Source organism: Bradyrhizobium sp. CCGB01 (genome assembly GCF_024199795.1).
In the GTDB taxonomy this organism is placed as follows: domain Bacteria; phylum Pseudomonadota; class Alphaproteobacteria; order Rhizobiales; family Xanthobacteraceae; genus Bradyrhizobium.
In genome coordinates this window covers 3,990,681-4,101,193 of record NZ_JANADK010000001.1, presented here as the reverse complement: position 1 = coordinate 4,101,193, position 110,513 = coordinate 3,990,681, and the positions used below count along the sequence as shown (strand labels likewise).

Here is a 110,513-nt window from a genome sequence, read left to right as displayed (position 1 = left end):
CCGTAACGCCCCGGGTATTTGATCTGCTCGCGTACGTCATCGGGAGCGCGTCGGCGCGTCGACGCTGACGGCGTCCGCGCCGACGCCGCCCCTCTCAAGCGGTAGCGACAGCGGAGCCAAGCCCTCTCCGTCGTCGTCAGATCCCAGCGGCCAGGGGCGCTTCCACGAATTCGAGCGCGGCGCGTCCGTTGTCGGTGATTCGCCAGCCACCGCCTGTTCGCTCAACAGTCCTTGGGAAAAATGTCCAAGTTAGGCACCCGCGACGCCAGCCGTTTGGTGCGCTCTGTCCATTCCTGCTCGCTAGTGGCCAATATCGCCATATCACGTTTGAACTCCGCCATCAGCGAAGCCGTCGGGATAGCTCACCAGGAATCTCCAGGACAGTGACTTGGAAATTCAGCCCCGCTGCCCTCCGCAACTACCGCCACATCGTCGGCGCATCCGAGAGGGCTTGGCGACCGACCTGCCTGAGGTCATCCGGTGAGGTGTCACCTCTCGTGGCAGCCTCCAAAATCTTTGAGGCCACGTGGGTGCGGGTGCAGGTCTGGTCTCGAGAAACGCTTTCACAGACCTCATCGAGAACCGCACGCAATATCCGCGCCCGCTCTTCGCAAGGGCACTGTCGCGGAATCCGGACAATGCGGCAATGCACCTGCCAAAGTCAGATTGGTTACTTTGGTTAGGCCCTCGGTGGCCGCGGGTTGTGGGTGAAGCTCAGCTGATCGACCTGCGGGTTGCGCAACCAGCGAGTTAGCAGGGCAAAAGTCGTAACCACGGGGAAGCCTTTCGCTCCTAGCCCTTTCCAGGGGTTACGATTCACACTGAAGAACCGCTCTGCGGCCAAGAGTGGCCATCCCGCCACCTCACGTTGGCATGGGGCACTCGGCGGGGCAAGGCGCTTACGGTTTCATCAATGGAAGGGATTCCCGGCATGGAACCAAGCCGCTGGCCGTCCGTTGGGCGCTATTGGCCAGCGGAGACGACGCGCACTCGCGTCAGCATATGCAACTACTCGGCTGGGCCTTCATCTCAGGGGAAGAGACATGGCCGATGCCGCAAATCAAATTCCCGACCGCATTCCGATCAATCTCATCGTCAATGGTAACAGGCGCACGCTTGACCTCGTGCCCTGGACCACACTTCTCGACGCCCTGCGCGACCATCTCGCGCTGACTGGGACCAAGAAAGGCTGCGATCACGGTCAATGCGGCGCCTGCACCGTGCTGGTCGACGGGCGGCGGGTCAATTCCTGCCTGACGCTCGCCGTCATGAAGGACGGCGCGGAGATCACTACGGTCGAAGGAATTGCCAAAGACGGCGCGATGCATCCCCTGCAACAGGCCTTTATTGATCACGACGCCTTCCAGTGCGGCTATTGCACGCCCGGACAGATTTGTTCCGCGGCCGGGCTCCTGGCCGAAGGCCGCGCCAAAGATTCTGACGAGATCCGGGAGCTGATGAGCGGCAATCTCTGCCGCTGCGGCGCCTATCCGAACATCGTCGCCGCCATCCAGCAGGCAATGGGGCGGCCATGATCAATTTCCAGTATTCCCGCGCCAGCGACGTCGCCGATGCGATCCTCCTGCTCACCGCTCATCCCGGCGCCAAGCTCATCGCCGGCGGCACCAATTTGATCGACCTGATGAAGGAGAATGTCGAAGCGCCCTCCCGGCTGATCGACATCTCCCGCCTGCCGCTCCGCAAGATCGAGGAGACAGCCGACGGAGGCCTGCGCATCGGTGCCTTGGTGCCGAACTCGGATCTTGCTTACCATCCGCTGATCGAGCAGCGCTACCCGCTGCTCGCCAGCGCCGTCCTGGCCGGAGCATCGGCGCAATTGCGCAACATGGCCTCCGTCGGCGGCAATCTGATGCAACGGACGCGTTGCGCCTACTTCTATGACACGACGACGCCCTGCAACAAGCGAACCATCGGCAGCGGCTGCTCGGCGATCGACGGCCTCAACCGCAACCATGCGATCGTCGGCACAAGCGCCTCCTGCATCGCGACCAATCCGTCCGACATGAGCGTGGCGCTGGCCGCACTTGACGCGCTCGTGCACGTCGCAGGCCCGTCCGGCGAACGTACGATCGTGCTGACCGACTTCCACCGGCTTCCTGGCGACACGCCTCATCTCGATACCAATCTCGAGGCCGACGAGATCATCACGGCGATCGAACTGCCGCCGCGCGGCTTTACCCGCAACTACAGCTATCTGAAGATCCGCGACCGGCTGTCCTATGCCTTCGCCCTGGTCTCGGTTGCGGCTGCGCTCGAACTGGACGGCAACGCGATCAGAGAGGCGCGCGTCGCGCTCGGCGGCGTGGCCCACAAACCCTGGCGCAGCCTTGAGGCCGAAACGGCCTTGCGCGGCCAGGCGGCAACAACGGAGCATTTCTCCCGCGCTGCGGATCTCCTGCTGCAGAGCGCAAGAGCCCAGGCCCATAACGGTTTCAAGATCGAGCTCGCGCGCCGCGCCATCGTGCGAACGCTGATGCAGGCCGCCAACGCCACGCCGCAATCACAGGCCCACAAGAAGATCGCGTAAGGCACCGATGAACGCCTATGTCGGAACACCAACGTCCCGCGTCGACGGCCGCGCCAAGGTCACCGGGGCCGCCAAATATGCCGGCGAATTCACGGCCGACGGGCTTCTGCATGGCTTCGTCGTCGAGGCCACAATTCCGCGCGGACGCATCGCCCGCCTCGATACCAGCGAGGCCCTGAAGGTAAAAGGCGTGCTCGACGTGCTCACGCATGCGCATCGCCCGCCACTCGCCGACAACGACGAGGCCTGGAAGGATGAAGTGGCGCCGGAGGAAGGATCGCCGTTCCGGCCGCTCTATGACGACAGCATCAAATTCAACGGCCAGCCGATCGCGCTGGTCGTGGCGGAGGACTGGGAAACCGCGAAATTCGCCGCGACCCTGGTGCATGTCGAATATCGGGAGGAGCAGGCGTTTGCGACCGATCTCGAAGCCGGGCGCAGGAAGGCGACTGAGGTGAAGCAGCAGCTCAAGCCGCGCGGCGACGCCGCAAAAGCGCTTGCGGGAGCGGCCGTACGGCACGAGGCGGACTACGTCCTTCCGACCGAGCATCACAATCCGATGGAGCTCTATGCAAGCACGGCCGTCTGGGACGGCAACGGCAGGCTCACGGTCTACGACAAGACGCAAGGCGTCCAGAACGTCCAAAAATTTCTGTGCAGCGTGTTCGACAAGAAGCCCGATGACATCCGGGTGCTATCGCCCTATGTCGGCGGCGCCTTCGGCTCCGGCTTGCGGCCGCAATATCAGGTGGTGCTGGCAACGCTCGCTGCGCTCGTTCTGAAGCGCTCCGTTCGCGTGGTGCTGACGCGGCGGCAGATGTATGGGCTCGGCCACCGGCCCGCGACAATCGAGCGCGTCGGCCTCGGCGCCAAGCCTGACGGCACGCTCGATGCGGTCGTGCACGAGGCCACGGCCATCACGTCGCGCTACGAGGATTTCGCGCGCAACGACAGCGGCTGGGCGGAACAGCTCTACAAAAGCGCAAACAGCCGCTATTCTCACAAGCTCGTCCGTCTCGACGTCTCCACCCCCTGCGACATGCGCGCGCCCGGCGCAGCCTCGGGCGTGTGCGCGCTCGAATGCGCCATGGACGAGCTGGCCGTCGCCCTCAAGCTCGACCCGATCGAGCTACGGCTGAAGTGCTACTCGGATCGCGACCAGAGCGAAGACCTGCCCTACACCAGCAAGCAGCTACGCGAATGCTACGCCCGCGGCGCTGAAGCCTTCGGCTGGAGCAGCCGCGATCCCACGCCGCGCGCGATGCGCGACGGTAAGGAGCTGGTCGGCTGGGGCATGGCGACAGGCGTGTGGGAGGCACTGCAGATGCCGGTCGCAGTCCGCATCGTGCTGACCGCCAATGGGCATGCCGAGGTGTTCTGCGCGGCGTCCGACATCGGCACCGGCACCTACACCATCATGGCGCAGGTGGCTGCCGATGCACTCGGGCTGCCGATCGAGAGCATCAGTGTCAAGCTCGCCGACTCGACCCTCCCGCAGGCTCCCGTCGAGGGCGGTTCCTGGATGGCCGCATCGAGCGCACATGCGGTGCTGGGAGCGGCCGACGACATTCGCCAGGATCTCGCGCGTCTCGCCAGTACGATGCCCTCTTCGCCGCTCGCCGGCGTCGATGCTGCCGACGTCATCCTGATCGACGGCACGATCGCCAGCAACGGTGAAAAGACCCGTGCCGTCTCGATCGCGGATGCGATGCGGCACGGCAAGCTCGAGCGGCTCGAAAAGCAGAAGCTCAACCACTTCACGGAGGACAAGTCGCGCGCCCGCAACACGCATTCGGCCGTGTTCGCCGAGGTAAAGGTCGACGAGCAGCTCGGCGTCATCCGCGTCACGCGAGTCGTGAGCGCCGTCGCCGCCGGTCGGATCCTGAACACCAAGACCGGTCGCAGCCAGATCATGGGCGGCGTGGTCTGGGGGATCGGGATGGCCCTGCACGAGGAGACGGTGATGGATCACCGCTTCGGCCGGATCATGAATGCGAACATCGCCGAGTACCACATCCCAGTGAACGCCGACATCCACGACATCGACGTGATCTTCGTTGAAGAGCGCGACGACCACATCAACCGGCTTGGCGTCAAGGGCCTGGGCGAAATCGGCATCGTCGGCGTTCCTGCGGCGATCGCAAACGCCGTCTATCACGCCACTGGCAAACGCATCCGCCGCTTCCCGATCACGCTGGATAATCTGCTCGCCTGATGCGACAGGCTATTTGCCCCCTCGCCTGATCCGACGGGCTGCTCGCAGGCATTCACTGTCGACCTTTGTCTCGTCAAAGACGAAAAGTCGGCGCATTTAGCGGCGAAAGGGGTGGTCAACGATCATTCGGTCGGTTTGGCTTTGCGCATGTCGCGCCTCGCTGAAGACATCGCAGATTTCCTCTAACCATATAGCGAGCGTAAGCGGCGACGTTCCTGCAATACATGCTGAGGAATCTCTGCGGTTGCAGCGCTCTTTCCTACCGTGATGCGCCACGCCACCGCTGAGGCTCCTCCGCTCGCCAGCTTGATCGCGCGCGCCGCGATGACGCACTGAGCTCTTGGCCGCCGCCACGCCGAGGCGCGAGGTAAATCGGATGAAACCGCTGCTGCAGTAGTGAACTGAGGCAGGTCTCACCCCATGGATCGAGCGCGCCCGTGCCAGTCTTGTCGCATCGTTCGCCCGCGGGAAGCGCGCAGTACCGCCGTCTTACGACGCGATCAATCTGGCGCCCGACCCGAGCCCCAGAAGGCCGGGGATAACCAGGGAGGCCGAGAACGCCGCAAGAGGACCGGGGTCTCTCCTGGACGGCGCTATGGAAGAGATTGGAAACACGCCCCACGCCTGTCGCGACCAGCATTCAGCCGGTTCCCGTCCTTATTCCCTGCGGCCATTTGAACCAAATGCGCCCTGCATTGTTGCAGTGCCTTAGCCAGCGACGGGAAGAACCGGCAATCAACGCCAGATAAGTGCTTTTGGAAATACCTCCAACCGAGAGAAAGCTGATGATTGATAGATCCGAAAGCGGCGGCACTGTGCGCAGGCACCCCGCACTTCTGAGAATGTCCGCCATAGGCGTGGCGGGACTGCTGTCTGCACTGATGCTCACAGCCGTGGCGCCACCGATCGTCGCAGATCAATCCGATCGCGCCGTGGTCAACGCGCCTGTTACGCTTCTGACCGCGCCAATCAGTGGCGAAATCGGTTTGTTGGCGGTACTTCCCGGCCGGGACGTCCGCGACGGCGACACGCTGGCGCAGATCAGCAATCCAAGAGTTGATCGCGGGACACTCATCACGCTCCAGGAGAAGGCGTCCGACGCACGTCAAAAACTCGACGCGACACGCGCGAAGCACGAATCGGACCTCAGCTATGTTTCGTCTCTCGATGATGAACTCGCCAACCAGACCAACCAGCTCAAGGCTCAGTTCAAGTCGCAGATCGAGGAGCTTCGCGCCCGGGTTGCGCAATCCAACGCCATGAGCGGTGAAAAGAAGGCCTTGGTGGACCGCCAGAGCAATATGGTGACACGCAATGCCGCAAGCATGGATATGCTCAGGCCGACGATCCAGCAATACGCCGCGGCCATGCATGGTGCGGACGCAGAGGCTGCCAAGCTGAATCAAAAGATGGCCCAGCTCGACGCCCTGAGCAAAGGTATCTATGTCGGAGACGAACTGGTTGCTCTCAATAACCTGGCTCAGAAGCGCAGGGACATCGACCTGGACGCCAGGCGGATGAAAATCGAGGAAAAGCAGCAATCGGTCGTGCTCGCCGACCTGGAAAACCTGATCGACGCCGAACAAGCAAGGCTCGCGACCTTGGCGGATGCCGATGTCCTTTCGCACGGCCAAGGCAAGGTGTTGACCGTCGGCGCCGCGATGGGACGGCATGTGAGCGCTGGTGATACCATCAGTTCCATTGTCGACTGCGACAAGCGCTTTGTTGTGGCCATCTTCTCCTACCGGCAGGGTCAGAGCATGATGCCCGGCACCCGTGTTCGCATCGACGGGAGTTCGTTGCGGTCCGGCGTCGTCAGCGCGGTGCTGCCGAAGACCAGCGACAAGGTCGATGAGCGCTTTGCCGTTCCGTTCCCGCAAACCGAACGGCGCGAACTCTACGCCATCATCACGCCGGATGACGCGAGCGGGGATGGCGCATCAGCGCAACAAGCAGGAACTGCAAGCGCATCCGCGTGTCCGGTCGGCCAATGGGTGACGGTGACGCGCGAGAATGGTGTGGTCCCCTCGATGTCGGTCACCTGGCACCGGCTCGGCCATTTCGTTGCTTCGTGGATTGGAGACGACGCAGGCAGGAACGACAGTGCCAAGACCGAGACTGCCAAGACCGAGACTGCCAAGACCGAGACTGCCAACAGCGACACTGCGCAGAATTTGTCTTTGGACGCGGATACAAGAAGAGCTGGCATCGCACTTCTGCAAGACGTCTTCCGCGCCTCGGAGCCGCAGAAACCAAAGGCCGACGCGGATGGATCGCCCGAAACTCGCACCCTTGTATCACGATGAAGTCTGCCATCGTGATGATGATGTGCGCGACAGTCGTGGGCGCCCTGGCGGCCGCAGGCCAAACGGCGCAAGCGGCAAACACTTTCTGCGCCGGGTTGAACAAGGCGGTCACGCCGCACACAAAAGCTGCCGACGCGGTTTTCATCGGCAGTTATGAACCCAGCACGGATGAAGCGACCCTTCCGGCCGGTCTCGCTACCACGGCCTTCGTCTATGACAACGCGCTCGCCGCCATTGCACTGATTGCCTGCGGCAATGTGTCGGATGCAAGACCGATCGCCAACGCGCTGAGCCGCGCCGTACGCAAGGATCGAAGCTTTGATGACGGCCGTGTGCGCAATGCCTATCGCACCGGTGCGGTGAACCAGGAGGTACCCGATCTACCGGGCTGGTGGGACGGTCATGCCAAGATCTGGGCGGAGGATCCGGCGCAGGACGGCACTTCCACCGGAAACGTTGCGTGGGTCGCACTGGCACTGCTGACGCTCCATCAGGCGACCCACGATCCTCAATGTCTCGCCGACGCCAGACGCCTGATCGACTGGGTCATCGACGCGACCGCTTCCTCGGATGGCTTTTACGGCGGCTTTCACGGCTACGATCCGAAGCAGGTCAGGCTCACCTGGAAGTCGACCGAGCACAATGCCGACGTCCACGCGGCCGCGCGCTGGCTGTTTCGCTTGACTGGGGAACCGAAGTACGACGACGCGGCAGCGCAGGCCAGGCGGCTGCTCGATCGCGCCTTTCGCGGAGATCATTTCCTGCTTGGGACGAAGCCCGACGGCAATCTTGCGGATGAGGGTCTGCTCGCGCTCGACGCTCAGCTTTGGCCGTGGATGGCCGTGCCCGAATCGCCGGAAGCCTGGAAGAGCGCACTCGGCTTCGCGAAAGCGCGACTAGGGGTCGATGGCGGTTTCGATTTCAACGGCGATCGCGACGGCCTCTGGGTCGAGGGCACGGCGCAGGCGGCATTGGCCTACCGGATCAGCGGCAACGCGCGAGAGAGCGATCGGTTGTTGGCAAGCCTGAAGGCGGACCAGACGCCGAGCGGCCTGCTCAATGCCTCCCGCCCGGCGCGATTGACAACGGGACTGTCGATCGATCCCACCGGCAGCGGCGATCCTGACTTCTTCTATTACCGCCGTCCGCATCTCGGCGCGACCGCATGGGCCGTGCTGGCCGAAACAGGTTGGAACCCCTTCACCGGGAAAAGGATACGCTGATGTTCCCCACCGCCCCCGATGATCTTTCGATCCTGACCATCGACATCGGAATTCTGCTCGGGCTTCTGGTGATAGCGCGACTGCTGGACCCGCTGTGTGCCAGAGACCGTATCCTGTTCGGGGCGACGAGCGCGGCGTTTCTGATCCTTTATGCACTGTGGCGATGGAACGATACGCTGCCGCCGTTCGAGCTGTCGGCGCAAAGTCTTTGGCCGCGGCTCTTCATTGCCTTCGAGTCACTGGCCATCCTGTACACGCTGATCTCTATCGTGATCCTGTTCCGCAGCTCGGACCGCACCGCGCAAGCCGACGCGGCGGAGCAGCTTCTGTCCGCAAAAAATCGCCATCCCGCCGTCGACATCTTCATCTGCACCTATGACGAACCGCTCGAAATCCTCGAGCGGTCGATCCTGAGCGCACTGGCGCTCGACTATGCCAATGCGACAGTCTGGGTGCTTGATGACCAGAGGCGCGACTGGCTGCGGGAATATTGCGAGCGCGTTGGCGCGCGTCATCTGACCCGGCCTGACAACAAGGGCGCCAAGGCCGGGAACCTCAATAACGGGTTGGCCACGACCGCCCGCGCGACCAACGCGCCTGTCATTCTGGTGCTCGATGCGGATTTTGCGCCCCGGCGGGACTTTTTGAAACGCACGGTCGGCCTGCTGCTGTCCGATCCGGAGGTTGCGATCGTGCAGACTCCGCAATTTTACTACAACGCCGATCCGATCCAGCATAATCTGCTGGCGGAGAAGAGTTGGGTCGACGATCAACGCTTCTTCTTCGACATCTTCCAACCGGCCAAGGACGCGTGGGGCTGCGCGTTCTGCGTCGGCACCTCCTTTGTCGTTCGCCGCGACCGGCTCGAGGAAATCGGCGGCTTTCCCGATCAGGCAATCACCGAGGATATCAACCTCACCTACACCATGCTGGCGCACGGCTACCGCACATCCTGGCTGAACGAGCCGCTCAGTTTCGGACTTTCAGCCGAAGGCATCCCGGAATACGTCACCCAGCGCACGCGCTGGTGCCTCGGCACCATACAGGTCGCCCTGCTGCGTAACGGCCCGCTGCTCGGCCCCGGCTTCAGCTTCACCCAGCGCTGGCACTATCTTCACGGCATGCTAAACTGGCTCTCCAAACCCTTCATGGTGCTGCTATTGATCGCACCGACGATCTATTGGTTCGGCGGGCTGCCCGCGTTCGAAGCCGATTACCACTCCTTCCTGCGCTATGGCGTGCCGGCGCTGCTCGGGCAGATTATCTACATGGGCTGGATATCGCGCGCGCGGACGCTGCCTTTGTTCATGGAAGCCACCCACGCCATCACCTGCTTTGCGGTGACCGCAACGCTGCTGAGCGCCGTCGTCAAGCCGTTCGGCCGCCCCTTCAAAATTACCGACAAAGGCGGCGACCGATCGGCGCCGCGCATCCACTGGAAGCTCGCCGCCATCTTCGGGATGATCGCCGCAAGTTCTGCCGCGAGCATCATATGGGCGTTGATCTCGCCCTACGCCGCCAGCGAGATTTCCTCGCTAGATTTCTTCAACCTGCTCTGGGCCGGCATCGCGATGCTGATCGCTTTCATCGCGTTTCTCGTCTGCTTCGAATTGCCTCGTCCCGGCCACATGTTCGAGACGGACGAGGCTGTCTGGCTCTCGGGCGAAGGAAAGGTCTTGTCGTGCCGCCTGCTCGCGATGTCGCCGACCTCGGTGCGCTTCTCGGGTGCGGACGGCGGGGCGCTTGAGCTGGCCGGCTGGCGCTACAAAATTCACCTGGAAGGGCTGGGATGGACCGACATGTCCATGGTCTCGCGATCCGGCAACACGGTGCTCGCGCGGCTTGAGCCGAGTGCGGAACAACATCAGCGTCTGGTGGTACGGCTCTTCAGCGCGTCCCACGGTAACATCGCCGGCGTCGCCAGCCTTCGAGGCGCGCTGGCCGGGTTGCTACGTCGCGGATTTATTGGCGTCTAGCGCGGGGCCTAAAGTCAGACGTAACTCTCAGCGATGGTCTCCGAAAATGCCACGCTTTCACTATGCTCGATCCGGGCTCGACATTTGCCGGACGTGGAAAAATGGCGTTCCTCGGTCTGAGGGGCGCCCGTCAGGAGGCGAAGCCTTGATGCTCTCCTCGAGCGCACTCGGGCACATTTTTGAGACTGACTTGGCCGACCTGCTCAAGCGGAAGATGGCGGATCAGGCCGACGCTGCCGTCTCCCAGCCGCTTCGCGGCGTCCGCTTTTGGCTTTTCTGCCTAAAATAGGCGGCGGGGGCAGGAATAGTCTCGCCGGCCGGTGCAGGTGACTCCGGCACGCTGATGCTGACCAGCCGGGTCTGCGTCGAACTCGTGCACAAAGGCGGCCGCTATCGGCGTAGGGCTCCGCCGTTTCGGCACCGACCGCGCTTGCGATCTGCACCCGCGGACGCGTGCGGTATGACTCCGGTCGGTCTCACTCGCGGCAGTTTGATATCTTCAGCCATCCCGGCGGAATTTCGTGAAAAGGTCGTTCTAGGATCTCTGGCCCCGACGTTTCGCCCGAACGGCATGGAAGCGCGCGTTCGTCTGCGGCTTGATGAACAGGGCTGCGACGCTCGGGTGACGTTTGCGGATCTCGCTCTCGAGCGAGATCACACATTGTTCAATGTCGTCGGCGCGCTTCTCGTCGGCGAACTCGACGCTTAGGGCGGCGATAACCTCGTCCGGCGATAACTGCACCGTCAGGAGCCCGTTGGCCTGGAGCACGCCCGGCGAGCGTCGTGCGATCTCGAGGATCGATCGAGCGAGCTCCGGATGCGCCGGCTCGCCGATCAGGAGACTCTTGCTCTCGCGGGCGAGTCCGACGGATGTGATCCCTAAAAGAACCCCGATCAGGATCGAGCCGATGCCATCCCACACCGGCTGCGCCAGCCATACCGCAGCTGCAGTGGCTGCGGCCGCGATGACGATGCCGACCATCGCGGCGCTGTCCTCAAGCAACACCATGAACGCGGGAGGGTCCTTGCTGCGGACGAAGGCCTGATAGTATCCGAATCGCGCAGCATCCGACCGGAAACGACGCAGGGCGATTAGCCACGAGGCGCTCTCGAACAGGAACGACAGGGCGAGCACGACGAAGCTAACGATGGGATCCTCAATCGGCTCGGGTGCCCAAATGTGCAAGACCCCCTGATAGAGCGAGACGCCGGAGCCGAGCGCAAAAATCAGCAGCGCGACGATGAAGCTCCAGAAGTACAATTCACGTCCATAGCCGAGCGGATGCGATTCGTCCGCCGGGCGGCTCGCACGATGGTAGCCGTAGAGCAGCAGCACCTCGTTGGATGTATCCACGACCGAGTGCACGGCCTCGCTCGTCATCGCCGAGCTTCCCGTCCAGATGGCGGCGCCGATCTTGGTGACGGCGACAAGGATATTGCCGGCCAGCGCAGCATAGACGGTCGTCTTCGACGATGATGCGGCCGTCATGTTCACCAAGATCCACCTCCACAGAATCAGGCCCACCGCCGAGGCAGGCTGTTGTGAATCGTACAGGCGGCGACCGCCGCATGACCGAACGCGACGGAGATCTGGTGCAGATCGGTAACGACGTCGCCTATTCCGTAGAGTCCATCGACCGATGTGCGCTGATGATCGTCGACCCTTAGATAGCTTTCGTCGGTATGCTCGGCATCCAGCGACATCGCCAGCCGCGAGCGCACCTGCGCGCCCATCGCCGCATAGACCACATCAAATTCCTCGGTAAGCTCGCCATCGAAGACCGCTTCGATCCGTTTCCCCTTTCGCCTGAGCCTCAGGTCGGAGGCCGGTACGACGCTAACAGCTTCCACGGACAGCCGCGCCTTCGCGACCTCGTCCGCTCCGCATTCCGTCGCGAGCAGCGTCACATCCTGCGAGTAGCCGCGGAGGAATAGCGCCTTGGGCGCGGCGTGATCGAGCGGGCCGATCACGCCGATTCGGCGGCCGATTGCCTCGAAGGCGTCGCAGACCGGACAGTAGCGTAAGAGCCCATCAGCGACCGCAGAGCGCCACTCGTCGAATGGCGGATGGATGTCCACGATCCCGCAGGCGAGAACCACACTGGAGACGTCATGTTCGCATCCCCGCCAGCTCGCGCGAAAGCCGTCTCTGTGCCGCCTCAGGGCGGTGACTTCGGCATCCACGCGCGCGACGTCGAGCTCGGCTAGTTGCGACGACATCCGCGCGATCAGCTCTGCGCCGGACAGGCCATGCGCAAAGCCCGGTACATTGTGACTACGGGGGATCAAAGCCGCACGACTTGCGCCCGTATCCACAAGGCAGACGCGGCGTCGGAATCGGCCGAGATAGATAGCGGCCATCAGGCCTGCTGGCCCGCCGCCGACGATTAAGCATTCAATGGACATCGATAACGTCGCGCGTGATCGCGTTGCTTGATCCCTCACTGAGGGGTTGGGATCCGATGCGCGATAGCGGCATTCCCTTTTGGATGTCCGGTTCCGGCATGCTGGTCCCTTCGGAAAGATCAGTCGTCGGACCAACCCAGGGCACCACGGGCGGTTCCCGAAGGCCGACAAGGATGGCTCTGTGACGGACGATCTCCGGCGGCAGAGTGCGCCGCAAGAGTTGCGGCACTATCGCCTTACGTTTTTGCCGCAAACCCATCGCTCGCCCCCTACTCCGTTCCCTGAAGAGGCGCCTGCAGTACTCAGAATTCGCCGGTCACGTAGCAACCATCGTTCATTCCTGGACTTGATGCCACGTGGTTGAGCCGAACACGGAAGCGAACATCCTGGCGATAGAATCCTGAGATTGCGAGAAGAGCGTTTGTTTGAAGCATGAGGCACGGCGAGGTGAACGAAGGCGATGCGGCCGAGGGGAGCAATAAGACGGCGTGGTGGCAATCCGCTGTCATCTATGAGATCGCGCTGATCTCATTTCAAGATTCCGATGGCGACGGCAAAGGCGACCTTGCCGGCCTGGCGGCGCGGATCGACTATCTGAAATGGCTCGGCATCGACGCGGTGTGGCTCACGCCGATCTACCGTAGCCCCTTCCGCGATCTCGGTTATGACATCTCCGATTATTGTTCGATCGACGCGAGTTTTGGCAGCCTGGATGACTTTGATCGCCTCATCGCCGTCCTGCACAAGGAAGGCATCCGGCTCATTCTCGACCTCGTCCCCAATCACACCGCCGACGACCATGCCTGGTTCGTCGAAAGCAGCACCTCGCGCAACAGCGCGAAAGCCGACTGGTACATCTGGGCCGATGCGGGCGAGGACGGCGGGCCGCCCAACAACTGGCTGAGCCGCTTCGGCGGCAGCGCGTGGGAATGGTGCGAAGCGCGGCGCCAGTATTTTTACCACTCGTTCCTGGTCGAGCAGCCCGATCTGAACTGGCGCAATCCGGACGTGCGGGCAGCGATGGCCGACGTCATGCGCTTCTGGCTTGATCGCGGCGTCGATGGTTTTCGTGTGGATGCCAGCGCGGTGCTGATCAAGGACGAGCTCTTGCGCGACAATCCAAAAAATCCGCAAGCCGAGGGCAAGCCGCCCCCGCAACGCAACACACCGGTCTTCACCGACGACCGGCCGGAGACGATGCAATGCATCGAATTCATCCGGCAGATCCTCGACATCTATCCCGGCCGGCTGTTGTGCGGCGAAGTCCAGGGCAAGACCGACCGCATTGGCCACTTCTACGGCACCGACCGGCCGCGCCTCCATCTGCCACTCAACTTCGCGCTGCACGACGCCGAGTGGGACGCGCTGTCGGTGCAAGCGGCCATTGATGCCTATTTCAACGCCTTGCCCGAGCGCGCATCGCCCGTCTGGGTGATCGGCGGCCACGACAAGCAAAGGATCGCGAGTAAGATCGGCGCCGCCCAGATGCGCGTGCTGGCGATGCTCCTCATGACGCTCCCGGGAACGCCGTTCTTCTACATGGGCGATGAGATCGGCCGCAAACGCGTGCCCATTCCGCCCGATCACGTCCGTGATCCATTCGAGAAGCTCGTGCCCGGATACGGACTTTGCCGCGACCCGGAACGCGCACCGATGCGGTGGGACGACAGCCCCAGTGGAGGCTTCACCAAAGCCAGCCCATGGCTGCCGCTCGGGCCAGAGAGCGCGCCCAACATAGCGCAGCAGCAACGTGATCAGCGTTCAATCCTAGCGCTATTCCGAGCGTTGATCGCGCTACGGCATGAGCATCCCTGTTTGCAATATGGTAGCTATGAACCGTTGCGATCGCGGAACGATGTGCTCGCAGTGAAGCGCGTGGCGGGCGGGACCGAAGTGCTGGTCGCCCTCAACATCGCTGCCGAGCCAAGGAAATGGCACTGGAAAGGTCGTGGCCGGATGATGATGTCGACGCATCTTGACCGGCCGCAGCAGCCACTGCCGGAAGCGTCGATTCTGCTTCGGGGCAATGAAGGCGTGATTGTCGAGCTCGAGCGCGGCTGACGCTCGCAGATGCGCGAGACGGCCCTTTACTTCACCGATTGTAGACCCGACGTGATCAGCCACTCTCTCAGGTGAGAGGCGGTCTTAGTTCGCCGAGCTTTGCGAATAATCCTGTCGGGATGTCCCGAGCCTCTTTCCCGCGAACGCCGCACCGCGTCCAGTAGTTCTTCCAAAGTAGTATTCTTGAAACGACGCCGTCTCAGCATGGCGTGCTCCCTCATATGTAGGCGGGAGACTCGATTACTCCTCTCCGCCACCGGCGCTACGACGACCAGTGATGCCAAGTTAACAATCTGCCGCAGTGAGAGTTGCGAAATTCCCTTGGCGTTCAGTTCCCGATCGGAGGCTGAGGGCCACGTCGTAGGAAGAGATGGCGAAATCAAGCGGCCTTACTTCGGCGACTGCAATCCAGGAGAAGTCAGCCATTCCGTCAAATATGCTGCCGTCTCGTCTTGGCGCGCTTTTCTGAGCAGCGCCTCCCGCTTACGGCCGGGTGGAAGGTTTCCGGCTTCCTCATGCAGTTGCAAGGCCTCTTGAGTTAGGCGTTCTTCTAGCGACTTAGCGTGTTTGAAGCGGCGGCGCCTGTGTATGCGCTCGACCCTTCCCTTTGGTTCAGGCGGGATCGATTCCTCAGCCACTGGCGCGCTTATGGAAATCGGTCTTGGCCGGTGATGCAGGTAACGCCCATACTGCACACAGGTTGCTATTCAAGAGCTCCCAGCAAATCGCAGCGGCTTTGCCTCACGGCCTTGCGAGCCCCAGCGAAGATTCACTTATGATAAAAATATTTCGGTTCCGCCGACTCATGGAAATCCGGTGCAGTTGCCCGGCGGCGGCAAGAAAGCCATGCCCATGTCGTGGACAGCGAAACGCCCTCAAGCCCACCCTGAACGCCAAGACGACGCCGTTCCCCTACCCCGTACCGGGCTATTTTCAAATGTGATTGGGTGGCACAATTGTAGCAGGAAAAGCAAATCATGACTGACGAACAGATCAATCTCATCGTTCAGCACCTTTGCGAGCAATTGCACTTGGCACTCCGATTAAAAGGCAGCGAGGCGCATCCACCAAACGCCAAGGATATTGGATTCGATCCTGCTTCCGTAAGAACTGTATTGCTGACCGGCTTGCGTTCGGCGGATGTCACGATCCGCGACGAGGCAGCAGGGCCGAGCGATGAGCCGCCATGGTCCTAAACACAAAATGCAGCACCGAGGCCGTGGTACGCCTACCGCGAGAGCGCCCCTCTCCCGGCCGACGCCGATCGAATCCGCCGGGCGGACGTCGTTAGGTAAGTACCATCGGAAAACAGCCATTCCCGTCACGGGCTCGATAGCCAGGCCGGGCCCTGTGAATCGAGGGACTAACCTGCCCCCTTTCTCATCCCAGCCCCGGCGGGCCGAGTTAATACCTGATGGCTTGGTGAACCGGACGAACCGGCCGCTCTTCAATCTGAGCTTGTACCAAGCCATAAGCTGCGATCAGCTGACGACGGGAAATTTGTGATTAAATGTTCTTCTCTTGAAAGTTCTTGCGTTCAGCCGGATACTGGTCCTTGTCTATCAGCAATTCGAGGAGAGCGATCATGGCAATCCAGATCGTGATGGACCGTACTGGCGACAGCCGTCATTATTTCGACCCCCTCGACGTACAGGAATTGGCGAAGGCGGAGCAGCGGTTCTACGAGCTGACGCAGGCCGGCTTCACCGCGGCGTTCCGGACGGGTCCGGGTCAGGCATCACAGATCCGATCGTTCGATCCCAATGCGGACGAGACGATCTTCTTTCCTAGGCTCGTCGGCGGGTAGCGGGCATTCCGCCATGTTGGGTTTTGGATCGACGCAGCCGGGCGTCCGCTCCCGCAGGAGAGCAACGCGAGCTCTCTTCATCAAGCACGGCGCCGAGGGCACGCCAGAGGGACGATCACTGCGGATATTGCGGGAATGGCTGTCGCCGGCGCAACGGGAGCAGTTTGCCGGTCGGGGCTACTTCGAAGTGATCGGAAGCGACACCGGAAAGCGATACAGAGTCCAGGCCGGAACCTCGGCCAACGTGTGGGCGATCAACGAAAAAGGTCGTCTGGAGGCCGGGTTATGCTTCATGCCAATCGGCGCCCTGCCGATCGGAGATGTCATGCTGGCCCAGAAGATAGCGCTGGAAACATGCGAAGCCGAGGTGCTCGCTGTAGCCAGGAAGTTCGCTCCGAGCGGTTTCCATTTCAGGCAAACCCGACCTCTCGGCTGATGGCACCGCGTCATTGCGCGTGTGTCTATATCCGCGACATGCTTCTGCAAGGATTGAACGGGCGACCTCAACAAGATCAGCGGCAAGGTCGCTTGCGCCGTACTCGGATTTGGCGGCTTTCTGGGCATCGGGGACGATCACTACCCGCTTTCCTGGCAATCCCTGAGGTATGACAGCAATCTAGGCGGCTATGTCACAACCGTTCCCGAGAATCAGCTTAGAGGCGCACCCAAGTACATCAGCGAGACCAGTTGGAATTGGTCAGGTCCTGAGATGGCTTGATCGGTCGATGATTATTGTGCTGGCATACCCGCGCCGTGAGCGGTCTGCCGCTGGTCGACCGGCATTGGCGCTGCGGTCCCGAGCACGCTCCGTGCCTGTCGGGACCCATTTCGCTGCTTACGGAGAGCTCGTGCTCCCTTTCGCCGGCAAAGCCAAACCAGGCAAATGGCAGCGCGACGCCAGACAGCTGCCATGGGCAAGAAGAGCGCTGTAGAGCGCCATATGGGCGATTGATCCAGCGATGCGCACTGCCTAAGGGCCCTGGAATGAGTTTCGCCGGCGCCCCAACGGACCGCTGCACTGCGCTGTCTGTGTCCACTTCCGGCCGTCCGACAGGTGAGAAATCGTCGCAGGGCAAATCAGTCCCGATGGTTGGTGCCGCTATTTCCATAGCGCGAGAGCTAGGCGCGGATCGCTTGGCACGGGCGGCAGCTACTGATTTAGCGCTTCCAGATGAGAGCTAAATTCGATCGATCACGCGCGTGTGCGATTGAGCGTCCCGAGGTATCAGGGCGCTCCGCCAGCGACTAGGACGTGACAATCGTTGCATCGGCTTCACCGGTGCTAGAGACATCGGTCATGAGTGACCTACTCGTTTTGTGAGGCAGGCCATTTGAAGCTCATAAATTCTGCGTCGGCTATCAGACGATTGGACACGTAACTTGGCGAAAGCCTCAGTTCGGCAAGATCGAATCCGACAGCATGCAGCGCATGAGCCTATGCGCGGCGCATGAGATCAAGCGCCTAACGATTGGGACTTTCAGATCCGCTGCCCACCCTTAAAGGCCACCTGGGCGCGCCTCCCAGTACGTTGGCGTCCCGTAATACTGGTGGGTGCGCGTTTCCCAATCTCGATCCTGCCACGAGTCATCACTGAATTCAGGCGCGTCCCTCAGCTGTTGCTCGGTGATATTGGTTCGAAAACCACTGAGCGACGTATCATAGGTCAGAGCGCTCCAAGGAATGGGGTAATGGCTGTGGCCCAATCCAACAAATCCGCCAAAGCTCATGACAGCATAAGCCACGCGACCTGACACCTTGTCGATAATGAGGTGATCTATTTCACCGATATTCTTTCCATCGGCTCCATATACCTCGGTTCCTTGAATATCTTCGCTTGAGATGCATTGACGATCCGGATGGGCTGTTGCGCGTGCCATGGCTTTCGTCTCCCTCACAGGTGGGTTTTGTCGGCTTAACTCGGCCGTTACGGGGTCGTTCCTTTCTTCGGAGAACATGCCGCAGCGCCGATCACCAATCTATCGTCGTCGGCATCGTCTCTAACAACCTCCAGCTACGATGAACCCCCATGACGAAAAGCCTGCATTACGGTCGCGGTATCCATTCAACCTAGCTGAGAGGAGTTGCCCTTGAGGCTCTCCGTCAGTCGAGACATAGTGTTCGCCGCAAAGACGATGATGATGAGGCTGCCAACTGAAGTCGCTTTATTTGGGTGGACGACTTTAGAATCCGGTGATCTCCGCCGCTCTTCAATGTTGGGGCAGCTCTCGTGCGTTCGGAACGGAAGGCCCTCTACTTTTGTTCATCGTCACAGAGAGCTCAAAGGAGAAGAGCTATGATCGCAAACAGACTTATGATCCTGAGCGCAGCGCTCGCCTTCAGCGCCAGCTCCGTTTATGCCGGTCCCTGCAACACGGTGAGCCATGATGCAGGATCAGGGAATGTCCCCGGTTATACCAGACAAACCACTGGTTCCGCGGCAGTTGATTCCAAGCAGCATCCGCCGACATCTTCGATGGGCAAGGCCTCGGAGCATACCGCAACGTCGTCGGAAGACGCGCAGCGCCAGATGCAGAGCCAGCCTACTGCCGCCGAGCAATCAACGGCGACCAAGCCTGCACCCTCCGCACAGGCGCCGGATCGGACGACAGGCACGGTCGAGCAGACCCGCCCCGCGCCCACTGACCAATCAAAGAAGGCGACGGCTGGTGCGGCCGAGCCTGCGCCGTCCCAGCAAAAGGTGACGGCGGCCGAGCAGGACTGCGAGTAAACGCGGCGGACAATAGTTTCAAGGGGCGCAACTCGAGGGCTGGCCGACCGCCTGAGATAAAGAAGTCGTCTGCACCACTTGACCAGGCCGGTGCCGATTGCTTCCGCTTCTGGCCCGACTCGAACCTCGAGCGAGGTCCTCTTTTGCGCCGCTGTTCGGGGCATAACAGACATCAAACGCGCCCTCGCCGCCCTAATCGTCCCACACTCCTCGCAGCGGTGACGTCCTCAATTGCGCCTACCACCAGATCGCGGCGCTCGAGACCGGTGCGCATCAGTACGTTTTGTTTCTCCTTCGGGTGCGGCGGTCGAGCGGCATGCTGCTTCGATGCAAAGCTCTACCGCCTTGCGAAGCGACTTCGCATAGAAATCCGCGCCGATCGGCTCGCCATCCAGACTCGCTTCATCCTCCGAATCTTTGGTTGAGCCCCATAGGCCGACAAGGAGTGTGGCGTGTGGCATTTTGCGACGCAGACGCCGAAGAAGGAAGCGTAGATGCACCGGACTTCCTCTTCCAAGGCAAGATACACACACCATCCCTATGCTGGCTGTATCAAGCCCAACGATGTTGGAAGACAAGGCAGCCGTCGAAGGCTCGATGCGGGCGCCGATACCATGTTTTTCGAGAAGCTGCGCGATCATGTTCGCCGTCGCTTCGTCAAGAGGATCTCGCGCGCCGATGCACAATACATGCTTTCCGTCTCGCCAACCGGGTCTTGACGTTCCAGTCGGTACAACGGGCGGCGATAGATCAGGAGCGTTGACCACCTCGATTTCAACTGTGTTGGCGTCATGGAGGTTCTCGTTGCTCTTGACAGGTGGAGCGCAGTCATCGTGATCGGAAAGATTGTCGATGACGCCCTCGACAGTTTCCTTAATCCGGTGCAGGCGCTCCGAGTCCAGAGCGTCGCGTCGCGCGTCAGCCCGCGCCAGCAGCAACCCAGGAATTGCAATCTCGTCGTAATAGGCGCAGAGGGATTTTTCCTTCATGAACTTCTCGGCTTGGTCCGCAGCCTCGTCGGGATCACCGGCCAGCATACGTTGAAAGAAATTCTGTTCTGGCGTGAGCGCCGGCTGATCACCTAGGATCACATCCAAGAACTCCAATCGCTCGACGTGACGCCCCAATACCACCAGGCACACCGTCAGGGGTGTCGAAAGCAGAAGTCCAATTGGTCCCCATAACCAAGTCCAGAAGGCTGCAGCCACCACCACAGCTTCCGGCGAGAGCCCTGTATTGTGGCCATACAGCATGGGCTCTACAATTTGGCTCAGGATCGGTTCTACGATCACGAACAATGCCAACGTCCGTAAGAACATGGACCAACCCGGATCAACCGCGATGGCAAGCGCCGCAGGGACTGCGGCGGCGATGAATGCGCCGATATAAGGAACGAAGCGCATAAGAGCCGCGAAGATGCCCCACAACACCGGATTGGGAATGCCGATCACCGCAAGACTGATCCCGATGACAATCCCGAACGTTGCGTTGATGCAGGTTTGCGTCAGGAAATACCGGCTCAGTCGCCGACCGGCATCGTCGATTGCTTCGGACGTGCGCCCCAAATCCTCTGCGCCTGCGAGGCGGACAAAACGGCCCCGCAGATCTTCGCGAAAAAGCAGCATAAAAATCACGAAAACGATAACAATGCCCGTCGTCGCCAGAGGCGCCAACAGAGGCCCGACGATGGCTTGCACTACATCGAACGGTTTAGGCGGCGGCTGTTGGATTTCCACCGGCAGTGGCTTAGCCTGGGGTTCTCCTACAGAAGTCTGGGCGGGTTCATGAGCATTCTTTCGTCCTTGCTCTTGCGGCTTTGACATTTCTTGGCGCAGATCTCCGAGCATATCCTTTAGCCGATTGAGGATTCCCGGACTGAGCGCGATGTCTTGGACCGAATGAATCTTATCGCTGATCGTCAGCTGATAGCGGGGCAGGTTCTCGGCGAGTTGTGCGACCTGCTGGGTCATAATGGCGCTGAGCCCGAAAATCAGCAGAAATGCAAGCACCACTGCGGCAAGAACCGAGCCCACGCGGCCGGCATAAAAGCGACGAAAAAGCCGAACGACCGGAGCGAGCACGAAGCTCAAAAGCAACGCAACAACAACCGGCACGAAGAGCTCACGCCCGAAATAGAGCAATGCCACAAGGGCCAGGCCGATGAAGAGATTGCTTGCGACCATCGCAGGCAACAGAGAGCTCGCGATGTGGCTTCCAGGCAAAGTCCACAGGCGGGATGGGCCCGGCATATCTCAAGGGCTCGGCTTCGGTTCTGCTTAGCTCACCCCTAATTACGGCCGATGTTCCCTTTTGTACCTCGGCTCCAATCGGCGCCCTAGAGTTCTGGGTCTACAGATCGACCATGGCAAGCAGGTTGGAATGTCGCGGACGCTCTAGCCCCCGTCGCAATTCGATAGCCGCTTGATGGCCTTGACGGCGGCGCCGGGGCCGCGCCACCCTAGGAATTTGGGCTCCGTGTCTTCCAGCGCGTTCGTCGCGCGGAAGAACTGTTCGAGTTCCTCGACGGCGCGAGACGGCAGATTCCTAATGTCTTCAAGATTGCTCTCTAACGGCGAGCGCTCTGGCGCAGCGAAGATGCGATCGTTGCGCTCCTCCTTGCCTTCTCGCTTCTGGAGGATTTCGAGAATCCCGATCGGCCGGCATCGGAGCACGACGCCCGCATAGGTCTGAGATACGTAGATGATGAGGACGTCCAGCGGGTCGCTGTCTTCGGCTTGTGCCGAGGGAATGAAGACCCAATCCTACGGATAGGTGAGCCCAACCCATTAGGGGCTTCGCAAGCGTGAACATCCTCAGCTCCGGATCGAACTCCAATTCGCAGGTGCTTCCACGGGGTGTTTCGATCACGGCGTAGATCTTCTTCTCGTCGGCCCACGTCGGGAGCTTGCTCAGGTTCGTCATGGGTCTGCAGGCGCTGCGTTGTCTGGCCTTTGAAACGGCAACGTGAATCCTTTGTTCCTCCCGTCGCGCCGCGCTGGCGTTATCCACGCGGACGCGCAATAGCCCATGAGGGCTACTTGGGAGGCTCGACCGTGGTTTTTGTCGATCCGTCCGGCGCCGGCTGCATCCGTGGCGGGCTTTGCCCTTGGGGACTTTCCGGAGGCGCACCACCTGAACCGGTGTTGGTAGGCCCGGTCCAGCCCTGCTGCTGCAATTGACCCCTGTCTTCGGGCGCCGAACGCCCGCTCGGCGCGCCAAGGTCGTCCGCCGGCTTGGCGGGCTGTGCAATCGCCAATCCACCGGACAGCACAAGACATATCGATGCTAGTTGGACGCGCACTGAAACCTCCGTTGCCCCTGATCAACGAAGAGCTTCGCGCCGATCCCGCCGTTCCTGTTCATCGGAACCGATTTGCTGATTCCTTCGTTCAAGAACGACTTACAGGAGGACTTCAATGGCAAGAGCATCATGGAAGCGACCCGGCTCGCCGATCGGCAGGAAGGGCCCGCGCAAGGCAAATCCCTCATACAAACGTCGTACGCGTGAACCGTGGTCGAGCGCGGATGTGAAAATGCTCAAGCAGCTCGCGAAGGGCAACACGCCGACCGGAGTGATGAGCGTCAAACTTCAACGTCCCATCGCGGCTATCCGCAGCAAGGCGCGGCGCGAAGGGATTTCCCTGAAGCCCATCAACCGTTCGCCCTACAACCGGCGCGCAACGAAGAGGCGTTCGCGTCGCTAAGTGGCAGGCTCGCCTCTCGATGTCGTTCGCCGATGCTGGTGGCGACTGCCGGTAATGAACGACTGCATAACCGCAACGGGGCGCTTCAGCTCTCATGTCACAGGTCGCGCCGCTTCCTTGACAGCCTGGCCCGTGGTCGCCATTCCGGCGGCGTAGGCCGCTCCCGCGCCAAGAAGAAGGGCGCAGAAACTTGCAAACATCGCGTATGCGAAGTGCTTCCGGGCCGCATCAATCTGAGCAGGCGTTGCAACTCCGCATGTGGGAATTGGTCTCCGCGTGCCGAACCTCGGGTAGCAGCCGCTTGCTTTCGGTGCCGGCCGGAGCTTCCCGAAGTTGAATGGCCTCCGCGGCGGACTCGTTGGCCAATTGGCAACAGCCGCGAGCGGCAGCGCCACTTGAACGACCCATCGGCTCAGCTTAGGATCGGGAAATGCGGATGCCCGCAGCTTAATGTTGCTCAATCGAACGAACGTTCCCGTCCCTAGGCACGCCGTGGCTCGCATATACGCTCGCGATACCTCAGATGTTATAGACTAGACGCTGCGGCGTCTCCCGACGCAGTCATCCAATCCTCAAGGAGATCCTCGGGATCATCATCCGCCAACTTCCGATGCCGCTTCGTGCGGCCTCTTTTGTCGTTTCGCAGGTTTCGCTTTCGGTGACACCGCATGGCGCATTTGCCTTCTTCTCCGAAAAAAAACGGGCCGAGAGGATTGCAGTTCCTACCCCGGGAGCCACCCCGCCTCCGCCACGCGGTTTAAGGAACTAATCGTTCACGACCTTATTTTTCCGAGGAACCCCAGCGGGTGGCTTGTTCAGTCGACGAAGGAAAGATGATGGCGCGAAAAGCAAAGAAACGAAAATATTCCAAGAGCTCCGGCAGCGACGTCAAAAGCGAAGTGCGCCGCTACAAGAAAGGCAAGGCGAAGAGCGGGCGGGCTGGAAAGGGCGGTAAGGTCAAGAGCCGAAAACAGGCAATCGCAATCGGACTGTCGAAGGCCCGCAAGAAAGGCAAGAAGGTCCCAAAGAAAAAGAAATGAGAAGGACCAGCCAAGTGCGACTGGTCGAGCTTCGCTGCTAACCCTTGCCGTTGCTACGATTGGTGAAGCGCGCGTTGCCGAGACCTGTGCCGATCGTCAGCACACCCCACCGCTTCACATCCTGCATGAACGGCATCTCCGACAGTCCCTGCACGACACCATCATTGTGCATCACGATGGCCGTGTCGTGTTCGCCGACCTGTGGGATGGCTTCGACTAGGCTGGCCGGTAGGTTGAACTTGCGGCTCTCCCAATTGCCCGGCAGGTTCTGCGCACCCTTCTCGATCGACCCGTCCGCCTTGATGACGCCGGGGCACGCGATTCCGATGAATGGCGCCAATTTGAACCCTTCCTTGTCCGCCTTCGCGATCAAGTCCTTGAGCATTTTCACCATGCGCTTGACCGCCTGCTCGCGGCTCGGCTCATCTTCGGCGTGACGCCAGAGTTCGGACTTCCACACGCAGGCCTTGGCCAGGTCGGGCGACTTCTTGGGACGCGTTTCCACCACCCCAACACGGATATTGGTGCCGCCGATGTCGATCGCCAGTATCGAATCGTGGCTCTCGAATATCCACGAGGGAGCTAAATACAGCGCTCCGATCAGACCGGCATCGTCCGGATGGTGACGGATCGGCCGCATATCTATCTTGAAGTCTTCTGCCCGTAGGATGATCTCGGTCCGCGCGATGGCGAGCTCGCCGAGGCGGCTGTCGCGAAAGCCGCCGCCGACCACGATACGCTCGGTCCTTTCCCAAGCCTTGGATTTCAGGAAGCGGCGCGTGACGTAGGCGAGTTCCTGGGCGAAATCCTCAATCGCGCTGTGAACCACCGCCGACGCTTCGGTGTCATCGCCGACGAGGATGGCATCGAGAAGCTTTTTGCTGATGTTCTCAGACGGCTCTTTGCCGAAAGGATCCTCGCCGGTCTTGCGCAGCGGCTTGCGCCACTTTTCGAGGATGTCGCGGAAGGCGCCCTTGCTCGCGCGGTCTCCGATGAATCCTTCCTCGTCCTTCAGTTCGACGTTGAAGCTGTCGATCTCCACCGAGGGAAGGCGGGAGGCGCCGTGGGCGGCGATGCCGGTAGTCGTGATCGTGTCGGACATTCTACACTCTGATCAAGTCGCCGATGCGGCCGTCCAGTCAACCGCGCGGGAAGAAGCAGAGTTCCTAACCTTGCGCCCAGGCATCAGTGGCAGATCAGCGGCTTCTCGACACTGCAGGGGCGCTGTCCCGTTCAGGCCGATGCGCGGAGCGCAACTTGCGTCGTGCAAACCAGGCCGCCACCGACACGCATAGCCAGACCAGCGACGCCGCGGCGAACGCGCCGCCGACGCTGCGCTCCACCAGCAGCCAGAACACGAAAGCAAATGCCAGCATTCCGACAGCACCTAAAGCAGCGCCGGCGGCGTCGAGGGCGGCCGCCTCTTGTCCTCGCCGCTCGCCGGAAAGTCCAGCCGCCCGCTTGCGGCGGATTTCGTGCTTTTCGATCAGCGTCGCACTGGCGCAAAAGATCGCCGGGAGCGCCAAGAAAAGGCCGCCGACCGAGGCTCCATAGCGGCTGCTGATGAGACCGGTGAAGACAGTCGCCGCTCCGCCGAGCGCGAAGCGGATCACATACTCGTACCAGCGGCTCTCACGCAGAGATGACGGCGAGATTCGAATTGGGGTCGTCATGCCTGTCCTCCCGCGAGAGACCATAGTCCGAAAGCGGCCGCCAACCAGACTATGATCGATAACAGGGTCGCCGGCAGCGCCCGCATGCGCGCTCGGATCAGCAGCTGGCAAACGACGATGCTATAGATAGCGAGCGCGACGGTACCGGCCATCATCGAAAGGCTCTGCGATGCCGCATAAGATTCGCCATGCTGATAGATCGCGATGCCGAGCGTGGCGAGCGCGACCGAGGGGGCGGCCCCGAACAGGCCGGCGAAGCTCTTGGGTCTCAGCACGTCTCCCAGCATAGCGAACGCCGACACCACGGCCCCGCCGACCAGGAAGCGGATCACGTACTCGGTCATTTTGGTTTCTTCCAAAGCTTCAAAAGCGAGCCGCTCGCACCGTACACTGGGTCCTTACGCGGCGCCGGCACCTTCGAGATCGTCTTCAGCGCTCGCGGGCGGTCCTCGATCGTCGTGCACTCGTCGTAGGTGCCCGTCGGGGGATAGGCGCCGATGACCAGAAAGTCTTCGTCCGCCGAGAGACACTGATGACCGGTCCCGGCCGGCAGGACCACGACATCGCCGGCCTTGAGCGTGAATACCCGGCCCTTGCTGCCACCGAAGCGCACGCGGCCCCTGCCGCGGGCGATGCCGAGCACCTCATGGATCCGCGAGTGGTAGTGAACATAGTCGTAGATGCCGTCGCGCCACGTGTCGTCCCAGCCGTTGGCCTCGAAAAGGTCTTCCATCACGGCCGCGGGATCGTGCCCGTCACCGACATTGACGGCGCCTTTGTAGATAACGAACGGCCAGCGCGGATGATTGGGAACGAGTCCATCGTCTTTGAACCGGACCGTATGCGGCTTTCTTAACCGGACCAGACTTGCGGCTTCGTCCTTGCCCGGACGCCCCAAGCCCGTCGCGCGCTGCACATACTCCTTCACGTCCTCAAGGATTGGCATGATCTTCCTCCTTCGATCGCAGCGGATAGCCCGTCCACAACCTGAGCAGTCGCTCGATGAAAGCGCCAAGCGCGAAGCCCGCGACGACATCGCTCGCCCAGTGCGCCAGCACGACGATCCGCGTCAGGGAAAGGCCGACAGCCAGCGTTCGGATCGCTCGTCGCGGTTGGAGCGGCAGCGTGCCCGCCGCGGATGCGAGTGCGCCCATGTGCAGGGCATGCCCCGACGGGAAAGCGTCCTCGCGTTGGCCGGAGAACGAGACGCCATGCACGTGGCCGAGCACCGTCCTGCGGTCCGGGCGGGTCTGATCGAACACCGACTTAAGGCCGTGCGGCAGCAGGGAGGCTACGACCGTGACGAGGAGCGCATGATTGCCGGCGCGCTCCAGCCCCTCCGATCTGCCCCGTGACGCGACCCAGCCGGCGACCGCCAAGGCCAGCAGGACCTTCTCGTCCGCTCCCCACGTCAGCTCGCGTGAGACGGTCTCCGCGCGATGGCTCGTGTTGCGCGCCACTGTCCGCGCAATCTTAACGTCTGTCTTTGTCGGCTTCATAGTAAAAAGGGCCATCACCTCGTCCGCGGCGGCATTCCGGGGTGCCCGCAGCGCCTCGTTTGAATTGCAGTTGCCATCATAACGTTCCAGCAAAAGCCAAGTTCATTTCCCAGGAACCCCAGCCGCGGACCAGCATTGGAAAATGCGTTCGGAGGGATCGTGCGAAAGAAACGAAATTCGCGTTTTCTGATAGCGAGCGGGACTGTGATTGCGGCAAGTCTCGCCGCCAGCTACCTGCTCATCGGCAAAAAGAACTCCGGCGCAGTCCACGCCGATTCCGAAGTCACGACCGATCAAGCTGCCGCCCAGGCCGGTGCGAGGGTTCTTCCAAGCGATCCCAAGCTCAAGGTCGAACCAAAATAGCTTCAAGGAGAGCCAAGAAAATGCGCGCCAACCTGCCAGTCGGGAATGCTTCGTCGACTTCGCCATCCAAGGGCGGCTGGTTCGCCCGCCTGGCCGTGGCGACCTCGCGCGTTTCGGGTCGGCCGGCGACTTTTCTGCTCGCCGTCGCCGTCGTGGTCGTTTGGGCCGTGACAGGTCCCCTCTTCGGCTTCAGCGACACTTGGCAGCTGGTAATCAACACCGGCACGACCATCGTGACCTTCCTAATGGTATTCCTCATCCAGGCAACGCAGAACCGCGACACGCTGGCGCTGCAGGTCAAGCTGGACGAGCTCATCCTCGCCACCAAGCATGCGCGGAACCAGATCGCTGGCATCGAGGAGGCTCCGGACGAGGACATCGAGAGCGCCAAGGTCGAAGTCCTCAAGCGAGCTGGCTAAAATAGGAACGGCGGGCGTTCGCCTGCCGTTATTCGCCCCGTGTCTAGCCTCGCCCCTTACATCGGCGGTGTCGCCGCCTTCCTGGCCTCGCTGTCTTACGTGCCCCAGGTCCGGAAGGCCTGGCCTCGCGGATCCACGGCGGACCTGTCGCTGAGCATGCTGGCCGCGCTGACGCTTGGTCTTTCGCTCTGGATCGTCTACGGCGTCATGCAGGGAGATTGGGTCATCGTAGGCTCGAACCTCGTCGGCGCCACGCTCGCCGGCATCGTTCTCGGTTGCAAGGTCCGCGACCTCTCGCCGACGCAGGAACGACAGCCGCGCCCCTCGATTGAGGCAGTCGCTCGAGGAGGGAGCCATGTCGAAAGACGGTGAGCTGAGCTACGGGCCTCCCGGCGCCAGTGCGATCCATATCTGCGTTGACATGCAGCGCATGTTCGCGGAACGGACGAAATGGAAGATGCCATGGCTCTCGCGCGTTTTGCCAAACATCGTCGAGATAACGGCGGCACATCCCGAACGCACTGCCTTCACCCGTTTCATCCCGGCGAGAAATCCCGGTGAGGGTTCCGGGATGTGGCGACGCTACTACGAGCGCTGGAGCTCGATGACCATCAATGAGCTGGGCCCGGACATGATCGATCTGGTGCCGGAGCTTGCCCGCTTCGTTCCGCCAGCCCGCACCTACGACAAACACGTCTATTCGCCCTGGACCGGGAGCGATCTACACGCCCTTCTGCGAAACGCGTCTGTCGACACCATTATCGTCACCGGCGGCGAGACGGACGTCTGCGTCCTGGCCACGGTACTGGGCGCGGTCGATTGGGGCTTCCGGGTCATTCTCGTGACCGATGCGCTCTGCAGTTCCGCCGACGAGACCCACGATTCCATGATGAACATCTACATGAACCGGTTCGGGCAGCAGGTCGAGTGCGTGACGACGGAAACTCTTCTCGCCGCCTGGCCCGGCAACGCCACAAGACCTCTGGCATGACCCCCTCCTATCTCGTGCAGATCCTGCTGCCCAAGGAGACGGGCCGCGGCGAAAGGGTACTGCAGGAATGGTTCGAGCATCTTCTCAAAGAGCTCACCGACGAGTTCGGCGGGGCCACCAGCTTCGTCCGCACGCCGGGGCAAGGCCTGTGGCAGCGCGGCGGCGGCACTGAGCGCGACAGTATTGCGATCGTCGAAGTCATGGCGGACCACCTTCTCACCGACTACTGGCGCGCTCTGGGTGAGAGGCTGGAGACCGAGCTCGGGCAGGAGGAAATCGTCGTTCGCGCCCAGGAAATCGTCACGTTGTGACGCTTAGGAACAGTCCTCAGCGCCGGCGGTTTGCAGGACGAAGCAAACGCTGGAGGACGCCATGGGCTTTTTCACCAAGGGCATCAAAACGCTGAACGACCTGTTCGTGCACACGCTCAAGGACATTTACTATGCCGAGCAGCAGATCGAAAAAAATCTGCCTGACATGATCGAGAAGGCGACCGACCCCGGCCTCAAGAACGGCTTCCAGACCCACCTCTCCGAGACCAAGGGCCAGATAACGCGGCTCGAAAAGGTCTTCCAGATGCACGACGTGGAGATCCAAGGAGTCGATTGCCCGGCGATCGACGGCATTCTGGAGGAAGCGAGCGATGTCGCCGGTGACGTCGAAGACAAGCAGGTCCTCGACGCGGCGCTCATCGCCGCCGCCCAGGCCGTGGAGCACTACGAGATTACGCGCTACGGCACGCTGATCGCATGGGCGAAGATGCTCGGCCGCGACGACTGCGCCTCGGTCCTGCAGCAGAACCTCGATGAGGAAAAGGCGACCGACGAGAAGCTCAACACAATGGCGCTGCGGAGCGTCAACCGGAAAGCCGCGTAAGCGCGCTCGTAGAGGAGGCTTTGATCAGCACGTGAGCGGCCCTCGCGGGCGGAGGAGATATGGACGACAATAAGATGGAACGCCGCTCGCGAACCGGCCTCGATGGCTTGAGCATCGCTACGGCGCTCGGCCTGATGGCGACCGCTTTTCTGATCGAGCGCTTGGTACCGACCAACCAAAAGGATGATCGACAGAAGCCGTCCAAGGATCTTCCTTCGCAATCCGATGCGAGGCAAGATGCCTCACTGGCCGGCCTCGCCGTAGAAGGGGAGGACCGCGGACGTCGGGCCGCCTCGCCCGCCGAGATCCCCACGAAGGGATGGAAGGACATTCTGTGGCGGGTCTATGCCAACATCGGCGACCACCGCATTTTGGCTCTTGCAGCAGGCATGACCTACTATAGCATCCTGGCGATTTTCCCGGCGCTGGCCGCCCTCGTCGCCATCTACGGGATCTTTACCGATCCCGGCAGCATCGCGAAGCATCTGGACGACATCGCAAGCTTCGTGCCGGGTGGCGCCATTGACGTGGCGCGCGAGCAGCTCACCCGCGTGAGCTCGAAAGGGGACCGCACTCTCGGACTGACATTCGCCGTAGGACTTGTCATCTCTCTCTGGAGCGCCAACGCTGCGATGAAGGCGCTTTTCGACACACTGAACATCGTCTACGGCGAGAACGAGAAGCGCGGCTTCTTCAAGCTGAACGCCATTTCTCTTTCCTTCACGGTGGCCGGGATCGTTTTCGTGCTGTCGGCCCTTGCCGCCGTCGTCGTAGTACCAGTCGCGCTCAATTATCTCTACCTGTCGAACTTCGCCGACCTTCTGATCCGGATCGCCCGTTGGCCTGCAATGTTCGTCGCGCTCGCCGTGGCCATCGCCTGCGTCTATCGCTTCGGACCCAGCCGCGAAGCGCCGCGCTGGCACTGGATCACTTGGGGTAGCTCGGCAGCCACGTTGCTCTGGCTCGCGGCGTCCGGCCTGTTCTCCTGGTATGCGGCCAATTTCGGCACGTTCAACCAGACCTATGGATCGCTGGGTGCCGTGATCGGCTTCATGACTTGGCTTTGGATTTCCGCGATCGTTATCCTGCTCGGCGCGGAGCTCAACGCTGAGATGGAGCACCAGACGGCGCGGGACACCACGACGGGTGCGCCGAAGCCCCTTGGCACCAGAGGAGCCCGGATGGCCGATACCATCGGTGCGAAGGAAGCTGCCTAAAAGTACTCTCGAAGCCAGATCGCGACCGACCAGCGCTTGCAACAATCTTTGCTTTTGCCGCCAACCGCCGACCGAAAGAACAAAAGACTATCGTCGGCGTTTTACCGACATGTCAGACGCTTTTGATTACTTACGGGCCTACGCCGTCCGAGCTCTTTGCAAGGCGAGATCGATGCCGCAGGGCAGGATAAGACATCTGCAGCTTGTGGCGGGACGAATCTATAATCTTCTCAAGAAAGAGGCCGCTTTTGGCCCGAATATCCAGCACCTCGAAGACTTTCGGGCAGCACAAAAGCTCGAGAAGTCTCTCGATCGCCGTCCGGATGACGGTTCGAGAACCCAAGGTCGCTTAGGCTCGGCGGCGCCGCAGGACACAAGTCGCGAGGCCAGTTGAGTGCCGTCCCTCGATACCCGCGCCGTGGCAAGTCTTCTGCGTGAATACGCGCAGCGCACCGCCTTGCGTGGCGGCAATCCGTATCGGGCAAAAGCCTATTCACGTGCCGCGGACAGCCTGGTGGCCCTTGCGATCCCTCTTCATGTGCTCGTTGCCGAAGACCGGCTCACCGAGATTCCCGGCGTCGGCGACGCGATCGCCGACATCATTGGCAAGCTTCACAAGACAGGCACGCATCCCAGCCTTGAAAAGCTGCGAAAGGAGATTCCTGCTGGCGTGCTCGAGATGCTTGCCGTGCCCGGTCTCCGCCCGGACAAAGTGCTGCGTCTTTATAAAGACCTGGCCATCACCTCGCTCTCCGAGCTGGAGGCCGCCGCCAAGGACGATCGCATCAAGAAGGCCAAAGGGTTCGGCGCGGCGCTTCAGACCAAGATCCTGCAGAACCTGGTCATCGCGAAAAGCGGAGAAGGTCGCCTCCATCTGCACCGCGCCGCCGCCTTGCTCGCACACGCCAAGGATTCGATCCGCAAGACCCAGCCAGAGCAGAAGCGCGTCACGATTGCAGGCGACTTCCGCCGAGGCTGCGAACTTGTCGGCGACTTCACGATCGTTGCGGAGGCTCCCAAGGCCGGCAAGATTTCGAAGCTGTCGCCCCCGGACGCACTGCAGATCCGCCTGTCCGACCACGGGCACTTCGGCGCCACCCTTCTTTTCGCGACCGGCTCCCCCGCCCACATCGAGCAGCTCCAGGCGTTGGCCGCCGAGAAAGAGATGCGGTTGGAAGCCGAGGGCTTGCACAAGGGGCGCACCCTGATCGCCGGCGAGGAGGCCGACATCTATCGCGCCCTCGGTCTGCCCTTCATCGATCCCGAACTCCGGGAGGGGCGGGACGAGGTCGAGTTGGCTCTGAAGGGCAAGTTGCCGAAGCTGGTCACCGACCAGGACCTTCGCGGAATCCTACACTGCCACACTGATGCCTCGGACGGGACCGAGACCTTGGAGATCATGGCCAAGGCCACGCGGCAACGCGGGTTTGAATATTTCGGCGTGGCCGATCATTCCAAATCCGCCCACTACGCTGGCGGTCTATCCGTCGAGGAAATCGCTCGGCAGCACAGGGAAGCCGACCGGCTGAACAGGCGGTTCGGCAAGGATTTCCGGATACTGAAAGGCATCGAATCCGACATCCTGGCCGACGGGTCATTGGATTATCCGGACGACGTGCTGGAGCGCTTCGACTTCGTGGTCGCCAGCATCCACGGCCGCTTCAAACTGGACCGCAAGACGCAGACGGAGCGTCTTCTTCGGGCAATCTCCGATCCTCACACCACCATCATCGGCCACATGACCGGCCGGCAGCTCCAGCGGCGGCCGGGCTACGAAATCGACGTCGAGAAAGTGCTGCGGGCCTGCGCCAAACACGACGTGGTCGTGGAGATCAACGCCCACCCATGGCGGCTCGACCTGGATTGGCGGTGGCACCAGGCGGCCCTCGACGCCGGCTGTATGATGAGCATCAATCCGGACGCGCACTCGATCCCGGAGCTCGACCACATGCACTGGGGCGTCGAGATGGCCCGCAAGGGCGGCGTCCCTGCCGACCGGGTTCTGAACGCGATGAGGCTTCCTGAGATCACGCGCCACCTCCGTCAGAAGCGGCGCTCGCTCACCCGCGCCGCCTGATGCCGCAGGCGCACGATCTCTCGCTCGAAGGAACGGTGGTGGCGGTCGCCGCCGATCGCGGACATCACTTCAGCAAACCAGCCTTGGACCACATAGTCCTGATGGAAGGCCATGGCGTCGAAGGCGATGCCCACGCCGGCGCATTCGTCCAGCACCGCTATCTCGCCCGTCGCCGGCCCCGCCTACCCAACCTCCGCCAGATTCACCGGATCCCATCCGAGCTCTTCGCAAACCTCCTCGAAGCTGGCTTCGAGGTCGGCGCGGGTGATCTCGGCGAGAACATTACCACTGCCGGGCTTGACCTAGAAAGGATCCCGATCGGAACCCTCATTGAGTTCGGACCCAAGGCGATCGTTGAACTGACCGGCCTCCGGACGCCCTGCGTCCTCATCGATCGCTTCCGGGCGGGCTTGAAACGGCGCGTGCTCTCGTCGGCAGAAACGGCCCCTCCCTTCAAATGTGGGGTACTTGGCGTGGTGCGAACCGGCGGCACGGTCGCGCCTGGCGATCGGGCGCGAGTTCGGCTCCCCTCCTCTTACTTCCGCACCTTGCCGGCTCTGTAAGGAGCCGGTGTAACGGCGGTGCGCTTGTCGCTTGGGAGGCTATCGACAGTCCGGAACCAACCAGGCCGCCGCGTCGAGCTGGCGGCTTCTTTCCTGGAGTTTGATCTCAATTCAGGAGGCGTTGGCTCTCGCCCGTTCGCGCGCCTCGCGGCGACGTGCATGGCGTTCGCGCCGCCGCTTGGCCCGATCAGCGGTCTGCCGCAGCGGAGGAACGGGCGTCGGCGAGGTTACGATCGTCTCCTCAAAAGAAGGCTCCTGGATCGTCTCGGACGCCGCGGCACGAGCTTCCATGACTTCGAGCACTGCTCGCCCCCGGGCCGTGATCTTCCATCCCCCATTTATGCGTTCGACCAGCCCTTGTGAAAAGATGTCAAGATCCGGCACGCGCGCGGCCATGCGCCTGGTGCGGTCCGCCCAATCGCGGCCGCTGGTCGCCAGGATGGCCATGTCCCGCTTGAGATCGTCCATCACGGCGAAGCCATCCGGATAGCTGACCAAGACCTTGAGGACCGTCACCTGGAAGTTCATCCCCCGCCCCGGTGTGATCAGCGCCACATCGTGGGCGCGCGGGATAGGGCATCGCGGCCGACCTGCCTGAGGCCGTCGGGTGAAACCTCGCCTCTGGTGGCGGCCTCCAGGATCTTCGAAGCGACGTGGGTACGAGCTCCGATCTCGCGGTGCGAAAGGCTTTCGCACACTTCGTCGAGGACCGCGCGCAAAAGCGCGGTGGTTGCCGTGTCGAACATGAGCTGCCCCGCAAGGGAAAAGCCGATCCTACCAAATTTTTGTGGCTTGCGATTCAGACATGTTAAGCTTTGGAGAAAATGCGCTTTGACCCGATGGAGCGGAGCTCCGCGAAGGGACCGAGATGCGCGCCAATCGCTGGTTTGACCTAGCCGATGGCTCAATTGGGGCGTAAACACTGCTAAGTGAGATGTTGCGAGGGCTTTGCCATGCTTACCAAGTGGCAGAGGGTTTCCGATCGGAGCGAGCAAGAAGCTTCCTGGTCCATTGATCGCATTCACAGGGGCACAAGACTTACCGGCGAGCTGGTGGCGCGTTCCCGCGAGGCGCTTCAAGTGTCTGAAAAGCTGCTGCAGCAGCGCCCGCTGGTGTCGCCTTCCGAGCGGCAATGCTTACGCAAACGGGTTGAAGACTAGCGCCGAGCCACCAGAAGGCGCATTGCGGAGACCGATGGTTTACGAAGGAGGCTGAAAATCCGATGGAACGGCTTCGATTCGGATCGCGTTGCTCTGTTGCGGTGCAGCGCTATTGAGGAAAACTGTGCATCGCCGACTGGTTCTCGAAAAAGTTCGTGCTGCCTGCAAAAATATAGTTCCCGGTCGGTTAACCTAAGTTGGCATGGCGCGACGCCGGATTGATGTACGGTTAGTCCATCACCGCGCGGCCCGTGGCATTTATCGGTAATGAGAACGCCCATCACGCGCTCCCGCCTTCCTCCAACAGGAAAGGAGCACGCGATGACAGAGCATCGGCGTCGTTTCAAGCAGACAGACGATTTGGAAACTCGACTGGCAGCAGAAGCCACCAGATTACGCCAGGAAGCCAAGGAGATCTCTCCAGGTGTCGAGCGCGAGAACCTTCTGCGAAAGGCACGCCAGTGCGAGACTGGCTCGCACATGAGCGAATGGTTGCGCTCGCCGGGTTTGCAGCCACCAAACTAGCCTCCAATTGGAACAAATCCGCGCCGTGGGATGATTGAGGGTGCCGCCTCAGTTCGGAAGCATCAATTTTGCTTCTGGGTCGTTGTTGCAGCCGCCATCTGGGGGGCATGGCGTTTTCGGCGTTTGCGCCGATCGCAAGAGCATCAAAGGGTGGCCTCAGTTGCGAAGGCCTCTGAGATTTTGGCTACGCCGTCCTCGTTATCTGCCAGCTTGTCGTAATCTTGCGCGAGCGCCAGATCTTGCTCACGCAAAGATGCGTGCGGCGTGTGGGCGGCCATCGTCCGGAATTCCTCCGCTACTTGACGATGGCGGGCAGCTTCGGAGGTGTAGTGGGGAGGTGTAGTGGTCAGCATCCAACCTAACCTCCGCCGGATCGAGGACCGTATCAGCTGGCCGCTTCCATTCTCCGCGCGAACCTTCCGGCGCCACCGTTGATGGCGTCGGAACATCGAACTCCAATTCCATTTGGTCGCCGAAGCGCTCAGCGATCCTGTTTTCGCACATACACTACACACCGACCAGTACGCCCGCCTACTGTCTGGTTGGCTCGCTGGAGTCGCCGTAGATCCGAGGAACGGGCTGCCTGCAACATCAGGCTTTAGGTCACAGCATGAAATGATGGAGGAACGTTTCAAGGTAGCTTCGCTTGGCAAAATCAAGAGCTTGACCATGCGTGTCTTACAACACCCCAGAGGCTTGAATCTCGCATGCAACTCATGGAAGCCGAATTCGCCGCCCAATTGCCCCGCGGAGCGCAATGGCAATATGAGCCGAAGTGGGACGGCTTCCGCTGTCTTTTGGTCCGCGATGGCAGCCGGACCAGCATGCAATCGAAGAGCGGCCGCGACCTTGTTCGCTATTTCACAGAAATTGCTTCAGCAGCGACCACATTGTCGCCGAAAGCGCTTACTCTGGACGGTGAACTGATCGTTGAACGGGACGGCGGCTATTCGTTCGACGCCTTGCTTCAGCGCATCCATCCGGCGGCGAGCCGGATCAAGCGCCTCGCCGCGGAGACGCCAGCGATCTTTATCGTTTTTGACTTGCTGCGGTCTGGCAAGAGAGACCTTTTCGAGCTGCCGCTTATGAAGCGCCGTGCCACCTTTGAAAGACTGGCGCGGCAAGCCTTCGTGGTCGGCGGCGTCTTTCGGCTATCGCCGGCAAGCCGCAACGTCGCAGACGCCGAGGCTTGGCTCAGTTCCGTGAATGAGGATCATAACGGCGTCGTCGCAAAGCGCCTCGATCTGCCCTATCGAGGCGGTACCCGAGACGGCATGCAGAAGATCAAGCTTCTTCGGTCTGCCGATTGCTTCGTCGGCGGATTTCGTTACGCCGAGAAGAAGCAGGGCAATCGCAAGGTGATCGGCTCGTTGTTGCTTGGTCTCTACGACAAGGACGGACTGCTGCATCATGTCGGATTTACGTCCGGCATCCGAGCGTCCGATCGACTGGCTCTCATCGACCGGCTGGAGAAAATCGTTATCTCGCAGAGCTTCACCGGCAATACACCCGGGGGTCCAAGCCGGTGGTCAACGAAGCGATCTGCTGAATGGACGGCCGTACGTCCGACCTATGTCGTCGAAGTGACATTCGACCACGTCCCGGGTGGTCGGTTTCGGCATGGCACGAAGCTCGTGCGCTGGCGCCCCGACAAGAAGCCATTGCAGTGCCGCATGGATCAGCTTCGGCAGAAGGCGGCCAAGCGTTCTTTGAAAGCTGCTGGGTAGAACGGTTTGAGAAGTGCGCGCGGTGAGACACATGCTGATGATTTCAAGAGACACGAGGCCGGACATCTTGTTGACGTCCTGGCCTCGCCTGGTTTTCAGTGCTCGAAGTTCTCAGGATTGGCCGCCCTTGCGACCGGCTTCACTGGCCTTTTCGCGGTCATTGGCGAAGTTGCCCGGATTGTCGGTCGAGCTGCCGCCCTGCTGGCTGGGCTTACTTCCGCCCTGCGTCTGCTGACCCTGCCCGCTTCTATGCTCGCCACCCTTCTTACCTGCTTCCGATGCGCGCTGCGGATCGTTGGCGAAATTTCCGGAGCCACCGCGTTGTTCGTCTGCCATCGATATTCTCCTTCTTTGTTGCCCGGCCCATAGCGCTAATCGTTCGATCTGATGCTCGTTCCTGAGAGAAAGATTAAGGTTGATCAGAGATTGTTGGCCAGCAAGTTGCGCGTCGCCTGTCGCACGGCTTCGAGGCCCTTAACGTCGTTCATCAGAGCAATCTCGCCTTGTTGCTCATGCCGTATGGCATGCGCCATTAGCCGCAAGCGGGGATCGCCAGAAGAATGCCATTGGTTATCCGCCATATGGACGGCGCCCGCATGATGCAGGCTCATCAGCCGAATAAAGATGGTATCGAAGTCCTCATCCGCCGCCTTCCGCACATCCGCCATCTGTGCCGGCGTCAGATAGCCGGGCATAGCCGCCCGCTCCTCGCCAGAGCAGACCGCCATTGGCTCGCTGAACCAACCGCGCCACCAATGCTCGAAGATGCGATTCTCGCCCGCCTGGCTGGCAACCATCAGGGCCGCGAGTGCGCGCAGGTGTGACTCCCTCGCACGCCGCTGGCCAAGCTGGGCGAGTTCAATACCTTGTTCGTGATGCGTCAGCATATGGCGCATGTAGCGCTGATCGTTGGCCAAATCGCGGCTGGAGATCGGTAGCGACCAACCCAAGCGATCAGCCACGGCAACGAGGGCTAACGTTGCAAGCACCAGGAGCGCCCCCGCTGCCCAGCGCTTGGCAAAGCGCACTGCGGATGTGACCGGCGCGCGACCGAAGGGCCAACGCAACCAGGCGAACAGGGGATAGATCAAAGCCGACGAGAGATGGACGAGAAAGCCGATCCAGTAGGGCTGTTGCAAAGCGAAGATCGGCTGAAAGAACGGGAACAGTGGCACCAGCCCGAACCACTCCGTTGCCGAGGTCAAGGCAGCCCATGGAATGGCCAACCAACCAATAGTGCCTGGAGCGAGAGGGCTCGTCCAGCGTCCAAAAACGCCAAAAAATACCAGCGCCCAGGAGACGTCTGCCCATTGATGAAAGGCGATGCCGAGTGCGATGGCTTGTGCTGAGGGTACAGAACTGAGCATTGCGTCGCGTCCGGGAATAGCAGCGACCGTCATCCAGTCGACCGTCGCGTCCCGCCCCAACTGTACCGCCGCAAGCTGACTGATGAGGGTCGAGAATGTGCTGCTGACAAACCCAAGCTGAGCGGCCGCCAGCCAGTGCGACTTCAGCTGTTCCGCGGCGCGCTCTTCCATCACCCGAAAGGCTTCATCACAACCTTGATGCAGCCATCCTGCTTGGCTCGGAATGTCTTGTAGAGTTCGGGACCTTCCTCGAGAGTCGCACGATGGGTGATGACGAAGCTTGGATCGACCTCGCCCTTTTCGATGCGTTGCAAAAGTTTGGGTAAGTAATGCTGAACAGGCGTCTGGGCCATGCGGAAGGTAAGACCGCGATTGATGGCGCTGCCCATCGGAATGTTGTCGAGCATGCCCCCATAGACGCCGACGATGGAGACGGTACCAAAGTTGCGGCAGCACTGGATGGCCTGCCGCAAAACATGCGGGCGGTCGGTACCCATGAAGGTTGCGACCTTGATGCGGTCGACCACCGAGTCCTTGCTTGCCATGGTCTCCGGCTCGGTACCGACCGCATCGATGCAGGCGTCCGCGCCGCGGCCTTGCGTGAGCTGCTGGATGCGCTCATAGACATCCTCTTTCATAAAATCCAGCGTGATTGCGCCCGATTGCATGGCGAGCGTGAGTCGCTCGGGCACCGTGTCGATGGCGATCACCCGTTCGGCTCCTAGCAAAATTGCGCTCTTGATCGCAAATTGCCCGACCGGGCCGCATCCCCATACGGCAACCGTCTCTCCGCCTTTGAGGTTGCAGACTTCTGCCGCCATGTAGCCGGTCGGGAAGATATCCGAGAGGAACAGGACTTGTTCATCGCTCAGGCCGTCGGGAATCTTATAAGGTCCGACATCGGCGTACGGCACGCGCAAATATTCGGCCTGACCACCGGCAAATCCACCCAGCATGTATGAATAGCCGAACAGACCCGCCGGCGAATGCCCCCACATTTTCTCGGCTTCTTTGGCATTGGGGTTGGATCGTTCGCAGCCTGAGTAGAAGCCATTCTTGCAGAAGAAGCATTCGCCGCACGCAATGGTGAATGGCACCACGACGCGGTCGCCGACCTTGAGCTTTTTGTTGTCCTTGCCGACCTCGACAACCTCGCCCATGGTCTCGTGGCCGAGCACATCGCCCTTCTCCATGGTCGGCATGATGCCGTCGAATAGATGCAGGTCCGAGCCACAGATCGCGCACGCCGTCACCTTGATGATAGCGTCACGTCCGTCCTGGATCTTGGGATCGGGAACGGATTCACAGCGAACGTCGCTCTTGCCGTGCCAGGTGAGGGCTTTCATGGACCGCTCCAAAGTTGCGCGACCAACCAAATCTCAATAATGCGGCTGGTTCCTATGCCGCTTAGGAACGGTCTCGTCTGTGCCCCATTAGGCTCAAAGCCATGTAAAAAGCCGAGAAGGAATGCGCCGATGGCCGGACAGTTTGCGATTGTGACGGGTGCCTCGACGGGCATTGGTTTTGAGCTTGCACGGCTCTGCGCCGCAAAAGGGTACGACCTGCTCGTCGCCGCGGACGAGCCCGGGATCGAGACGGCGGCGGAAGCGCTGCGCAAAGACGTTAACAGTATCGCTGTGGTGGCGCTGCAAGCCGATCTCGCGACCGTTGAAGGCGTCGACAAGCTCTATGAGCTTGCTCAAGGCCGCAAGGTCGACGTATTGATGGCCAATGCCGGTCGCGGTCTGGGCCATGCCTTTTTGGACCAGGACTGGACGCGTATCCGTCAGGTAATCGACACCAACGTCATGGGTACGACGTATCTGCTCCATCGCGTGGGCCAGGACATGCGCCGGCGCAATGAGGGACAGATCCTTATCACCGGATCGATCGCCGGCTTCACCCCAGGCAGCTTTCAGGCCGTCTACAACGCTTCGAAGTCGTACCTGAACTCCCTCTCCTTTGCACTACGCGAGGAACTGCGCGGCACGAAGGTGACCGTCACTTGCCTGATGCCAGGCGCAACTGAAACCGAGTTCTTCGCCCGCGCGGACATGCTCGACACCAAGGTCGGGTCCGAGGAAAAGGACGATGCAGCGATGGTTGCCCGCAAGGGTTTCGAGGCGATGATAAATGGCGAGGGCGACGTCGTGACCGGCCTCAAGAATAAGATCCAGTCGGCCGTCGCCAACGTGACGCCGGCTGAAACGCTCGCTAAGCAGCATCGCAAACAGGCGGAGCCCGGCACCGCGAAGTCCTAGGGCATCGGGGCGCCATTCATTTCACTTTTTGCGGTGGACCGCTGCCGTGCAATGCATCCGAGGGCAACGCAGAGGATGCGTGCGGCTGCAAGCACGCCCAGACCTCGCACGTCCGCGTCCGGCACCAGCTCCACGAGATCAAGACCAACGATCCGCGCCCGCTGCGTAACGCCATGCAGAAGCTCGACGACATCAAAGTAGCCGAGACCACCCGGCTGTGGGACCAGCACCGCGGGAATGACAGCCGGGTCGAGACCGTCGCAATCGAGGGTAACGATGCAACGGCTGCCCGGCGGGATATGATCGAGAACGGCTTGCACGCCATGTCCCCGTACCGAAGCTGCACTGAACAGCTTCACGCCCCAGGCCCGTGCGGCGGCTAGGTCCTCCGCGCGCGAACCCCCGATGCCGCGCTGTCCTACCTGGATGATCCGCTCCACCCACGGCATTTCGCTAGCCCGGCGCATGGTGCGCGAAAACGTATGCTTGAGACCGGCGCGCTCGTCCCGCCAGTCGAGATGCGCATCGATCTGCAGAATGGTGAGCGGGCCAAACTGCTCGAACCCCGCGAAGAAAGGAATGGGCACCGAGTCATCGCCGCCAATTAGCATGGGCACGGCGTCCGCCTTCAGAATGCTCGCAGTTGTGGACGTGATCAGCGAGCGGTTCTCCTGCGGTGTCGCCGGATTGGTCGGAAGGTCGCCAAGATCAATCGCCCGCAGTCCTCCCGGTATCAAGGGGCCATCCTGATCGAAATCCCAACGCAATGGATCCCGCGCAATTTGCTCAGTGCTTTCACGAAGCGCCGAAGGAGCACGGGCGGCATGACTGGTGCTGCCGGGCACATGCAGCGTCGCATCCGGCACGCCAAAGATCACAACATCTGCGCCTGAGAGCGTGTCGGTGGTCGCCGCGGGAAGGCCTAGAAGGGTGGCGGGAGTAACCGGATGTGTCATCGGGTTTGTCTCACCCTACCCTGGTCCGCGGCGCCACGTTCCTCTTCAACGAGATAGCTCTGTCCATCAGGGTGAGGAACGATCGACGGCACACAGCGCTTCCGACTAACAGCAGTGGCACGGCGATCGCCCCAGAAGGACAGCTGCGGCAATCACCGTGATACTGCCCGAGATCGCCGCCACCGCTTATTGTTCGGTCTGCTCGACGACAGCTGGCATTTTCGCGACCGACATAAGGGACCGTGCGACCTGATTCAGCAATTGATCGGCGTTTTCCTCCTCCGCCAGCGACTTCGACAGGAGGCTGACGATAGCGCTATGACGAAGCTGCTGGGCGAGATTGCGCGCTGTTGTGTAGCCGGCAATCTCATAATGCTCGACGCGTTGCGCCGCACCGATCAGAGCGAGGTCGGCCGCCGCGTCTTCCTTTTCCTCGCCCTCAGTCATGATTTGCTGACCTTCTTCGACAAGGCCCATCATTCCCTTGCAGGGCTTGGCGCGTGCGGCCTTGCCAAGCAGCTCAAAGCATTCATTGATGCGCTCTATCTGGGTTTCCGTCTCGCCGAGATGCTGTTCGAACAGCTCGCGCAACTGATCGAAGCGCGCCGCTTCCGCCATCTTCGGAAGCGCCTTCGTCAACTGCTTCTCGGCGTGAAGGATATCGCGGAGCTCGTCGATCAGCAGATCGCCAAGCCCGGCCTCGTCGACCGGCGATGAGCTTTCGGTGACGATAGCCGACGCGGGACCGGGCTCCCCGGCCTGGATGGCTGGAGATTCCGTGAAGACCCATTCGCCGCCCTCGTTCCAGGGCCCGCGGGTGTCGATCTCACCATGATCGCCGGTGCCGGTGGAGTCGTTAAAGAACTGATCGACGAGGCCCGGCGTCGGCGCAATGCGGCCGATACTGAACGCCGGCTTGCTCATGCTCTCCAGGGCGAGCGAGAATGCCTTCATATGGGTGATTTCGCGGGTCATGAGAAACTGCAAGGCGTCCTTGGTGCCGGCGTCGTCGGTGAAGTTGATCAGGCGTTCGTAGACGATCTTGGCCCGCGCTTCGGCAGCAATATTGCTGCGCAGGTCGACGTCGAGTTCGCCGGTGATCTTCAGGTAGTCGGCGGTCCAGGGATTGCCTTGGGAGTTGAAGAGGTTCACCCCGCCGCCACCTGCGATCGCGATCAGCGGATCGGCCTCAGCCGCCTGGCGATCGAACTTGGCCGGCTTGAGATGCATGCGGGCCAGCGTGCCGACGACTTCCAGATGGCTCAGCTCTTCGGTGCCGATATCCATCAGAAGGTCCTTACGATCAGGGTCTTCGCAATTGAGTCCTTGGATCGAATATTGCATCGCGGCCGCAAGTTCGCCGTTGGCACCGCCGAACTGTTCAAGAAGCATATTGCCAAAACGAGGGTCCGGCTCATCGACGCGGACAGTGAACATCAGCTTCTTAACGTGGTGATACATGGAAAAGCCTCGGGCTAGAGGAGGAGATCTCATTCGAACAGTCACGCGCTATGGTTGTTCCTTTCGTGCCTGAAGTGTCGCGGCGTCGAAGCCGTTCGCAGCGCTGGACGCTCAGAGACTAGCTTGGCCGTGTCCGCGCTCGTGGAACGATTGGTCGCCCATAAGCTTGGCTTGCTGGATGCTCCGGAGGAGGATGAGATGGACAGCGAAGACGCCTTCGCAAAAGTCAAGGAGGTTTCGGAAGGCGTGCGAGAGACCGCCCGCACGGTTCGGCAAAGCCTGGAAGACGGGCAGCCGCCGGGCCAAGCGCTCGCTTTTCTGCGCGATGTGGTGCGAGAGGCACCGTTGCCCTCGCTGGTCGTCGCCTTCATGCTGGGCTGCCTGATCGCGCGTCGTTAGCCGGGAATATCCCGGTCAATCGCAAGATCATCGAGCAGGGGCGAGGAGCCTCCGGCAAACATCGTGGCCAGAAGTTCCGCCGCGAGGAAGCTGAAGGTAATGCCGTTGCCACCATAGCCAAAGGCAGCAAAAATATTGTTGCAGCCCGGTACCCTGCCTATCAACGGCAAGCCGTCAGGGGTGGTATCGAACGCGCCCGACCAACGGAAGTCGACCTGGTCCGATGCATGCGGCCAAAGAGCCTTCAGATGATCCTTGAGCGCAGCCACCTTTGCCGGCGTCGCGTCATTACGAGCGTCAGGCTCGATGAGGGCATGATCATCCTCGCCACCAAGGATGATGCGGCCATCAGCGGTGGTCCGCGCATAATGATAGTTCCGGCTCGCCTCCCAGATCAGCGCCTGTTCTGGCCATAGATGGCTCAGCTGCCGTCGGGTCGCGATAGCCCAGCTGGAAGCTGGCTGCTGCGTCGTGGGCCGCACAATATCAGGCATCACATAGCCGGTCGCGAGCACGACGTGGCGCGCGTCGATCGAAAGCCCACTTTCAAGGCCGACGGTTACGTTCTGAGCCGTACTATCGTAGGCAACCGCATTGGCCTTTAGGAGGCGGGCGCCGCGCCGTAGGGAAACATCAAGCACGCCACGCGTGAGCAGCACCGGATCGGCATCGGCCGCGTCCCTCGACAAAAGAGCGCCCGCCCGGGCGATGGCGAAGCGCTTGCGCAGCGCGGCATGATCGAGTTGGAGGGACGGCAGATCGGCGCGGCCCCTCAGCGCATATTCATCCTGAACAAGCTTCGGACTGTCATCGACGGCGAGATAGCGAAAGACGCGGCCGCATGTGGCAGGAAATTCCATGATGCGCAACCAGGGACAGCAGGCCTTGCGTCGCACGATGGCTGGCCCGATAGCAGCGCATCGCCTTCTCGAAACCATAGAGCTGCGTGAGTTCAAACAGCGGACGATCGATTTCCCAGAGCAGCATGGCGGTGCTGGCCACCGTGCTACCGAGACTGGGAAGCTCGCGATCGATGATGACCACTTGGCGGCCTTGCCGTGTCAGGCGCTCGGCCACCAGAGCACCGGTGATGCCGGCGCCGACGATCAGAACCTCACAACGAAAGCTGTCAGCGATCGGCTCAACTGGCGGCGGCAGAATGGCCCAGGGTGTACGCGGACTGCGCAGATCGTCCTGCTCGATGTCATCGTCGTTGAAGATGGAACGCTCCCCGCCTTAGTCAGATTTCGTTAGACCTTCACCGGGCGTAAGGCCGACACGGCCGGAGCATTGATCGGCTGGCCGTTGGGCGCAAAGATCGAACCGTGACACGGACAGTCCCAGCAGCTCTCAAAGCTGTTCCAGTGCAGATGACAGCCGATATGGGTGCAACTCGCCGAATGAAGATGCAGTTCGCCAGCATCGTCCTTGTAGGCGGCGATCTTTTCAAGTCCCCGCCGCAGGATGGCGCCCTCACCCGGGTGAAGCTCTTCGAGCGAGGCGATTTCACCCGGCGCGACGTATTCCGCGAGATTTTGCAAGATCGTCATGTTCTCCCGCAGGAAATTCGTAGCCGCTGCGAGCGGTTTGCGATCCGGCGCATAGACGGACTTCCACGGATGATCCTCGCCGAGAATGAGGGCCGTGTTCAGCATTGCGCCCATGACGCCATGGGTCAGACCCTGGCCTGAATCGCCCATCGCAAGGTATACGCGCTCGCGGCCGGGCTCGCGGCCGATGAAGCCAGCATAGTCAATGGTATCGAGAACCTGGCCTGACCAGCGATGGGAGATGCGGCCAAGGGCCGGGATCAATGCTCGCGCCCAGCTCTCCAGCTGGGCAAAGCGCGCGTCGGCGTCATTGGCCTCGCCGCTTTTGTGGTCTTCGCCGCCGACAAGAACGAAATCATCGTCTGGGCCTGTTTGCAGCCGCACATAGTGGTAGGGATCTTCCGTGTCCCAATAGAGCGCATCGGGAAGTTCACCGCGCGCGATGGCAAAAGCGAGCACGTAGGTACGGTAAGGAGCGACCTTGGTATGCAGTTGAAAGCGATCGACGATGGAGGCGTTGGTCGCGATCACGGCATGCGCGGCGGTGATCTCCCCTTGTGAAGTTCGCAGCGTGACGGTGCCGTCTTGTTCGGCGACCCCCTCCACCGGGCTGTTGGCAAAGAAGCGGACGCCGCCGCTTCTGCAAACGGCGGCAAGACCCGCGAGATATTTGAGGGGATGGAATTTTGCCTGGCGCGGATATCGAAGGACGTGCCGGTCCTCGCAGCCTTTGAGCGGCACGCCGACCAGTCGGTGAACCGGTGCTCCAACCTCGCGCACCGCTTCCAGCTCCGCATCGAACATGTCGGCCGGCATGCCATTGCCCTGAAACAGATAGCCGTCAAGACGAAGGAAGTCACAGGCAATCTTCTCGCTGGCCTGGATGTCTTCGATCCTGTCGACGGCGGCGGCCTGACTCTCGTAGAACAGCCTGGCGGCCTCGGCGCCACGCAGCTTCCGGAATTCGCTCATCAGATCATCGCAGAGCGGCGCAAGGTGCGCCGACGTGCGCGCCGTCATACCGCTTGCTATGCCTTTGCGGTCAATGACGATAACCGACCGGCCGCGCTTCATGAGTTCATACGCCGTTGAGAGCCCGGCGATGCCCGAACCGACCACGGCGACATCGCAATGCACGTCGCCTTTGAGCGCACCCGCCTCCGGCAGGATCTCGGTCTCCATCCAGAGCGAGGTGCTGACCATCCTGAACTCCATGCAAAGAAGCAAAACGCGGGCTGTTTGCGCAGGTTCCTTCGGGCGCGTGGGAAGCCGCCTCCCGGCGTCCTTGAGGATGATCAACGCGCGATAGCTCGTTGGGCCGCTTACGCTCCGAGACCGCATTCACCCGTCCGGCAGCGACAAGGCGAGGAACGAAGCCGTGGCGCCGCCGTTCCATCGCTTTGAATTCGAGGAGCGACGTCATGGGACTATTCACGAAAGACATCAAGACGATGGATGACCTGCTGCTGCATGGCTTACAGGACATCTACTATGCCGAACAGCAGATCACCAAGGCCTTGCCGAAAATGATCGACAAAGCCACCAACCGCGATCTGGCCACAGGCCTCAAGAACCATCTCGAGGAGACCAACAAGCAGATCGAGCGTCTCGAAAAGGTCTTCGACAAACTCGGCCAATCGCCGAGTGGTACGCAATGTCCGGCCATCGACGGCATCATCAAGGAAGCGGACGAGACGGCCGGCGAGATCGAAGACAAGACGGTGCTCGATGCGGCGATCGTCGCCAACGCGCAAGCCGTCGAGCATTACGAGATATGCCGGTATGGCACGCTGATTGCGTGGGCGGAAGAACTCGGCCACGACGATATCGTGCGTTTCCTGACCACGAACCTCAACGAAGAGAAAGCGGCGAACACCAAACTCAACACGGTTGCGTTGCGCAAGGGGGTCAACAAGAAGGCCTCCACCGCCGCCTGATCGGCAGGGCCCGGCGGATCTATTTCCGCCGGGCACGCTACTCCTTTCGAGGCTCAAGTAATCCGCCATGACCAATCTGACAAAACTGCCGAGCTGGGCCGACGATAACAATATCTTCGCCGTGGTCGAGACGCCGCGGGGCAGTTCGTGCAAGCTCGATTTTGATCCCAAGCTTGGCGTTTTTGCCCTGGCGAAGCCTTGATGGCGGGTCTGACCTATCCTTATGATTGGGGTTTCATTCCCTCGACCAAGGCCGAGGATGGCGACCCGCTGGATGTGCTGATCCTGCATGATGCGCAGACCTATCCAGGCGTCGTGCTGCGCTGTCGACCGATCGGCATTCTCGAAGTCGAGCAGAAGAAAAAGGGCAAGACGGAGCGCAACGACCGGGTATTTGCGGTGCCTGACAGGTCACCGCTGGAAACGGATCTCAAGGATATCCGCAATCTTCCATCTCATGCACGCGATGATCTCGAAGAATTCTTTCGGGCGACGAATGCGTTGGAGAACAAAGAGCTGAAATTCCTCGGCTGGCATGGACCGAACCGCGCGACCAAGACCATCAAGCGGCTGGCCCGCCGAGCCACGAACTAGAAGTTCAGAGTCGTTCGCAGGCCGAGCACGGTTGCGTTATGAAGAACCTTGCCGGGCGCTGCACTGGAAGAACTGTGGCACCTCCCCCCGGGGGTGGATGATGTACCGCAGGTTGTACTGCAACGTCCATCCGTCTTTGATCTGGTATTAATACGCGGCCGTGAGAAGCCCCTCGAAACCGCGCAACGGCCACGCGGGATCGAGAAAAGTACGATGTCGGCATCGAGCGCCTGCGCGCGTCTCGACACACGCGCGTAGCCTGCCGCGATTCCGAACTTGTCGTCAGGACGGCTGTCATTGAGACCAATGAATTCAATGCCGGCGTTGGCGTAACGGTCGATCAGATTGCGGTCGGCGGCTGCCGAGATGCGCGCAAAATGCCGATCCGCGGTCGTCGCTGTTCGGCATGCGATAGAGCTTCTGTCCGAACACCGTCTCCGCCAAGATCCCCGACCACCTGTCAGCAGTCAGACGGCATCACGGCTGGCTTCATAAAGACCGTTTTAAAAATCAGATGCTCAAACGGTCTTGCCCGCTAAACCATTGATTTGGTGGGCGCACCAGGGCTCGAACCTGGGACCCGCTGATTAAGAGTCAGTTGGTCTTTCTCAGTGCGCCGCGTACTTGATCGAGTAGGTCACAGGCGCGCTACGAGAATGCGCAGCGAGGACTGGCACTTTCCGCGACCGATCTACCGCTTCGGAGAACCCTGCTCACGCTGGCTTTCGCGAGATCTTTTTTGATCTCCCGGTGCACACGTCGCGCACACGCCACCCTCTAACCATCTGAAAAAACTAAACTCTCGCTCCAATCCATCATGGGGCCGTGGAAAACTTCCAGCGCAAGTCATTCATATCATTGATCTATTTTCAACTCGATCAGTCCTCTATGTCATTGGACCGACTGAGAAACTCCGCTCGACCACATTTCTCCAACCTGGCTCTTCTAGGCTTTTCCAGGCTCGAAATGGAAGCGAAAATCGCGATTTCGGATTCTCGGTGCACACGTGGTGCACACGAGAACCAGGTGTGCACACGCCTCCACTTCCCCTACGTCGACGTCGGTCAAAGGTGCGAAGGCCGAAGGCTTCAGCCTGCCAAGAGACTCCAGCAGACCCGGTCTACGGTGGTTCGCTCAGTGTTTGCGGGAAGCCGTTGGTGTAGTCTCGTTCCTGAGATCGAACCTGCTCTGTGGCACTTGAAGCAGGGACGCCATCGCAAACTCGCGCGCGCAATTCGATAGTCGCAAGGTTCATATTTCAATCGTCGGCATCAATGACGTTCTACCTAGCTTCAGATTCTGCAGAATATCTTTTCAATATAATGATACTTCACACGATTTGACGAACTTGAGAGTATCGTCTCCAGGCAAACGCAATCACGCACGCTTGCGTTTGACGACAAAATGACCGTCGCGCCAATTGCCGCGATGCCGAGGTATTTGTTGCTTGCCTCCGGCGAAATTTGGAATGGCCAGATCTGTTCGTTTCGCTTCTTCTGGCGCGAACGCTGATCGTACGAAGCTTAGCCGCCGAAACGGCGATGCAATCGACGACACCAATCATTAGGGGCCATCCATGACTGCTCGCTTTTCTCCGCGCTCGATCTCCCGACGTCGGCTGTTGGTCGCCACCTCGGTAGTGGCGGCCTTAGCGTTGACAGCCATGGCGGGTCTTTCGCCGGCCCGGAGCGCCGACGCTCGGCAAAACGGCGGCAACATCACCTTTCTCATCGACTCGCTGGGCAGCACCTGGATCCCGAACAACAGCGCCATCTCAAGCTTCCAGGGCCACATCTGGGGCCACGTCACTGACAAGCTCATTTATGTCGATGCTGACGGCAAGGTCAGCCCGTGGATTGCCGAGCGCTGGGAGCAGAACGACGATGCCACCCAATTCACCCTCCACCTCAAGAAGGGCGTGACTTTTTCCGACGGCAGCCCGCTCGATGCTGCGGCCGTCGTCGCCAATCTCGACATCTGGTATGCCGGCCGCAAGAGCGAAGGCATCAACCCGATTGGCCTGTTTCCGAAGACCTACGATCGCGCTGAGGCGATCGATGCGACCACGGTGAAGGTGGTCTTCAAGGCGCCGACGCTCGGCTTCATCCCGACCCTCGGCTACCACGGCTCGATCCTGATCTCACCGAAGACCATCGCGCAGCCCGCCGCGCAACAGGCCGATCTTTCCAAGACATCCGGCAGCGGCCCGTATGTGGTCGATTCCTGGAAAGAGGGAGACTTCGTCAAGCTCGTCAAGCGCAAGGACTACAATTGGGGTCCTGCGGCGGCCGGCCACACCGGCCCGGCCTTCCTGGACTCGATCACCTACAAGCTGGTGAACGAGCCATCGCTGCGGGTGGCCGCCGTTCAGTCCGGCCAGGCCGATGTCGCCTACAGCCCCTCCCCTCAGGAACTGAAGTCTCTCAAGGAAGCCGGCTTCATCACCGCGACGCCGCGCTATCTCGGCTTCGTCAACGGCCTCGCGATCAACACCAAGCTCGAGCCCTACAACGATTTGAAGGTCCGTCAGGCGCTCCAGGCGGCCATCAACCGGAAGGAGATCATCGACACCGTCTATACGCCCGACTGGAAGCTGGCGACATCGTTCATCCAGAGCAACGTTCCCGGCGCGACCGACCACAGCGATCTCCTCGCGTACAATCCCGGCAAGGCCGAGAAGCTTCTGGATGACGCAGGCTGGACCAAGGATTCCAAGGGGATCCGCACCAAGGACGGCAAGCAGCTCTCGCTGACGCTCTACTCCAACCCTTACCTTGCGACCGCGAAGGCGATTGACGAGTTGATCGCCCAGCAACTCGGCAAGATCGGCTGGAAGGTCTTCATCCGGGCCTACGACGTCGTGACGTTCGGCGAGAAGGTCAGGTTCGGCGGCCCGGCCGTGCCGGCCTATGAGGTGACGCGCAGCTTCATCGACGCCGGCACGGTCGCCAGCATCCTCACCGACGCCAACAACGGCGAGAACTGGTTCAACCTCGGCGACAGCGACAAGAAGCTTAGCGAACTCCGCGACAAGATCGCCAGCGCCGGCTCCAGCCAGATCCGTGACCCGCTGCTCGACCAGTTGCAGACCTACGTCCTCGAGCAGGGTTACTTCATCCCGCGCACGCAGATCGTCCAGCGCATCTACGTGCAATCGCCGAAGCTGAAGGGCGAAGTCTACAACGGCGTCGCCTACGCCAGCTATTACACGGCGACGATCAGCGAGTAAGGCGCCGTGCACCCGAACGATGTGAGAAGGCGGCCGGCATGAGTGGTCCTTATCTGCGCTATGCCGCAAAGCGCCTCGTCCAGGCCGTTGTCGTCATCCTGCTCGCCTATGTCTTCACGTTCGTCGTCGTCAGCATCCTGCCGGGCGATCCCATCACCAACGTCCTGCGCGATCCCCAGAACGGCTTCTCCGAGGACGAGATCCGACAGATCATCGCAGCCCAGGGGCTGGACCAGCCAATTCTCGTCCAGCTCTGGACGTCGCTGTCCCATTTCCTGACCGGCGATTTCGGCCTGTCGATGCGGTCGAGCCGGCCGGTGACAACCCTGATCGCCGAAGTTCTTCCCTCGACGCTGGTGCTGGCGTCATCGGCCTTTGCCGTCGCGTTGCTGCTGGCGGCGACGATCGCCTACGGCACGCAGTTCCTTCCCAAGCGCTTCGGCCAAGGCTTGCTGCGCGGCTTCCCATCGTTGTTCCTGTCGGTACCCAATTTCGTGATCGGCCTCATGCTGATCCACGTCTTCGGCTTCCAGCTCGGTCTTTTCCGCGTGATCGCGCCCAACAGCTTCTGGGCGACATTTTTCGCGGCGATCGCGCTCGGCATCCCGATCTCCGCACAGATCGCCGAGGTGCTGATCGCGAACCTCGACCACGAATCCGCACAGGACTATGCCGCCGTCGCGCGCGGCCGCGGCCTCGGGCAGTTTCGACTGTTCGCAATGCACCTGCTCAAGCCGTCGTCGCTCCCGGTCGTCACCATCATCGCACTCACCCTTGGTGAGTTGCTCGGCGGCTCGCTGATCACCGAGACTGTGTTCGGACGCACCGGCGTCGGCAGCCTGGTGCAGCGTTCGGTGAGCACACAGGACCTCCCAGTCCTGCAGGCCGTGGTCTCGCTGGCAGCGGTCGTGTTCGTGCTCGTCAATCTGATCGCCGACCTCGTCTATCCCCTGCTCGACCCGCGCGTGAAACTCGTCAGCGGACCCAAATATCGCCCGACGACAGCCGATGACAGCTCGGCCGGTACGCCGCAGGCGGTGACACCATGAGCCTCATCACCGACGTACACCTTACGGCAAGCCGCCGGTTGACATCCTTCCGCGTTCCGCCGACCGTCGTTGTGTCGTTCGCGATCATCGCGCTGGTGATCGCCTGGTCGCTCGCTCCTGGCCTGTTCACGAGCCAGAGCCCCGTCAACGGCGTTCCCGCCGACAAGCTGCTCGCTCCCGGCACAGCGCACTGGTTCGGCACCGACCATCTCGGCCGCGATCTCTACACCCGCGTGGTTTATGGCACGGCGTCATCGGTGACGAGCGCGCTCATCGCCGTCGTCATCGCCGCCGTCACCGGCGGCCTGATCGGACTGATGTCGGGCTTCTTCGGGGGCTGGGTCGATATCGTGTTCGCCCGCCTCGTCGACGTGCTGCTGGCGATCCCGCACTTCCTGCTGGCCGTCATCGTCGTCACGGCGATCGGCTTCGACACCACGAATGCGGCGATCGCGACCGGCGTCTCGGCGGTCGCCGTGTTCGCGCGGGTGATGCGTTCGGAGGTCATCAAGATCAGGCAGGCGACGTTCGTCGAGTCCTCGTTCCTGCTCGGCGGCTCGCGCTGGCACATCCTGCTGCGGCACGTGCTGCCGAACGCCTCGCGCTCGCTGTTGCCGCTCGCGGTGCTGCAATTCGGCCTGTCGATCCTGGTGATCGCAAGCCTTGCCTTCCTCGGCTACGGCGATCCACCGCCCGCTTCCGACTGGGGTCTGCTGATCTCGATCGGCAAGGATTACCTCAAATGGCCCTGGCTGGTCTACGCGCCGGCTTTCGTCACGATCGCGACCGTCCTCTCCGTGAACAGGATCAGCCGATGGCTCCGCAAGACGGACTGACCGCCACTCTCATCCGCCCCGAGCTCGTCGCGCCGCGGCCCCTGCGGTCGATCCCTCTCCTCAGGGTCGACGACCTGTCGGTCGCCTACGGGTCGCATCAGGTTGTGACCAACGTGGGATTCGAACTGGGCCGCGGCAAGAGCCTCGCCCTCATCGGAGAATCCGGCTCCGGCAAGTCGACGATCGCACGCGCGCTGCTGCGGCTGCTTCCGGGCGGCAGTCACGCCACCGGTCGCGTCGCATTCGACGGCCAGGAGATCCTGCGGATGCCCGAACGCGGCTTCCGGCCGCTGCGCGGACGGGCCATCGGGTTCGTGCCGCAAGATCCCGGCAACTCGCTCAATCCGGTGCGAACGATCGGCGCCCAGGCGCATGAGGCCGCCGCGCTCCTCGACGAACCCGACAGGGCCGTGCGCAAGCAGCTCATCCTGGACATTTTCGCACAGGTCGGGCTCGACAATCCCCAGCGGGTCTACGGCTCCTACCCGCACCAGCTGTCCGGCGGAATGCTCCAGCGCGTGCTCATTGGCCTTGCGATCCTGCCCCGGCCGTCGTTGCTGGTCGCGGACGAGCCGACCTCCGCGCTCGACGTCACGATCCAGAAGCGGATCCTCGATCTGCTCTCGCGCCTTCAGGACGAGCGGAATATCAGCCTGCTGCTCATCACCCACGATCTCGCGATCGCCGCGGAGCGAGCCGACACGTTGGTGGTGCTCAAGGACGGGATCGTCCAGGAGACCGGCAAGACCTCCGCTGTCTTCGCCTCGCCGGCGTCGGCCTATGCGAGGAAGCTGCATGCCGACGTTCCGGCCCTCAACCCCGACCGCTACGACGACCTGCGCGACCTCGGCTTCCGTCGCACCAGGACCGAGCCAACGAAGATCGAGGTCAGCGCCGTCACCAAGACCTTCGCGGTGGACAGCAAGACGCTGACGGCCGTCGATAACGTGTCGTTCAGCGTTCCGGCCGGCACCACGCACGCGCTGGTCGGCGAATCCGGCTCGGGCAAGACGACGACGATCCGGCTGCTGCTTGGGCTGGAACAGCCTGATGCCGGGACCATCTCGGTCGCCGGCGAGCAGCTCAACGGGCGGTCTCCGACCGAACTGCGCGCGGCTTGGCGCCACCTTCAGCTCATCTATCAAAATCCCTTTACGTCGCTCGACCCGGCCTGGAAGGTCGAGCAGCTGATCCGCGAGCCGCTCGACCGGTTCAGGATCGGCACAGTTCGGGAGCGCGACGAGCGCGTGCACAAGGCTCTCGCCGACGTGGGGCTCGGTCAGCATCTGCTGGCGCGCAAACCCGGCGCACTGTCCGGCGGCCAGCGCCAGCGCGTTGCCATCGCTCGCGCGCTCGTCCTCAAGCCTGACGTGATCGTGCTCGACGAACCCACCTCAGCGCTCGACGTCAGCGTCCAGGCGGACATTGTCGAGGTGTTGCTGTCGCTGCAGGCCGACCTCGGCCTGACCTATGTGTTCGTCTCCCACGACCTGGCCCTGGTGCGTCAGCTCGCCCACACCGTCTCGGTGATGCATCGCGGACGTATTGTCGAACATGGGACCGTCACCGACATCTTCGACAATGCCCGGCAGTCCTATACGCGCTCGCTGCTGGCCTCGATCCCGTCAGGCGTTACCGACGCCGCACATGCACCGCCGCCGACGCCTCAGCTGATCGTCGCGGCCGAATAATCGACGCGGACCGTACCGCTCATTCCGCTTCATCGAGCGCGAGAACGGCGAAGCTCGCAAGCCAATGCTCGCCCATGTAATGCGTGGCGAGATGGGGAAGGCCTGCAGCGAGATGCTGCTGCGCCGCCGCGTGGGCAATGGCGCGTCGCTCGTCGCTTGCCGGCAAGGCGTCGCCGAGCGCGCGCCAGCACCAGGCGCGGCTGAGATTGAGGCCATCGAGATGAGCGATCTTGCCGTCGGTGCGGTCGCTGACGGTCGCAGGCCGGAACAAGGTCGCAGGCTGCCGCTCGAGCACGCGCGGCAGGAACCGATCGAACCAGGGTAGGAACACATCTAGCGGCAACAGGCGCCGCATGCACTCGGCCTCGATCAAGGCCGAGGATTGGAAATCGTCGCCGCTGGGCTCGCCCCAGGCGGGGCAATCGCGATCTTCGCCATACCAGCGCAGGCCCGTCTCGAGCAGCAGCTTGGCCAGCCCTTCGTCCTTGCTGATCTCGGCGTAGTCGGACGCCATCCGCAGGCCGAACGCTGTATTGAAGTGGGTGCCGACGCGCACGGGATAGAGCGACAGCGGCAGGAAGTCGCGAAAGCGCTGAGCAATGACGTCCGCCAACGGCGCGAGATTGCGGCCCCAACGGCCATCGGATTGCAATGCCAGCTCGGTCGCCAGCTTCAGCAGCCAGCCCCAGCCATAGGGCCGCTTGAAGCCGCGGGCGGTCGGACGGGCAAAGTAGGCGCTCTCGACAGCAACCTTCTCGGGCACGAACTGCTCGTCGAACAAGGCCCGAATATCGGATGCCGCGGCGAAATCCGGAAAGCGCCGGAGCAACCGCGCCAGCATCCAGTAGCTGTGAACGCAGGAGTGCCAGTCATAGCTGCCATAGAAGATCGGATGCAGCTGGCTTGGCGTGCGGGCGTCCGCGGGCTCGGCCAGCGCGTGGTCCACGTTGTTGGGATATTCGCGCCTGACATGGCCGAGCGCGATGCGGGCGAATTGCGTGGCTTGTTCGCGGGTGAGACGGGACGTCGTCATAGAGTGGCCTTTCGTTTGCCGCGACTAATCAACGTCTCGATCAAACGCGGCAGGATGTAGATCGGAAATTGCGTCGCGGTAAAGTATAGGGCCATGCGCGGCGAAGCGGCAGCGCCGAGCGCCGACCAGACCAGCCCGACATTGCGATTGCCGAGAATGAGGCCGACCGTCAATCGCTGGGGCAGAGTTCCCGGCAGCAACAGGGCGCCCGAGGCTTGGAGCGCAAGATTGCAGGCGAAGGCGAGCACAAGGCAGAGCGCCGCGGCCGGCACATCCGCTGCGATCTGTGCGGGGATGCCGGCCATGGTGGCCACGGCGAAAAGAACAAGCGCCGTGACGATGATCCCGTCGACGACGTCGCCACGGGCCGCCAGAACTTGCGCGGCGTGCCGGCGCAGCAGGAAGGCGACACCCTCGGCGCCGCCGATCAGCAACGCCAGCCGCAGTGCCAGCTCGGGCGCGCTGATCTCGAGCCCGCCGAACCAGCCTGCAAGCAGCGGGACCGTGACCGGAGCAAGCACCATGGACAACACCGTCACCACGAGCGGCACCGCAGCGTCGAGCCCGAGCATGCGGGCCACAGCGGCGGTGCCGCTCGACGGCGGCGCCGAGACGGCAAGCACGATCGCAAGCGCGAATTCCGTGGCAAGACCGAGGGTATGACTGGCAAAGCCGATCGCCAGCGGACAGGCGACCATGACGACGGCCGGCAGGAGCACGGATAGCGATGGCTGCCGCAGCGTCTCGACGACGGCCCTACCATCGACCCGCAACAGCGTTCCGAGCACGATCACGAAGATCGTGGCCGGCATCAGCGGACGGATCAGGTCTGCAAGGGCCGGGCATGCAAGCCCGAGCAGGACGCCAAGCGCCAGCAATGTCGGTCCGCGCGGGATGAGGCGCAGGAGTGAGGGTCGCATGCGCCTCGTCCAATCGGGTCTTCCCCATCAATAGACCACCTCGAGCGACATTCTTGAAATCGATTTTTGATATGCATACCATCGTTCAAATGAATTTAGCTTCCGTCGATCTCAATCTCCTGGTCGCCTTCGAGGCGCTCATGGAGGAGCGCAACGTGACCCGCGCCGGCGAACGCGTCGGCCTGGCGCAGCCGTCGATGAGCGGCGTCCTGACCCGCCTGCGGGCACTGTTCGGCGACGATCTGTTCGTGCGGTCCGCATCGGGCATGCAGCCGACGGCCAGGGCGCTGGCGCTGGCCCGGCCGATCAGCGAGGCGCTCGGACAGATCAGGGGCGTGCTGGCGCCCGGATCGAGCTTCGATCCTGCGACCGCCCGCCGCCGCCTCTCCATCGCGGTGACCGATTACGGCGACCTCGTCGTCATACCGCCGCTGGTCGCGGCGCTGCGACGGGAGGCGCCGGGCATCGATCTCGTGGTGCGCCCCATCATTGACGCTGCTGCGAGCGTCGCGAGCCTCGAACACGGCGACGTCGACGCATTGATCGGTGGGCATCTTCCGGCCTCGACGCGCATCACGCGCTGTACGCTGTTCGAGGAGAACTTCGTCTGCATCCGCGATGCCGGCCAGGCCAAGCGGAGAGCCAGGCTGACCAGGGACGACTATACGCGCCTCCCGCATGCCCTGTTCTCGTCGGCGGGCGGCGACGGGCTCCCCGGCGCGATCGATACGATGCTGGCCCGGCATGGGCGCAAACGCCGGACCGCCGTCACCCTCGCGCATGTCGTCGCGGTCCCGTTCGCGATCGCCGGTACCGATCTCGTGGCGACGATGGCCGAGCGTATCGCCCGCCGCTTCGCCGCAAGCGCCGGCGTGTCCGTCGTTCCGGTTCCCTATGATGTCGAGGCCTTCACCATCGACCTGCTCTACACGCGCCGCAGCACGACCGTCCCGGCGCTGCGCTGGTTCATCGAGTTGGTCAATCGCATCTGCAAGAAGCTCTGACTGGCCGCCGCCTCTGCGCCGATATGATCATTCCACAAACGTCCATTGCGACAGGAGAAACATTACTTCCGTGATGCTGCGACAACGATATCGCAGCCTGTCCGACTATCATCGCAATTGAGCCGTAGAACCAATCGCAGTCCTGCGACGTTGACCGACCGATAAAACGGGGGGCGGCACGATGGGTCCGGAGGGGCGGCACGCGATTGTCATCGGCGGGGGCGCGAGCGGCGCCCTGATGGCGTTTCAGCTCCTGAAAGCGTCTCCACCGGATCTGCGCGTAACACTGATCGAGAAACGACCCGAGATCGGCCGCGGCCTTGCCTATCATGCAGGCAATCCCGAACACCTCCTCAACGTTCGCGTATCGAACATGAGCGCGCTGCCTGATGATCCCGGGCATTTCTGGGAGTGGCTGTGCGGGCGACCCGATGGGCCGATGTGTCCTGATCCCTACTGCTTCGTTCCGCGGCAGACCTATGGCGACTATCTCGCCGACCTGATCGCGCCACTGACCTGCCCCGACGGAACACGAGGTCTCACGATCTTGCAGAACGAGTGCATCGCGATTCGCGAAACGCCCTCCGATGTCGCCGTCTTGCTCGCCGATGGAACACGGCTGACAGGTACCATGGCCGTTCTGGCCACCGGCCACGACGCCCCGGCGTCGCGCCTGCCCGGCCATGTCGATCCATGGGTCGCTCCCACTACTGCCGGCATCGACAGAAACGCAACCATGCTGATCCTCGGCATGGGTCTGTCGATGGTCGATTACGTGCTGTCCCTGCTTCGCCACGGACACCGGGGGCAGATCGTCGCCCTGTCGCGGCGCGGACTGCTGCCGAGAGCCCATCGCCGCATCGATCCGATGCGTCTCGCCGAGAGTGAAATTCCGTTCGGCGCCCGGATCGGCGCCCTGCTGCACTGGTTTCGCCGCCGTATCGAAGCGCATGCGGCAGAGGGCGGCGACTGGCGCAGCGCGATCGACGCCATCAGGCCACACACCCAGCGGCTCTGGCGGGAGTTGCCGCTGGAATCACGGCGCAGATTCCTGGAGCATGCCCGCGCCTGGTGGGACGTCCATCGCCACCGTACGGCGCCCGAGGTCGAGACTCGCATCACGGAGGCGCTTGCGAATGGACGCTTGACCGTCATCTCCGGCAAGCTCACCACCGTCACACCGAACCAATGTGGTGCGCTCGTCAGCTATCGCAGGCGCGGCCAGAGCGCGCTGTCCGAGCTTCAGGTCGGCGCGATCGTGGACTGCACCGGCATTGTCAAAGACCCGGGCGCCAGCAGCAACCCGGCGGTGCGCAGCCTGTTCGACAATGGTCTTGCGCGGATCGATCCCTTACGGATCGGCATCGAGGTTACGCCGGATTGTGCGATCGTTGGCGAACATGGATCACCATCACGACGCCTCTACGCTGTTGGCCCGCTCACCCGGGCCGCGTTCTGGGAGATCATCGCCGTACCAGATATAAGGCAGCAATGCGCGGATCTGGCGGCGCGTCTCCGGACTCTTTCGCTGTAGGGGTCACAGAGTCTCGGCCAAAATTCGCCGTAGGCGCTTTAGGTCCGGTCAATCACCTGCGCAATCTCCCAGACATGACCCGAGGGGTCCGCGAAAGACGCGGTTCGCCTTCCCCAGGGACGGTCGATCGGCCCATTGAGCAAATCGACACCAATCTCCCGGAGAGCCGCGCAGACCTGATCAACGTCAACAACCCTGATCGTCAACAGCGCGCGCGCCCCAGCGGATGACGGCCCGACAGGCAGCGGCTCGACGAGCGTCGGCGCCTGAGACACGTCGAGAAGGTTGATCAGGAGCCCGCCAAATCTGAGCACGGATGAGACCTGGTCCTCCCAGACGGTCTCAGGCGCGAAAACCTTGGCGTAGAACGCCTTCGACGATGCAATATCATCGACGAACAATGTGATGACTTCAACTTCGCCCGGCAGACCATCGACCATGTCGCCACTCCCCACCATTGCAGCGTGCTTGCGCAAGCAGCACAACCGGCCGCGCCGTGATATCTCACGAACTCACGGCGTGGGCAATTCGCGCGAGTTATGGCTCTAATTGAACAGATCCGGTTCCGCCTCGGTGATCCAGTCCCACAGTGGCTGGAAGCTGAAGTAGCCGCCCTTGTGCGTGCCGACCTGTCGCGAGGTCAGGCTGGCGATCTCATGCGGGATGGGCTTCGGCGTACCGGCGGCCTCCGCAAGCAACTGAGCACGGGCGGCATTGTCCATCGCGATGTACCACCAGGCCGCGGCCTCGATGGTCGGTCCCACCGTCAGCAGGCCGTGATTTTGCAGGATCGCGGCCTTCTTCGATCCCAGCGCCTGCGCGATCTTGCGACCTTCTTCCGCCTCCAGCACGACGCCAGAGAACGGATCGAACAGCACGTGATCCTCATAGAAGGCGCAGGAATCCTGCGTCAGCGGATCGAGCAGCCGGCCGAGCGCCGACCAGGCCTTGCCGTAAGTCGAATGGGTGTGCGCAGCCGCGATCACCTCGGGGTGCGCCGCATGAATCGCCGAATGGATCACGAAGCCGGCCTGGTTGATCGGCTTGTCGCCGATCAGGATATTGCCGTCGTGGTCGACGAGCTGAAGGTCGGACACCTTGATCTGGCTGAAATGCTTCGACAGCGGGTTGATCCAGAACCGTTCGGGGAATTCCGGATCGCGCACGGTGACATGGCCCGCGAGGCCCTGATCGAACCCGTAGCGCGAAAACAGCCGGAACGTAGCGGCGAGACGCTGCTTGCGGTGCAGCCTCTCCTCCTCGAACGTCGCCGCCGGCGTCCGCTCGACCAACGAATATTTCCTGGGCTTCTCGACAACCTTGTTCATTGTTGCGCTTCCTTTTCTAGTATTCGAGAGTCTTGTCGAAGACGTCGGCCAGCGCCACGCCATGCGCGTAGGCGTCGAGATTGACCAGTGTCTTGTCGGCCAGCCGCTTGACGTCCTCGCCGCCGGTCCACGAGACGTGCGGGGTGAGAACGACCTTGGGATGGCTATAGATGGGATCGCCATCGAGCGGCGGCTCCGGATCCGTGACATCGAGCGTGGCGCCGGCGATCCGTCCGTCATCGAGCGCCTGCAGAAGCGCTTTCTGATCGATGATCCTGCCGCGCGCGACGTTGATGAGATGCAGCGATTTTTTGGCCCGTGCCAGCACGTCGGCATTGATCAGGCGGGTGGTCTTCGTCGTCGCCGGCAGCGCCAGGACGAGATGATCGGAGACCTCGACCAGCTGCTCGATGCTGTCCACCGGCTGGATGCCCGGAAGAACGTAGGGCCAGGCCGAGCGCCTGAGAACCTTGATGTTGACGCCGAACGGCTTGACCCGCTCGGCGACGGCACGGCCGATCGCACCGAAACCCGCGATGCCGATCGTCTTGCCACTCACCGAGCCCAGCGGAGCGATTTTCCATTCCGCGCGGTTGCGCGGACGGATCTCGTGAATTCGCTTTTCGAAGCCGAGGATCGCCGCGAGAACGTATTCTGCAATAGGATCGGCCGAGATGCCGCGGCCGACCGTCACCACGGGCCCGTCGAGGAGCCACGTCGGAAAGAAATCGATGCCGGTGGATGCGGTCTGGATCCAGCGCAGGCCGAACGGCCAGCCCGCAGGCTTCTCGCCGGGCGCCTTGTTCCAGCTCGCCAGCGGCCGCGTCAGCAGCACGTCGGCTTCAGGTGCGACCTCCCACGCAGCACGACCGGCGGGATGGTCGATGATCAGCGGGCGCGACCAATGCTCGGCGAGTGCGGCGCGAACCTCCGCGCCGAGCTGGTTGATGATGATCGGCGATCGCACGCTGGTGGAGGCGCGCTTGTTTTCAATGCGGGGAGTGTTCATGTCACGCGTTCATGATGGCTTTGATGCGGACATGCTAGGCGCATGACGCAAGATAGTCTTTTCAAAGATCTTCGGCATCGGGCAACAACCGGACGACGCGCTTCGATGAGACACATGAATTCGTCTCCGCACTCGAGGCTATTCCTTCGCAGCGGCGAGCCGTTCCGCTTTTGCCTTTGCCGCAGCCTCGCCGGCGCGTCGGAAGACCGTCTCCATCAGCCATTGCTCGTTAGGAAAGCGCTCCGCCCATTCATCCCAGCCGGAGTGCTTGCGGTATTGGCCGAGACGGCCTGACGCCAGCACTTCCGCCTCGGTTACGGCAACGCGGCGATCGCAATCGGGCGCCACATAAATCGCATCCGCGCGGCAATAGAGCTCGCACATGAAACAGGTCTGGCAATCCTCGACCCGCGCCAGAACCGGCAGGCCGGCGCGGCCGGGCTCGAGCACATTGGCCGGGCAGACCTCGATGCATGCGCCGCAATCCGTGCAGCGCTCTTCGACGACGAGCTCGATCATGACGCCGCCTCGAGCTGATCGGGTCTGGTCGCCGGCGATGGACGGTCGAGCGACACCCGGATCCGATCCAGTCCGCCGCTGAGCAGGCGCGCGGCCAATCCGGGATCCTGTGCAGGAAAATCCTCGCGGCGGTGAAGTCCTCTGCTCTCGTTGCGCGCAGCAGCAGTGGCCACCGACCAGCGCGCTGTTGCAACGAGCGCCGCAGCCTCGCGCAGGGCGAGCGTGCCCGCATGCCCGTGCTCCGCCACATCGCGCCAGAGATCGTCGATGACGCGCGACGACGCGGCAAGCCCGGGGCCTGTACGGAAAAGGTTCTTGTCGAACGGATGCATCTCGGCGCGTACGCTGCTTCGAATAGCGGCGACGTCGACCGTCTGAGGTCGACCGCCTGGTCGCAGCCCGGCACGTCCGAGCGGCCGAAGCCTTTCAACCCGTCGCGCCGCGCTGCGCGCCACACGCGTCGCCGCGCGTCCGGCGAAGACGCCCGACGACAGCGCCCAGGCCGAGTTGACGTTGCCGCCGCCGGAGATCGCGCCGGCGACCTTCTCACGCGATGCGTTATCGCCGGCTACGAACAATCCCCGCACGGATGTCGCGCCATCCGTATCATGCACGCGCACGCCACCGATCCCGCGGATAGTACCATCATTGTGCAGGGTGACCTCGAACCGGTCGCGGTAGGGATCGATGCCCCAGCGGTCGAATACCAGCGGCACGTTAGGCGAGATCGTATGCAGCCTCGCCTTGATGTCATCGGGCAGACGATGCAGCGAGCAGTAAACTGGCCCGCGCTGCAGCGCGCGCGCCAGGTGGATGGTCTGGTCAGGCCCGAACGGCAGATCCAGCTGCCGCCCCTCGGCATCATAATAGGTCGCAAATGAATAGGCCATGCTGCGCGTCATCGTCGAATGCGCCGGCGCGATGGTGTAGGCGGCGGTGAATTCCATGCCGGACATCTCCGCGCCCGCCTCGGCCGCCATCAGATAGCCGTCACCCGTGTTGGTATGCGATCCCAGCAAGTGCGACAGAAAGCTGGTCCCGCCCGCCGCGAGCACCACGGCACCGGCCTCGACCCAATAGGACCGGCCGCCATCCTGCCGGCGCAGGCCACGCGCGCCGCCGATCGATCCATCGGAACGCGCCAGCAGCTCGAGAACGGGCGAATGATCGAGAATGGTGACACCGTGGCTGAGAACCTCCTGACGCAGGGCGCGCATATATTCCGGCCCGCGTACCGCGCGATGGTTCACGCGCCCCTCGTCGTCGACGCCGAACTTGTAGTAGCGCGCAAGCGTGGGCAGCGTGCGCCAGGTCTGGTCGAGGATGCGATACATCCACTCCGCTTCGCCAAGGCCAAGACCGGCATCAATTCGGTTGGCCACGGCCGCGTCGCGCGCCGCGGGAGGATCCGGCGGCACCCACCAATGGCCCGGGCCCGCTGCGGCCGTGACGCCGCTGGTGCCGCAATAGGCCTTGTCTGCCAGCACGACCTTGGCGCCCGCCTGCGCCGCTGACGTCGCCGCCCAGGCGCCCGCCATGCCGCCGCCCACAATCAACACGTCGGCCGTCAGCGACAATTCTTCGAGCGACGACGAAACCACCTTGCGCCTCCTGGCAATGGTGCAACCGCATTCCGGCATCGGGCAAATGCCGGATGCAGACGCGCGCCACCTTGTCGCAGCATGTTTGGGCGAGGCCGCGCGCAGGTCAATGAAAGGCAAAACTCTTTTCGGCATGCCACGCAAACGACTCATGCCGCCGTCGTTGAGGCCCGCATGATGAGTCTTTCAGCGTAGAACAGGTTTCTCCGCGCGCGACGGCGAACGACAAGGAGCTTTCGGGAATTTGACGGACGGGCGAAGCCGGAGTCCGTCCAACATAGCGGATGGATATCCGCTATGAACTACAAGCAGGATTACAGGCCGCGCAGCACTTCCATTTTGTTGGATGAAAGCGAACAGCGGAAACATTTCACGATTCACTTCGGCGGCAGATCGCTTTATCTCCAATCTCAGCGCAAACGAGTGCTTCCTGCTCTGATTTTGGAGAACGACGATGAACACCGCAATGCAGATGATGCCGATGCCGATGATGATGGGCGGCATGATGAACCCCGCAATGGCCGGCGGCATGATGCCGATGATGAACATGATGGGCATGGGCATGCCGATGATGATGCCCTGCCAGGTGAAGTGCACCATGACGCCGGCCGGCATGACCTGCGAAATGATGCCGACGGACCCGGCCATGAAGGACATGTTCATGAAGTGCTGCGAAAGCATGATGAGCATGATGCAGATGGGCATGCCCATGATGATGTGCTGCGGCGGCATGATGATGATGTGCATGCCGATGAAGGCTGCCTGATCGCTTTCGCCAGGCGCGATGGACGAAGGGCTGGCTCGCGCCAGCCCTTTTGCTTTTCATGCGGCGGTCTCGGCGTAGGTCATCACGAGGTAGAGAACCGCTTCGTCGGCGACGAGGTTCTTGTAGACGTGCGGCACATCGGCCTCGAACAGGACGGCATCGCCCTCGGTCAGCGTCTGCGGCTTGTCCGACCCGGCCGTGATCTCGACCACGCCCTTGGCGACGAAGAGATTCTCGCGCGTACCGGGCGCATGCGGTTCCGCCGCCTCGCGGTGAAGCGGGCCGATCCTCAGCTCGTAGAATTCGACTTGATGGTCGCCATCGAAGGGAAACAGCGCGCGCGAGGTGAACTGCCCCTGGCTGGATGTCAGCAGCTTGGCATCGCTGCGGCGCAGGACCTTTGGGCCGCGCGGCACTTCGCTCTGGAGCAGATTGGCAAAAGGCACATGGAGCGCGCTCGCGACCTTCCAAAGCAGCGCGATGGTGGGAACGCTTTTCCCGGTCTCGATCTGCCCGAGCATGGCCCGGCTCACTCCCGATTGCTTGGCGAGCCGCTCAAGCGAATGACCCCGGCTGGTCCGCAGCCGACGCAAATTGCGCCCGAGGATGGCCGGCAGGTCGAGATCACTGGAGGATGATGCGTTCGTGTCCGGCGACGAAGCGACGTGCCCGCCGCTCATGAAGCATCCCACTGCACCGGCGACATGGCCGGTACCGGCATCGGCACCCAGACCCAGGTCGGCCAGAACCAGCAGAGCGGCATGGGAGCGCCCGTTGCGAATAGGCCCGTGCCGATGCTTGGCGTCGGCGCCGCTGATGCCGCGGATTGCTGCCTGCTCCGCTCCGACCGATAGGCAGCCAGATCGATAATCCGCGCTGAACTCGTAGCCTCTGTCACCTTCTTTGATCCGCGTTCGATTGCAATACGCGATATCCTAGTTGCATCGCCTTGCCCGGCAAGCCATCGCCAAACAAAACAACACGGAGCCTGTAAAGCTCGGCCACGTAGCAAAGGCTTCTCAAATTAGTGCATCCGTCAGACGCTCACTGCCCTGCGTGCGTGGTGACCGCGGGAATGTCCGCTCATCGTGGTCTTGCGGGCGCGCGCATCGAGCGCGAGAGGCGATCGATGCTCGGCCGCCGCATCGAGAAAACATTTTCTCATCACCGGACGACTGAAGAACAACAACTCTATCGAATGCGTACCTCCCAGCGCGTTTCTTTCGAAAATCGCGCAGTGACATCAGTTCACTGGACCGGCCAGCAGATTTCCTGACATGTGGCTGTCAAAGGCTGGACACACGACACGTCACGGCCCATCCGACGTGAACGCGAGAGACACGGAAATGATTGCATCGAAGTCCATTTGCGCAGCCGCGCTCGCCCTGGTGATGGCGGCCGGGGCTGTAAATGTTGCCCGCGCCGAGACGGACCAGCTTCGCATCGCCCAGCAATTCGGTATCGCCTATCTTCCGCTCATCGTCGCCAGCGAAAATGGATTGATCGAGCAAGAGGCCAAGGCGCTCGGCATCACCCCGCCCAAGATCGAGTGGCTGCGGCTCTCCGGCGCTGCGGCCATGAATGAGGCCCTCATCTCGGGCGGCCTCGACTTCGCGACGGCAGGCATCACGCCCATGATCCTGACCTGGGACAAGACGCGGACCACTGCCAAGATCATCGGTGTGGCGGCGCTGGGCTCGATGGCCAATATCCTCACCACCAACAATCCGAACATCAAGACGCTGGCGGATTTCACCGAGAAGGACCGGATCGCCCTTCCGTCGGTCAAGGTCGGCTTCCAGCCGATCGTGCTCCAGATGGCCGCGGACAAGGCGTTCGGCAAATACGACAAGCTCGACGAACTCACCGTCAGCATGCCGCATCCGGACGCGACGGCGCAGATCCTGTCCGGGCATTCGGAGATCACGGCGCACTTCACCTCGCCGCCGTTCTCGCAGCAGCAGCTGGCGAGCGGCAAGGTACATCAGGTCCTCAACAGCTACGACGTGCTCGGCGGCCCCCACACCTTCAACGTGGTTTATTCCACCACGAAGTTCGTCAACGACAATCCCAAGACGATCTTGGCGTTCGTCCGCGGCCTCGACCGCGCCAACGAATGGATCAAGGCCAATCCGAAGGACGCCGCCGCGCTCTACATCAAGGCGGAAGGCTCGAAGCTCGCGCCCGACTTCGTCGAAGGCATCATTCGCGACAAGGACGTCAACTTCACCACGGCTCCGGAAGGTGCCCAGAAGTTCGCGGATTTCGAGGCCAAGGTCGGCCTGATCAAGCAGGCGCCGGCGTCGTGGCGCGATCTGTTCTGGTCCGGCCTCGGAGAGAAGCCTGGAAGCTGACATGAACGTCGCTCCGCGACTGACGGGCCTCGCCGGCGACACTGCCTCACCGGCGCTGCTCGAACTCGACCACGTCAGCATCAGTTATCCGACGCCGGACGGCATCCTCACGGCCGTCGAGGACGTCAGCTTCAAGATCTCGGCCGGCGAACGGCTGGTCCTGCTCGGCCCGTCCGGGTGCGGCAAGTCCACGCTGCTGCGCGCCGTCGGCGGCTTTCTCAAGCCAAGCGCCGGCGAGCTGCGGATGAACGGCCGGCGGATCGGCGCCCCGGGCCCCGACCGCATGACCGTGTTTCAGGAATTCGACCAGTTGCTGCCGTGGCGCACCGTGCTCGGCAATGTGCGCTATGCGCTGGAGCGAGGGAAATCCATGCCGCGGCGGGACGCAGAAGGCGTTGCGCGCCGTTGGCTCGAGCGGGTCGGGCTGAAGAATTTCGTCGACGCCTTTCCTCACACGCTGTCGGGCGGGATGAAGCAGCGCGTGGCGATCGCGCGCGCCTTTGCGCTGGAGCCGGCGCTGCTGCTGATGGACGAGCCCTTCGCCGCGCTCGACGCGCTGACGCGGCGGCAGATGCAGGACGAGCTGCTCAAGCTGTGCGAGGAAACCGGGAACACCGCCTTGTTCGTGACCCATGGCATCGACGAGGCGATCCGTGTCGGCACTCGTATCCTGGCGCTGACGCCGCATCCCGGGCGGCTGGCCGCCACCTTCAACGTTCCGCCGGACACCCGCACGCGCGGCACCGCTGGTTTCGCCGAGCTGGAACGGCAGATCCAGGAAACCGTATTTTCTGCCCCGGAACCCAATCATGTCTGACATCGCCGCGCCAAAGCTCGTACGCGCTTCAGCGTTGCGGCGGGCCCTCGACGGCACGCCCTGGCGGCGCGTCGTCATTCTCGCCGGCTTTGCTCTCGCCTGGGAGCTCTATGCACGCTGGCTCGACAACGCACTGCTGCTGCCGACCTTGGGCGCGACACTGTCGGCGCTATGGTCTGCCATCCTGTCAGGCGAACTGCCGAACCGCGCATTGACTTCGCTCCGGGTTCTGATCACGGGCTACGCACTCGGCATTGCCGTTGCTGCGGTGCTGACGACCCTCGCCGCCTTGTCGCGCTGGGGCAACGAAGCCCTGGGCCTCTTGACGTCGATGCTCAATCCGCTTCCGGCGATCGCGCTGCTGCCCATCGCGCTTCTGTGGTTCGGTGTGGGAACGCCGAGCCTCGTCTTCGTCATCGTGCACTCGGTTCTGTGGCCGGTGGCCCTCGCCTGCTACGGCGGCTTCCTCGCGGTGCCGCCGACCCTGAGAATGGCCGGCCGCAATCTCGGCCTCTCGGGCGGCCGGTTCGTCGCGGAGATCCTGGTGCCCGCGGCGTTCCCCCAGATCCTGTCGGGCTTGCGGATCGGCTGGGCGTTCGCCTGGCGCACGCTGATCGCGGCCGAGCTGGTGTTCGGCGTCAGCGCCCGCTCCGGCGGAATTGGCTGGTTCATCTACACCAGCCGCGCGCAACTGGAGACCGCGAGCGTCTTTGCCGGGCTGCTCACGGTCATCCTGATCGGGCTCCTTGTGGAAGGCGTGATCTTCCGGAGCCTGACACGGATCACTGTCCAACGCTGGGGACAGGTGCAGACCTAGGGTGTGGCTGGCCGCCTCCGCTCAACCCTCATGGTGAACATGCGGGAATGCGTAGCGTTCGGCCAGATAGCGCAATATTCGCTCCGACGAATCCACGAAGCGCCGGCCGTTGGCGATGCCGGCGTCGTCAGGCACAGGCTGGCTGTCGTCGAAGACCAGAACCGGAAGCGACTGATGCTGCTCGCCGAGGAGCTCGACGATCGCCGTTCGCGGGCGCGCGAATGGCAGGCGATGCACCTCGATCTGCGTTGCCAGCCCGGGAAACGACGCCAGCAATCCCTCGATCGCGTTGCAGTGCGGACAGACGAAGAAGCGCCCAGGCTGCTCCGGAACTTCAAACCCCGGCTTCAACAGGAACAAGCGGTCTCCACTCATGGCGCGCTCCGCAAGTCGATATGATCCTTCAATGGCCGAACAGCCGGTAGCTCCGGTCGGCATCGCGCAAGTGCCGACTCTCATCGGTCCACCCCACCGCACGCCGATAGCTGCCCAGCACTGCAGCCTCCTTCAACGCGGCGACGTCGAGCTGTTGCGGGGTGTCGGCGAACGGAGAGACGAACAGCGCGTCCTCAGGGCAGTAGAGTTCGCACAGGAAGCAGGTCTGGCAATCGCTCTGACGCGCAATCCGGGGAATGCGGTCCGTCTTATCAAAGACGTTTGTCGGGCACACGTTGAAGCAGATATCGCAAGCCGTGCACCGCTCCGTATCGATGACTTCGATCATTCGGCAGCCTCAGCGTAGTGGGGGGAAGGCAGCGGCCGCGCCGAGGTCCAGACGTCGTCGAGCCCTCCGGTCGACACATAGTGGCGATAGCGGTCGTCCTGCTCGGGATAGTCGTCGCGGCGATGCATTCCCCGGCTTTCCTGACGCGCGAGCGCACTGCGATACATCCAGCGCGCGGTCGCGAGCATGGCGGCGGCTTCGCGCGCGCGCAGCAGCCCCTGCTCGTCCGGCGCATCGGCAACCGACGCATCGGACCACAATGCATCCAGCCGACGGAGCGACTCGCCGAGTCGTCCGGCCTCGCGGAAGTAATTCAGCTCATAGGGAAACACCTCGCCCTGAACGCTTTGGGCGAGCGCGTCGCCTTGCAAGGGTCGCCCGCTGCGGGAGCGCAAACCCACAGTGCCCCGTCGGATCACCTGACGCCCGGCTGTGACGCCCAGTTGGCGCGCGAATCCCGCGGCGCCCTGCCCGGCCCAATACCCCGACGACATCGCCCAGGCGGCATTGTGGCTGCCGCCGCCGGTGAAGCCCCCGCAGATCAGTTCGCGCGTAGCAGCATCGCCTGCCGCATAGAGGCCAGGAACCGTCGTCGCGCAACTGTCATCGACAATCCGCAAGCCCCCCGTGCCCCGAACCGTGCCCTCGAGGCGAAGCGTGATGGGAAAGCGCTGTGTGAAGGGATCGATTCCAGTCCTGTCGAACGGGAGGAAGAAATTCGGCTGCGATACCCGCATGTGCTTCTGCGTCTCGGCATCCGCCTCGTCGAGCTGGGCGTAGACCGGGCCCTTGCGCAGCGCCCGCGCAATCACCGAGCGGCCGCCTTTCGACGAAGCTCCCGGAATGACGCTGCCTTGCTCATCGGTGAAGCTCGCCCAGCTGTAGAACAGCGTCTTGGTCACCGATCCGAAGGCCGGCGAGATCGCATAGGCGTTGGAGAATTCCATGCTGGTGAACTCCGCACCGGCTTCGGCGGCCAGCAGATAGCCGTCGCCGGTCAGCACGTTCGACCCGAGCGTCTTGCTGAGGAAGGCGCATCCGCCGGTGGCAATCACCACCGCCTTCGCATTGACCGTCCAACGATCGCCCTTCTGCCGTCGCAGACCGGTTGCACCCGCAACGACGCCGCTGCCGTCCACGAGCAGCTCAAGCGCCGGAGAGTGATCCAGGATCGTCACGCCGGCCTGCTTCGTCCGCTTGCGCATCAGCCGCATGTATTCCGGCCCCTGCAACGAATTCCGCTGCGGCTTGCCGTCCTCGTCGACAGGATAAGGATAGCCCCAATCGGCAAGCTGATTGCTCTGGGCGTAGGTCCGGTCCAGCACCCGCGCCATCCAGCGGCGATCCTGGAGATGACCACCAAGCTTCTCGCGGCTGGCCATCGCGGCTTCGCGCCGTTCGGGCGCGGGGTCGACATACCACACGCCGGTGCCGGCCGCCGCCGTCGCACCGGATGTGCCGCAAAAGCCCTTGTCAGCGAGCACGACGCGTGCGCCGTGCTCCGCGGCGCTGATCGCGGCCCATGTGCCCGCGGGACCGCCACCGAGCACCAGCACATCGGCGTCGAACACGACCGATCCTGCTGAACTCGACAGCCTTTCGGCACAGCTGGATGGATTCGTCATCGCTGGTCTCCGGATTGAGATTGTTCAGAACGCGGGGATCTGGCCCGGCAGCTTGTCCTTGATGATCTGGCGGATCGTGTCGTTCTGATAGGCGCGCACCAGCTTCGCGACCCAGGGCGCATCCTTGTCCTTCTCGCGAACGGCGATGAAGTTGTTGTAGGGATTGTTGACGGGGGACTCGATCGCGATGGAATCCTTGCCCGGGATGAGGCCGGCCGGGACGGCATAGTTCGTGTTGATGACCGCGGCATCGACATCGTCGAGGCTGCGCGGCAGCTGGGCGGCATCGATTTCGCGAATCCTGAGCTTTTTGGGATTTCCGGTCACGTCGAGCGCGGTCGGCAGAATCCCGACCCCATCCTTGAGCTCGATCAGCTTCTCGGCCTGAAGCAGCCGCAAGGCGCGGCCGCCGTTCGACGGGTCGTTCGGGATTCCGACCGAAGCGCCGTCCTTGATCTCGGCGACCGATCTCGCCTTCCTGGAATAGAGGCCGATCGGGGCCACGATGGTCTCGCCAACCGCGACGATCTTGTATCCCCTCGCGTTGATCTGGTTGTCCAGGAAGGGCTTGTGCTGGAAGGCATTCGCATCGAGATCGCCAACATCCAGCGCGGCATTGGGCAGCAGGTAGTCGTTGAAGACGACGACTTGAACGTCGAGGCCGTCCTTGGCGGCGATCTCCTTGACCTTGGCCCAGACGATTTCGGCATCGCCGCCCGATATCCCGACCTTGATCTTCTGATCCGCGGAGGCCGGTGCGGCGAACAGGGTAAGGGCGGCCATCACGAGAAGCAAGTGGCGTCTCATAGTCTGCGATCTCCTTCTTGAGCGATCATTTGTTTCGACGCCTAGCCGACGCGGGCGACCAGGACGTCCGCCGTGGCCTCCGCGAATTCGGAAGACATGTCGTGGAAGAGAGCAAGTTCCTGAACCGTCGCGGCACGCGGACGATGGCTCGACGCCATCGCACCTCGCTGGTTGAGGAAAAACCGGTCCAGCGCCTGCACAAAACCCGGCGAACCCGCGATCTCCGCAGCATGCCTCTCGCTTCCAGCCACGAAGGCAAAGCTCATCCGGTTGACGTCGACGACATAGATCATGGCGTGATGCCCTTGTGCAGCGCGCTATCCTAGCTGCTGAAGCCCGCCGGGATGAATGCCGGTAGCTTCTCCTCGATGAACTGCTTCACCTCGGGCGAGTTGAACACCTGGATGAACGCCTTCAGGCGCGGATCGTCCTTCTTGTCGGGGCGGGCTGTGAAGCGCAGCACAAGACCTTCGTCGACGGTGCGATCGATGATCAGTGCAGACTTCGGGTCGCCGCCGGCCGGGATGAGATAGGTGATGTTGACGAGCGCCAGCGTCACGTCGTCGAGCGAACGATAGGTCTGCGCGGGGTCGAGCTCGACGATCTTGAGGTTCTTCGGGTTTTCGGTGATGTCGAACTTGCTGACCGAAAAGCCCTTGCCCGGCGTCAGCTTGATCAGCCCGGCCCGCTCCAGCAGAATCAGCCCGCGCGCACCGTTGAGCGGCTCGTTCGGGATGGCGACGCTGTCGCCCGACTTGATCTCGTCGAGCTTCTTGATCTTCTTCGAGAACAGACCGACCGGCGCGATCACGCCGACCTTGTCGGCCTGCACCAGATTGAAGCCGCGCTGCTTGTTCTGAAGCGCGAGGTAAGTCGCATGCTGGAACAGATTGGCATCGACCTCGCCGCTGTTCACGACCTCGTTCAGCGCCACCCAATCCGACAGCTCGACGATCTTGACGTGCTGCCCTTTCTCCTTGGCGAGCTTGGCGGCAAAAGACGCCAAATGCCCAACGGGGCCGGCGCTGGTCGCGATCTTCAGCGGTTCGCCCGCGAAGGCGGCTGCCATGAATGCAAGCCAGATACCGGCAGCCTGGGCGGTACGACGAAGGATCTTCATTGTCTCAAATTCCCGTTTCAATTCAGGTGAAAGGTCTCACGCGGCCTTGCGCGCACCGGCATCGGCCTGCGCCAGCGCCTGGCCGAGGTCAGCCAGGATGTCGTCGGGATGCTCGATGCCGACCGACAGGCGGACGTAGCCGGGGGTCACGCCGGCTGCGAGCTGCTCGGCCGGAGTGAGCTGCTGATGCGTCGTCGATGCCGGATGAATGGCGAGCGAGCGGGCGTCGCCGATATTGGCGACGTGATAGAATAGTTTCAGCGCATCGATGAAGCGACGGCCGGCTTCGACGCCACCTTTCAGCTCGAAGCCGACAAGCCCGCCGAAGCCGCCCTTCAGATAGGCATCCGCCCTGCGCCGGTTCTCTCCGGTCTGCAGGCCGGGGAAGATCACGTTCGACACCGACGGATGCTTGGCGAGGAAATTCGCGACCTTCCCCGCATTCTCGTTGTGCTGGCGGATGCGCAGCGGCAGGGTCTCGAGGCCCTGGATGAACTGGAAGGCATTCTGCGGCGCGATCGATGCGCCAAGGTCGCGCAGCAGCTTGACGCGGGCGCGCAGAATGTAGGCAATCGGGCCGAGCGGCTTCGCGGCCTCGGTCCAGATCGCACCGTGATAGGCCTCATCGGGCTTGTTCAGCAGCGGGAAGCGATCCGCATGTGCGGCCCAGTCGAAATTGCCGCCGTCGACGATGGCGCCGCCGATCGCAGTGCCATGGCCGCCGATATACTTCGTGGTCGAATAGACCACCACCGCAGCGCCATGCTCGAACGGCCGCGCGATCAGCGGCGAAGCCGTGTTGTCGAGGATCAGCGGCACGCCAAGCGAGCGGCCGATGTCGGCAACTTCCTTGATGGGGAATACATTGAGCTTGGGATTCGGCAGTGTCTCGCCGAAATAGGCTCGCGTCTTCGCGTCGGTGGCACGGCGGAAATTTTCGGGATCGACGGGATCGACGAAACGGACCTCGATGCCGAACTGCTTCAGGGTTTGCGAGAGCAGCGTCCACGTGCCGCCATAAAGGTCCGTCGACGACACGATATTGTCGCCGGCCTGCGCGATATTGAAGATCGCGAATGCCGACGCCGTCTGTCCGGAGGCAACCGCGAGGGCGGCGGCGCCACCTTCGAGTGCAGCAAGCCTGTCCTCAAATGCCTGCTGGGTCGGATTGCCGATGCGGGTGTAGATCGGCCCGAGTTGTTCGAGCGCGAACAGGCGCGAGGCGTGGTCGGTGTTTTCGAACTGGAACGACGTGGTCTGATAGATCGGAACCGCCACCGCACCCGTAGCGGGGTCGGTACGATACGAACCACCATGCAACGCGAGCGTCTCGAAGTTCCGGGTCTCCAACGCCATCTGCAATTCCCTTGTCTGTCTCGAGAGCGCGCACCTTGCGCGGCAAGCGGTGCTTGTCGGCGAAAATGATGCGGTCGGATTCTGCGGCTGTCGAGCGCTTCAGGAAAATAGCGATGCGCGTACTGCATCATCGTGGCCTCGCAACGCGTTTGTTTCCGCGCGTTCGCCGAATTGGAAACAAACTCGCCCATGCAAAAATGTTAGAAAATGCCGAGCGGGGTGGACGTGCTTCGCAATTGACGATCGGATCAGACCATGACGCGACCGCGCGACCTGCGCTTCAACGCCTTCAACATGACCGCGCCCAGCCACAATTGGGCGGGCCTGTGGTCGCATCCGCGTGATGCCTCGATCGACTACAACACGCTCGACTATTGGACCGGCTACGCCAGGACTGCGGAGCGCGGATTGCTCGACGGCATTTTTCTCGCGGACGTGTTCGGCGTGTACGACGTCTATGGCGGAAATGCCGAGGCTGCCGCGCGGCATGCGGTCCAGCTTCCCAACGCGGACCCGACGCTACTTGTGTCCGCCATGGCGCTCGTCACGGAGCATCTCGGCTTCGGCATCACGTCGAACCTGACTTTCGAGCATCCCTACCAGCTCGCACGCACGTTCTCGACACTCGACCATCTCACCAAGGGCAGAATCGGCTGGAACATCGTCACCGGCTACCTCGACAGCGGTGCACGCGGCATGGGCCTTCCGGCCGGCCGCGCGCATGACGATCGTTATGATGCGGCCGAGGACTTTCTCACCGCGGCCTACAAGCTATGGGAGGGAAGCTGGGAGGACGACGCCGTCCGCCGCGATCGCGGCAGCGGCATCTTTACCGATCCTGCAAAGCTTCATCGGGTGGTGCATGACGGTCCCTATTTCAAGGTCGACGGCATCCATCTGGCCGAGCCCTCGCCGCAGCGGACGCCGCTACTGTATCAGGCTGGCACCTCGAAACGCGGCCGTGCCTTCGCTGCCCAGCATTCGGAAGCGATCTTTCTCAACGGCCAGACCAAGCCGATCCTGGCCCGCGCCGTCCGCGAGATACGGGAGGCCGCCAAGGCCTTTGGTCGCGATCCCTACGACATCCGCCTGTTCGCCGGCGCGACCGTGATCGTGGCGCCGACACGGGCCGAGGCGAACGATCTGCTCGAGGACTATGCGCGGCATGTCGACCAGACCGGCCAGCTCGCCTTGTTGTCGGGCTGGACCGGCATCGACTTCTCGACCTATCGGCCTGACCAGCCGATCGAATATGTCGAGAGCAACGCCATCCAGTCGATGGTCGAGAATTTCACAATACGCAGCGACCGGCCGGTCAATGTCGGCGATCTCGCCCGATTGAGCCGTGCCGGCGCGCGGTCGCCCTTCGTGGTCGGCTCGCCGCAGGACGTCGCCGACGAGCTGATCGCCTGGGCTGACGAGACCGACGTCGACGGCTTCAACCTGTTCCGCCTGGTCGCTCCGGAATCGCTGAATGCCTTCGTCGATCTCGTGGTGCCGGAGCTGCAATCGCGCGGCGTCTACAAGACCGCCTACCGCGAGGGCACGCTGCGCGAAAAGCTGTTTCCGGGACGTGGCCCGCGGCTGCACACGACGCATCCCGGCGCGGGTTTTCGGCGGTTGCCGTCAAAGAGTTCGTTTCATTCCGACGCCGCCGAATAGCGCTGCTTGCCGGTGCGCTTTACCGCAGGGGAAATCCCGTTCTCGCATTGAAACCCGCCGGAGAATGTTCGTTCCCTGCCGAACCATACCTTGAAATTGCAAGGCGAGCTCGTTTACAGGCACATTGCGGACTTGCTGCTGTGACAACGCGCCGCCGAAAGCGGCTCAGCTTCAGGACAATTCTTCATGTCTCATCTCACGTCCCGCCTGCGGATCCTCGCCGCGGCCACGCTCGGCCTCTTTGTCATGGCGGCCGTTCGGCCTGCGATGTCCGAGGAGATCCGCATCGGCTATCAAAAGTCCTCGACGCTGACGGCGATCCTGAAAACGAACGGTGAGCTCGAGAAGGCGTTGAAGCCACTCGGCATCACGGTCTCATGGCACGAATTCACCAGCGGCTTGCCGTTGCTGGAGGCCATCAATATCGGGAGCATCGATTTCGGCGCCGACGTCGCCGACACGGTGCCGATCTTCGCGCAGGCGGCCGGCGCCAAGCTCGCCTATATCGCGGAGGAAGCCGCCTCGCCGGCGGCACAGGCGATCGTGATTCCGGAATCTTCGGCCATCAAGACCGTCGCTGAACTCAAAGGCAAGAAGGTGGCCGTGACCAAGGGCGCGGGCAGCCACTATCTGCTGCTCGCAGCACTGGCGAAATCCGGGCTCAGCTTCAAGGACATTACACCCGCTTATCTGACGCCGGCGGACGGCCGCGCGGCCTTCGTCAGCAACAATGTGGATGCATGGGTCGCGTGGGATCCGTTCCTGACCAGCGCCCTGCACCAGACCAAAGGCAAGATCCTGTCCGATGGTAGCAATGGCCTTGCGAGCTACAAGCGCTATTACCTCGCCTCCGCCGCTTATGCGAACAAGCATGCCGAGGTGCTCAACGTGATCTTTGCGAAGCTCTCCGCGACCGGAAAATGGGTGAAGGCGCAGCCGAAGGAAGCTGCCACATTGCTCGCCGGGCTCTGGGGTATCGACGCGGCAACCGTCGAGGAAGCCAACAGCCACCGCTCCTATCAAGTGGGCGCGGTCACCGGTCCGGGCCTGTCCGAGCAGCAGCGCATTGCCGATGCATTCCACGCCGAAGGCCTGATCCCCGTGAAGATCGACACCACGGTCATCAAGATCTGGTCGCCGAAGGGTTCCTGATCAGGTTGCTCGCCTTGCTGCGTACCATGATCGGACAACGCGCTGACCTCTGGAATTCAAATGCCGCCACGTCAACTGCACCTGAACGTCAACCTGCTTCACTCCGGCGTCTATCCGTCGGCCTGGCGCCTGCCGGACAGCGATCCGCGCGCCTTCTTCGATCTCGGCCATTACGTGCGCGTGGCGCAGATAGCGGAGCGCGGCAAGCTCGACGCGATCTTTCTCGCGGATTCCCCGGCCGTGAACGATCGCATCGACTACCGGTCGTTCACCTCGCTGGAGCCGACCATCATTCTGGCGACGGTTGCAGCCGCGACAACGCACGTCGGCCTGATCGGCACCGTGTCCACGACCTACAACGAGCCCTACAACATCGCGCGCCGCTTCGTGACGCTAGACCATGCCAGTGGCGGCCGTTCGGGATGGAACGCGGTCACCACCGCAGATGCCGCTTCAAGCCGCAATTTCGGCCTCACGGGTGCAGTGGAGCACAAGGCCCGCTACGAGCGCGCCAAGGAATTCACGGAAATCGTCCACGCGCTGTTCGACAGCTGGGAGGACGACGCCTTCGTCGGCGACAAGGCGAGCGCGCGGTTCGTCGATACGTCGAAAGTGCATCCGATCGCGCATCGTGGCCCGTATTATTCGGTGGCGGGGCCGCTGAACGTGCCGCGCTCGCCGCAGGGGCGGCCAGTCACGGTGCAGGCGGGCGGCTCAAGCGACGGCCGCGACTTCGCAGCGGCCTACGCTGAAGCCGTGTTCACGCTGGCGCAGTCGATCGAGGAAGGTGTTGCCTATGCGCGCGATCTGCGCACGCGTGCGGCGGCTTACGGGCGTTCCGGCGATTCCATCGTCACACTGCCCGGATTGGCCACGGTCATCGGCGGCACCGAGGCCGAAGCGAAGCGGCGGCAGGATGAACTCTGGGAGCTGGTCCCGATCGAATACAGCCTGGCGCGTCTTGCCGGCACGCTACAGATCGACCCTTCGCTGCTCGAGCTCGACAAGCCGCTTCCCGATCCGTTGCCGCTTCCCGCCAACGCCAACCACACCATGTTCCAGGGCACCGTGAACATCGCCCGCCGCGACAACCTCACCGTCCGCCAATTGATCCGCGCCCTCGGCGGCGGCGTCGGTCATCGCATCATCGTCGGCACGCCAGAACAGATCGCAGACGATATCGAGGCCTGGTTCAAGGCTGGCGCCGCGGACGGATTCAACCTGATGCCGGATGTTCTGCCGACGGGGCTGGAGACCTTCGTCGACACCGTCGTACCGATCCTGCAGAAGCGCGGCCTGTTCCGGACCAACTACACCGGCACGACATTGCGTGACCATTTTGGTCTGCCGCGACCGCCGAGCCGCTTTGCTAAGCGAGCGCCGGAAGTCGCTTCGGCCTGAGTTACGCCAGAGACCGGGCGATCCTCCCGGACGGCCCGTCCGACTGTCTCGCCCGAACGCGGGGGATGATCTCTTCCGCGAAGCGCCTCATCTCGGCTTCGAAAGGTTGGAATTGCAGCATGAAGAGTTCGATGCCCGCCGTATGGAACGCCTCGATGCGCGCCGCGACCTCGTCGTAGCTGCCGACCAGCCCGGCGGCGGTGCCGCCATTGCTGCCGACCCGCGGCGTCTTCTGCATGGTCTGCATCATCACAACCTTCGGGTCCGTATTCTGCTTCTGGATCGCCTTCATCGGCGCATCCTTTGCGGCAAGGCTAAGCAGCCGCTCATGAGCGGCCTGCGCCTCTTCCCGGGTCTCCCGCGCGACGACAAAGGCGGATAGGCCGAAGCGCAATGGCGGCGCCGAACCGCGCGGGCGGGCCGCGACATCCGCAATCAAGCCGGCGACGTCGTCGAGCGGCTGGCCGTTGATGAACCAGACGTCGCCATGGCCCGCGACCAGATCGCGCGCCGGCTCGGATTCGCCGCCGACATAGATGAGGGGGCGCTTGCGATAGAGGCTCGTCGGGCGCAGCGCGTAGTCGGAGACGTTGAAGTGATCGCCGCTGAAATCGAGACGCTCCCCCTCCATCAGGCGGGACACGACGGAGATCCACTCCTTGCCATAGGCATAGCGCGCATCGTGCTCGGGAAAGCCAATCCCGGCCTTCTCCAGCTCGGGCCGGTTCCAGGCATTGACCAGATTGATCGCAAAGCGACCGCGGCTGATGTTCTCGATCCCGAGCGCCAGCTTGGCCAGCACGACAGGATGATAGAGGTACGGCTTGATCGCCGCGATGATCTCGATCCGCTTGGTCAGCGCCGCAACCGCTGCCGCCGCGCTCCACGCTTCGAGCTGGTCGAGATCCTCCTGGTGCGGATTGATCGTGTGCTGCGCGATTAATGTCGAGTCGTAGCCGAGTTCCTCGGCCGCAAGAATCAGATCGCGATTGCGCTCCCAGGAGGCATCATACGGCTCCTCCGGATCCTGATGTGCCGCACGCGGCCCATGGACCAGCGCCCAGATGCCGAAGCGAAGCGGTGCGGTCGTCATCGTACTCTCCCGTGAATATCTTCACCTCGCGCGTTCTCGCCAATGCCCGGCGCAAGATCAAGCAGACGGACAGCAAAAGATTTTCTTTGTCGCGCATCGGCGCCGCGACGACAGCGGATCACTCCGGAGCGGACGACAATTGAAATACCGCTCTATTTCTGTCGACCCGATTTCGTGGGACATTTTATCGGGACAACAAGTCACTGGCGTCACACGGCTTGCATTGAATGCAGTGCGTGAAACGAGGTCTCGCGTCTTGAGCAATATCGAACTGAGCGACATCGACCGCACTGCGATTGGCGCGGAGGGCGGACCGTCGTCGCGAATCCACGAGAAGATGCGCGCTCCGGCTTCGGCGAGAGGCAAGCTCGGCGCGCGTGGCCTTCAGCTTCTGTCGTGGCTCGCGCCGGTGGTACTGGTCGTCGTCTGGGAGTGGCTGGCGCAGACAGGATTTCTCTCGCCACACGTGCTTCCCGCTCCGAGCAAGGTTATCCGAACCGCATTCAAGCTCGCAACCACGGGAACGCTGCTGAACGATCTCGGCGTCAGTCTGCTACGAGCGGCGTCGGGATTCGTGATCGGCACGGCGGTCGGCGCAACGCTCGGCATTCTCGTCGGATTCTCCAGGATCGCTGAGGCAGCGATCGACCGCAGCGTCCAGATGATCAGGGCCATTCCATTTCTGGCGGTCCTGCCCCTTGTCATCGTCTGGCTCGGCGTCGGCGAAACGCAAAAGATCTTCCTTGTCGCACTTGGCGTCACCTTTCCGATCTACATCAATACCGTGCTCGGCATTCGACAGGTGGACCCCAAGCTGCTCGAGCTCGGCCGCGTTCAGGGCCTGAGCTCCGTTCAGCTGATCCGCCGGATTATCCTGCCCGGGGCGTTGCCGTCGATTCTGACCGGGGTCCGCTATGCGCTGGCGACGGCGTGGCTCGCGCTGGTCGTGGCTGAAACCATTGGGGCACAGTCCGGCATCGGCTTCCTCGCCATGGACGCGCGTGAATTCCTGCGCACCGACGTGATCGTGCTCACAATCGTGATCTATGCGCTGATCGGCGTCGCGGCGGACGGCATCGCGCGCTTCCTTGAACGGCGCATGCTCGCCTGGCATCCGAATTACGGAGCGGCACGATGAACGCGCATGTTGCTCCCTTGTCGGCGGCCTCGTTCGAGGCCGGACCGGCTGTCGTCGTCAGCAATCTCGTGCGCAGCTATGGCAATCGCGTCGTCATCGAACGGCTGAACCTGCGCATCGAACGGGGCGAGTTCGTTGCCCTGCTGGGCGAGAGCGGTTGTGGCAAGACCACCTTGCTGCGCGCGCTCGCAGGTCTCGATTCCGTTCAGGCCGGTCGTATCGTGGCGCCGCGGCGGCCGGCCGTGGTGTTCCAGGAGCACCGGCTTTTGCCCTGGGACAGCCTCTGGCGCAATGTTTCGCTTGGCCTGCAGGTGCCCAACGCGCGCCAGCGCGCCGCCGAGGCCTTGACCGAGGTCGGCCTCGGCGACCGTCTCGACGACTGGCCCCGCAACCTCTCCGGCGGACAGGCCCAGCGCGTCGCACTTGCCCGCGCGCTGGTCCAGCAGCCCGAACTGCTGCTCCTCGACGAGCCCTTTGCTGCACTCGATGCACTTACCCGCATCCGCATGCATGAGCTCGTCCGCGAGTTGGTCGCCAATCATCAACCAGGCGTTCTGCTCGTCACCCACGACGTCGACGAAGCCATCGCTCTGGCCGACCGCATCCTGGTGATGCGGGACGGCGCCATCGCTTACGAGCACCGCGCCGTTCGTAACGGATCGACACCCATCTCGCGCAGCGAACTCCTTGGCGAGCTCGGCGTGAAGTCTCAATCCTCCACTAATTCACTGGAAGGCCCGTATGTCTGACTCTCCCATCGCCAAGCCGTCCCGGCGCAACTTTCTCGGCACTGCAGCCTTCGGCGTCGGTGCCCTCGCCGGCCTGAACATCGGCGGTTTTGCCGAGGCCGCGACAGGCCGCACCACGGACACGGTGCGCCTGACCTGGGGACTCAGCGGCCTCAATTTGATCGCCAAGGAACGTGGTGAATTCGAAAAGGTCCTGGCCAAGGACGGTATCAAGGTCGAATGGCTCGGGCCTTTCCCGAACCATGCGCCGACCCTGCAGGCAGTGACCGGCGGCAGCGCCGATTTCAGCTTCGGCGGCAGCACCACGCCGGCACTGGCGGCGATCATTGCCGGCTCACCCTTGGTGTTCACCCAGTTCGTAGTCTACGAGCCCCGCACCACAGCCATCATCGCCAAGGACGGTTCCGGCATCGACAAGGTGGAAGACCTCGTCGGCAAATCGGTCGCGGTCAACCGCTCCGGGCTCGGCGAATTCCTGCTGGTGGCCGCGCTCGAGAAGCACAAGGTCGACCGCTCTGCGGTCAAGTTCGTCTATCTCAATCCCCCCGACGCGGCGCCGGCGCTCGCCTCCGGCAAGGTCGATGCCTGGTCGATGTGGAGCCCCGGCGTCGATATCGCTCGCCTCGAATACAAGGCGCATGACATTTTCCTGGAAGGCCGCGATCTCGACTTCCAGATCGATTATACGTCCTACCTCACCACCCGGAAATTCGCGACCGACAATCCCGCGCTGGTGCGCGCCGTGAACGATGCGTTCCGTGCTGAAGGGAAGTGGATCTCGGAGAACGGCAAGGACGCCGAGTACATCGCCCAAAAGGCCGGCAAGTACAGCGACGAGGTCCGCGACCAGTTCATCGCGCTCAAGCGCCAGTACCGCTACTTCGCCGTCAACGACGAACGGTTCATCAGCGAGCTGCAAAAGGCCGCCGACTGGCTCGTCGCCCGCAAGGTTTTGCCCGAGCCGGTCAAGGTGACCGACCATCTCGCCCAGCTCTGAGAACGTGACCAACAGGCCAATCATGAACAAGACCGTTTCTGCCCCGTCCTTGACGACATCCGAGCCACTCAAGACAGGCTCGCCGGAACTGGAGGCGCTGCTCAACCAGATCGCCGATGGCGCGAGCGCGCGCGAGCGCGACCGTGTGCTGCCCTTCGATGTCATCGACCTCATTCGTCGCGGCCGCCTCGGTGCCTTGCGGCTGCCCATCGCCGCTGGCGGTGCCGGCAGCACGATCCGCGATCTTTTCGCTTTCGTCATCCGCCTCGGCGAGGCCGATGCGAACGTGGCCCATATCCTGCGCAACCATTTCAGCGTGGTTGAGCGGCTGGTGCGGACCCCCAAGGACGATCAGAGCCGCGAGTGGCAGAAGGCCGTCGCCGAGGGCGCGATCATTGGGCTTGCGACGACCGAGCTCGAAAGCCCGCGCGTCGGCAATGTGACGCCCGGCACGACGTTTACGCCTGACGGGAGCGGCGATTTCCTGCTGAACGGCACCAAATACTACAGCACCGGCACTCTCTACTCCGATTTCGTCCTGGTCCGCGCGGCCGATCCTTCGGGAGCGACCAGCGCGACGATCGTTCCGATCAAGCGCGAGGGCATCGAGCTGGTCGACGATTGGGACGGTCTCGGCCAGAGGCTCACAGCCACCGGAACGACCCACTTCCGCAACGTCAGGATCAAGCGGCAGGAAGTCGTGTTCGACACGCGCGACGGCGGCTACGGCGTTCCCTATTCCAACACGTTTGCCCAACTCTTCCTGACCGCGATCGTCGCGGGGATTGCGCGCGCGACCTTGCGGGACGCCACCGCGCTCGTGCGTTCGCGCAAGCGCACGTTCTACTATGCCCCGACCGAAATCCCGACCGATGATCCGCTTCTGCAGCAGACGGTGGGCCAGATCGCCAGCGGCGCTTTTGCGGCCGAGACGGTCGTGCTTGCCGCCGCCGAAGCGCTGGATGTCGCGACCGACGCGTTTGACGCCGGCGCGTCGAACGCCACGGAGGCGGCCCACACCGCCGCGCTGCTGTCGGCCAAGGCCAAGATCATTGCCGATGATTTCGCGATCCGCGGCGGCAGCCTGCTGTTCGACGTCGGCGGCGCCTCGGCGACCAAGAAAGTCACCAATTTCGACCGTCACTGGCGCAATGCGCGAACGCTCTCCTCGCACAATCCGACCACCTACAAGGCGCGTTCGATCGGTGAGCACGAGATCAATGGCACGCCGTTGCCGGCAAAGGGCTTCTTTTAAGCCATGCCGGCGCGCGAGGGTCCGCCCCAGGGAGAAACGGATATGGGAAGATCCGATATCCATCTTGTCACTGACAGCAATGAGATCGAGCGTCAGTTCCGCGGGGTCATGCGCCGCCTCGCCGGCGGCGTCAGCATCATCACTGCCGGGCGTGACGACGACATCACGGGCATGACGGTCACGTCGCTCACCTCCTTAAGCGCAAGCCCGCCGCGTGTGTTGGTCAGCGTCAATCGCCAGGCGTCATCCTTCGCATTGATCGAGCGCTTCGGTACGTTCGGCGTGAACATCCTCGGCTCTGACCAGCAGGATCTGGCAGACCGCTTCAGCAACGCCCGCCTCAAGGGCTCGCAGCGCTTCGAGGGCATTGCCTGGTCTGCCGGAACCTCGGGCGTGCCACTCCTTGGAAACTCGCTGGCGACCGTCGAATGCCGGGTCGAGGAGATCATCGAGCGCTATTCGCATGGAATCATCGTCGGCAGTCTCTTGAGCTTCGAGCTGTCGCCCCACCTCTCCGGGCTGGTGTACTGGAACGGCCAGTACATCGAGATCAACCACGATTTCGACCTCGATCTTCTCGCCGAGATCAGCATTCCCCTGGCACATGTCAGATGAGATGGGATGAAGCACGAATTATCACGCAAACCATCCGACGATCGCGGCCCCGATAGCCCGGCCCAGAAGCGCTGGCAGCTCGAGCAACTCGTCGCGGCACTCCGTGTCTCCCGCGAGGAGACCCACAGCATTCGCCGGGATGGCGAGGCCCGCCGCGCCGTCGCGCGAGGCGCTCCAGTCGATCTTGGACGGCTTCACTGAAGCACTGTTCCCCCGCCACTACGGCCAGTTCGATCTCGACGGCGAGAATATCGACTATTTCGTCGGCAACCGCCTGAGCATCGCACTCGACGGCCTCTGCGACCAGGTTCACCGCGCTGCGCTGTTCATCGGGGACGAGCTCGTACCCGGCTTCGAGCGTCAGGACGCGATCGAGCTGACGCGCCGATTCGCCTCGCAGCTTGCCGATGTCCGCGGGCTGATCATCAGCGACCTCCGCGCCGCCTTCGTTGGCGACCCCGCCGCCAGGAACTTTCCGGAGATTCTGATCGGCTATCCCGGCATGACCGCGATCATCCATCATCGCCTCGCCCACATTCTCCATCAGTTCGGCGCGCGCCTGATTGCTCGCCTGGTCGCGGAGATCGCGCACACAAGGACCGGCATTGACATTCATCCCGGCGCCAGCATCGGCTCCGGCTTCTTCATCGATCATGGCACGGGCGTCGTCATCGGCGAGACCGCCATCATCGGTGACAATGTCCGAATCTACCAGGCCGTGACGCTCGGCGCCCGGCACTTTCCGACCGATGACGACGGCCATCTGATCAAGGGCGACGCGCGGCATCCGATCGTCGAGGACGATGTCGTAATCTATGCCGGCGCCACCATTCTCGGCCGGGTCACGATCGGCCGGGGCTCGACCATCGGCGGCAACGTCTGGGTGACCCAGGACGTGCCGCCGAACAGCATGGTCACCCAGGCTACGGCCCGCAACAAGCAGAGCTAGACAGCCGGCGCCTTCCAGCGCGTCAGGCGGCGTTCCAGCGCCTCGAGGATCGCGTTGAAGACAAGGCCAATCACGGTGATGCCGAGGATGCCGAAATACATCTGCGGGATCAGAAAGCTGTACTGGCTGTTGATGATGAGATAGCCGAGGCCGGATTTCGCGCCGACCATTTCGGAGGCCACCAGCACCAGCATCGCGGATGCGCTCGCGAGCCGAATGCCGACGAAGATCGTCGGCAGCGACGCCGGCAGGATCACTTTCCGGAACAGCTGGCTTGGCGTCGCGCCCATCGTCCGTGCCGACTTGACCAGCAGCGGATCGACCTGGCGGACGGCCGCGATGGTATTGAGCAGCAGCGGCCAGGCGCAGCTATAGATCACCATCGAGACCTTCGAGAGCTCACCGATTCCCAGCAGCAGGATGAAGACCGGCAGCAACGCAAGCGGTGCCGTGTTGCGCGCGATTTCGATGATCTGGTTGAGGAGATCGCCGAGCCGGGCATACCATCCCGTCAGCACACCCAGCGGCACGAACAGGGCGATGGCGATCAGGAAGCCACTGAGCGCGCGTAGCAGGCTGGCGCCGACGTCGTCATAGAGCTCTCCGCTCTGCGCGAGCTGCCAGCCCGCGGCGATCACCTCGGAGAACGGCGGCAGGAACGTCTGGTCGATCAGGCCGAGTCGCGGCGCCGTCTCCCAGAGGGCGAGAAACAAGAGCAGCAGCAGGGATCTCTGCCCGATGGCGCCGAACCATCGCGCGACGCCGCCCGTGGCTGCGGCCAGCGCGCCGGCGCGTTGCCTGGCGCGGTCTTTCGGGCTCCCCTCGGCCAACTCCAGCAGCGTCAGGATCTCCAGATTAGACATGGGCCAGCTCCTTCGCCTTTGCGCCGCGCTCGCCGTCCGGAGCGCGCACCTGCGATCCTTGCGCTTGCGACCCTTGCGCCTTCAGCACCTCGTCGCGCAGCAAGGACCAGACCTCGTGCCTGACCTGCCCGAACCGGGGCAGCGAGCGGACGTCTTCGGTCTCGCTGTGCAGCTCGTCGGGGATATCGACGACCTGCTTGATACGGCCAGGACGCGAGGTCATGACGGCAACGCGCTGGCCGAGGACGACGGCCTCGTCGATGCCGTGCGTGATGAACAGGATGGTCTTTCCGGTGCTGCGCCAGATTCGCAGCAACTCGCCCTGCAGTGTCTCGCGCGTCTGCGCATCGAGGGCCGCGAACGGCTCGTCCATCAGCAGAACCTCGGGGTCATAAGCAAGGCTGCGGGCGATCGCGACGCGCTGCTTCATGCCGCCGGAGAGCTCGTGCGGATAGCGGTTGGCGAAGCCGGACAGTCCGACCAAGTCGAGGTAATGCAGTGCCCTCTCCCGCCGCTCCCTGGCTTTCAGGCCGGCAATGTCGAGCCCGAACTCGACGTTCTGCGCGGCCGTGCGCCAGGGAAACAGCGCATATTGCTGGAACACGATGCCGCGGTCGCGCGCCGGCCCCTCGATGGGCTTGCCGTCGAGGAGGATGCGCCCGCTGCTCGGCGTCGTCAGCCCGCCGAGCAGGTCCAGCAGGGTCGACTTGCCGCATCCACTCGGCCCGACCAACGCCAGGAATTCGCCGGCACGAACGTCCAGCTCGATATCTTCCAGCGCGGTAAAGCGCTCCGTCGGCCCGCCATCCTTACCGCGGACCAGGAATTCCTTCCGCACATGCTCAAAGCGGATCTTGGCCGTGGTCATTTGGCCTCCGCGGTCTTGCCGGGGCGGAAGTAGTTGAACGCGTTGGTGTAGAGATCGGACGGTTTGAGCTGGTCCTGCTTCAGGAGACCATCCTTCACCAGCCAGTCGACCCAGACCTGGAGTTCGGCATCGCCGATCACGCCGCCCTTGGTCGCGACACCCGTGCTCTTCCAGTATTTGATGGGCGTTGCGTCCTCGTTGCGCTTGCGCTCGGCGATGACGCGCTCAAAGCGGGCCCGAACCTCTTCCGGCGGCGTGGTCTGCGCCCAGGCGATGGCACGGGAGATGCCTTCGATCAGCTTGCGCGAAGTGTTCGGGTTGTCCTTGATGAACTTGTCCCGCAGCACATAGGAGCCGCCAGTGAAGTTGCCGAAGATGTCGGTATCCGCAAACAGCCTCCGGATGCCGCCGCGTTCCAGCGCCTTGTCGCGCAGCACGCCGTTGAGCGTGCTGACCTCAACCTGTCCCTGCCGCAACGCCTGCTCGCCCGTGACCGGTGGGATCGCGACCAGCGTCACCTGTTTTGCTTCCGCCGGCGTCAGGCCGTTGCGGGCCAGATATTCGCGCAGCACGAATTCGAGATGCGCACCCAGCGTGTTGACGGCGACCTTCTTGCCGATCAGATCCCGCGCGGATTTGATCGGGCTGTCCTCCTTCACATAGTAGCCGTTGTAGGTGTTGTCGTCCGAACCGTAGTACCCGACCACCGCCTTGATCGGCGCCTTGGCGGCGATCAGCTTGATGATCGCACCGTAAAAAGCGCCGCCGATGTCGATATCGCCGGTGACGACGGTCTGGATGTCCTGCGGACCGCTGATGGTGTTGCCGATCCATTTGAGCTTGAGCGGAGCCAGATAGCCGAGGTCGTCGGCGAGCTCGATGAATGTGACCTGGCCGGCCCAGCCCTGGTAGCGGATCTCGGTCTTCTCGAGCTGCGGCTCGGCCATGGCACTTCCGACGAGACCGATCAGGCCAAGAGCGGTAAGGCCGAGTTGACGGCCTCTTGCACGCAAACCGGCAACCAGGCGGCGTAGTGTGGAGATAGCAATTCTCATCGTGTTCACTCCTTACCCGCCTCAGGCGGCCTTGGCTTGCGGCTTGGCCGACTTGATGCGGGTCACGCTCTGGCGGCCGTCGATGCTAACAGGCACCTCGCCATCGATGGTCGCGCGGCGCACGACGCGATGCTGATCGCCATAATCATTAACGGCGTAGTGCTGGGTCGCACGATTGTCCCAGATCACGACGTCCCCCTGTCTCCAGCTCCACCGCACGGTGTTCTCCGGCGCGGTGATGTGCGACTGGAACAGGTCGAACAGCTTCTGGCCGTCATATTTCGGCAGGCCGACGAAGCGCTGGACGAAGTTGCCGAGCACCAGCGTCCGCTCGCCGGTTTCGGGGTGGACGCGAACGACCGGGTGCTCGGTCTCATAGATCGTCCCGGTGAAGACCTCCTCGAAGTGCTTCCTGTCGGCTTTGCTCGCCCGCGTCTTCACGGCGTAGTCGTAGGCATTGCTGTGCACGGCCCAGAGTTCATCCGCGAGCTTGCGCAGCGGAGCCGGCAGGTCGAGATAGGCCGCGGCCGTATTCGACCAGATCGTGTCGCCGCCGAACTCAGGGATTACGACCCCGCGCAGGACGGAAATCTTGGGATAGGCATCGACGAAGGTGACGTCGGTGTGCCACTGGTCCGCGCGGCCGCCGCCTCGCCCGGAATCAAGTTCGAGGATCGACGCCGTTCCCTTGGTTGCGCCGACCGTCGGATGCGGCACCAGCTTGCCGAGCCGGACGGCAAACCGCTCCTGCTCGGCGTCGTCCAGATGACCCTGGTCGCGGAAGAAGATCACCTTGTGTTCAAGCAGCACCTGATTGATCGCTGCAATCGTCCGATCCGGAAGATCGCCCGAGAGCTTGATGTTCCTGATCTCCGCGCCGATACGGGCGGACCGCTTGACGATATCCGCACGCGGAATGACGTTGTCGATGGTGATTCCGTCAGTCATGTCATCTTCCCCGAGACCGCGATCCATTTGGACAAGGCTCCGCCGTTCGCCGATCGCTGCTGCGACGGCGGAGTGAATGACAGTGATGTTGCGATCGATCCTCTTGCAGGACTGCCGTCTGCTCTGGCGGCAATCCCGTCTGGCGGGACCTTTCCGTGAGAGCTGCATCCATGCAGCTCTTGTTCAGTCACACGATGCTAACTCAACGACTTCGGAAATAGCTTCCAAAGTTCGAAGCAAGTAGAAAACAGACGCACCATGGTCATGGCTTGTCCAGTTGCGACTTGCGCTCTCCTCTATTCCGCCGCGACGATGTTCGGCGACCGCCAGACGGCCGACGCATAGAGCGACGGCTCGAAATCGTCGGCGATGGGCCCGTTGATCCGCCCCTCATGCGCGGGAAGGTCGTCGAGGAATAGATCGCGGCTGATCCGCGCAACGACGCCTGGAATATCGCGCTTGAAGCTCGGCACGTCTCCGATCGGCAGGCCGAAGCTGACGAAGGCCGCCGGGTTGAACACGTGAATGTTCCGCAAGTAAGGTGCACGGCCCGGCTCCTTCTCCAGGAATTCGTGCCCCGCGCCAAGATAAGGGTGCGCACCGAGGAAATCGTCCTGCTCGCCCGCTGCCGGCGAGAAGCGGTCACGCCATAGCAGGATCTCGTGGGAAAAGGCGACGAGCTCCGGCCGTCTGGCGAGATCGACCTGGTAGCCCGTACCGGCGATGACGAAATCGAATGCGATATCGCCCTGCGACGTGGTCGCAAGCAGCCGCCGCCCGAACGGCCTGGCTGAGGTCCACGGCGCCGCCAGATGCAGGTGGAAGTTCGGGGATTTGACCACGCGTGCGATCGCGTCGGGCGGCGGCGTCGACCCGGCGCGGCGGAAACGAATGGCCTGATGCCAGCGCAGCGCATCCGGCAGCGCCCCGTAATTGTCGTATGCACCAGGATATCCACGCGTCCTGATCACGGGCTCCGACGCAATCCTGTCGCGGCGCGCGAACAGATGCACCTCCCTCGCCCCGCCTTCGAGTGCAACCGCCGCAGCGTCGAACGCGGACGCCGCGCTGCCCAGCACCGCTACCGACTTGTCGCGCAGCTTGCCGAAATCGATCGCCTCCAGGGTATGTGCATAGAGCTCCTTGGGCAGATGGCGCGAGAGCACCTCGGGAATGGACGGACCGCCGTTGCTCGGAAAACCGCTGGCCAGGATGATCTTACGGGCGGTTTCGGTTCTCGCCTCACCGCCGACGTCGAGATGAAGCCGCAGGTGATCCTGCACCGGTTCGATGCGGAGAAGCCTCGTCCGGTAGCGCACCTCGATGCCAAGCGTCTTGCGATACCAGTCGAGATAGGCTGCCCAGTCCACACGAGCAATTCGATCGATCGCCTCGTATGCAGCCGCGCCATGGCGCGCCTCATACCAGGCCTGAAAGCTCAACCCGGGCAGATCAAGCTCCGGTCCCGGCAGGCTTTTAGGCGTGCGAAGCTTGTGCATGCGCGCGCTGCTCAGCCACGGGCCGGACGAGGCCGCGTCACTTGCAGCATCGATCACCGTGACCTTGCCGATGCCGGCGCGGCGCAATGCGAAGGCAAAAGCGCTTCCGGATTGCCCGCCGCCGATGACCGCGACGTTGTGATCAATCGCGTGACGATCCGGGACCCAGTTCTGCGGATCTGGACCAATCAATCGCAAGGTCTCGCGAGCCGCGTCGTCGATATCGGATTGAAACATGTTGCACCCGGATTTGTCTGCATCAGATGCGACCAAATCGTAGAAGCCAACGACGCTCAGTCAATGAAATGGAATTGGTTTTGTTTGCGGGCTCGAACAACGAACTCACCATGACGTCACGGCGCGTCGAACGATTTGCGTCGACAGCGCCGAGCAACCCAGAAGCGCGACGCGACATTCGTTCGCAGCGACTACTTTCTGTTGAGACGATCGGTTTGTGACATCATCTACTTAATGCGCTCCCGCCGCTAGATTCATGCTCGCGTTGCACCGAACAACGCAAATCCATTTCATCGACTTTTCTCACCCGGGCAACATAGAGTTCGTCTCGATCAAAGTCGCCTCGGCGGCTGCAGGAGATTTTGGACAGAACGATGTCGACCGCCGGCGTCATCAGCCTTGAACGGGACTCGCCCGAGCTTGCACACACCTACGAGCAGGCCAGCATCCTTCAGTTTCACCACGGCAAATTCCTCATAGGCCCGCTGTCCCTGAAGTCCGGAGACCGCGTACTCGATATCGGTGCCGGCACTGGCCGCCTGACCGAGTTCGTCGCGGGACTTGCCGGCCCGACCGGCCGCGTGATCGGCATCGACCCGCTGGAGAACCGGATCGCCATCGCGCGCCTGCGTGCCTCGGAGACACTGACCTTCGATGTCGGCCGCGCCGAGGACCTTTCGCGCTTTGGACCCGCGGAATTCGACGCCGTCTACCTCAACAGCGTTTTCCACTGGATCGCGGACAAGCGGCTGGCGCTGCGCGAGATCGAGCGCGTCCTCAAGCCGGGCGGCCGGATCGGGCTGAACGTTCAGGATCCGAGCAAACCTCACGAGTCGCGAACCCTGCTTCGCCAGGCAATCGAACGGGCCGGGTTCGGCGAGAGAAGCGGCGAGTCGCAACGGGTGCTCGGGGCGACCGACGACGAGCTCAAGACGCTGTTCGCCGAGACTGGCTTCGTCGACTACCGCAGCGACCTGCGCTCGCTGGTCGATCTCCACCAGAACGTGACCTCAGTGCTCAAATGGTCTGAGGCCAGCGCATTCGGCAATTTCCTTGCCGCCTTCTCACCGGCAGAACGGACACAGATCGACGCGGCCTTTGCTGCGCTGCTCGAAGCGAAGCGTATCCCGGAGGGCCTGCGCCTAGAGCGCTATCTGCGCTTCGCCTTCGCGCGAAAGCCGGCGCCGCAAACAACCCCTTCCGTCTCATAGCCGCTCGCGTCTCTATCCGGCCATCGCACCTGGACATTCGAACCATGAGCAACCAACGGCAGCTTGTTCTCAATCTTTTCATCTACCCCGGCGGCCATCACGAAGCCGCGTGGCGTTACAAGGGATCGTCGGCGGAACGCATCCTCGACATCACCTTCTATCAGGAGTTGGCGCAGCGGGCCGAGGCCAGCAAATTCGATGCGATCTTCTTTGCCGACGGGCCGGCCCTCGCCGACAACGTCCGCTATGCCCAGCGCTTTCGCTTCGAACCGATCACATGGCTGGCCGCGATCGCCGCAGTCACGAAGCGCATCGGCCTCATCGCGACCGCGTCAACCACCTATACCGAGCCCTACAACCTCGCACGCCTGTTTGCCTCGCTCGACCATCTGAGCCAGGGCCGCGCCGGCTGGAATATCGTGACCACCAGCGCGCCGCAGGCCGCGCAGAATTTTGGCCTGCCCGAACACCCCCCGCATCATGAACGCTACGAGCGCGCCCGCGAGTATCTCGATGTGATCTCGCGGCTCTGGGACAGCTGGGAGGACGACGCGCTCGTCAACGACCCAGCCTCCGGCATCTTCGCCGACACCAGCAAGATCCATACGCTCGACCATGTCGGCAAGCACTTTCGCGTCCGTGGCCCGCTGAACATCTCGCGCGTGCCGCAGGGCCGGCCGGTCTATGTGCAGGCCGGCGCCTCCGACGACGGCCGCGCCTTTGCCGCCCGTTATGCAGAGGCGATCTTCACCGCACACCAGACGCTGGACTCGGCCAAGGCCTTTTATGAAGACATCAAGCGCCAGGCCCGCACCTTCGACCGTGGCCCCGACGAGATCAAGATCCTGCCCGGCATCAGTCCGTTCATCGGCAGCACGCAAGCCGAGGCCGACCGACTGGAAGAGGAATTCAACGCACTGATCCAGCCCGAATATTCCCTGACCCAGCTGCGCCAGATGATCGGCGTCGATCTCACCGGCTACGACCTCGACGGCCCCGTTCCCCGCCATCTCATCGACACGGCGAGCGCGCGCGGCGTAGCCAGCCGCTTCAAGCTCGTCGTCGATATTGTCGACCGCGAGAAGCCGACCATCCGCCAGCTCGTCCAACGCCTCGCCGGCGCGCGCGGCCACTGGGTCATCGCCGGCACGCCCGAAAAGATCGCGGACAACATCCAGGCCTGGTTCGAAAATGGCGCCGCGGACGGCTTCAACGTGATGCCGCCCTGGCTGCCCGGCGGCCTCGATATTTTCGCCGAGCAGGTGGTCCCGATCCTGCGCAAGCGCGGCCTGTTCCGTCAGGATTATACCGGCACGACGCTGCGCGAGCACTACGGCCTTGCGCGCCCGGCCAGCATCTACTCCAACGCGGTCAAGGCGATCGCCTAACCGCATCCCCCATTCAGAACTCAAGCTCAGCAAGTGAAAATGAAGACAGCGTTGTTTCTCCTCTCCGGCCTTTTGGCTCTCTCCCCCTTCGCTGCCGGAAATGTCTCGGCACAGCAACCCGCGAAGCCGGAGTTGCGGGTTGGCTTCGTGCCGGGTCCCTACATCGACGAGTTCAAGATCGGCGTCGAGCCGGAGCTGAAGAAGAAGGGCTACAAGATCCGCTATGTCGAGTTCTCGACGGGGCTCGAAGCCAATAACGCGGTGTTCAAGTCCGAGATCGATGCCAATGTGATGCAGCACACGATCTTCCTCGAGTCTTACAACGAGCGTCAGAAGACCGATCTCGTCGGCATCGTCCACGTCCCGACACCACCGATGGGCCTCTATTCGAAGAAGCACCAGCTGGGTTCGCCGATCAAGCCGGGCTCCAGCGTCGCCGTGCCAAACGATCCGGTCAATCTGCAGCGCGCACTCTGGGTGTTGCGCGATCTCGGCCTGATCGAGATTCGCGACAGCAAGCCCGTCGACGTCACCGAGCTCGATGTCGTCAAGAATCCCGGCGGCATCAAGCTGGTCCCGCTCGAGGCCGCGCAGGCACCGCGCGCGCTCGACGACGTCGACTTCGCCGCCATCCAGGGCAATTTCGCGATCTTCAGCGGGCTGAAGCTGACCAACGCCTTCGCGCTCGAGAAGATGACAACGCCCTATATCAATGTGCTCGCCGTGAAGAAGGCGAATGCCAACGCCGAATGGGCGCAGGACATCGTCGCCGGCTACAAGTCGCCTGCGTTCAGGGCCGCGATCCACGCCGACCGGTTCTACGACGGTTTCACCTTGCCTGACTACATGAAGTGAGCGGAGCGCATGTTCGAATTCACGCTTGAATGGGCGGGCCGTCGTTCCGTCGCCGAGCGCGCGATCGACGCGCGAGCGGTGACTGATCAGCTCCACATCCGCGAGGCTTTGATCTTCCCGTTGGTCCTGCTGATCGTGTTCCTGTTCGCGCTGGGCATCATGACAGGCGCACATTTGAATGGACGAGCCAACGACGCCTTGCCGTATCTCGTATCCGGAGGCATGGGCATGCCCATGCTCTATCCGGCGTCGGCATTATGCCGCAGGCCGTCGAACCTGGGTTCAGTGCCGCGGCTCCAACAAGCCGACGTGCTCGCGCTAATGACGGCTGACTAGCGGCAAGGCTATGCCTTTCATGCCTTCCCCGAGGCGGTGAGCATCAAAATCATCCACAGCTGCCAAGCAGCGTGCAATTTTCCAACCGCGCTCGCAACGACGCCAGCATGATTCAACCAAACTGATCCCGACGCGTGAGTAGCAATGTTCAACGCCATCGCCGACGTGATAGCTTTTCCGAGTTCTCGCCCTACACCGTTGTCCGGAGTGAACATGAGCTACGTCATCTCGCTGCAATCAGGCTTCGCTCGTTTGATCGAACAGGCACGCGGATGGTTCCAGCGCTCGCCGCGGCCGCGGACAGGCGGCCCGGACGACAAGCAAGACGATCTCTACGAGATCTTCCTGTTCGGGCCTCACGGCTGACGCCAGACAACGCGTCCAACTTTCCATCACACTGAGGTTTTTGACATGACCGACGCTGCGCTGCAGCTCGCCGAGACCGGCCGCCGCCTGGATGCCATCGACCGCAAGATCCTGACGGTGCTTCAGGAGGATGCCGCGCTCTCGGTGGCTGAAATCGGCGACCGGGTCGGCTTGTCCTCGACGCCGTGCTGGAAACGGATCCAGCGGCTCGAGGCCGACGGCATCATCCTGAAGCGTGTTGCGCTGGTCGATCAGAACAAGATCGGCCTCGGCCTTTCGGTGTTCGTCTCGGTGGAAAGCTCCGATCACTCCGATGCCTGGCTGAAGCGTTTTGCCACGGCGGTCAGCGCAATGCCGGAGGTCATGGAGTTCTACCGGATGGCCGGCGATGTCGACTACATGCTGCGCGTCGTCATCCCGGACATGCAAAGCTACGACGTATTCTACAAGAAGCTGATCCACGCCGTTCCGCTCAAGAACGTCACCTCGCGCTTTGCGATGGAGAAGATCAAGTCGATCACGGCGCTGCCGGTTCCGCCGTTGGCGGCGGATTGAGATCTCACACGCGATGAACGCGGCCCGTGGCCTTGCCGTCAGACCGTTGCGTACCGCGAGAGAAATGGCTTGACGGCGGCGAGCACGGCCTCAGGCTGTTCTTCCGGCTGGAGATGACCGCCGGGGATGGCCCAGCCCTCGACATCGGCGGCCCAGTTCCTCCAGATCTGGAGCGGCGAATCCGTTTCGCTGAAGCGGCCTTGCTCCCATAGCACCAGCACGGGGCAATCGAGAGTGCGCCCGGCAGCACGATCGGCGAGGTCGTGCTCATGGTCGATCGTGGCTCCGGCGCGATAGTCCTGCATCATTGCATGCCGCACGTCCGGTCTCCGGAATGCTTCTCGATAGACCGAGAGCGCTTCGTCCGACAGGCAACCAAACTCCTTGGTCATTCTTCGCAACGTCCGGTCCAGGAAGAAATCGGGGTCTCCGCTCAACAGCCGTTCCGGCAAGTCATAGGGTTGCGCGAACAACAGCCAGTGATAGGCGCCGAGCGCAAAATCCCTGCCGGCACGCGCCCAGACTTCGCTGGTTGGAATGACGGTCAAGGACACGAAGGCCCGTACGGCTCCAGGGTGATCCAATGCCAACCGGTATCCGACCCGGGCACCGCGGTCGTGTCCGACGACGGCAAAGCGATCAAACCCGAATTGCTTCATGACCGCGACCTGATCGCGCGCCATCGTGCGCTTGGAGTAGGCCGAGGCGTCGGCCTGCTGCGGCCCGCGGCTGTCGCCATATCCCCGCAGATCCGTAGCGACAATGGTGTGGTCGCGCGCCAGAACGGGAGCAATGCGATGCCAGGCGACGTGTGTCTGCGGATAGCCGTGGAGAAGCAGCAGCGGAGGACCGCTCCCGCCTATGAACGCGGCAATCGTCGCGCCATCGGTCCGGATGTCATGTCGCTCGAAGCCGTTGAACATGACTGGCCTCGCCCCGATTTGCTTCCTGATGATCTACCCGCATTCAGCGGCCGTAGAGCGATGTCAACGCTTCGCGCAGGGTAGCCCAATTTTGCAACTCGTCTGTCGCCCGGCCCCCCTGAACGAGTTGACCGGCACATAGTTTTCCGCTTTCTGCCGACTTCCTTGCCCGTTCTCCCCTAAAACACAGCTGTTGGATCCCATCAACGGCAGTCTGCCGATCCAATCCTCGCCGACCTTGAGTGAAGCGCCGCCAAATGATCGATTTGGGGGACGCATGAAGGCGTGAAACATGGCCCTCCGATCCCAGTGCGCCGCGTCGCTGATGGGATAGTAGGTCGCAGTCGTAGCTGTTCCAGCATGTTGTGTTTCCAGAACTGCCCGCTCCGTTTCAGAGGACTTTGCTCACGTTGGTTGACGCAAGATTTTTCTTGATCTCCCGGTGCACACGTGGCGCACACGCCGACCTCTAACCAGTTGAAAAACTTAAATTCTCGCTCCAATCCATCATGGGGAAGTTTGAGCTAACCGCAGCCAAGAAGATCGATGCTGATCAACGATCGTCCGCTTTGCGCCCAGAGCTGCCCTCCCGATAAGTCGCACTTTGACCCAGGCAAGGTGCTGCGTCGTTGAGCTCGGTCCGCGGTCGTGTCCCCGGTGGTGGTGTAGCTCGGTAGAGCAAAGCCGCCCGAACGCGCGCCTCGAATAGCGCCGTAGCGGGCGGGCGGCTTTGCGGTGGTCACCGGCAGTTCTCCGGTAGGATCGGGTTGCGACACGCCAACGCAACCGAGGAACCACCGATGACCGACGATATGATGAACCTGCGCACGCTCGTGGAGAAGACCCCTGATGCCGATCTGTTGCGCGAGATGATCGGCTTTGCTGCCCAGCGGCTGATGGAGCTGGAAGTCGAAGGCCAAGCCGGTGCAGCCTACGGCGAGAAGAACCCCGAGCGTCTGGCCCAGCGCAACGGCTACCGCGACCGAACCTGGGAGACCCGGGCCGGGACGGTCGAACTGCGCATCCCCAAGCTGCGCAAGGGCTCCTACTTCCCGGGTTTCCTGGAGCCGCGCCGGATGGCCGAGAAGGCGCTCACCGCCGTGGTTCAGGAAGCCTATGTGCAAGGCGTTTCGACCCGCTCGGTCGACGATCTGGTGCAGGCGATGGGGATGAGCGGCATCTCCAAGAGCCAGGTAAGCCGGCTCTGCGCGGAGAACGATGACAAGGTGAAGGCCTTCCTCGGCCGCCCGATCGAGGGCGACTGGCCGTATCTGTGGATCGACGCCACCTACGTGAAGGTGCGCCAGAATGGCCGCATCGTGTCGGTCGCAGTGATCGTCGCCGTCGGCGTCAACAGCGACGGCCGGCGCGAAGTTCTCGGCATGGACATTGGCCCGTCCGAGGCCGAGACGTTCTGGACGGCGTTCCTGCGCAAGCTCGCCCGCCGCGGCTTGCGTGGTGTCAAGTTGGTCGTCTCCGATGCCCATGAGGGCATCAAGGCCACCGTCGCCAAGGTGCTCAATGCCAGCTGGCAACGCTGCCGCGTGCACTTCATGCGCAATGCATTGGCCCACGCCGGCAAGAGCGGCCGCCGTGTCGTCTCGGCCTTCATCGCCACCGCATTTGCCCAGGACGATGCCGAGGCCGCTAAAACGCAGTGGCGGAAGGTCCCCGACCAGCTCCGCCCCAAGCTGCCCAAGCTCGCCGGTTTCCTCGACGAGGCCGAGACCGACATACTCGCCTATATGACGTTCCCGCCGCAGCACAGGACCAAGCTGCACTCGACCAACCCGATCGCGCGGCTCAACGGCGAGATCAAGCGGCGCACCGAGGTCGTCGGCATCTTCCCCAATGAAGATGCCATCGTCCGCCTCATCGGCGCGATCCTGCTCGAGCAAAACGATGAATGGGCCGTCCAGCGCGCCCGCTACATGACGCTGGAAACCATCGCGCCGTTGAGCGATGATCCCACCGTCAGCCTTCCAGCAATCGCCAGCTGAACTGCCCGGCTCTTGCCGGTGAACGCGGTCTCCCGCCGCCAGCTACACCACGCAACGGGAGACGATCAAGATCATATCTCAGGGCTAAGCAATTGATCCTGTTGATGCCTGGCGGAAGGGGTGTCCTGTCAACCTTACCGATATTGCTCGCATTTTCCGCTTCCAATGCGGGCAATCTACGGTCCTAACCACGGTCCTCGTCGCAGCCTCAGGACCGTAGTTTTTCGGCCAGCTGGGACGGCTCGTGGGCTCTCGGACGCCCTGCCCGCGGCCGTGTGCGGGAGCTACCCGCGAGCCATTTCGCAGGTCGGCCAAGCACCTCGAATGCCCGCCCTGTCTGCCGTTCCATCCCTACGCACGCCGACGGTCGACCACTCAAAATCACCTTCGGGGATGTGGCAGACGGGTTTGCGCGGCGTGCTGGCCTGTTGCCATTGCGGCCAGATGTTACTCTGGACGCCGTCCACTGGCCTGACAATGTAAGGATATCCGATCTCGAGCCGCGGTTCGGCTGCGAGGTCGCGGTAGCGGAGCGCCGATGTCCGGCCTAACTTTAAGCAGGGCGACCCGCAGCTTGGATGATGGGCTTATCGAAACACCCCATGATCAAGGGCGCATGGTGAGGACCCTTTGGAGCCCCCCCGCCTTAACGCGACGAACCTCAGGGCGAGGAGATTTTCCGATGTCCGCCGTCCCTCTGGACGTCCAACGAAGATTCGAGCGGCGATGCAGACCAATGGATGAGGGCCGCCGGCGCACGCTGGCTGGTGTCTCACCAGCCCCATGTGTGTTTCACATTTTAAGCAGGATAATTGGCCGAGAACTTCGATCAGCGTTTATCTGCCGTTTGTCTGTCGGCTTTCTTCTCGAGCTCATCGATTCTGTCGAGTGCGCTGCTCAAGAGTTCGCCCAACACCAGCAGTGTTGAGTAGAGCTGCTGCGACATACCGGGTGTTGCGGCATGTATCACTCGCTTTATTTCTTCTCGCATTGCCATGGCTATTCTCGCAGTGCCTTCCTGATCAGAGAGACGCGACTTCGTCCGCCCTATAATTCAGGCGCAAGTCGATATTATTTGCGGCGATCCTGCTCAATCCGGTTGGCAGTCGCGAGCTTTCCCGCGATATACTGCTTAAGATCACCGACCTCCTTTTCAAGGGCGGCTCGCGTGATGTTCTGGTTCTGGGCGCCTTCAACTAGACGGTTAACCAATACGTCCACGCTTTGCGAAGCGCCCGGCGTCCCGTATTGCTCCGCAGCGTGAACGCTGTTCTCGATCCAAAATTCAATGTACTCACGTGGTGTCGTAAGCATGTGAAGTCGCTGCCAGCATCGAATTTAGCTTCGCGTGGAGCGTAACGAGATGCAAAGGTGTGGGCAAGGCGGCACTCACACAGCGTTCCCGGCTTTGGTATCAGACCTTTCCGTTGCGTACCTTCAGGTAGCCTGTTTCCGGGCTCGGGGGACTGGATCGAATTTCGGTGGCCTGTTTTGCCTTTCCGGCGCATAAGCGGGCATGCCCAATTCTCATTACCGATCCTGTCGGTGTGGCGCGGTCTATAGCCGAACCGAAGCGATGGCCCCGGGTCGGCAGATCGCCAGCTTCGAGTGCTCGGTTTGTGGCGCGACCATGGAATCCTGGAACACCGGTTGGTTGCCCACCTATAGGTTGATTGCCGGCCCCGTCCGACTTCCTCGACCTAGCTAGTTATTGCAACTCTCAGCATGTGCACGGATTGACCATCATGGCGGAGTCCTTCGGCAATTCGTTCACTATCGTTGAGGTGACCTCGGACCCGCCCCAGCCAACGAAGCAGATGTGGTTGGCCTTAGCCAAGCCCAAGCAAGCGTTGACGCTGGTTCTCGCTGCCGTTCCGGAAGGCTGGACAGCGGAAGTCGTGCCAGCGATTCTCACTGAAAAGCAGCAAAGGATGTTCGAGGAACTGAACCTCGAACCCGGCGACGTTTACAGGATCGCTCCCGAGTAAGACAGCTTCAGTGGGCGGCACCTTCGGGCGGGCGTTTGCAATTGGCCGACCCTTGCGACCGCTCCAACTGTTCGGCGTTTCGCGAGAACGGCGGACGGGCCGAGCATGCGAGGAGCACGGCTGGGCGCAGGACCGCTTCGACTCTACACTCGCGAGCGCGCTTGGATTCGCTAGGAAGGTGCCGCCCGTCAAGTTATTTCCGTCCCAAGCCGTTGCTGAAATCGGTCAGTTACCAGAGTCGATCGGCGACACCGCCCGAGCGGCTACCCGACTAACGACTGGCCGTGATAACATCGCGCGCGCCTTGGACGGAGATGGAGGCCGCCTCGTCGATGGCCGCCATCAGGTTCGAAGTTTCGGTCTGATGGATCATATGCCCCGCCCCCGCGAGGCGACGCAGCCTGCTGTGCCGGATCATGCGGTGCAATCGTGCGGATTGCTCGACGTCGATCAAGCGGTCGTCCTCGCCCGCGATTATGACCGTTGGCATCGTGACTTCGCAGTAGGTCTTCGAAACCGCCGCGGCCATGGGAATCATCATCGCGGACTCCTCTGCACTAGCGTGGAGCTGCGACGGTCTCACAGCCATCTCGACCGGGAAGCCGGCGAACTTTCCCGGGACCGGCTGCGGTCCGAAGACCTTGCGCAAGAGGGTTGGCCACATCAACCGGGCGAGGACCGGCGAGATGGTATTGCTGATAACGTCTCCCAGTACGGGGATCGCCGGGACGGACGGCGCCACCAGATCGAGACGGGAAGTCGGAAAATAGTATCCCGACGCGAGCACCAGCCCTTCCACGAGAGCGGGGTGCCTTGTGGCCAATGCGACGGCGATCGAAGCCGCCCACGAATGCCCAAGCACGATCGCTCGCTGAATGCCCAATCGATCGAGGGCCTTCCGGAACAAGTCCGCCTGTTCGTTCGGCCCCCAAACACCGCCCCGGGGCCTCGAGCTGTGACCGAAGCCCGGGCGATCGAACGCGATTACCCTGTACCTCTCGGCCGCGCGGTCGATCAGGCCGCTCGACTGCAGATCCTCGATCATTGTGCCGTTGCCGTGGAGCAGAAGGAGCGGACGGCCGCTGCCGCGCTCCACGTAGTGGACCCGAACACCATCGACATCGATGAACTTGCCTCGAGGCGGATTTGCGCGTTCCGCATTTCGCGCAAGCTGTCGGTTTACCAAGGCCGTCGCCGCCAGCAGGGCGGCACCGCCGGCGACCACCGCGACAGTCGGCCTAAACGATGAAGAACTTGTGCGCGGTAGTGCCATGTGCGGTGCCTCGGAATGATCCGCGCGATGAACTTGCCAGCGCGGAATGGAGCAGAGGATCGAACACCCGCGACTTCGGTATGTTCCTGCCGCACCCGCGCGATCAATGCGTCCAAGTCACGTTGCTCTATGCTTCCGTGAGTTTCATGCGTTAACCCGCATCGAGCATCTGGCCTCAGCCCGATCGGAAACCACTGCGGGACGACCAAGTTTTTCGGCCAAGTGCTACATACCGGCCGGCGCTCGTACTCGGCATATTCCGTCGTGACTCTCTCGACGTGGGCGTCTAGCCGCCTGGGGCATCATCAACTCAGGAAGGACGAATTTTTCGCCTTCAAGGCGCTCTCCAATCCTTCGCGCAGAGTTTCCGGCGCGTAGGGCTTTGCGACGAGCACGGCGTCTAAGAGCTCAGCTTCGGATTTGATCCCGCTGTCACCTGTCGCCACCACGATGCACAAGTCAGGTCGCAGCGTGCGCGCGTCCTTTGCGAGTTCCAGGCCGGACACTCCGGGGAGGCCCACATCGGTCACAAGGATATCCACGGCAGTCTCATTCAGGGCTTTCAAACCCTCTTCGGCCGAGCTGGCCTCCATCACCTTGCAGCCCAAATCGTTCAACATCTCCGTCGCAGTCAGGCGGATCTGTTCGTCGTCTTCGACCAGCAACACGGTCGCACCCTTGACGGCCCCCGCCCGTGCTGGCTGACGCGATACCGCAGCCGCAAGACGCTGTTGAGCATGGTTGGCAAGCACATGCCTAAACTTCCGCGCAAGCGCTTCCCGCGTATAGGGCTTGGCCAAAAGCTCCACTCCGGGGTCGAGCCGCCCCCCGTGCACGATGGCATTCTGCGTGTAGCCGGATGTGAAAAGGACCGCGACGTTGGGTAGCCGTTCCCTGGCTTTTCGCGCCAACTCTGGGCTGCGCAGGGTGCCCGGCATCATCACGTCGGTGAAGATTAGATCGATTGGTATGCCGCTGTCGACGATGGCAAGCGCAGCCACCGCATCTCTCGCCTTCACCACGCGGTAGCCAAGATCGGAGAGCATCGACACCGCGACCTCGCGCACTTCATCGTCATCCTCGACCACCAGTACGGTTTCCTCGCCGCCTTTGATGTCACCGGTAGTGGCACTGACTAACGTATCCTCGATTGCCATTTCTCGCGGGAAATATAGCTTCACCGTCGTTCCGGCGCCGATCTCGCTGTAGATTTTGACGTGTCCGCCGGATTGCTTGAGGAAACCGTAGACCATGGCCAGACCGAGGCCAGTGCCCTTGCCTTCCGCCTTGGTCGTGAAGAAGGGTTCATAGACCCGCTCAAGAATATTGGGCGGAATGCCGCTGCCCGTGTCGGTTACCGCGATCATCACATATTGCCCCGCAATCAGATCGCCGTACTGGCGGACATACTCGTCGTCCAAGAAAGCATTGCTGGCTTCGATGGTCAGCCGGCCCTGGCCGTTCATCGCGTCGCGGGCGTTGATCGCGAGGTTCAGAATGGCATTTTCGAGTTGATCGGGGTCGATGAGGCTGTTCCACAGCCCGCCGCCGACTACCGTCTCGACCTCAATCTCCCCGCCGATGGCGCGACGCAGCAGGTCATCCATGCCTTTGATCAGGCGACCGACATTGACAACCCTCGGCTCCAGCGGCTGGCGCCTCGCGAATGCGAGCAATTGGGTAGCAAGTTTCGATCCGCGCGCGACGCCAGCGAGGGCGTTCTGGACTCTCATCTCCGCTCGGGTATTACCCGCGATGTCTTTGTTGAGCAGTTGCAGGTTTCCGCTAATCACCTGCAAGAGATTGTTGAAGTCGTGAGCCACGCCGCCGGTAAGTTGGCCGATCGCTTCCAGCTTCTGGGACCGGATCATCGTTGCTTGCGCCGCCTGGAGCGCGGCTTCCGCCTGACGGCGCTCTGTAATGTCCCGGGTCACTTTGGCGAATCCGACGAGCTTGCCGTCATCGTCTCGGATCGCGTCGATCACGACGTGCGCCCAAAAGGGAGTGCCGTCCTTTCGGACCCTTTGACCTTCGTGCTCCCAGCGTCCTTCGCGGGCTGCGGTCTGTAGGCCCATTCGCGGGAGGCCCGCGGCGCGATCTTCTTCGGTGTAGAAATTGGAGAAGTGGCGACCGATTATCTCTTCGGGAGCGTACCCTTTGATGCGCTGGGCCCCAGCGTTCCAAGTCGCCACGTTGCCTTCCACATCCAGCATGTAGATGGCGTAGTCCGTCACACTTTGGACCATTAGCCGGAACTGCTGCTCGCTTTCGCGTAATTTGGCCTCGGCTGCCCTTCGCTCGGTCAGATCCCGGGTGATCTTGGCGAAACCTACAAGCTCGCCCTTGGGCGAACGGATCGCGTCAATGATGACATGGGCCCAGAACTGCGTACCGTCCTTGCGCACACGCCAACCCTCGCGCTCGAAGCGTCCTGTTCGCGCTGCCTCCTCCAAAGCCAAGGCGGGCACCTTCTGCTCCCGCTCGGCGTCCGTATAGAATTTAGAGAAGTGGTGCCCTATGATCTCGTCGGCCTCATAGCCCTTAAAGCGCCTAGCCCCCGGATTCCAGCTCGTGACATACCCGTCGCGATCCAGCATATAAATCGCGTAATCGGTGATCGCCTCAACAAGAAGCTGGTAACGCCCCTCTCCGGACTGTGCAGCTTTGAAGCGATCTGAGTTTTCCATTCGGCTCCTATCCAGCCCCGCCATAGCTGGAGGGTTGAGGTAAAACAATACTAAGTGGCTCGGGTTCCACTGGATGCGGCTCTAGCTTTCGGTCACTGAGCTGACCTGTGGTCTTTCTCTCAGTTCACGCGGTGCTATAGGCCGCGGACTTAGTTACTGCTCGCAAGCGAAGACGGACGATGCCCGTTTCAAGAACACCGAGTAGTTTCTCATATCTGGGCGAGACATCGGCGCGACTCCGGCATCACATTCTCGGCCTGCGACGACCGTGACGCACCTAGCAACCTATTCAGTGACGTGGCGGTGAAGAGGCCAGGGGCGGCCCCTACTCCCGATCCTCAGTCCATGTGCGTTCGCCGCCATTCGAACACGCGAACCGTGAGCCCACGTAAGGAGTCCATCATGTTGTGGACGAGCTTGGGTTGAGCACCGCACTTGCAGCGCCGGTCCTCTCGCGTCTTGAACCCTGAAAATCTGTCGCTGCTGAGGTAGTTCATGACTCACCCCTGCCAGAGGTGAAACACTAAGTACGAAAGTGGACATTTGTTCCCATTATTATTTAGGCGCCTGTAATCCGGGGAGGTCAGCCGCTCGCTCATATGCGAGCCGGTCTCGGCCCGTCTGGCTTTGCGGAGGAAGATTTCGCACTCACGCCGTGAGGGAGGCTCTTGGCTTGCTCTCTCAATCGTTCGGCTTCTAGCGCTCTTCGCACTCGGCGTGGTGTCGATCGACTGAGCGCGCCTACGTAGATTCTCAGATCGATTCCGCAGTCTCGCGCCTCGCTTCGACACGTGATGATTAAGGCAGCGGACGGAGCGGCGGCGAAACGTACGGATGCACAAGCTCGATGAGCAAGCCGCAGCCGACCAGTTCGCCCGAATGTAGGCTTCCGCACATTCTTCGAAGGTTGATAGCACCACCCTGGCACTCGCGGGTTTCTCGGCCGGTGTCTGAACCGAGCCATTGCGCCACACGGCGGTGATGCACTGCCCGGCAGCGATCTTCGAGAGGTCCCAAAGCTCTACGCCTTCCCACGGATCGGGACAGTATTTTCTGCTCAGAGTGGTCACGCGCCTTCGAAGGTCGGCGCGTTCGCCTGAATGGCGTGCATGTTCTCGATGTCTTGGGTGCTAATCTCTAGTTCAAGCTCAACCGTTTGCTCCTGTTGCAGCGCTTTACTGTGCTTTTCGAATGTCAGCTGGTTGAGATTGTCGTTAAATCTGCGCTCCCATCGATTCGGTTCTTCGGCCGTCGGCGATGGTGCATAATGCGGCGCGTTGGAGACGTGGCGCCGAAGCATACCGACTAAGGTATCAAGTAAGTTGGTCTTTCCCCCGCCATTTGGTCCGATCAGGATTGAAATATTGCCGTCGAAGCTGATCTCGCGCCGGTCAAGGAAGCTCCTAACGTTCTCGATTGACAATTTTCGTATTAGCATTACCGCCTCATCTAATCAGCTGTATGGCGGCAACATCACGCCACAGGCAAACCGAAGGTGACGGCTACTGGCTGAAGCTCAAGGCGAATACCTGCAGTCTATCGCCCCCACGCCAAGCTAGGCTGGCCGCTGGGCAAAGCAACAGCCCGCCCCTCTTTCAGGGGCTGGACCGGGCGGCGTGGTGGCGCGGTATTGTTTTGTTTCCAGTAAAATGAGTAGTTAGCACAATTGAGTAGTTCTCAAAATAAATCAATGAGTTAACGCAGGATATAGAAACCAACCACGACCCTGGTTGGTTTAGACACTATCACCGCGCGGCATTCTGGCAGACATCGGTGATGAGAACGCGACAATGCGCTCCCGCCTTCCTCGAAGGGAAAGGTGCAGCGCATGATCAAGCGTCGCAACCGAACCAAGCATACGAAAACATTTGAAGAGAGATTGACTGAGGAGGCTGCGCGCTTCAAGGAGGCCGCAGCACAGTTGCCGCCCGGCCCCCAGCGGGAGCTCTACCTCAGGCGAGCTCGCCAGGCCGAAACGGCCTCGCACATCAACAACTGGTTGGCCTCACCCGGGTTGCAGCCTCCGACCGTGTTGGAGAACATGCAGGTAGGGAGACGGGCAAAGCGAGATCAAGGCGCTTCAGATTAGAAACAACGCGCTCGTCGCCGAATTGCCCGTCATGGCAGAGTCGTTCGGCAACTCCTTCAGCGTCGTTCAAGTGACAGGCGACGACACGAAAACCCAGATTTGGATTGCGTTGGCCAAGCCAAGCCAGGCGCTGACTTTGGTACTCGCGGCCGTGCCCGAAGGCTGGACTGCGGAAGTGTTGGACGTCGCATTAACGTCCGAGCAGCAGCGGATGTTTGAGAAGCTTAGCTTGGTGATGTTTACAAGCTGGACAAAGCCTAAGTAGTCTTCCGCCTTTCGCTTTCAGCCATGTTCGCGGCCTTGAGCTTTTCTCCGACGTAATCGGTTATGTCGCCAATCTCAGCCCGCAAGTCGGCCTCCGAAATGCCCTGTCCCTCGGCCGCGTCGATGAGACGCCGCGTGAGTTCCGCCACGTCCTGGGACGCACCCGCAGTCCGGTACTGCTCGACAGCGTGGATGCTGTTCTCCGCCCAGAAATCGATAAACTCGAGGGCCTTGTCTGACATGTGATTTCCCCGAGGCAGCACATGAGAAGCGTTAGCGCCAATGGGCAAACAGGGCAAATAAACCGCCCAGCCTTGCGGGGTGAGGCAAAGCATCGGACTGCCCGGCGCACGGTGGTCGAATGGACGATGAGTGAGGTCGGCGCATAGGAACCCCTACCACCCCGCTCGCATTACCATCTTGCTCCAGGCCCCCCACCCCCGTCTCTTCGACCGCATTTCCACGCAGCCGATTGGATTGAGCGGCTTGCACCGCGACGATATCCCCACAGAGGTACCGCAGCAGGTCGACATCGTGGATGAGATTGAGGAAAACAGGTCCCGCTCCTTTTTCGCGGCGCCAGGCCACGTCGAAATACTCGTCCGGCTTGATCAACCAGAACATGCCATGCACCGACACGATCGGGCCGAGTCGGCCGCTGTCGATCTCCGCCTTGGCGCGCTGGATCATCGGGTTGTGGCGGCGGTGATGGCCGGTGAGCACGGGACGCCTGCCCGCTCGGCAGCTTCGACCAGGGCCTGTGCTGCGGAAACATTATCCGCTATCGGCTTCTCGACCAGCGCCGGGATGCGAGCTGCGATACAATCCATGCCGTTGGCCACATGCATCTGATTGGGGGTGGCGACAACCACCCCGTCTGGCCGATTATCGGAGAGCATGTCCTGAAACGACGGATACCAGTCCACCTTCAGCGAAACCGCCAACTCTCGGGCCGCCGGCATCGGATCGACGATCGACGAAAGCATCGCCTCCGGCCGCGCGAGAATGTGCTCAATGTGTCGCTTGCCAATGAGACCTGCTCCCATCACCGACAGGCGAACGGGTGCGCTCATACGATTCTATCCCTTCTTTCCATCAAGCAGTTTGGCCACACGACGCAAACCAAGCAGATAACCCTGGGTGCCGAAGCCTGCGATGACCCCATCGGCCCGTTTGGAGACAAACGAGTGGTGGCGGAATTCCTCGCGTTTGTGCACGTTGGAAATATGCACCTCGATCACTGCCCCCTCGAACGTGTTCAAAGCATCCAGGATGGCGACTGACGTATGGGTGAAAGCGGCGGGATTCATCACGATACCGGCAGCCGTCTCACGCGCCTCGTGGATCCAGTCGATCAGCTCGTATTCCCTGTTGGATTGATGGAAGCGAATCTCCAGGCCAAGCTCTTTAGCCAGCGCTAGACAGTCCCGCTCCACGTCCGCAAGCGTCTCGTGACCGTAGATATGGGGCTGGCGCTTGCCGAGCAGGTTCAGATTTGGCCCGTTGAGGACATAGACAAGGCGACTCATGAGGGAAGAACTCCGTTCAGTGATGGGCGAGGATTTCGCCGAGGAACTGCCTAGTGCGAGCGTGCTGTGGATTGCGGAAGAAAGCGTCGGGCGCGCCTTCTTCGATGATCTGCCCTTCAGCCATGAAGATGACCCGATCGGCAACCTGGCGGGCAAAGCCCATCTCGTGGGTGACGCAAATCATGGTCATGCCATCGTTGGCGAGGCCGATCATCGTATCGAGCACCTCCTTGACCATTTCTGGATCGAGCGCCGAGGTCGGCTCGTCAAACAGCATCACCTTGGGCTGCATACAGAGCGCACGCGCGATCGCGACGCGCTGTTGCTGGCCGCCCGAAAGCTGTGCCGGGTACTTTTCGACCTGGTCACTGATGCGTACGCGCTCGAGATATTTTCGCGCAATCGCTTCCGCCTCGTTCTTGCTGATGCGGCGCGCGCGGATGGGTGCGAGCATACAGTTCTGCAAGACCGTCATATGCGGAAAGAGATTGAAGCTCTGAAACACCATGCCGACGTCCTGCCGTACGACATCGATGGCCTTGATGCTGTCGTCAAGCCGATGGCCGTTCACCACGATGCTGCCCTGCTGGATCGGCTCGAGGCGATTGATGCAGCGGATCAGCGTCGACTTGCCTGAACCGGACGGACCGCAGAGCACGATCTTCTCGCCTTTTCGCACGATGAGATCGACGTCGCGGAGAGCCTGGTACCCGCCGTACCACTTCTGCACGCCCTTCATTTCGATCAGGATCTGGTCCTGCATGCTTATCTCCGCCGTTGGGCGGCGGCCAACGCGGATCGCGTCGGCCGCTCGCGGTGGCTACTGGACGGTGAAGGGAACGCCGGGGACGGAGTCCGGGAAGACAGGGACCGGGACCTTCATCCATTTGGCGTAGAAGCTGGCCAACTTGCCGTTCGACTTGATCTCGTCGATGAACTTGTTGACCGTCGCGTTCCACTCCTTCTCGCCGAGGCGCGTGCAAGCACCGTTGTAAAGGGCGGTAAAGTGAAGCTTGGGCTCGAACCCCAGTTCCGGCTTTGCGGTGTTGAGGCGCTGCGGATAAAACAGATTGGCGCCGACTGCCTGGACTTGACCAGAGAGCAGCGCCTGGATGGTGGCGGCGTCATCGTCGAATCTGCGGATCTCGGTGCCGGACGGGGCGTTGTTGGTCACCTGAGTATCCTGCGTGGAGGACCTGGGAACGCCGATGACGAATTTGCTCATGTCGGCATTGCTGTTGATCGGCGTTGCCTGGGCTGCGACCAGCGTGATCTCGTTGGCGACGTAGGGTTTGGAATACTGCACCGCCTTCGCACGCTCGGGCAGCATGGCCATGGTTGCGAACAGAATGTCGACCCGGCCTGTGGTCAGCGCCGGAATACGATTGGCCACCGCCAGCGGAACGAACTCGGCCTTCACGCCGAGATATTCAGCGAACGCGCGCCCCATGTCGGCATCGATGCCATCCTGCTTTCCCGAGCTATCGACATAGCCCCAGGGAGGATTGTCGCCCTGAATGCCGATGACGACGACGGCCTTCTTCTTCACGTCTACCAGCGTGCCGGCCTGCGATTTGCCTGCGATGGCGATAGCCGCCAATGCCAGCAGCGCGATGCCGAGCTGGCGACGGTTGGGTGAAAACAACATGAGTATCTCCTCCTGGTGATGGCTGTTTGTGATTGAGTAGGTGCGCCGTTCCTACCTTTGACTGGCCAGGGCGAGCCTGGCCTCCATCCGACTGCCCCACCACGACAGTGGCCAGCAGAGGATGAAGTACATCGCGCCGACCACGCCGAAGACGAGCAACGGCTGGAAGGTCTGGTTCGAAACGATCTGACCGGCGCGGGCGAGTTCGATGAAACCAACAATAGCGGCGAGCGACGTGCCCTTGATGAGCTGCACGAGATAGCCGATGGTCGCCGGCAGCGAGATGCGGATCGCCTGCGGCAGCACGATGTCGCGCATGCGGGACGAATAGTGCAGTCCAAGCGCCATCGCCGCCTCGGTCTGGCCGCGCGGCACGGCCTGTATCGCGCCGCGCCAAATCTCACCAAGGAAGGCGGAGGCATTCACGGTGAAACCGATCGCCACCGCCACGAAGGCATCGAGCTTCAGCCCGGTGAGCGCCAATCCGTAATACACGACGAAAAGCTGCAGCAGCAGCGGAGTGCCCTGGAACATCCCGATGTAAATGCGGGTGATCCATTCCACGCCCTTATGACCACAGGTACGCAGCAACGCTACAGCCAGCCCCGCCGTGCAGCCGCCGACAAACGCGACCAGCGTAAGCAGCATCGTCCACTGCAGACCACGCAGCAGGAAACCGAACTCAGGAAGACCGAAATGCGGTGTCATGATCGCCTCCCTCAGCGTGTCGGATAAGAGAAGAAGCGGTGAGAGACGACCGCGAAGCCCAGCATCAACAGCCAGGAGATCGCGAGGTAGAGGAAGGTGACGAAGAAGTAGACCTCGAAGCTGCGGAACGTATCGCTTTCGATGCGCTGCGCAACCGATGTCAATTCGTAGGCCGATACCGCCGAACAGATCGATGAGGTCAGCGTCAGCATGATGAACTGCCCCGTCAGCGAGGGGTAGATCGCGCGAAGCGCGGGCTTGAGCACGATGAACCGGAATACCTGTCCTTTGTGCAGGCCGAGCGCATAGCCGGCTTCCACCTGTCCCTTATGAATGGACTGCACCCCGCCGCGGATGATCTCGATGGCGTAGGCGCCGCCATTGACACCGAGCGCGATAATGGCGGTGGCGGTCGGATTGAGCTTCAATCCGACGAGCGGCAG

At 62.2% G+C, this 110,513-nt stretch carries 115 protein-coding genes and 5 pseudogenes (1 of these 120 only partly in view); 61 read left to right on the top strand and 59 right to left on the bottom strand.

The genetic code is table 11. From position 1 onward, the window contains the following. Positions 1-157 precede the first annotated feature (157 nt). Both NLM25_RS18650 and NLM25_RS44145 read right to left on the bottom strand, forming a co-directional pair. Positions 158-400 (bottom strand): annotated as a pseudogene (locus tag NLM25_RS18650) (hypothetical protein); the annotation flags it as partial. A gap of 18 nt (positions 401-418) precedes the next feature. Beyond that, positions 419-631, bottom strand: coding sequence for a hypothetical protein (locus tag NLM25_RS44145; protein WP_254124278.1), 213 nt, complete (start codon positions 629-631; stop codon positions 419-421). Between the two features lie 412 nt (positions 632-1,043). Between NLM25_RS44145 and NLM25_RS18640 the strand changes: the two genes are divergently transcribed. The 6 genes from NLM25_RS18640 to NLM25_RS18615 all read left to right on the top strand — a co-directional run bounded on the left by NLM25_RS18640 (position 1,044) and on the right by NLM25_RS18615 (position 10,268). Continuing rightward, positions 1,044-1,535: a (2Fe-2S)-binding protein gene (locus tag NLM25_RS18640; RefSeq protein ID WP_254118353.1), complete on the top strand. Its 492-nt coding sequence runs from the start codon at positions 1,044-1,046 to the stop codon at positions 1,533-1,535. After that, positions 1,532-2,548 carry a xanthine dehydrogenase family protein subunit M gene (locus tag NLM25_RS18635; protein ID WP_254118352.1) on the top strand — a complete coding sequence of 339 codons (1,017 nt, stop codon included), beginning with the start codon at positions 1,532-1,534 and terminating at the stop codon, positions 2,546-2,548. Before NLM25_RS18640 ends, NLM25_RS18635 begins: the two co-directional genes overlap by 4 nt. A gap of 7 nt (positions 2,549-2,555) precedes the next feature. Continuing rightward, positions 2,556-4,763: a xanthine dehydrogenase family protein molybdopterin-binding subunit gene (locus NLM25_RS18630; RefSeq protein WP_254118351.1), complete on the top strand. Its 2,208-nt coding sequence runs from the start codon at positions 2,556-2,558 to the stop codon at positions 4,761-4,763. Positions 4,764-5,548: 785 nt separating this feature from the next. Continuing rightward, a complete protein-coding gene (locus NLM25_RS18625; protein ID WP_254118350.1) occupies positions 5,549-7,069 on the top strand; it encodes an HlyD family secretion protein in 1,521 nt (506 codons plus the stop codon). Beyond that, on the top strand, positions 7,066-8,292 hold the full coding sequence (locus tag NLM25_RS18620) for a hypothetical protein (RefSeq protein WP_309143605.1): 1,227 nt from the start codon (positions 7,066-7,068) through the stop codon (positions 8,290-8,292). The genes NLM25_RS18625 and NLM25_RS18620 overlap by 4 nt, the downstream gene beginning before the upstream one ends. After that, on the top strand, positions 8,292-10,268 hold the full coding sequence (locus NLM25_RS18615) for a glycosyltransferase family 2 protein (protein WP_254118349.1): 1,977 nt from the start codon (positions 8,292-8,294) through the stop codon (positions 10,266-10,268). Before NLM25_RS18620 ends, NLM25_RS18615 begins: the two co-directional genes overlap by 1 nt. A gap of 535 nt (positions 10,269-10,803) precedes the next feature. Here NLM25_RS18615 and NLM25_RS18610 read toward each other — a convergent pair. After that, entirely contained in the window at positions 10,804-11,757 is a 954-nt protein-coding gene (locus NLM25_RS18610) for a cation diffusion facilitator family transporter (protein ID WP_254137906.1), read from the bottom strand. Positions 11,758-11,783: 26 nt separating this feature from the next. Continuing rightward, positions 11,784-12,674 (bottom strand): NAD(P)/FAD-dependent oxidoreductase, encoded by an 891-nt coding sequence (locus NLM25_RS18605; protein WP_254118348.1) that lies wholly within the window; start codon positions 12,672-12,674, stop codon positions 11,784-11,786. A gap of 447 nt (positions 12,675-13,121) precedes the next feature. Here NLM25_RS18605 and NLM25_RS18600 point away from each other — a divergent pair, with 447 nt between their 5' ends. The 5 genes and pseudogenes from NLM25_RS18600 to NLM25_RS18575 form a co-directional block, all read left to right on the top strand. After that, a complete protein-coding gene (locus NLM25_RS18600; RefSeq protein ID WP_254118347.1) occupies positions 13,122-14,735 on the top strand; it encodes an alpha-amylase family glycosyl hydrolase in 1,614 nt (537 codons plus the stop codon). A gap of 977 nt (positions 14,736-15,712) precedes the next feature. Further along, positions 15,713-15,931: a hypothetical protein gene (locus NLM25_RS18590; RefSeq protein WP_254118346.1), complete on the top strand. Its 219-nt coding sequence runs from the start codon at positions 15,713-15,715 to the stop codon at positions 15,929-15,931. Positions 15,932-16,320: 389 nt separating this feature from the next. Then, positions 16,321-16,542, top strand: coding sequence for a hypothetical protein (locus tag NLM25_RS18585; RefSeq protein ID WP_254118345.1), 222 nt, complete (start codon positions 16,321-16,323; stop codon positions 16,540-16,542). Positions 16,543-16,555: 13 nt separating this feature from the next. Beyond that, the gene (locus tag NLM25_RS18580; RefSeq protein ID WP_254118344.1) at positions 16,556-16,978 is read left to right on the top strand and encodes a hypothetical protein; all 423 of its coding nucleotides are present in this window, start codon (positions 16,556-16,558) and stop codon (positions 16,976-16,978) included. Positions 16,979-17,044: 66 nt separating this feature from the next. Beyond that, a pseudogene (locus tag NLM25_RS18575) lies at positions 17,045-17,260 on the top strand (PRC-barrel domain containing protein); the annotation flags it as partial. Between the two features lie 779 nt (positions 17,261-18,039). Here the strand turns inward: NLM25_RS18575 and NLM25_RS18570 are convergent. Next, entirely contained in the window at positions 18,040-18,420 is a 381-nt protein-coding gene (locus NLM25_RS18570) for a PRC-barrel domain-containing protein (protein WP_254118343.1), read from the bottom strand. 416 nt (positions 18,421-18,836) lie between these two features. Between NLM25_RS18570 and NLM25_RS18565 the strand changes: the two genes are divergently transcribed. Beyond that, positions 18,837-19,271 carry a hypothetical protein gene (locus tag NLM25_RS18565; RefSeq protein WP_254118342.1) on the top strand — a complete coding sequence of 145 codons (435 nt, stop codon included), beginning with the start codon at positions 18,837-18,839 and terminating at the stop codon, positions 19,269-19,271. A 227-nt stretch (positions 19,272-19,498) separates the two neighbouring features. On the opposite strand, the gene NLM25_RS18560 is transcribed toward NLM25_RS18565, so the two are convergent. Both NLM25_RS18560 and NLM25_RS18555 read right to left on the bottom strand, forming a co-directional pair. After that, positions 19,499-21,454 carry an AI-2E family transporter gene (locus tag NLM25_RS18560; protein ID WP_254124274.1) on the bottom strand — a complete coding sequence of 652 codons (1,956 nt, stop codon included), beginning with the start codon at positions 21,452-21,454 and terminating at the stop codon, positions 19,499-19,501. A 210-nt stretch (positions 21,455-21,664) separates the two neighbouring features. After that, complete coding sequence (locus tag NLM25_RS18555) at positions 21,665-21,973, bottom strand: inorganic diphosphatase (RefSeq protein WP_254124273.1); 309 nt, start codon at positions 21,971-21,973, stop codon at positions 21,665-21,667. An 831-nt stretch (positions 21,974-22,804) separates the two neighbouring features. Between NLM25_RS18555 and NLM25_RS18550 the strand changes: the two genes are divergently transcribed. Further along, on the top strand, positions 22,805-22,975 hold the full coding sequence (locus NLM25_RS18550) for a hypothetical protein (RefSeq protein WP_254118341.1): 171 nt from the start codon (positions 22,805-22,807) through the stop codon (positions 22,973-22,975). 836 nt (positions 22,976-23,811) lie between these two features. After that, positions 23,812-24,006: pseudogene (locus NLM25_RS18545) on the top strand (DUF6496 domain-containing protein); the annotation flags it as partial. Between the two features lie 46 nt (positions 24,007-24,052). On the opposite strand, the gene NLM25_RS18540 reads toward NLM25_RS18545, so the two are convergent. The 5 genes from NLM25_RS18540 to NLM25_RS18520 all read right to left on the bottom strand — a co-directional run bounded on the left by NLM25_RS18540 (position 24,053) and on the right by NLM25_RS18520 (position 27,202). Next, positions 24,053-25,117 carry an ROK family protein gene (locus tag NLM25_RS18540; RefSeq protein ID WP_254137905.1) on the bottom strand — a complete coding sequence of 355 codons (1,065 nt, stop codon included), beginning with the start codon at positions 25,115-25,117 and terminating at the stop codon, positions 24,053-24,055. Positions 25,118-25,211: 94 nt separating this feature from the next. Next, positions 25,212-25,688, bottom strand: a complete 477-nt coding sequence (locus NLM25_RS18535) for a DUF3147 family protein (RefSeq protein ID WP_254118338.1) — start codon at positions 25,686-25,688, stop codon at positions 25,212-25,214. Next, entirely contained in the window at positions 25,685-26,032 is a 348-nt protein-coding gene (locus NLM25_RS18530) for a DUF3147 family protein (RefSeq protein ID WP_254118337.1), read from the bottom strand. Before NLM25_RS18530 ends, NLM25_RS18535 begins: the two co-directional genes overlap by 4 nt. After that, a complete protein-coding gene (locus NLM25_RS18525) occupies positions 26,029-26,634 on the bottom strand; it encodes a cupin domain-containing protein (RefSeq protein ID WP_254118336.1) in 606 nt (201 codons plus the stop codon). Before NLM25_RS18525 ends, NLM25_RS18530 begins: the two co-directional genes overlap by 4 nt. Then, positions 26,621-27,202 carry a phosphatase PAP2 family protein gene (locus tag NLM25_RS18520; protein ID WP_254118335.1) on the bottom strand — a complete coding sequence of 194 codons (582 nt, stop codon included), beginning with the start codon at positions 27,200-27,202 and terminating at the stop codon, positions 26,621-26,623. The genes NLM25_RS18525 and NLM25_RS18520 overlap by 14 nt, the downstream gene beginning before the upstream one ends. 144 nt (positions 27,203-27,346) lie before the next feature. Here NLM25_RS18520 and NLM25_RS18515 point away from each other — a divergent pair, with 144 nt between their 5' ends. From NLM25_RS18515 to NLM25_RS18470, 10 genes are all read left to right on the top strand, one after another. Then, the gene (locus NLM25_RS18515) at positions 27,347-27,550 is read left to right on the top strand and encodes a hypothetical protein (RefSeq protein WP_254118334.1); all 204 of its coding nucleotides are present in this window, start codon (positions 27,347-27,349) and stop codon (positions 27,548-27,550) included. A 20-nt stretch (positions 27,551-27,570) separates the two neighbouring features. After that, positions 27,571-27,969, top strand: coding sequence for a low affinity iron permease family protein (locus NLM25_RS18510; protein WP_254118333.1), 399 nt, complete (start codon positions 27,571-27,573; stop codon positions 27,967-27,969). A 39-nt stretch (positions 27,970-28,008) separates the two neighbouring features. Continuing rightward, positions 28,009-28,341, top strand: coding sequence for a SemiSWEET family sugar transporter (locus NLM25_RS18505; RefSeq protein WP_254118332.1), 333 nt, complete (start codon positions 28,009-28,011; stop codon positions 28,339-28,341). After that, complete coding sequence (locus NLM25_RS18500) at positions 28,325-28,960, top strand: cysteine hydrolase family protein (protein WP_254118331.1); 636 nt, start codon at positions 28,325-28,327, stop codon at positions 28,958-28,960. Before NLM25_RS18505 ends, NLM25_RS18500 begins: the two co-directional genes overlap by 17 nt. Continuing rightward, positions 28,957-29,271, top strand: a complete 315-nt coding sequence (locus tag NLM25_RS18495) for a hypothetical protein (protein ID WP_254118330.1) — start codon at positions 28,957-28,959, stop codon at positions 29,269-29,271. The genes NLM25_RS18500 and NLM25_RS18495 overlap by 4 nt, the downstream gene beginning before the upstream one ends. A gap of 61 nt (positions 29,272-29,332) precedes the next feature. Continuing rightward, a complete protein-coding gene (locus NLM25_RS18490) occupies positions 29,333-29,836 on the top strand; it encodes a ferritin-like domain-containing protein (RefSeq protein WP_254118329.1) in 504 nt (167 codons plus the stop codon). A gap of 59 nt (positions 29,837-29,895) precedes the next feature. Continuing rightward, entirely contained in the window at positions 29,896-31,053 is a 1,158-nt protein-coding gene (locus NLM25_RS18485) for a YihY/virulence factor BrkB family protein (protein WP_254118328.1), read from the top strand. Positions 31,054-31,225: 172 nt separating this feature from the next. Continuing rightward, positions 31,226-31,447 carry a hypothetical protein gene (locus tag NLM25_RS18480; RefSeq protein ID WP_254118327.1) on the top strand — a complete coding sequence of 74 codons (222 nt, stop codon included), beginning with the start codon at positions 31,226-31,228 and terminating at the stop codon, positions 31,445-31,447. After that, on the top strand, positions 31,448-33,130 hold the full coding sequence (locus tag NLM25_RS18475) for a PHP domain-containing protein (RefSeq protein WP_254118326.1): 1,683 nt from the start codon (positions 31,448-31,450) through the stop codon (positions 33,128-33,130). Further along, complete coding sequence (locus NLM25_RS18470) at positions 33,130-33,693, top strand: MOSC domain-containing protein (protein ID WP_254118325.1); 564 nt, start codon at positions 33,130-33,132, stop codon at positions 33,691-33,693. The genes NLM25_RS18475 and NLM25_RS18470 overlap by 1 nt, the downstream gene beginning before the upstream one ends. Before the next feature lie 111 nt (positions 33,694-33,804). Here NLM25_RS18470 and NLM25_RS18465 read toward each other — a convergent pair whose 3' ends face one another. Further along, entirely contained in the window at positions 33,805-34,221 is a 417-nt protein-coding gene (locus tag NLM25_RS18465; RefSeq protein ID WP_254118324.1) for a hypothetical protein, read from the bottom strand. Between the two features lie 17 nt (positions 34,222-34,238). Further along, positions 34,239-34,439 carry a hypothetical protein gene (locus tag NLM25_RS18460; RefSeq protein ID WP_254118323.1) on the bottom strand — a complete coding sequence of 67 codons (201 nt, stop codon included), beginning with the start codon at positions 34,437-34,439 and terminating at the stop codon, positions 34,239-34,241. 735 nt (positions 34,440-35,174) lie between these two features. On the opposite strand from NLM25_RS18460, the gene NLM25_RS18455 reads away from it, so the two are divergent. Then, on the top strand, positions 35,175-35,378 hold the full coding sequence (locus tag NLM25_RS18455) for a hypothetical protein (RefSeq protein ID WP_254118322.1): 204 nt from the start codon (positions 35,175-35,177) through the stop codon (positions 35,376-35,378). 143 nt (positions 35,379-35,521) lie between these two features. On the opposite strand, the gene NLM25_RS18450 is transcribed toward NLM25_RS18455, so the two are convergent. Continuing rightward, a complete protein-coding gene (locus tag NLM25_RS18450; RefSeq protein WP_254118321.1) occupies positions 35,522-35,731 on the bottom strand; it encodes a hypothetical protein in 210 nt (69 codons plus the stop codon). 354 nt (positions 35,732-36,085) lie between these two features. On the opposite strand from NLM25_RS18450, the gene NLM25_RS18445 reads away from it, so the two are divergent. Beyond that, a complete protein-coding gene (locus NLM25_RS18445; protein WP_254118320.1) occupies positions 36,086-37,105 on the top strand; it encodes an ATP-dependent DNA ligase in 1,020 nt (339 codons plus the stop codon). Positions 37,106-37,216: 111 nt separating this feature from the next. Here the strand turns inward: NLM25_RS18445 and NLM25_RS18440 are convergent, their stop codons facing one another. The 3 genes from NLM25_RS18440 to NLM25_RS18430 form a co-directional block, all read right to left on the bottom strand. Further along, positions 37,217-37,441, bottom strand: coding sequence for a general stress protein (locus NLM25_RS18440; protein ID WP_254118319.1), 225 nt, complete (start codon positions 37,439-37,441; stop codon positions 37,217-37,219). Positions 37,442-37,524: 83 nt separating this feature from the next. Beyond that, positions 37,525-38,643, bottom strand: coding sequence for a DUF305 domain-containing protein (locus tag NLM25_RS18435; RefSeq protein WP_254118318.1), 1,119 nt, complete (start codon positions 38,641-38,643; stop codon positions 37,525-37,527). Further along, positions 38,643-39,818 carry a zinc-dependent alcohol dehydrogenase gene (locus NLM25_RS18430; protein ID WP_254118317.1) on the bottom strand — a complete coding sequence of 392 codons (1,176 nt, stop codon included), beginning with the start codon at positions 39,816-39,818 and terminating at the stop codon, positions 38,643-38,645. The genes NLM25_RS18435 and NLM25_RS18430 overlap by 1 nt, the downstream gene beginning before the upstream one ends. Before the next feature lie 129 nt (positions 39,819-39,947). Here NLM25_RS18430 and NLM25_RS18425 point away from each other — a divergent pair, with 129 nt between their 5' ends. Then, positions 39,948-40,733: an SDR family oxidoreductase gene (locus tag NLM25_RS18425; RefSeq protein ID WP_254118316.1), complete on the top strand. Its 786-nt coding sequence runs from the start codon at positions 39,948-39,950 to the stop codon at positions 40,731-40,733. On the opposite strand, the gene NLM25_RS18420 is transcribed toward NLM25_RS18425, so the two are convergent. Together NLM25_RS18420 and NLM25_RS18415 are read right to left on the bottom strand one after the other, a co-directional pair. Further along, positions 40,730-41,689 (bottom strand): arginase family protein, encoded by a 960-nt coding sequence (locus tag NLM25_RS18420; protein ID WP_254118315.1) that lies wholly within the window; start codon positions 41,687-41,689, stop codon positions 40,730-40,732. The genes NLM25_RS18425 and NLM25_RS18420 overlap by 4 nt on opposite strands. Before the next feature lie 186 nt (positions 41,690-41,875). Beyond that, positions 41,876-43,150 (bottom strand): DUF892 family protein, encoded by a 1,275-nt coding sequence (locus NLM25_RS18415; protein ID WP_254118314.1) that lies wholly within the window; start codon positions 43,148-43,150, stop codon positions 41,876-41,878. A 198-nt stretch (positions 43,151-43,348) separates the two neighbouring features. Here NLM25_RS18415 and NLM25_RS18410 point away from each other — a divergent pair, with 198 nt between their 5' ends. Beyond that, on the top strand, positions 43,349-43,549 hold the full coding sequence (locus NLM25_RS18410; protein WP_254118313.1) for a hypothetical protein: 201 nt from the start codon (positions 43,349-43,351) through the stop codon (positions 43,547-43,549). Here the strand turns inward: NLM25_RS18410 and NLM25_RS18405 are convergent. Beyond that, a pseudogene (locus NLM25_RS18405) lies at positions 43,546-44,710 on the bottom strand (NAD(P)/FAD-dependent oxidoreductase). The gene NLM25_RS18410 and the pseudogene NLM25_RS18405 sit on opposite strands and share 4 nt — an antisense overlap. A gap of 89 nt (positions 44,711-44,799) precedes the next feature. Next, positions 44,800-46,302 carry an FAD-dependent oxidoreductase gene (locus NLM25_RS18400; RefSeq protein ID WP_254118312.1) on the bottom strand — a complete coding sequence of 501 codons (1,503 nt, stop codon included), beginning with the start codon at positions 46,300-46,302 and terminating at the stop codon, positions 44,800-44,802. A gap of 218 nt (positions 46,303-46,520) precedes the next feature. Between NLM25_RS18400 and NLM25_RS18395 the strand changes: the two genes are divergently transcribed. From NLM25_RS18395 to NLM25_RS18385, 3 genes are all read left to right on the top strand, one after another. Beyond that, positions 46,521-47,036, top strand: coding sequence for a ferritin-like domain-containing protein (locus NLM25_RS18395; RefSeq protein ID WP_254124272.1), 516 nt, complete (start codon positions 46,521-46,523; stop codon positions 47,034-47,036). 67 nt (positions 47,037-47,103) lie between these two features. Next, a complete protein-coding gene (locus tag NLM25_RS18390) occupies positions 47,104-47,238 on the top strand; it encodes an inorganic diphosphatase (RefSeq protein WP_254118311.1) in 135 nt (44 codons plus the stop codon). Then, positions 47,238-47,630: an inorganic diphosphatase gene (locus NLM25_RS18385; RefSeq protein ID WP_254118310.1), complete on the top strand. Its 393-nt coding sequence runs from the start codon at positions 47,238-47,240 to the stop codon at positions 47,628-47,630. The genes NLM25_RS18390 and NLM25_RS18385 overlap by 1 nt, the downstream gene beginning before the upstream one ends. Here the strand turns inward: NLM25_RS18385 and NLM25_RS18380 are convergent. Then, entirely contained in the window at positions 47,627-47,947 is a 321-nt protein-coding gene (locus NLM25_RS18380; protein WP_254124271.1) for a carbohydrate porin, read from the bottom strand. The genes NLM25_RS18385 and NLM25_RS18380 overlap by 4 nt on opposite strands. 1,259 nt (positions 47,948-49,206) lie before the next feature. Between NLM25_RS18380 and NLM25_RS18375 the strand changes: the two genes are divergently transcribed. From NLM25_RS18375 to NLM25_RS18360, 4 genes are read left to right on the top strand one after another with little or no spacing between them, the layout of a single operon-like run. Beyond that, positions 49,207-50,859: an ABC transporter substrate-binding protein gene (locus NLM25_RS18375; protein WP_254118309.1), complete on the top strand. Its 1,653-nt coding sequence runs from the start codon at positions 49,207-49,209 to the stop codon at positions 50,857-50,859. 38 nt (positions 50,860-50,897) lie between these two features. Further along, a complete protein-coding gene (locus NLM25_RS18370; RefSeq protein WP_254118308.1) occupies positions 50,898-51,908 on the top strand; it encodes an ABC transporter permease in 1,011 nt (336 codons plus the stop codon). After that, complete coding sequence (locus NLM25_RS18365; protein WP_254118307.1) at positions 51,905-52,744, top strand: ABC transporter permease; 840 nt, start codon at positions 51,905-51,907, stop codon at positions 52,742-52,744. The genes NLM25_RS18370 and NLM25_RS18365 overlap by 4 nt, the downstream gene beginning before the upstream one ends. Beyond that, positions 52,723-54,435, top strand: a complete 1,713-nt coding sequence (locus NLM25_RS18360; protein ID WP_254118306.1) for an ABC transporter ATP-binding protein — start codon at positions 52,723-52,725, stop codon at positions 54,433-54,435. The genes NLM25_RS18365 and NLM25_RS18360 overlap by 22 nt, the downstream gene beginning before the upstream one ends. Before the next feature lie 19 nt (positions 54,436-54,454). Here NLM25_RS18360 and NLM25_RS18355 read toward each other — a convergent pair whose 3' ends face one another. Together NLM25_RS18355 and NLM25_RS18350 are read right to left on the bottom strand one after the other, a co-directional pair. Beyond that, positions 54,455-55,468: a DUF2891 domain-containing protein gene (locus NLM25_RS18355; RefSeq protein WP_254118305.1), complete on the bottom strand. Its 1,014-nt coding sequence runs from the start codon at positions 55,466-55,468 to the stop codon at positions 54,455-54,457. Next, positions 55,465-56,388, bottom strand: a complete 924-nt coding sequence (locus tag NLM25_RS18350) for a hypothetical protein (protein ID WP_254118304.1) — start codon at positions 56,386-56,388, stop codon at positions 55,465-55,467. Before NLM25_RS18350 ends, NLM25_RS18355 begins: the two co-directional genes overlap by 4 nt. A gap of 89 nt (positions 56,389-56,477) precedes the next feature. Between NLM25_RS18350 and NLM25_RS18345 the strand changes: the two genes are divergently transcribed. Both NLM25_RS18345 and NLM25_RS18340 read left to right on the top strand, forming a co-directional pair. Next, on the top strand, positions 56,478-57,392 hold the full coding sequence (locus NLM25_RS18345; protein WP_254118302.1) for a LysR family transcriptional regulator: 915 nt from the start codon (positions 56,478-56,480) through the stop codon (positions 57,390-57,392). Positions 57,393-57,573: 181 nt separating this feature from the next. Next, entirely contained in the window at positions 57,574-58,926 is a 1,353-nt protein-coding gene (locus NLM25_RS18340) for an FAD/NAD(P)-binding protein (RefSeq protein ID WP_256565454.1), read from the top strand. 38 nt (positions 58,927-58,964) lie between these two features. Here NLM25_RS18340 and NLM25_RS18335 read toward each other — a convergent pair whose 3' ends face one another. The 7 genes from NLM25_RS18335 to NLM25_RS18305 all read right to left on the bottom strand — a co-directional run bounded on the left by NLM25_RS18335 (position 58,965) and on the right by NLM25_RS18305 (position 64,829). Then, positions 58,965-59,366: a VOC family protein gene (locus tag NLM25_RS18335; protein ID WP_254118299.1), complete on the bottom strand. Its 402-nt coding sequence runs from the start codon at positions 59,364-59,366 to the stop codon at positions 58,965-58,967. Between the two features lie 105 nt (positions 59,367-59,471). Continuing rightward, the gene (locus NLM25_RS18330) at positions 59,472-60,254 is read right to left on the bottom strand and encodes a class II aldolase/adducin family protein (protein ID WP_254118298.1); all 783 of its coding nucleotides are present in this window, start codon (positions 60,252-60,254) and stop codon (positions 59,472-59,474) included. Positions 60,255-60,270: 16 nt separating this feature from the next. After that, positions 60,271-61,263 (bottom strand): NAD(P)-dependent oxidoreductase, encoded by a 993-nt coding sequence (locus NLM25_RS18325; RefSeq protein WP_254118297.1) that lies wholly within the window; start codon positions 61,261-61,263, stop codon positions 60,271-60,273. Between the two features lie 138 nt (positions 61,264-61,401). Next, positions 61,402-61,782, bottom strand: coding sequence for a ferredoxin family protein (locus tag NLM25_RS18320; protein WP_254118295.1), 381 nt, complete (start codon positions 61,780-61,782; stop codon positions 61,402-61,404). Then, the gene (locus NLM25_RS18315) at positions 61,779-63,422 is read right to left on the bottom strand and encodes an FAD-binding protein (protein ID WP_375166845.1); all 1,644 of its coding nucleotides are present in this window, start codon (positions 63,420-63,422) and stop codon (positions 61,779-61,781) included. The genes NLM25_RS18320 and NLM25_RS18315 overlap by 4 nt, the downstream gene beginning before the upstream one ends. A 147-nt stretch (positions 63,423-63,569) precedes the next feature. Further along, the gene (locus NLM25_RS18310; RefSeq protein ID WP_254118292.1) at positions 63,570-64,130 is read right to left on the bottom strand and encodes a hypothetical protein; all 561 of its coding nucleotides are present in this window, start codon (positions 64,128-64,130) and stop codon (positions 63,570-63,572) included. Between the two features lie 75 nt (positions 64,131-64,205). Continuing rightward, positions 64,206-64,829: a helix-turn-helix domain-containing protein gene (locus NLM25_RS18305; protein ID WP_254137903.1), complete on the bottom strand. Its 624-nt coding sequence runs from the start codon at positions 64,827-64,829 to the stop codon at positions 64,206-64,208. On the opposite strand from NLM25_RS18305, the gene NLM25_RS18300 reads away from it, so the two are divergent. The 5 genes from NLM25_RS18300 to NLM25_RS18280 all read left to right on the top strand — a co-directional run bounded on the left by NLM25_RS18300 (position 64,815) and on the right by NLM25_RS18280 (position 68,137). Then, a complete protein-coding gene (locus tag NLM25_RS18300) occupies positions 64,815-65,003 on the top strand; it encodes a hypothetical protein (protein WP_254118289.1) in 189 nt (62 codons plus the stop codon). The two genes, NLM25_RS18305 and NLM25_RS18300, sit on opposite strands and share 15 nt — an antisense overlap. 221 nt (positions 65,004-65,224) lie before the next feature. After that, the gene (locus NLM25_RS18295) at positions 65,225-65,425 is read left to right on the top strand and encodes a hypothetical protein (protein WP_254118288.1); all 201 of its coding nucleotides are present in this window, start codon (positions 65,225-65,227) and stop codon (positions 65,423-65,425) included. Positions 65,426-65,495: 70 nt separating this feature from the next. Next, positions 65,496-66,503, top strand: coding sequence for an ABC transporter substrate-binding protein (locus NLM25_RS18290; protein ID WP_254118286.1), 1,008 nt, complete (start codon positions 65,496-65,498; stop codon positions 66,501-66,503). Between the two features lies 1 nt (position 66,504). Then, a complete protein-coding gene (locus NLM25_RS18285; protein WP_254118284.1) occupies positions 66,505-67,320 on the top strand; it encodes an ABC transporter ATP-binding protein in 816 nt (271 codons plus the stop codon). Beyond that, entirely contained in the window at positions 67,313-68,137 is an 825-nt protein-coding gene (locus tag NLM25_RS18280) for an ABC transporter permease (RefSeq protein ID WP_254118283.1), read from the top strand. The genes NLM25_RS18285 and NLM25_RS18280 overlap by 8 nt, the downstream gene beginning before the upstream one ends. A gap of 21 nt (positions 68,138-68,158) precedes the next feature. On the opposite strand, the gene NLM25_RS18275 is transcribed toward NLM25_RS18280, so the two are convergent. Genes NLM25_RS18275 through NLM25_RS18245 form a run of 7 tightly spaced genes read right to left on the bottom strand, consistent with a single transcriptional unit; the run spans position 68,159 to position 73,769 of the window. Next, positions 68,159-68,512, bottom strand: a complete 354-nt coding sequence (locus NLM25_RS18275; RefSeq protein ID WP_254118282.1) for a DUF3088 domain-containing protein — start codon at positions 68,510-68,512, stop codon at positions 68,159-68,161. A 28-nt stretch (positions 68,513-68,540) separates the two neighbouring features. Then, positions 68,541-68,861: a ferredoxin family protein gene (locus NLM25_RS18270; RefSeq protein ID WP_254137902.1), complete on the bottom strand. Its 321-nt coding sequence runs from the start codon at positions 68,859-68,861 to the stop codon at positions 68,541-68,543. Then, complete coding sequence (locus NLM25_RS18265) at positions 68,858-70,486, bottom strand: FAD-dependent oxidoreductase (protein ID WP_254118280.1); 1,629 nt, start codon at positions 70,484-70,486, stop codon at positions 68,858-68,860. Before NLM25_RS18265 ends, NLM25_RS18270 begins: the two co-directional genes overlap by 4 nt. Positions 70,487-70,510: 24 nt before the next feature. After that, on the bottom strand, positions 70,511-71,293 hold the full coding sequence (locus NLM25_RS18260; protein WP_254137901.1) for a MetQ/NlpA family ABC transporter substrate-binding protein: 783 nt from the start codon (positions 71,291-71,293) through the stop codon (positions 70,511-70,513). 41 nt (positions 71,294-71,334) lie between these two features. Beyond that, a complete protein-coding gene (locus NLM25_RS18255; protein ID WP_254118277.1) occupies positions 71,335-71,586 on the bottom strand; it encodes a hypothetical protein in 252 nt (83 codons plus the stop codon). Between the two features lie 29 nt (positions 71,587-71,615). Continuing rightward, positions 71,616-72,413 carry a MetQ/NlpA family ABC transporter substrate-binding protein gene (locus NLM25_RS18250; protein WP_254118276.1) on the bottom strand — a complete coding sequence of 266 codons (798 nt, stop codon included), beginning with the start codon at positions 72,411-72,413 and terminating at the stop codon, positions 71,616-71,618. Between the two features lie 36 nt (positions 72,414-72,449). Beyond that, positions 72,450-73,769 carry an O-acetylhomoserine aminocarboxypropyltransferase/cysteine synthase family protein gene (locus tag NLM25_RS18245; RefSeq protein WP_254118274.1) on the bottom strand — a complete coding sequence of 440 codons (1,320 nt, stop codon included), beginning with the start codon at positions 73,767-73,769 and terminating at the stop codon, positions 72,450-72,452. Positions 73,770-74,024: 255 nt separating this feature from the next. Between NLM25_RS18245 and NLM25_RS18240 the strand changes: the two genes are divergently transcribed. From NLM25_RS18240 to NLM25_RS18230, 3 genes are all read left to right on the top strand, one after another. Continuing rightward, complete coding sequence (locus NLM25_RS18240; protein ID WP_254118273.1) at positions 74,025-75,431, top strand: LLM class flavin-dependent oxidoreductase; 1,407 nt, start codon at positions 74,025-74,027, stop codon at positions 75,429-75,431. 186 nt (positions 75,432-75,617) lie between these two features. Then, positions 75,618-76,583 (top strand): aliphatic sulfonate ABC transporter substrate-binding protein, encoded by a 966-nt coding sequence (locus NLM25_RS18235; protein WP_254118272.1) that lies wholly within the window; start codon positions 75,618-75,620, stop codon positions 76,581-76,583. Between the two features lie 60 nt (positions 76,584-76,643). Next, entirely contained in the window at positions 76,644-77,984 is a 1,341-nt protein-coding gene (locus NLM25_RS18230; RefSeq protein WP_254137900.1) for an LLM class flavin-dependent oxidoreductase, read from the top strand. Position 77,985: 1 nt separating this feature from the next. Here the strand turns inward: NLM25_RS18230 and NLM25_RS18225 are convergent, their stop codons facing one another. Then, entirely contained in the window at positions 77,986-79,077 is a 1,092-nt protein-coding gene (locus NLM25_RS18225) for an LLM class flavin-dependent oxidoreductase (protein WP_254118269.1), read from the bottom strand. Between the two features lie 337 nt (positions 79,078-79,414). On the opposite strand from NLM25_RS18225, the gene NLM25_RS18220 reads away from it, so the two are divergent. The 6 genes and pseudogenes from NLM25_RS18220 to epsC all read left to right on the top strand — a co-directional run bounded on the left by NLM25_RS18220 (position 79,415) and on the right by epsC (position 84,780). Continuing rightward, positions 79,415-80,215, top strand: a complete 801-nt coding sequence (locus NLM25_RS18220; protein WP_254124270.1) for an ABC transporter permease subunit — start codon at positions 79,415-79,417, stop codon at positions 80,213-80,215. Then, a complete protein-coding gene (locus tag NLM25_RS18215) occupies positions 80,212-80,964 on the top strand; it encodes an ABC transporter ATP-binding protein (protein ID WP_254118268.1) in 753 nt (250 codons plus the stop codon). The genes NLM25_RS18220 and NLM25_RS18215 overlap by 4 nt, the downstream gene beginning before the upstream one ends. Continuing rightward, on the top strand, positions 80,957-81,961 hold the full coding sequence (locus NLM25_RS18210) for an NrtA/SsuA/CpmA family ABC transporter substrate-binding protein (protein WP_254118266.1): 1,005 nt from the start codon (positions 80,957-80,959) through the stop codon (positions 81,959-81,961). The genes NLM25_RS18215 and NLM25_RS18210 overlap by 8 nt, the downstream gene beginning before the upstream one ends. Before the next feature lie 22 nt (positions 81,962-81,983). Then, complete coding sequence (locus NLM25_RS18205; RefSeq protein ID WP_254118264.1) at positions 81,984-83,216, top strand: acyl-CoA dehydrogenase; 1,233 nt, start codon at positions 81,984-81,986, stop codon at positions 83,214-83,216. A 42-nt stretch (positions 83,217-83,258) separates the two neighbouring features. Continuing rightward, entirely contained in the window at positions 83,259-83,831 is a 573-nt protein-coding gene (locus tag NLM25_RS18200) for a flavin reductase family protein (protein WP_254124269.1), read from the top strand. A gap of 6 nt (positions 83,832-83,837) precedes the next feature. Further along, positions 83,838-84,780: pseudogene (gene epsC, locus NLM25_RS18195) on the top strand (serine O-acetyltransferase EpsC). Here the strand turns inward: epsC and NLM25_RS18190 are convergent. The 5 genes from NLM25_RS18190 to NLM25_RS18170 form a co-directional block, all read right to left on the bottom strand. Further along, entirely contained in the window at positions 84,777-85,643 is an 867-nt protein-coding gene (locus NLM25_RS18190) for an ABC transporter permease (RefSeq protein ID WP_254118261.1), read from the bottom strand. The pseudogene epsC and the gene NLM25_RS18190 sit on opposite strands and share 4 nt — an antisense overlap. Next, positions 85,636-86,511 (bottom strand): ABC transporter ATP-binding protein, encoded by an 876-nt coding sequence (locus NLM25_RS18185; protein WP_254118260.1) that lies wholly within the window; start codon positions 86,509-86,511, stop codon positions 85,636-85,638. The genes NLM25_RS18190 and NLM25_RS18185 overlap by 8 nt, the downstream gene beginning before the upstream one ends. Beyond that, a complete protein-coding gene (locus NLM25_RS18180) occupies positions 86,508-87,458 on the bottom strand; it encodes an ABC transporter substrate-binding protein (protein WP_254137899.1) in 951 nt (316 codons plus the stop codon). Before NLM25_RS18180 ends, NLM25_RS18185 begins: the two co-directional genes overlap by 4 nt. A gap of 129 nt (positions 87,459-87,587) precedes the next feature. Next, a complete protein-coding gene (locus tag NLM25_RS18175) occupies positions 87,588-88,514 on the bottom strand; it encodes a TauD/TfdA family dioxygenase (protein WP_254118258.1) in 927 nt (308 codons plus the stop codon). A gap of 296 nt (positions 88,515-88,810) precedes the next feature. Next, the gene (locus NLM25_RS18170) at positions 88,811-90,250 is read right to left on the bottom strand and encodes an FAD-dependent oxidoreductase (protein WP_254118257.1); all 1,440 of its coding nucleotides are present in this window, start codon (positions 90,248-90,250) and stop codon (positions 88,811-88,813) included. Positions 90,251-90,624: 374 nt separating this feature from the next. On the opposite strand from NLM25_RS18170, the gene NLM25_RS18165 reads away from it, so the two are divergent. The 6 genes from NLM25_RS18165 (at position 90,625) to NLM25_RS18140 (ending at position 94,961) form a co-directional block, all read left to right on the top strand. After that, the gene (locus NLM25_RS18165; protein ID WP_254118256.1) at positions 90,625-91,461 is read left to right on the top strand and encodes a class I SAM-dependent methyltransferase; all 837 of its coding nucleotides are present in this window, start codon (positions 90,625-90,627) and stop codon (positions 91,459-91,461) included. A 44-nt stretch (positions 91,462-91,505) separates the two neighbouring features. Next, entirely contained in the window at positions 91,506-92,849 is a 1,344-nt protein-coding gene (locus NLM25_RS18160; protein WP_254118254.1) for an LLM class flavin-dependent oxidoreductase, read from the top strand. A 39-nt stretch (positions 92,850-92,888) separates the two neighbouring features. Continuing rightward, complete coding sequence (locus NLM25_RS18155; protein WP_254118253.1) at positions 92,889-93,704, top strand: MetQ/NlpA family ABC transporter substrate-binding protein; 816 nt, start codon at positions 92,889-92,891, stop codon at positions 93,702-93,704. A gap of 9 nt (positions 93,705-93,713) precedes the next feature. Then, positions 93,714-94,040, top strand: coding sequence for a hypothetical protein (locus NLM25_RS18150; protein WP_254118252.1), 327 nt, complete (start codon positions 93,714-93,716; stop codon positions 94,038-94,040). A gap of 144 nt (positions 94,041-94,184) precedes the next feature. Continuing rightward, positions 94,185-94,406 carry a hypothetical protein gene (locus NLM25_RS18145; RefSeq protein ID WP_254118251.1) on the top strand — a complete coding sequence of 74 codons (222 nt, stop codon included), beginning with the start codon at positions 94,185-94,187 and terminating at the stop codon, positions 94,404-94,406. Positions 94,407-94,451: 45 nt separating this feature from the next. Continuing rightward, positions 94,452-94,961: an Lrp/AsnC family transcriptional regulator gene (locus NLM25_RS18140; RefSeq protein WP_254118250.1), complete on the top strand. Its 510-nt coding sequence runs from the start codon at positions 94,452-94,454 to the stop codon at positions 94,959-94,961. A gap of 38 nt (positions 94,962-94,999) precedes the next feature. Here the strand turns inward: NLM25_RS18140 and NLM25_RS18135 are convergent, their stop codons facing one another. Then, complete coding sequence (locus tag NLM25_RS18135) at positions 95,000-95,884, bottom strand: alpha/beta fold hydrolase (protein ID WP_254118249.1); 885 nt, start codon at positions 95,882-95,884, stop codon at positions 95,000-95,002. Positions 95,885-96,684: 800 nt separating this feature from the next. On the opposite strand from NLM25_RS18135, the gene NLM25_RS18130 reads away from it, so the two are divergent. Then, positions 96,685-97,884: an IS256 family transposase gene (locus tag NLM25_RS18130; RefSeq protein WP_254137898.1), complete on the top strand. Its 1,200-nt coding sequence runs from the start codon at positions 96,685-96,687 to the stop codon at positions 97,882-97,884. 829 nt (positions 97,885-98,713) lie between these two features. Here NLM25_RS18130 and NLM25_RS18125 read toward each other — a convergent pair. Next, complete coding sequence (locus NLM25_RS18125) at positions 98,714-98,881, bottom strand: hypothetical protein (protein WP_254137897.1); 168 nt, start codon at positions 98,879-98,881, stop codon at positions 98,714-98,716. A gap of 74 nt (positions 98,882-98,955) precedes the next feature. Continuing rightward, entirely contained in the window at positions 98,956-99,198 is a 243-nt protein-coding gene (locus NLM25_RS18120; RefSeq protein ID WP_254137896.1) for a hypothetical protein, read from the bottom strand. A 431-nt stretch (positions 99,199-99,629) separates the two neighbouring features. Here NLM25_RS18120 and NLM25_RS18115 point away from each other — a divergent pair, with 431 nt between their 5' ends. After that, on the top strand, positions 99,630-99,872 hold the full coding sequence (locus NLM25_RS18115; protein WP_254137895.1) for a hypothetical protein: 243 nt from the start codon (positions 99,630-99,632) through the stop codon (positions 99,870-99,872). A 271-nt stretch (positions 99,873-100,143) separates the two neighbouring features. Here NLM25_RS18115 and NLM25_RS18110 read toward each other — a convergent pair whose 3' ends face one another. The 3 genes from NLM25_RS18110 to NLM25_RS18100 form a co-directional block, all read right to left on the bottom strand. Then, positions 100,144-101,145: an alpha/beta fold hydrolase gene (locus tag NLM25_RS18110; RefSeq protein ID WP_254137894.1), complete on the bottom strand. Its 1,002-nt coding sequence runs from the start codon at positions 101,143-101,145 to the stop codon at positions 100,144-100,146. A gap of 305 nt (positions 101,146-101,450) precedes the next feature. Next, on the bottom strand, positions 101,451-103,832 hold the full coding sequence (locus NLM25_RS18105; protein WP_254137893.1) for a PAS domain S-box protein: 2,382 nt from the start codon (positions 103,830-103,832) through the stop codon (positions 101,451-101,453). A gap of 1,066 nt (positions 103,833-104,898) precedes the next feature. Then, complete coding sequence (locus NLM25_RS18100) at positions 104,899-105,270, bottom strand: AAA family ATPase (protein ID WP_256570710.1); 372 nt, start codon at positions 105,268-105,270, stop codon at positions 104,899-104,901. A gap of 390 nt (positions 105,271-105,660) precedes the next feature. Here NLM25_RS18100 and NLM25_RS18095 point away from each other — a divergent pair, with 390 nt between their 5' ends. Together NLM25_RS18095 and NLM25_RS18090 are read left to right on the top strand one after the other, a co-directional pair. Further along, complete coding sequence (locus NLM25_RS18095; protein ID WP_254137891.1) at positions 105,661-105,921, top strand: hypothetical protein; 261 nt, start codon at positions 105,661-105,663, stop codon at positions 105,919-105,921. 31 nt (positions 105,922-105,952) lie between these two features. Then, on the top strand, positions 105,953-106,186 hold the full coding sequence (locus tag NLM25_RS18090; RefSeq protein WP_254137890.1) for a hypothetical protein: 234 nt from the start codon (positions 105,953-105,955) through the stop codon (positions 106,184-106,186). Here NLM25_RS18090 and NLM25_RS18085 read toward each other — a convergent pair. The 8 genes in view from NLM25_RS18085 to NLM25_RS18055 are tightly spaced (at most 57 nt apart) and all read right to left on the bottom strand, a layout consistent with a single transcriptional unit that may run on beyond the window. Further along, positions 106,179-106,427 (bottom strand): hypothetical protein, encoded by a 249-nt coding sequence (locus NLM25_RS18085; RefSeq protein ID WP_254137889.1) that lies wholly within the window; start codon positions 106,425-106,427, stop codon positions 106,179-106,181. The two genes, NLM25_RS18090 and NLM25_RS18085, sit on opposite strands and share 8 nt — an antisense overlap. 31 nt (positions 106,428-106,458) lie before the next feature. Continuing rightward, a complete protein-coding gene (locus NLM25_RS44455) occupies positions 106,459-106,908 on the bottom strand; it encodes a Gfo/Idh/MocA family oxidoreductase (RefSeq protein WP_375167835.1) in 450 nt (149 codons plus the stop codon). Next, positions 106,872-107,258, bottom strand: coding sequence for a Gfo/Idh/MocA family protein (locus NLM25_RS44450; protein WP_375167834.1), 387 nt, complete (start codon positions 107,256-107,258; stop codon positions 106,872-106,874). Before NLM25_RS44450 ends, NLM25_RS44455 begins: the two co-directional genes overlap by 37 nt. Positions 107,259-107,264: 6 nt before the next feature. Continuing rightward, on the bottom strand, positions 107,265-107,714 hold the full coding sequence (gene aroQ, locus NLM25_RS18075) for a type II 3-dehydroquinate dehydratase (RefSeq protein ID WP_254137888.1): 450 nt from the start codon (positions 107,712-107,714) through the stop codon (positions 107,265-107,267). Between the two features lie 16 nt (positions 107,715-107,730). Further along, positions 107,731-108,477 carry an amino acid ABC transporter ATP-binding protein gene (locus NLM25_RS18070; protein ID WP_254137887.1) on the bottom strand — a complete coding sequence of 249 codons (747 nt, stop codon included), beginning with the start codon at positions 108,475-108,477 and terminating at the stop codon, positions 107,731-107,733. A gap of 57 nt (positions 108,478-108,534) precedes the next feature. Further along, positions 108,535-109,362, bottom strand: coding sequence for a transporter substrate-binding domain-containing protein (locus NLM25_RS18065; RefSeq protein ID WP_254137886.1), 828 nt, complete (start codon positions 109,360-109,362; stop codon positions 108,535-108,537). Between the two features lie 51 nt (positions 109,363-109,413). Further along, on the bottom strand, positions 109,414-110,070 hold the full coding sequence (locus NLM25_RS18060) for an amino acid ABC transporter permease (protein ID WP_063694790.1): 657 nt from the start codon (positions 110,068-110,070) through the stop codon (positions 109,414-109,416). A gap of 11 nt (positions 110,071-110,081) precedes the next feature. Then, positions 110,082-110,513: the 3' portion of an amino acid ABC transporter permease gene (locus NLM25_RS18055; RefSeq protein ID WP_254137885.1), read on the bottom strand. It continues 237 nt past the right edge of the window; only the last 432 of its 669 coding nucleotides appear in the window; the start codon falls outside the window, past its right edge; the stop codon is at positions 110,082-110,084.

What these genes read in the sequence shown, in the direction of transcription:
- NLM25_RS18550 (WP_254118341.1), top strand. Translation starts at nt 22,805, where the DNA reads ATGCTCAAGCAGCTCGCGAAGGGCAACACGCCGACCGGAGTGATGAGC.
- NLM25_RS18580 (WP_254118344.1), top strand. Translation starts at nt 16,556, where the DNA reads ATGTTGGGTTTTGGATCGACGCAGCCGGGCGTCCGCTCCCGCAGGAGA.
- NLM25_RS18470 (WP_254118325.1), top strand. Translation starts at nt 33,130, where the DNA reads ATGCCGCAGGCGCACGATCTCTCGCTCGAAGGAACGGTGGTGGCGGTC.
- NLM25_RS18090 (WP_254137890.1), top strand. Translation starts at nt 105,953, where the DNA reads ATGGCAGAGTCGTTCGGCAACTCCTTCAGCGTCGTTCAAGTGACAGGC.
- NLM25_RS18235 (WP_254118272.1), top strand. Translation starts at nt 75,618, where the DNA reads ATGTCTCATCTCACGTCCCGCCTGCGGATCCTCGCCGCGGCCACGCTC.
- NLM25_RS18260 (WP_254137901.1), bottom strand. Translation starts at nt 71,293, where the DNA reads ATGAGACGCCACTTGCTTCTCGTGATGGCCGCCCTTACCCTGTTCGCC.
- NLM25_RS18325 (WP_254118297.1), bottom strand. Translation starts at nt 61,263, where the DNA reads ATGAACACTCCCCGCATTGAAAACAAGCGCGCCTCCACCAGCGTGCGA.
- NLM25_RS18250 (WP_254118276.1), bottom strand. Translation starts at nt 72,413, where the DNA reads ATGAAGATCCTTCGTCGTACCGCCCAGGCTGCCGGTATCTGGCTTGCA.
- NLM25_RS18410 (WP_254118313.1), top strand. Translation starts at nt 43,349, where the DNA reads ATGGACAGCGAAGACGCCTTCGCAAAAGTCAAGGAGGTTTCGGAAGGC.
- NLM25_RS18455 (WP_254118322.1), top strand. Translation starts at nt 35,175, where the DNA reads ATGACAGAGCATCGGCGTCGTTTCAAGCAGACAGACGATTTGGAAACT.
- NLM25_RS18480 (WP_254118327.1), top strand. Translation starts at nt 31,226, where the DNA reads ATGCCGCAGGGCAGGATAAGACATCTGCAGCTTGTGGCGGGACGAATC.
- NLM25_RS18225 (WP_254118269.1), bottom strand. Translation starts at nt 79,077, where the DNA reads ATGACGACCGCACCGCTTCGCTTCGGCATCTGGGCGCTGGTCCATGGG.
- NLM25_RS18375 (WP_254118309.1), top strand. Translation starts at nt 49,207, where the DNA reads ATGACTGCTCGCTTTTCTCCGCGCTCGATCTCCCGACGTCGGCTGTTG.
- NLM25_RS18345 (WP_254118302.1), top strand. Translation starts at nt 56,478, where the DNA reads ATGAATTTAGCTTCCGTCGATCTCAATCTCCTGGTCGCCTTCGAGGCG.
- NLM25_RS18315 (WP_375166845.1), bottom strand. Translation starts at nt 63,422, where the DNA reads ATGCCGGAATGCGGTTGCACCATTGCCAGGAGGCGCAAGGTGGTTTCG.
- NLM25_RS18610 (WP_254137906.1), bottom strand. Translation starts at nt 11,757, where the DNA reads ATGACGGCCGCATCATCGTCGAAGACGACCGTCTATGCTGCGCTGGCC.
- NLM25_RS18485 (WP_254118328.1), top strand. Translation starts at nt 29,896, where the DNA reads ATGGACGACAATAAGATGGAACGCCGCTCGCGAACCGGCCTCGATGGC.
- NLM25_RS44450 (WP_375167834.1), bottom strand. Translation starts at nt 107,258, where the DNA reads ATGAGCGCACCCGTTCGCCTGTCGGTGATGGGAGCAGGTCTCATTGGC.
- NLM25_RS18330 (WP_254118298.1), bottom strand. Translation starts at nt 60,254, where the DNA reads ATGAACAAGGTTGTCGAGAAGCCCAGGAAATATTCGTTGGTCGAGCGG.
- NLM25_RS18265 (WP_254118280.1), bottom strand. Translation starts at nt 70,486, where the DNA reads ATGACGAATCCATCCAGCTGTGCCGAAAGGCTGTCGAGTTCAGCAGGA.
- NLM25_RS18185 (WP_254118260.1), bottom strand. Translation starts at nt 86,511, where the DNA reads ATGACCACGGCCAAGATCCGCTTTGAGCATGTGCGGAAGGAATTCCTG.
- NLM25_RS18420 (WP_254118315.1), bottom strand. Translation starts at nt 41,689, where the DNA reads ATGACACATCCGGTTACTCCCGCCACCCTTCTAGGCCTTCCCGCGGCG.
- NLM25_RS18115 (WP_254137895.1), top strand. Translation starts at nt 99,630, where the DNA reads ATGGCGGAGTCCTTCGGCAATTCGTTCACTATCGTTGAGGTGACCTCG.
- NLM25_RS18170 (WP_254118257.1), bottom strand. Translation starts at nt 90,250, where the DNA reads ATGTTTCAATCCGATATCGACGACGCGGCTCGCGAGACCTTGCGATTG.
- NLM25_RS18150 (WP_254118252.1), top strand. Translation starts at nt 93,714, where the DNA reads ATGTTCGAATTCACGCTTGAATGGGCGGGCCGTCGTTCCGTCGCCGAG.
- aroQ (WP_254137888.1), bottom strand. Translation starts at nt 107,714, where the DNA reads ATGAGTCGCCTTGTCTATGTCCTCAACGGGCCAAATCTGAACCTGCTC.
- NLM25_RS18140 (WP_254118250.1), top strand. Translation starts at nt 94,452, where the DNA reads ATGACCGACGCTGCGCTGCAGCTCGCCGAGACCGGCCGCCGCCTGGAT.
- NLM25_RS18105 (WP_254137893.1), bottom strand. Translation starts at nt 103,832, where the DNA reads ATGGAAAACTCAGATCGCTTCAAAGCTGCACAGTCCGGAGAGGGGCGT.
- NLM25_RS18365 (WP_254118307.1), top strand. Translation starts at nt 51,905, where the DNA reads ATGAGCCTCATCACCGACGTACACCTTACGGCAAGCCGCCGGTTGACA.
- NLM25_RS18155 (WP_254118253.1), top strand. Translation starts at nt 92,889, where the DNA reads ATGAAGACAGCGTTGTTTCTCCTCTCCGGCCTTTTGGCTCTCTCCCCC.
- NLM25_RS18145 (WP_254118251.1), top strand. Translation starts at nt 94,185, where the DNA reads ATGTTCAACGCCATCGCCGACGTGATAGCTTTTCCGAGTTCTCGCCCT.
- NLM25_RS18400 (WP_254118312.1), bottom strand. Translation starts at nt 46,302, where the DNA reads ATGGTCAGCACCTCGCTCTGGATGGAGACCGAGATCCTGCCGGAGGCG.
- NLM25_RS18415 (WP_254118314.1), bottom strand. Translation starts at nt 43,150, where the DNA reads ATGTATCACCACGTTAAGAAGCTGATGTTCACTGTCCGCGTCGATGAG.
- NLM25_RS18110 (WP_254137894.1), bottom strand. Translation starts at nt 101,145, where the DNA reads ATGGCACTACCGCGCACAAGTTCTTCATCGTTTAGGCCGACTGTCGCG.
- NLM25_RS18520 (WP_254118335.1), bottom strand. Translation starts at nt 27,202, where the DNA reads ATGGCCCTTTTTACTATGAAGCCGACAAAGACAGACGTTAAGATTGCG.
- NLM25_RS18130 (WP_254137898.1), top strand. Translation starts at nt 96,685, where the DNA reads ATGACCGACGATATGATGAACCTGCGCACGCTCGTGGAGAAGACCCCT.
- NLM25_RS18135 (WP_254118249.1), bottom strand. Translation starts at nt 95,884, where the DNA reads ATGTTCAACGGCTTCGAGCGACATGACATCCGGACCGATGGCGCGACG.
- NLM25_RS18320 (WP_254118295.1), bottom strand. Translation starts at nt 61,782, where the DNA reads ATGATCGAGCTCGTCGTCGAAGAGCGCTGCACGGATTGCGGCGCATGC.
- NLM25_RS18445 (WP_254118320.1), top strand. Translation starts at nt 36,086, where the DNA reads ATGCAACTCATGGAAGCCGAATTCGCCGCCCAATTGCCCCGCGGAGCG.
- NLM25_RS18100 (WP_256570710.1), bottom strand. Translation starts at nt 105,270, where the DNA reads ATGCTAATACGAAAATTGTCAATCGAGAACGTTAGGAGCTTCCTTGAC.
- NLM25_RS18430 (WP_254118317.1), bottom strand. Translation starts at nt 39,818, where the DNA reads ATGAAAGCCCTCACCTGGCACGGCAAGAGCGACGTTCGCTGTGAATCC.
- NLM25_RS18210 (WP_254118266.1), top strand. Translation starts at nt 80,957, where the DNA reads ATGTCTGACTCTCCCATCGCCAAGCCGTCCCGGCGCAACTTTCTCGGC.
- NLM25_RS18620 (WP_309143605.1), top strand. Translation starts at nt 7,066, where the DNA reads ATGAAGTCTGCCATCGTGATGATGATGTGCGCGACAGTCGTGGGCGCC.
- NLM25_RS18165 (WP_254118256.1), top strand. Translation starts at nt 90,625, where the DNA reads ATGTCGACCGCCGGCGTCATCAGCCTTGAACGGGACTCGCCCGAGCTT.
- NLM25_RS18425 (WP_254118316.1), top strand. Translation starts at nt 39,948, where the DNA reads ATGGCCGGACAGTTTGCGATTGTGACGGGTGCCTCGACGGGCATTGGT.
- NLM25_RS18285 (WP_254118284.1), top strand. Translation starts at nt 66,505, where the DNA reads ATGAACGTCGCTCCGCGACTGACGGGCCTCGCCGGCGACACTGCCTCA.
- NLM25_RS18385 (WP_254118310.1), top strand. Translation starts at nt 47,238, where the DNA reads ATGGCGGGTCTGACCTATCCTTATGATTGGGGTTTCATTCCCTCGACC.
- NLM25_RS18500 (WP_254118331.1), top strand. Translation starts at nt 28,325, where the DNA reads ATGTCGAAAGACGGTGAGCTGAGCTACGGGCCTCCCGGCGCCAGTGCG.
- NLM25_RS18395 (WP_254124272.1), top strand. Translation starts at nt 46,521, where the DNA reads ATGGGACTATTCACGAAAGACATCAAGACGATGGATGACCTGCTGCTG.
- NLM25_RS18205 (WP_254118264.1), top strand. Translation starts at nt 81,984, where the DNA reads ATGAACAAGACCGTTTCTGCCCCGTCCTTGACGACATCCGAGCCACTC.
- NLM25_RS18495 (WP_254118330.1), top strand. Translation starts at nt 28,957, where the DNA reads ATGACCCCCTCCTATCTCGTGCAGATCCTGCTGCCCAAGGAGACGGGC.
- NLM25_RS18200 (WP_254124269.1), top strand. Translation starts at nt 83,259, where the DNA reads ATGGGAAGATCCGATATCCATCTTGTCACTGACAGCAATGAGATCGAG.
- NLM25_RS18535 (WP_254118338.1), bottom strand. Translation starts at nt 25,688, where the DNA reads ATGACGACCCCAATTCGAATCTCGCCGTCATCTCTGCGTGAGAGCCGC.
- NLM25_RS18180 (WP_254137899.1), bottom strand. Translation starts at nt 87,458, where the DNA reads ATGGCCGAGCCGCAGCTCGAGAAGACCGAGATCCGCTACCAGGGCTGG.
- NLM25_RS18355 (WP_254118305.1), bottom strand. Translation starts at nt 55,468, where the DNA reads ATGACGACGTCCCGTCTCACCCGCGAACAAGCCACGCAATTCGCCCGC.
- NLM25_RS18360 (WP_254118306.1), top strand. Translation starts at nt 52,723, where the DNA reads ATGGCTCCGCAAGACGGACTGACCGCCACTCTCATCCGCCCCGAGCTC.
- NLM25_RS18125 (WP_254137897.1), bottom strand. Translation starts at nt 98,881, where the DNA reads ATGGCAATGCGAGAAGAAATAAAGCGAGTGATACATGCCGCAACACCC.
- NLM25_RS18605 (WP_254118348.1), bottom strand. Translation starts at nt 12,674, where the DNA reads ATGTCCATTGAATGCTTAATCGTCGGCGGCGGGCCAGCAGGCCTGATG.
- NLM25_RS18370 (WP_254118308.1), top strand. Translation starts at nt 50,898, where the DNA reads ATGAGTGGTCCTTATCTGCGCTATGCCGCAAAGCGCCTCGTCCAGGCC.
- NLM25_RS18530 (WP_254118337.1), bottom strand. Translation starts at nt 26,032, where the DNA reads ATGACCGAGTACGTGATCCGCTTCCTGGTCGGCGGGGCCGTGGTGTCG.
- NLM25_RS18640 (WP_254118353.1), top strand. Translation starts at nt 1,044, where the DNA reads ATGGCCGATGCCGCAAATCAAATTCCCGACCGCATTCCGATCAATCTC.
- NLM25_RS18565 (WP_254118342.1), top strand. Translation starts at nt 18,837, where the DNA reads ATGATCGCAAACAGACTTATGATCCTGAGCGCAGCGCTCGCCTTCAGC.
- NLM25_RS18630 (WP_254118351.1), top strand. Translation starts at nt 2,556, where the DNA reads ATGAACGCCTATGTCGGAACACCAACGTCCCGCGTCGACGGCCGCGCC.
- NLM25_RS18540 (WP_254137905.1), bottom strand. Translation starts at nt 25,117, where the DNA reads ATGTCCGACACGATCACGACTACCGGCATCGCCGCCCACGGCGCCTCC.
- NLM25_RS18625 (WP_254118350.1), top strand. Translation starts at nt 5,549, where the DNA reads ATGATTGATAGATCCGAAAGCGGCGGCACTGTGCGCAGGCACCCCGCA.
- NLM25_RS18585 (WP_254118345.1), top strand. Translation starts at nt 16,321, where the DNA reads ATGGCAATCCAGATCGTGATGGACCGTACTGGCGACAGCCGTCATTAT.
- NLM25_RS18305 (WP_254137903.1), bottom strand. Translation starts at nt 64,829, where the DNA reads ATGAGCGGCGGGCACGTCGCTTCGTCGCCGGACACGAACGCATCATCC.
- NLM25_RS18065 (WP_254137886.1), bottom strand. Translation starts at nt 109,362, where the DNA reads ATGTTGTTTTCACCCAACCGTCGCCAGCTCGGCATCGCGCTGCTGGCA.
- NLM25_RS18460 (WP_254118323.1), bottom strand. Translation starts at nt 34,439, where the DNA reads ATGTTCGACACGGCAACCACCGCGCTTTTGCGCGCGGTCCTCGACGAA.
- NLM25_RS18295 (WP_254118288.1), top strand. Translation starts at nt 65,225, where the DNA reads ATGTCCGCTCATCGTGGTCTTGCGGGCGCGCGCATCGAGCGCGAGAGG.
- NLM25_RS18120 (WP_254137896.1), bottom strand. Translation starts at nt 99,198, where the DNA reads ATGCTTACGACACCACGTGAGTACATTGAATTTTGGATCGAGAACAGC.
- NLM25_RS18275 (WP_254118282.1), bottom strand. Translation starts at nt 68,512, where the DNA reads ATGAGTGGAGACCGCTTGTTCCTGTTGAAGCCGGGGTTTGAAGTTCCG.
- NLM25_RS18255 (WP_254118277.1), bottom strand. Translation starts at nt 71,586, where the DNA reads ATGATCTATGTCGTCGACGTCAACCGGATGAGCTTTGCCTTCGTGGCT.
- NLM25_RS18270 (WP_254137902.1), bottom strand. Translation starts at nt 68,861, where the DNA reads ATGATCGAAGTCATCGATACGGAGCGGTGCACGGCTTGCGATATCTGC.
- NLM25_RS18070 (WP_254137887.1), bottom strand. Translation starts at nt 108,477, where the DNA reads ATGCAGGACCAGATCCTGATCGAAATGAAGGGCGTGCAGAAGTGGTAC.
- NLM25_RS18340 (WP_256565454.1), top strand. Translation starts at nt 57,574, where the DNA reads ATGGGTCCGGAGGGGCGGCACGCGATTGTCATCGGCGGGGGCGCGAGC.
- NLM25_RS18560 (WP_254124274.1), bottom strand. Translation starts at nt 21,454, where the DNA reads ATGGTCGCAAGCAATCTCTTCATCGGCCTGGCCCTTGTGGCATTGCTC.
- NLM25_RS18440 (WP_254118319.1), bottom strand. Translation starts at nt 37,441, where the DNA reads ATGGCAGACGAACAACGCGGTGGCTCCGGAAATTTCGCCAACGATCCG.
- NLM25_RS18280 (WP_254118283.1), top strand. Translation starts at nt 67,313, where the DNA reads ATGTCTGACATCGCCGCGCCAAAGCTCGTACGCGCTTCAGCGTTGCGG.
- NLM25_RS18290 (WP_254118286.1), top strand. Translation starts at nt 65,496, where the DNA reads ATGATTGCATCGAAGTCCATTTGCGCAGCCGCGCTCGCCCTGGTGATG.
- NLM25_RS18160 (WP_254118254.1), top strand. Translation starts at nt 91,506, where the DNA reads ATGAGCAACCAACGGCAGCTTGTTCTCAATCTTTTCATCTACCCCGGC.
- NLM25_RS18435 (WP_254118318.1), bottom strand. Translation starts at nt 38,643, where the DNA reads ATGGAAGAGCGCGCCGCGGAACAGCTGAAGTCGCACTGGCTGGCGGCC.
- NLM25_RS18230 (WP_254137900.1), top strand. Translation starts at nt 76,644, where the DNA reads ATGCCGCCACGTCAACTGCACCTGAACGTCAACCTGCTTCACTCCGGC.
- NLM25_RS18510 (WP_254118333.1), top strand. Translation starts at nt 27,571, where the DNA reads ATGCGCGCCAACCTGCCAGTCGGGAATGCTTCGTCGACTTCGCCATCC.
- NLM25_RS18215 (WP_254118268.1), top strand. Translation starts at nt 80,212, where the DNA reads ATGAACGCGCATGTTGCTCCCTTGTCGGCGGCCTCGTTCGAGGCCGGA.
- NLM25_RS18490 (WP_254118329.1), top strand. Translation starts at nt 29,333, where the DNA reads ATGGGCTTTTTCACCAAGGGCATCAAAACGCTGAACGACCTGTTCGTG.
- NLM25_RS18060 (WP_063694790.1), bottom strand. Translation starts at nt 110,070, where the DNA reads ATGACACCGCATTTCGGTCTTCCTGAGTTCGGTTTCCTGCTGCGTGGT.
- NLM25_RS18615 (WP_254118349.1), top strand. Translation starts at nt 8,292, where the DNA reads ATGTTCCCCACCGCCCCCGATGATCTTTCGATCCTGACCATCGACATC.
- NLM25_RS18175 (WP_254118258.1), bottom strand. Translation starts at nt 88,514, where the DNA reads ATGACTGACGGAATCACCATCGACAACGTCATTCCGCGTGCGGATATC.
- NLM25_RS18095 (WP_254137891.1), top strand. Translation starts at nt 105,661, where the DNA reads ATGATCAAGCGTCGCAACCGAACCAAGCATACGAAAACATTTGAAGAG.
- NLM25_RS18350 (WP_254118304.1), bottom strand. Translation starts at nt 56,388, where the DNA reads ATGCGACCCTCACTCCTGCGCCTCATCCCGCGCGGACCGACATTGCTG.
- NLM25_RS18635 (WP_254118352.1), top strand. Translation starts at nt 1,532, where the DNA reads ATGATCAATTTCCAGTATTCCCGCGCCAGCGACGTCGCCGATGCGATC.
- NLM25_RS18465 (WP_254118324.1), bottom strand. Translation starts at nt 34,221, where the DNA reads ATGAACTTCCAGGTGACGGTCCTCAAGGTCTTGGTCAGCTATCCGGAT.
- NLM25_RS18310 (WP_254118292.1), bottom strand. Translation starts at nt 64,130, where the DNA reads ATGCACATCATCATCATGCCGCCGCAGCACATCATCATGGGCATGCCC.
- NLM25_RS18450 (WP_254118321.1), bottom strand. Translation starts at nt 35,731, where the DNA reads ATGCTGACCACTACACCTCCCCACTACACCTCCGAAGCTGCCCGCCAT.
- NLM25_RS18240 (WP_254118273.1), top strand. Translation starts at nt 74,025, where the DNA reads ATGACGCGACCGCGCGACCTGCGCTTCAACGCCTTCAACATGACCGCG.
- NLM25_RS18220 (WP_254124270.1), top strand. Translation starts at nt 79,415, where the DNA reads ATGCGCGCTCCGGCTTCGGCGAGAGGCAAGCTCGGCGCGCGTGGCCTT.
- NLM25_RS18245 (WP_254118274.1), bottom strand. Translation starts at nt 73,769, where the DNA reads ATGGCGTTGGAGACCCGGAACTTCGAGACGCTCGCGTTGCATGGTGGT.
- NLM25_RS18335 (WP_254118299.1), bottom strand. Translation starts at nt 59,366, where the DNA reads ATGGTCGATGGTCTGCCGGGCGAAGTTGAAGTCATCACATTGTTCGTC.
- NLM25_RS18525 (WP_254118336.1), bottom strand. Translation starts at nt 26,634, where the DNA reads ATGCCAATCCTTGAGGACGTGAAGGAGTATGTGCAGCGCGCGACGGGC.
- NLM25_RS18085 (WP_254137889.1), bottom strand. Translation starts at nt 106,427, where the DNA reads ATGTCAGACAAGGCCCTCGAGTTTATCGATTTCTGGGCGGAGAACAGC.
- NLM25_RS18190 (WP_254118261.1), bottom strand. Translation starts at nt 85,643, where the DNA reads ATGTCTAATCTGGAGATCCTGACGCTGCTGGAGTTGGCCGAGGGGAGC.
- NLM25_RS18570 (WP_254118343.1), bottom strand. Translation starts at nt 18,420, where the DNA reads ATGGCACGCGCAACAGCCCATCCGGATCGTCAATGCATCTCAAGCGAA.
- NLM25_RS18590 (WP_254118346.1), top strand. Translation starts at nt 15,713, where the DNA reads ATGACTGACGAACAGATCAATCTCATCGTTCAGCACCTTTGCGAGCAA.
- NLM25_RS18390 (WP_254118311.1), top strand. Translation starts at nt 47,104, where the DNA reads ATGACCAATCTGACAAAACTGCCGAGCTGGGCCGACGATAACAATATC.